General features: G+C 67.8%; 108 protein-coding genes, 1 tRNA gene and 1 pseudogene. 49 read left to right on the top strand and 61 right to left on the bottom strand.

Going from position 1 to position 111,905, the window contains the following annotated elements; translation table 11 throughout:
- The first annotated feature begins 192 nt into the window (after positions 1–192).
- Positions 193–465, top strand: a complete 273-nt coding sequence (locus AUR65_RS04350) for a hypothetical protein (RefSeq protein WP_058568879.1) — start codon at positions 193–195, stop codon at positions 463–465.
- A gap of 20 nt (positions 466–485) precedes the next feature.
- Here AUR65_RS04350 and AUR65_RS04345 read toward each other — a convergent pair whose 3' ends face one another.
- Positions 486–1,670 (bottom strand): NAD(P)/FAD-dependent oxidoreductase, encoded by a 1,185-nt coding sequence (locus tag AUR65_RS04345; protein ID WP_058568878.1) that lies wholly within the window; start codon positions 1,668–1,670, stop codon positions 486–488.
- Positions 1,671–1,761: 91 nt separating this feature from the next.
- On the opposite strand from AUR65_RS04345, the gene AUR65_RS04340 reads away from it, so the two are divergent.
- Positions 1,762–2,793 (top strand): ornithine cyclodeaminase family protein, encoded by a 1,032-nt coding sequence (locus AUR65_RS04340; protein ID WP_058568877.1) that lies wholly within the window; start codon positions 1,762–1,764, stop codon positions 2,791–2,793.
- Between the two features lie 37 nt (positions 2,794–2,830).
- Here AUR65_RS04340 and AUR65_RS04335 read toward each other — a convergent pair whose 3' ends face one another.
- The 3 genes from AUR65_RS04335 to AUR65_RS04325 all read right to left on the bottom strand — a co-directional run bounded on the left by AUR65_RS04335 (position 2,831) and on the right by AUR65_RS04325 (position 6,341).
- Complete coding sequence (locus AUR65_RS04335; RefSeq protein WP_058568876.1) at positions 2,831–4,420, bottom strand: tryptophan--tRNA ligase; 1,590 nt, start codon at positions 4,418–4,420, stop codon at positions 2,831–2,833.
- Positions 4,417–5,436: a tRNA-intron lyase gene (endA, locus tag AUR65_RS04330; RefSeq protein WP_058568875.1), complete on the bottom strand. Its 1,020-nt coding sequence runs from the start codon at positions 5,434–5,436 to the stop codon at positions 4,417–4,419. Before endA ends, AUR65_RS04335 begins: the two co-directional genes overlap by 4 nt.
- A 173-nt stretch (positions 5,437–5,609) precedes the next feature.
- On the bottom strand, positions 5,610–6,341 hold the full coding sequence (locus AUR65_RS04325; protein WP_058568874.1) for an Sjogren's syndrome/scleroderma autoantigen 1 family protein: 732 nt from the start codon (positions 6,339–6,341) through the stop codon (positions 5,610–5,612).
- 102 nt (positions 6,342–6,443) lie between these two features.
- Between AUR65_RS04325 and AUR65_RS04320 the strand changes: the two genes are divergently transcribed.
- Complete coding sequence (locus tag AUR65_RS04320; protein ID WP_058568873.1) at positions 6,444–7,094, top strand: HAD family hydrolase; 651 nt, start codon at positions 6,444–6,446, stop codon at positions 7,092–7,094.
- Between the two features lie 61 nt (positions 7,095–7,155).
- Here AUR65_RS04320 and AUR65_RS04315 read toward each other — a convergent pair whose 3' ends face one another.
- The gene (locus tag AUR65_RS04315; RefSeq protein ID WP_058568872.1) at positions 7,156–9,495 is read right to left on the bottom strand and encodes a DEAD/DEAH box helicase; all 2,340 of its coding nucleotides are present in this window, start codon (positions 9,493–9,495) and stop codon (positions 7,156–7,158) included.
- Between the two features lie 606 nt (positions 9,496–10,101).
- Between AUR65_RS04315 and lipA the strand changes: the two genes are divergently transcribed.
- The 5 genes from lipA (at position 10,102) to lpdA (ending at position 16,437) form a co-directional block, all read left to right on the top strand.
- Entirely contained in the window at positions 10,102–11,037 is a 936-nt protein-coding gene (gene lipA, locus AUR65_RS04310; RefSeq protein WP_058568871.1) for a lipoyl synthase, read from the top strand.
- Positions 11,038–11,345: 308 nt separating this feature from the next.
- Positions 11,346–12,452, top strand: coding sequence for a pyruvate dehydrogenase (acetyl-transferring) E1 component subunit alpha (gene pdhA, locus AUR65_RS04305; protein WP_058568870.1), 1,107 nt, complete (start codon positions 11,346–11,348; stop codon positions 12,450–12,452).
- The gene (locus tag AUR65_RS04300) at positions 12,449–13,432 is read left to right on the top strand and encodes an alpha-ketoacid dehydrogenase subunit beta (protein ID WP_058568869.1); all 984 of its coding nucleotides are present in this window, start codon (positions 12,449–12,451) and stop codon (positions 13,430–13,432) included. Before pdhA ends, AUR65_RS04300 begins: the two co-directional genes overlap by 4 nt.
- 3 nt (positions 13,433–13,435) lie before the next feature.
- Positions 13,436–15,010 carry a 2-oxo acid dehydrogenase subunit E2 gene (locus AUR65_RS04295; protein ID WP_058568868.1) on the top strand — a complete coding sequence of 525 codons (1,575 nt, stop codon included), beginning with the start codon at positions 13,436–13,438 and terminating at the stop codon, positions 15,008–15,010.
- The gene (lpdA, locus tag AUR65_RS04290; protein WP_058568867.1) at positions 15,010–16,437 is read left to right on the top strand and encodes a dihydrolipoyl dehydrogenase; all 1,428 of its coding nucleotides are present in this window, start codon (positions 15,010–15,012) and stop codon (positions 16,435–16,437) included. The genes AUR65_RS04295 and lpdA overlap by 1 nt, the downstream gene beginning before the upstream one ends.
- 31 nt (positions 16,438–16,468) lie before the next feature.
- On the opposite strand, the gene AUR65_RS04285 is transcribed toward lpdA, so the two are convergent.
- The 4 genes from AUR65_RS04285 to serB form a co-directional block, all read right to left on the bottom strand.
- The gene (locus tag AUR65_RS04285; RefSeq protein ID WP_058568866.1) at positions 16,469–16,681 is read right to left on the bottom strand and encodes a helix-turn-helix transcriptional regulator; all 213 of its coding nucleotides are present in this window, start codon (positions 16,679–16,681) and stop codon (positions 16,469–16,471) included.
- The gene (locus AUR65_RS04280) at positions 16,678–17,094 is read right to left on the bottom strand and encodes a DUF2178 domain-containing protein (protein ID WP_058568865.1); all 417 of its coding nucleotides are present in this window, start codon (positions 17,092–17,094) and stop codon (positions 16,678–16,680) included. The genes AUR65_RS04285 and AUR65_RS04280 overlap by 4 nt, the downstream gene beginning before the upstream one ends.
- A gap of 192 nt (positions 17,095–17,286) precedes the next feature.
- Complete coding sequence (locus tag AUR65_RS04275; RefSeq protein ID WP_058568864.1) at positions 17,287–17,478, bottom strand: hypothetical protein; 192 nt, start codon at positions 17,476–17,478, stop codon at positions 17,287–17,289.
- A gap of 51 nt (positions 17,479–17,529) precedes the next feature.
- Positions 17,530–18,177: a phosphoserine phosphatase SerB gene (serB, locus tag AUR65_RS04270; protein ID WP_058568863.1), complete on the bottom strand. Its 648-nt coding sequence runs from the start codon at positions 18,175–18,177 to the stop codon at positions 17,530–17,532.
- A gap of 167 nt (positions 18,178–18,344) precedes the next feature.
- Between serB and AUR65_RS04265 the strand changes: the two genes are divergently transcribed.
- Positions 18,345–18,782, top strand: a complete 438-nt coding sequence (locus AUR65_RS04265) for a hypothetical protein (protein WP_058568862.1) — start codon at positions 18,345–18,347, stop codon at positions 18,780–18,782.
- 48 nt (positions 18,783–18,830) lie between these two features.
- On the opposite strand, the gene AUR65_RS04260 is transcribed toward AUR65_RS04265, so the two are convergent.
- Complete coding sequence (locus AUR65_RS04260) at positions 18,831–19,496, bottom strand: DUF7504 family protein (RefSeq protein ID WP_058568861.1); 666 nt, start codon at positions 19,494–19,496, stop codon at positions 18,831–18,833.
- A 139-nt stretch (positions 19,497–19,635) separates the two neighbouring features.
- On the opposite strand from AUR65_RS04260, the gene serA reads away from it, so the two are divergent.
- Positions 19,636–21,213 (top strand): phosphoglycerate dehydrogenase, encoded by a 1,578-nt coding sequence (gene serA, locus AUR65_RS04255; RefSeq protein WP_058568860.1) that lies wholly within the window; start codon positions 19,636–19,638, stop codon positions 21,211–21,213.
- A gap of 39 nt (positions 21,214–21,252) precedes the next feature.
- On the opposite strand, the gene AUR65_RS04250 is transcribed toward serA, so the two are convergent.
- From AUR65_RS04250 to AUR65_RS04225, 6 genes are all read right to left on the bottom strand, one after another.
- Positions 21,253–21,753 carry a hypothetical protein gene (locus AUR65_RS04250; protein WP_058568859.1) on the bottom strand — a complete coding sequence of 167 codons (501 nt, stop codon included), beginning with the start codon at positions 21,751–21,753 and terminating at the stop codon, positions 21,253–21,255.
- A gap of 135 nt (positions 21,754–21,888) precedes the next feature.
- On the bottom strand, positions 21,889–23,148 hold the full coding sequence (gene thrC / locus AUR65_RS04245; RefSeq protein WP_058568858.1) for a threonine synthase: 1,260 nt from the start codon (positions 23,146–23,148) through the stop codon (positions 21,889–21,891).
- Between the two features lie 94 nt (positions 23,149–23,242).
- On the bottom strand, positions 23,243–23,614 hold the full coding sequence (locus AUR65_RS04240) for a helix-turn-helix domain-containing protein (protein ID WP_004968692.1): 372 nt from the start codon (positions 23,612–23,614) through the stop codon (positions 23,243–23,245).
- A 79-nt stretch (positions 23,615–23,693) separates the two neighbouring features.
- Positions 23,694–23,933 carry a hypothetical protein gene (locus tag AUR65_RS04235; RefSeq protein ID WP_058568857.1) on the bottom strand — a complete coding sequence of 80 codons (240 nt, stop codon included), beginning with the start codon at positions 23,931–23,933 and terminating at the stop codon, positions 23,694–23,696.
- A 132-nt stretch (positions 23,934–24,065) separates the two neighbouring features.
- A complete protein-coding gene (locus AUR65_RS04230; protein WP_058568856.1) occupies positions 24,066–24,758 on the bottom strand; it encodes a DUF5828 family protein in 693 nt (230 codons plus the stop codon).
- A gap of 73 nt (positions 24,759–24,831) precedes the next feature.
- Entirely contained in the window at positions 24,832–25,041 is a 210-nt protein-coding gene (locus AUR65_RS04225; protein ID WP_058568855.1) for a hypothetical protein, read from the bottom strand.
- Positions 25,042–25,129: 88 nt separating this feature from the next.
- Between AUR65_RS04225 and AUR65_RS04220 the strand changes: the two genes are divergently transcribed.
- A complete protein-coding gene (locus AUR65_RS04220) occupies positions 25,130–25,510 on the top strand; it encodes a cupin domain-containing protein (RefSeq protein WP_058568854.1) in 381 nt (126 codons plus the stop codon).
- Entirely contained in the window at positions 25,507–26,169 is a 663-nt protein-coding gene (locus tag AUR65_RS04215) for a hypothetical protein (protein WP_058568853.1), read from the top strand. Before AUR65_RS04220 ends, AUR65_RS04215 begins: the two co-directional genes overlap by 4 nt.
- 33 nt (positions 26,170–26,202) lie before the next feature.
- Here AUR65_RS04215 and AUR65_RS04210 read toward each other — a convergent pair whose 3' ends face one another.
- The 3 genes from AUR65_RS04210 to AUR65_RS04200 all read right to left on the bottom strand — a co-directional run bounded on the left by AUR65_RS04210 (position 26,203) and on the right by AUR65_RS04200 (position 29,421).
- Positions 26,203–28,023 (bottom strand): carbon starvation CstA family protein, encoded by a 1,821-nt coding sequence (locus AUR65_RS04210; protein ID WP_058568852.1) that lies wholly within the window; start codon positions 28,021–28,023, stop codon positions 26,203–26,205.
- A gap of 134 nt (positions 28,024–28,157) precedes the next feature.
- Positions 28,158–29,123, bottom strand: a complete 966-nt coding sequence (locus tag AUR65_RS04205) for an ArsA family ATPase (protein WP_058568851.1) — start codon at positions 29,121–29,123, stop codon at positions 28,158–28,160.
- Position 29,124: 1 nt separating this feature from the next.
- Positions 29,125–29,421 (bottom strand): hypothetical protein, encoded by a 297-nt coding sequence (locus AUR65_RS04200; RefSeq protein WP_004968702.1) that lies wholly within the window; start codon positions 29,419–29,421, stop codon positions 29,125–29,127.
- Positions 29,422–29,522: 101 nt separating this feature from the next.
- On the opposite strand from AUR65_RS04200, the gene AUR65_RS04195 reads away from it, so the two are divergent.
- From AUR65_RS04195 to AUR65_RS04165, 7 genes are all read left to right on the top strand, one after another.
- Positions 29,523–30,809 carry a CobW family GTP-binding protein gene (locus AUR65_RS04195; protein WP_058568850.1) on the top strand — a complete coding sequence of 429 codons (1,287 nt, stop codon included), beginning with the start codon at positions 29,523–29,525 and terminating at the stop codon, positions 30,807–30,809.
- Entirely contained in the window at positions 30,806–31,039 is a 234-nt protein-coding gene (locus AUR65_RS04190; RefSeq protein WP_058568849.1) for a hypothetical protein, read from the top strand. Before AUR65_RS04195 ends, AUR65_RS04190 begins: the two co-directional genes overlap by 4 nt.
- Positions 31,040–31,147: 108 nt before the next feature.
- The gene (upp, locus tag AUR65_RS04185) at positions 31,148–31,828 is read left to right on the top strand and encodes a uracil phosphoribosyltransferase (RefSeq protein ID WP_058568848.1); all 681 of its coding nucleotides are present in this window, start codon (positions 31,148–31,150) and stop codon (positions 31,826–31,828) included.
- Positions 31,829–31,959: 131 nt separating this feature from the next.
- Positions 31,960–32,163 (top strand): DUF7569 family protein, encoded by a 204-nt coding sequence (locus AUR65_RS04180; protein WP_058568847.1) that lies wholly within the window; start codon positions 31,960–31,962, stop codon positions 32,161–32,163.
- Between the two features lie 450 nt (positions 32,164–32,613).
- Positions 32,614–33,645 carry a TAXI family TRAP transporter solute-binding subunit gene (locus AUR65_RS04175; protein ID WP_058568846.1) on the top strand — a complete coding sequence of 344 codons (1,032 nt, stop codon included), beginning with the start codon at positions 32,614–32,616 and terminating at the stop codon, positions 33,643–33,645.
- 50 nt (positions 33,646–33,695) lie between these two features.
- Positions 33,696–34,181, top strand: a complete 486-nt coding sequence (locus AUR65_RS04170; protein ID WP_058568845.1) for a DUF1850 domain-containing protein — start codon at positions 33,696–33,698, stop codon at positions 34,179–34,181.
- A 6-nt stretch (positions 34,182–34,187) separates the two neighbouring features.
- A complete protein-coding gene (locus AUR65_RS04165) occupies positions 34,188–37,067 on the top strand; it encodes a TRAP transporter permease (protein WP_058568844.1) in 2,880 nt (959 codons plus the stop codon).
- A 24-nt stretch (positions 37,068–37,091) separates the two neighbouring features.
- Here the strand turns inward: AUR65_RS04165 and AUR65_RS04160 are convergent, their stop codons facing one another.
- Both AUR65_RS04160 and AUR65_RS04155 read right to left on the bottom strand, forming a co-directional pair.
- Positions 37,092–37,724, bottom strand: coding sequence for an IMPACT family protein (locus tag AUR65_RS04160; RefSeq protein ID WP_058568843.1), 633 nt, complete (start codon positions 37,722–37,724; stop codon positions 37,092–37,094).
- A 335-nt stretch (positions 37,725–38,059) separates the two neighbouring features.
- Positions 38,060–38,563, bottom strand: coding sequence for an ACT domain-containing protein (locus tag AUR65_RS04155; protein WP_058568842.1), 504 nt, complete (start codon positions 38,561–38,563; stop codon positions 38,060–38,062).
- A 151-nt stretch (positions 38,564–38,714) separates the two neighbouring features.
- On the opposite strand from AUR65_RS04155, the gene AUR65_RS04150 reads away from it, so the two are divergent.
- Positions 38,715–39,422, top strand: coding sequence for an ICP22 family protein (locus tag AUR65_RS04150; RefSeq protein ID WP_058568841.1), 708 nt, complete (start codon positions 38,715–38,717; stop codon positions 39,420–39,422).
- A 38-nt stretch (positions 39,423–39,460) separates the two neighbouring features.
- On the opposite strand, the gene hisB is transcribed toward AUR65_RS04150, so the two are convergent.
- Complete coding sequence (hisB, locus tag AUR65_RS04145; RefSeq protein WP_058568840.1) at positions 39,461–40,054, bottom strand: imidazoleglycerol-phosphate dehydratase HisB; 594 nt, start codon at positions 40,052–40,054, stop codon at positions 39,461–39,463.
- Between the two features lie 123 nt (positions 40,055–40,177).
- Here hisB and AUR65_RS20160 point away from each other — a divergent pair, with 123 nt between their 5' ends.
- Positions 40,178–40,336 carry a hypothetical protein gene (locus AUR65_RS20160; RefSeq protein WP_233194314.1) on the top strand — a complete coding sequence of 53 codons (159 nt, stop codon included), beginning with the start codon at positions 40,178–40,180 and terminating at the stop codon, positions 40,334–40,336.
- A gap of 45 nt (positions 40,337–40,381) precedes the next feature.
- Positions 40,382–40,570 (top strand): hypothetical protein, encoded by a 189-nt coding sequence (locus AUR65_RS04135; protein ID WP_058568839.1) that lies wholly within the window; start codon positions 40,382–40,384, stop codon positions 40,568–40,570.
- Between the two features lie 45 nt (positions 40,571–40,615).
- Here the strand turns inward: AUR65_RS04135 and hisA are convergent, their stop codons facing one another.
- The gene (hisA, locus tag AUR65_RS04130; RefSeq protein ID WP_058568838.1) at positions 40,616–41,332 is read right to left on the bottom strand and encodes a 1-(5-phosphoribosyl)-5-[(5-phosphoribosylamino)methylideneamino]imidazole-4-carboxamide isomerase; all 717 of its coding nucleotides are present in this window, start codon (positions 41,330–41,332) and stop codon (positions 40,616–40,618) included.
- Between the two features lie 125 nt (positions 41,333–41,457).
- On the opposite strand from hisA, the gene glmM reads away from it, so the two are divergent.
- A complete protein-coding gene (gene glmM / locus AUR65_RS04125) occupies positions 41,458–42,822 on the top strand; it encodes a phosphoglucosamine mutase (protein WP_058568837.1) in 1,365 nt (454 codons plus the stop codon).
- A 43-nt stretch (positions 42,823–42,865) separates the two neighbouring features.
- Here glmM and AUR65_RS04120 read toward each other — a convergent pair whose 3' ends face one another.
- From AUR65_RS04120 to AUR65_RS04080, 9 genes are all read right to left on the bottom strand, one after another.
- Positions 42,866–43,117, bottom strand: a complete 252-nt coding sequence (locus AUR65_RS04120; RefSeq protein ID WP_058568836.1) for a hypothetical protein — start codon at positions 43,115–43,117, stop codon at positions 42,866–42,868.
- Positions 43,118–43,207: 90 nt separating this feature from the next.
- Positions 43,208–43,576, bottom strand: a complete 369-nt coding sequence (hisI, locus tag AUR65_RS04115; protein WP_058568835.1) for a phosphoribosyl-AMP cyclohydrolase — start codon at positions 43,574–43,576, stop codon at positions 43,208–43,210.
- An 80-nt stretch (positions 43,577–43,656) separates the two neighbouring features.
- A complete protein-coding gene (locus AUR65_RS04110) occupies positions 43,657–44,679 on the bottom strand; it encodes an A24 family peptidase (RefSeq protein WP_058568834.1) in 1,023 nt (340 codons plus the stop codon).
- Between the two features lie 73 nt (positions 44,680–44,752).
- Positions 44,753–45,694 carry a hypothetical protein gene (locus AUR65_RS04105; RefSeq protein ID WP_058568833.1) on the bottom strand — a complete coding sequence of 314 codons (942 nt, stop codon included), beginning with the start codon at positions 45,692–45,694 and terminating at the stop codon, positions 44,753–44,755.
- Positions 45,695–45,814: 120 nt separating this feature from the next.
- The gene (gene fer / locus AUR65_RS04100; RefSeq protein WP_004974109.1) at positions 45,815–46,204 is read right to left on the bottom strand and encodes a ferredoxin Fer; all 390 of its coding nucleotides are present in this window, start codon (positions 46,202–46,204) and stop codon (positions 45,815–45,817) included.
- Between the two features lie 140 nt (positions 46,205–46,344).
- Positions 46,345–47,466, bottom strand: coding sequence for an inorganic phosphate transporter (locus AUR65_RS04095; protein ID WP_199180562.1), 1,122 nt, complete (start codon positions 47,464–47,466; stop codon positions 46,345–46,347).
- A 162-nt stretch (positions 47,467–47,628) separates the two neighbouring features.
- Complete coding sequence (locus tag AUR65_RS04090; protein ID WP_007274674.1) at positions 47,629–48,924, bottom strand: O-acetylhomoserine aminocarboxypropyltransferase/cysteine synthase family protein; 1,296 nt, start codon at positions 48,922–48,924, stop codon at positions 47,629–47,631.
- Between the two features lie 132 nt (positions 48,925–49,056).
- A complete protein-coding gene (gene metX, locus AUR65_RS04085; RefSeq protein ID WP_058568831.1) occupies positions 49,057–50,304 on the bottom strand; it encodes a homoserine O-acetyltransferase MetX in 1,248 nt (415 codons plus the stop codon).
- A complete protein-coding gene (locus AUR65_RS04080; protein ID WP_058568830.1) occupies positions 50,301–51,620 on the bottom strand; it encodes an O-acetylhomoserine aminocarboxypropyltransferase/cysteine synthase family protein in 1,320 nt (439 codons plus the stop codon). The genes metX and AUR65_RS04080 overlap by 4 nt, the downstream gene beginning before the upstream one ends.
- 195 nt (positions 51,621–51,815) lie before the next feature.
- Between AUR65_RS04080 and AUR65_RS04075 the strand changes: the two are divergent.
- The 3 genes and pseudogenes from AUR65_RS04075 to ligA all read left to right on the top strand — a co-directional run.
- Positions 51,816–52,205, top strand: a pseudogene (locus AUR65_RS04075) (helix-turn-helix domain-containing protein); the annotation flags it as partial.
- A 99-nt stretch (positions 52,206–52,304) separates the two neighbouring features.
- Positions 52,305–53,657 carry a cytochrome P450 gene (locus tag AUR65_RS04070; RefSeq protein WP_058568829.1) on the top strand — a complete coding sequence of 451 codons (1,353 nt, stop codon included), beginning with the start codon at positions 52,305–52,307 and terminating at the stop codon, positions 53,655–53,657.
- Positions 53,658–53,789: 132 nt separating this feature from the next.
- Positions 53,790–55,889 carry an NAD-dependent DNA ligase LigA gene (gene ligA, locus AUR65_RS04065; RefSeq protein ID WP_058568828.1) on the top strand — a complete coding sequence of 700 codons (2,100 nt, stop codon included), beginning with the start codon at positions 53,790–53,792 and terminating at the stop codon, positions 55,887–55,889.
- A gap of 62 nt (positions 55,890–55,951) precedes the next feature.
- Here the strand turns inward: ligA and AUR65_RS04060 are convergent, their stop codons facing one another.
- The 3 genes from AUR65_RS04060 to AUR65_RS04050 form a co-directional block, all read right to left on the bottom strand.
- A complete protein-coding gene (locus AUR65_RS04060) occupies positions 55,952–56,875 on the bottom strand; it encodes an ABC transporter permease (protein WP_058568827.1) in 924 nt (307 codons plus the stop codon).
- Positions 56,872–57,852 carry an ABC transporter ATP-binding protein gene (locus AUR65_RS04055; protein ID WP_058568826.1) on the bottom strand — a complete coding sequence of 327 codons (981 nt, stop codon included), beginning with the start codon at positions 57,850–57,852 and terminating at the stop codon, positions 56,872–56,874. Before AUR65_RS04055 ends, AUR65_RS04060 begins: the two co-directional genes overlap by 4 nt.
- A gap of 183 nt (positions 57,853–58,035) precedes the next feature.
- Positions 58,036–58,311, bottom strand: coding sequence for a hypothetical protein (locus tag AUR65_RS04050; RefSeq protein WP_058568825.1), 276 nt, complete (start codon positions 58,309–58,311; stop codon positions 58,036–58,038).
- A 108-nt stretch (positions 58,312–58,419) separates the two neighbouring features.
- Between AUR65_RS04050 and AUR65_RS04045 the strand changes: the two genes are divergently transcribed.
- Positions 58,420–58,956, top strand: coding sequence for a VIT1/CCC1 transporter family protein (locus AUR65_RS04045; protein ID WP_058568824.1), 537 nt, complete (start codon positions 58,420–58,422; stop codon positions 58,954–58,956).
- A gap of 23 nt (positions 58,957–58,979) precedes the next feature.
- Here AUR65_RS04045 and AUR65_RS04040 read toward each other — a convergent pair whose 3' ends face one another.
- Positions 58,980–60,503, bottom strand: a complete 1,524-nt coding sequence (locus AUR65_RS04040; protein WP_058568823.1) for a methyl-accepting chemotaxis protein — start codon at positions 60,501–60,503, stop codon at positions 58,980–58,982.
- 132 nt (positions 60,504–60,635) lie between these two features.
- Between AUR65_RS04040 and AUR65_RS04035 the strand changes: the two genes are divergently transcribed.
- Positions 60,636–62,375 carry an excinuclease ABC subunit C gene (locus AUR65_RS04035; RefSeq protein WP_058568822.1) on the top strand — a complete coding sequence of 580 codons (1,740 nt, stop codon included), beginning with the start codon at positions 60,636–60,638 and terminating at the stop codon, positions 62,373–62,375.
- A gap of 8 nt (positions 62,376–62,383) precedes the next feature.
- Here AUR65_RS04035 and AUR65_RS04030 read toward each other — a convergent pair whose 3' ends face one another.
- On the bottom strand, positions 62,384–63,310 hold the full coding sequence (locus tag AUR65_RS04030) for a CPBP family intramembrane glutamic endopeptidase (protein ID WP_058568821.1): 927 nt from the start codon (positions 63,308–63,310) through the stop codon (positions 62,384–62,386).
- Positions 63,311–63,419: 109 nt separating this feature from the next.
- Positions 63,420–64,334 carry a malate dehydrogenase gene (gene mdh, locus AUR65_RS04025; RefSeq protein WP_058568820.1) on the bottom strand — a complete coding sequence of 305 codons (915 nt, stop codon included), beginning with the start codon at positions 64,332–64,334 and terminating at the stop codon, positions 63,420–63,422.
- A gap of 206 nt (positions 64,335–64,540) precedes the next feature.
- On the opposite strand from mdh, the gene AUR65_RS04020 reads away from it, so the two are divergent.
- The gene (locus AUR65_RS04020; RefSeq protein ID WP_058568819.1) at positions 64,541–65,230 is read left to right on the top strand and encodes an Sjogren's syndrome/scleroderma autoantigen 1 family protein; all 690 of its coding nucleotides are present in this window, start codon (positions 64,541–64,543) and stop codon (positions 65,228–65,230) included.
- Positions 65,231–65,321: 91 nt separating this feature from the next.
- Here the strand turns inward: AUR65_RS04020 and AUR65_RS04015 are convergent, their stop codons facing one another.
- The 4 genes from AUR65_RS04015 to AUR65_RS04000 form a co-directional block, all read right to left on the bottom strand.
- Positions 65,322–67,901 (bottom strand): DEAD/DEAH box helicase, encoded by a 2,580-nt coding sequence (locus AUR65_RS04015; protein WP_058568818.1) that lies wholly within the window; start codon positions 67,899–67,901, stop codon positions 65,322–65,324.
- Positions 67,902–68,246: 345 nt separating this feature from the next.
- Positions 68,247–69,245, bottom strand: coding sequence for an OapC/ArvC family zinc-ribbon domain-containing protein (locus tag AUR65_RS04010; RefSeq protein WP_084816542.1), 999 nt, complete (start codon positions 69,243–69,245; stop codon positions 68,247–68,249).
- A 48-nt stretch (positions 69,246–69,293) separates the two neighbouring features.
- Positions 69,294–69,686, bottom strand: coding sequence for a DUF2073 domain-containing protein (locus tag AUR65_RS04005; protein WP_004044951.1), 393 nt, complete (start codon positions 69,684–69,686; stop codon positions 69,294–69,296).
- Positions 69,687–69,692: 6 nt separating this feature from the next.
- Entirely contained in the window at positions 69,693–70,334 is a 642-nt protein-coding gene (locus AUR65_RS04000; protein WP_004974066.1) for an Era-like GTP-binding protein, read from the bottom strand.
- Positions 70,335–72,042: 1,708 nt separating this feature from the next.
- Here AUR65_RS04000 and AUR65_RS03995 point away from each other — a divergent pair.
- Entirely contained in the window at positions 72,043–73,725 is a 1,683-nt protein-coding gene (locus AUR65_RS03995) for a Cdc6/Cdc18 family protein (RefSeq protein ID WP_058568816.1), read from the top strand.
- A 65-nt stretch (positions 73,726–73,790) separates the two neighbouring features.
- Here the strand turns inward: AUR65_RS03995 and AUR65_RS03990 are convergent, their stop codons facing one another.
- Positions 73,791–74,723 (bottom strand): S26 family signal peptidase, encoded by a 933-nt coding sequence (locus AUR65_RS03990; RefSeq protein ID WP_199180558.1) that lies wholly within the window; start codon positions 74,721–74,723, stop codon positions 73,791–73,793.
- 78 nt (positions 74,724–74,801) lie between these two features.
- On the opposite strand from AUR65_RS03990, the gene AUR65_RS03985 reads away from it, so the two are divergent.
- Both AUR65_RS03985 and AUR65_RS03980 read left to right on the top strand, forming a co-directional pair.
- Entirely contained in the window at positions 74,802–76,403 is a 1,602-nt protein-coding gene (locus AUR65_RS03985; protein ID WP_058568815.1) for a DNA-directed DNA polymerase II small subunit, read from the top strand.
- A gap of 143 nt (positions 76,404–76,546) precedes the next feature.
- Complete coding sequence (locus AUR65_RS03980; RefSeq protein ID WP_058568814.1) at positions 76,547–77,674, top strand: oxidoreductase; 1,128 nt, start codon at positions 76,547–76,549, stop codon at positions 77,672–77,674.
- Positions 77,675–77,794: 120 nt separating this feature from the next.
- On the opposite strand, the gene AUR65_RS03975 is transcribed toward AUR65_RS03980, so the two are convergent.
- Both AUR65_RS03975 and AUR65_RS03970 read right to left on the bottom strand, forming a co-directional pair.
- On the bottom strand, positions 77,795–78,604 hold the full coding sequence (locus tag AUR65_RS03975) for a ZIP family metal transporter (protein ID WP_058568885.1): 810 nt from the start codon (positions 78,602–78,604) through the stop codon (positions 77,795–77,797).
- A gap of 108 nt (positions 78,605–78,712) precedes the next feature.
- Positions 78,713–79,141, bottom strand: coding sequence for a hypothetical protein (locus tag AUR65_RS03970; protein WP_058568813.1), 429 nt, complete (start codon positions 79,139–79,141; stop codon positions 78,713–78,715).
- Positions 79,142–79,328: 187 nt separating this feature from the next.
- On the opposite strand from AUR65_RS03970, the gene AUR65_RS03965 reads away from it, so the two are divergent.
- A complete protein-coding gene (locus tag AUR65_RS03965) occupies positions 79,329–80,507 on the top strand; it encodes an aspartate kinase (RefSeq protein ID WP_058568812.1) in 1,179 nt (392 codons plus the stop codon).
- Between the two features lie 221 nt (positions 80,508–80,728).
- On the top strand, positions 80,729–82,075 hold the full coding sequence (locus AUR65_RS03960; RefSeq protein WP_058568811.1) for a tryptophanase: 1,347 nt from the start codon (positions 80,729–80,731) through the stop codon (positions 82,073–82,075).
- Positions 82,076–82,123: 48 nt separating this feature from the next.
- On the opposite strand, the gene AUR65_RS03955 is transcribed toward AUR65_RS03960, so the two are convergent.
- Both AUR65_RS03955 and AUR65_RS03950 read right to left on the bottom strand, forming a co-directional pair.
- Positions 82,124–82,783, bottom strand: a complete 660-nt coding sequence (locus AUR65_RS03955) for a metallophosphoesterase family protein (protein ID WP_058568810.1) — start codon at positions 82,781–82,783, stop codon at positions 82,124–82,126.
- Between the two features lie 48 nt (positions 82,784–82,831).
- Positions 82,832–83,404 (bottom strand): IMP cyclohydrolase, encoded by a 573-nt coding sequence (locus AUR65_RS03950; protein WP_058568809.1) that lies wholly within the window; start codon positions 83,402–83,404, stop codon positions 82,832–82,834.
- Between the two features lie 132 nt (positions 83,405–83,536).
- Here AUR65_RS03950 and AUR65_RS03945 point away from each other — a divergent pair.
- Positions 83,537–83,609, top strand: a tRNA-Gln gene (locus AUR65_RS03945).
- A 160-nt stretch (positions 83,610–83,769) separates the two neighbouring features.
- On the opposite strand, the gene cgi121 is transcribed toward AUR65_RS03945, so the two are convergent.
- Positions 83,770–84,264 (bottom strand): KEOPS complex subunit Cgi121, encoded by a 495-nt coding sequence (gene cgi121, locus AUR65_RS03940; RefSeq protein ID WP_058568808.1) that lies wholly within the window; start codon positions 84,262–84,264, stop codon positions 83,770–83,772.
- Complete coding sequence (locus tag AUR65_RS03935) at positions 84,261–86,726, bottom strand: ATP-dependent DNA helicase (RefSeq protein ID WP_058568807.1); 2,466 nt, start codon at positions 86,724–86,726, stop codon at positions 84,261–84,263. The genes cgi121 and AUR65_RS03935 overlap by 4 nt, the downstream gene beginning before the upstream one ends.
- 109 nt (positions 86,727–86,835) lie before the next feature.
- Here AUR65_RS03935 and AUR65_RS03930 point away from each other — a divergent pair, with 109 nt between their 5' ends.
- The 3 genes from AUR65_RS03930 to AUR65_RS03925 all read left to right on the top strand — a co-directional run bounded on the left by AUR65_RS03930 (position 86,836) and on the right by AUR65_RS03925 (position 88,180).
- Positions 86,836–87,081: a ferredoxin gene (locus tag AUR65_RS03930; protein WP_058568806.1), complete on the top strand. Its 246-nt coding sequence runs from the start codon at positions 86,836–86,838 to the stop codon at positions 87,079–87,081.
- A 162-nt stretch (positions 87,082–87,243) separates the two neighbouring features.
- Positions 87,244–87,330 (top strand): hypothetical protein, encoded by an 87-nt coding sequence (locus tag AUR65_RS20580; protein WP_422653684.1) that lies wholly within the window; start codon positions 87,244–87,246, stop codon positions 87,328–87,330.
- Between the two features lie 4 nt (positions 87,331–87,334).
- On the top strand, positions 87,335–88,180 hold the full coding sequence (locus AUR65_RS03925) for a DUF7089 family protein (protein WP_058568805.1): 846 nt from the start codon (positions 87,335–87,337) through the stop codon (positions 88,178–88,180).
- Positions 88,181–88,211: 31 nt separating this feature from the next.
- Here the strand turns inward: AUR65_RS03925 and AUR65_RS03920 are convergent, their stop codons facing one another.
- Positions 88,212–88,790: a DUF7090 family protein gene (locus AUR65_RS03920; protein WP_050458408.1), complete on the bottom strand. Its 579-nt coding sequence runs from the start codon at positions 88,788–88,790 to the stop codon at positions 88,212–88,214.
- Positions 88,791–88,885: 95 nt separating this feature from the next.
- The gene (locus tag AUR65_RS03915; protein ID WP_058568804.1) at positions 88,886–89,344 is read right to left on the bottom strand and encodes a DUF2391 family protein; all 459 of its coding nucleotides are present in this window, start codon (positions 89,342–89,344) and stop codon (positions 88,886–88,888) included.
- 125 nt (positions 89,345–89,469) lie between these two features.
- On the opposite strand from AUR65_RS03915, the gene AUR65_RS03910 reads away from it, so the two are divergent.
- Positions 89,470–90,150 carry a class I SAM-dependent methyltransferase gene (locus AUR65_RS03910; RefSeq protein WP_058568803.1) on the top strand — a complete coding sequence of 227 codons (681 nt, stop codon included), beginning with the start codon at positions 89,470–89,472 and terminating at the stop codon, positions 90,148–90,150.
- A 39-nt stretch (positions 90,151–90,189) separates the two neighbouring features.
- On the opposite strand, the gene AUR65_RS03905 is transcribed toward AUR65_RS03910, so the two are convergent.
- From AUR65_RS03905 to AUR65_RS03895, 3 genes are all read right to left on the bottom strand, one after another.
- Positions 90,190–91,326: an ABC transporter ATP-binding protein gene (locus AUR65_RS03905; protein ID WP_058568802.1), complete on the bottom strand. Its 1,137-nt coding sequence runs from the start codon at positions 91,324–91,326 to the stop codon at positions 90,190–90,192.
- Positions 91,327–91,441: 115 nt separating this feature from the next.
- On the bottom strand, positions 91,442–93,157 hold the full coding sequence (locus AUR65_RS03900; protein ID WP_058568801.1) for an ABC transporter permease: 1,716 nt from the start codon (positions 93,155–93,157) through the stop codon (positions 91,442–91,444).
- 9 nt (positions 93,158–93,166) lie between these two features.
- A complete protein-coding gene (locus AUR65_RS03895; protein ID WP_058568800.1) occupies positions 93,167–94,312 on the bottom strand; it encodes a thiamine ABC transporter substrate-binding protein in 1,146 nt (381 codons plus the stop codon).
- 130 nt (positions 94,313–94,442) lie between these two features.
- On the opposite strand from AUR65_RS03895, the gene AUR65_RS03890 reads away from it, so the two are divergent.
- A complete protein-coding gene (locus AUR65_RS03890) occupies positions 94,443–95,498 on the top strand; it encodes an AI-2E family transporter (RefSeq protein ID WP_058568799.1) in 1,056 nt (351 codons plus the stop codon).
- Positions 95,499–95,507: 9 nt separating this feature from the next.
- Here AUR65_RS03890 and AUR65_RS03885 read toward each other — a convergent pair whose 3' ends face one another.
- Positions 95,508–96,284 (bottom strand): sulfurtransferase, encoded by a 777-nt coding sequence (locus AUR65_RS03885; RefSeq protein WP_058568798.1) that lies wholly within the window; start codon positions 96,282–96,284, stop codon positions 95,508–95,510.
- Between the two features lie 251 nt (positions 96,285–96,535).
- On the opposite strand from AUR65_RS03885, the gene AUR65_RS03880 reads away from it, so the two are divergent.
- On the top strand, positions 96,536–97,396 hold the full coding sequence (locus tag AUR65_RS03880) for a sulfurtransferase (protein ID WP_004065861.1): 861 nt from the start codon (positions 96,536–96,538) through the stop codon (positions 97,394–97,396).
- A gap of 53 nt (positions 97,397–97,449) precedes the next feature.
- On the opposite strand, the gene AUR65_RS03875 is transcribed toward AUR65_RS03880, so the two are convergent.
- Positions 97,450–98,892, bottom strand: a complete 1,443-nt coding sequence (locus AUR65_RS03875) for a short-chain fatty acid transporter (protein ID WP_058568797.1) — start codon at positions 98,890–98,892, stop codon at positions 97,450–97,452.
- A gap of 183 nt (positions 98,893–99,075) precedes the next feature.
- Between AUR65_RS03875 and AUR65_RS03870 the strand changes: the two genes are divergently transcribed.
- Entirely contained in the window at positions 99,076–99,675 is a 600-nt protein-coding gene (locus AUR65_RS03870; protein ID WP_058568796.1) for a hypothetical protein, read from the top strand.
- Between the two features lie 140 nt (positions 99,676–99,815).
- On the opposite strand, the gene AUR65_RS03865 is transcribed toward AUR65_RS03870, so the two are convergent.
- Positions 99,816–100,085: a DUF7553 family protein gene (locus AUR65_RS03865; RefSeq protein WP_058568795.1), complete on the bottom strand. Its 270-nt coding sequence runs from the start codon at positions 100,083–100,085 to the stop codon at positions 99,816–99,818.
- Positions 100,086–100,173: 88 nt separating this feature from the next.
- Between AUR65_RS03865 and uvrB the strand changes: the two genes are divergently transcribed.
- The 4 genes from uvrB to AUR65_RS03840 all read left to right on the top strand — a co-directional run bounded on the left by uvrB (position 100,174) and on the right by AUR65_RS03840 (position 104,688).
- Positions 100,174–102,264 (top strand): excinuclease ABC subunit UvrB, encoded by a 2,091-nt coding sequence (uvrB, locus tag AUR65_RS03860; protein ID WP_058568794.1) that lies wholly within the window; start codon positions 100,174–100,176, stop codon positions 102,262–102,264.
- A gap of 6 nt (positions 102,265–102,270) precedes the next feature.
- Positions 102,271–102,690 carry an NUDIX hydrolase gene (locus AUR65_RS03855; RefSeq protein ID WP_058568793.1) on the top strand — a complete coding sequence of 140 codons (420 nt, stop codon included), beginning with the start codon at positions 102,271–102,273 and terminating at the stop codon, positions 102,688–102,690.
- 408 nt (positions 102,691–103,098) lie between these two features.
- The gene (locus AUR65_RS03845) at positions 103,099–104,184 is read left to right on the top strand and encodes a sulfite exporter TauE/SafE family protein (protein ID WP_058568792.1); all 1,086 of its coding nucleotides are present in this window, start codon (positions 103,099–103,101) and stop codon (positions 104,182–104,184) included.
- 63 nt (positions 104,185–104,247) lie between these two features.
- The gene (locus AUR65_RS03840; RefSeq protein WP_058568791.1) at positions 104,248–104,688 is read left to right on the top strand and encodes a universal stress protein; all 441 of its coding nucleotides are present in this window, start codon (positions 104,248–104,250) and stop codon (positions 104,686–104,688) included.
- Positions 104,689–104,715: 27 nt separating this feature from the next.
- Here AUR65_RS03840 and AUR65_RS03835 read toward each other — a convergent pair whose 3' ends face one another.
- Both AUR65_RS03835 and AUR65_RS03830 read right to left on the bottom strand, forming a co-directional pair.
- Positions 104,716–105,210, bottom strand: coding sequence for an acyl-CoA thioesterase (locus tag AUR65_RS03835; protein ID WP_058568790.1), 495 nt, complete (start codon positions 105,208–105,210; stop codon positions 104,716–104,718).
- A 454-nt stretch (positions 105,211–105,664) separates the two neighbouring features.
- Entirely contained in the window at positions 105,665–106,879 is a 1,215-nt protein-coding gene (locus AUR65_RS03830; protein ID WP_058568789.1) for an SPFH domain-containing protein, read from the bottom strand.
- Positions 106,880–106,971: 92 nt separating this feature from the next.
- Here AUR65_RS03830 and AUR65_RS03825 point away from each other — a divergent pair, with 92 nt between their 5' ends.
- On the top strand, positions 106,972–107,166 hold the full coding sequence (locus AUR65_RS03825; protein WP_004974006.1) for a DUF7554 family protein: 195 nt from the start codon (positions 106,972–106,974) through the stop codon (positions 107,164–107,166).
- A gap of 52 nt (positions 107,167–107,218) precedes the next feature.
- Complete coding sequence (locus AUR65_RS03820; RefSeq protein ID WP_058568788.1) at positions 107,219–107,716, top strand: 2'-5' RNA ligase family protein; 498 nt, start codon at positions 107,219–107,221, stop codon at positions 107,714–107,716.
- A 76-nt stretch (positions 107,717–107,792) separates the two neighbouring features.
- On the opposite strand, the gene AUR65_RS03815 is transcribed toward AUR65_RS03820, so the two are convergent.
- Together AUR65_RS03815 and AUR65_RS03810 are read right to left on the bottom strand one after the other, a co-directional pair.
- Complete coding sequence (locus AUR65_RS03815) at positions 107,793–109,169, bottom strand: cytochrome P450 (RefSeq protein ID WP_058568787.1); 1,377 nt, start codon at positions 109,167–109,169, stop codon at positions 107,793–107,795.
- A 75-nt stretch (positions 109,170–109,244) separates the two neighbouring features.
- Positions 109,245–111,449: an ATP-dependent DNA helicase gene (locus AUR65_RS03810; protein ID WP_058568786.1), complete on the bottom strand. Its 2,205-nt coding sequence runs from the start codon at positions 111,447–111,449 to the stop codon at positions 109,245–109,247.
- Between the two features lie 147 nt (positions 111,450–111,596).
- On the opposite strand from AUR65_RS03810, the gene AUR65_RS20155 reads away from it, so the two are divergent.
- The coding region (locus tag AUR65_RS20155) for a hypothetical protein (protein ID WP_058568785.1) at positions 111,597–111,905 on the top strand (309 nt) is incomplete at its 3' end.

Below are 111,905 nucleotides of genomic sequence, written 5' to 3'. Positions count from 1 at the left end.
CGCCGACCTCAGGCGGTCAGAAAGAAAAATCCGAACCCGTCGGTAGTCGGTTCGCTCGCTCGCGTCCCGCGTTTGGGCTCGGATGCCATATGCGACCGATTGTGAGTGCCGACTAAAAGCGTTGCGCGTCCACTCCGCGTCAATCCGCAGATACGTTCTTGGTACCGGCCGACCGAGAGACGGCGAAGACGAATGCGAGACCTGGACACGACCCTGTCGGCGATTCGCCTCGGCCACGAGGCGTCGCTCATCGTCAAACCCCCGAACCGCCCGGACGACAGAGACGACGTCGAGGCCGTCCTCGTCCGGGCCGCGCCGCCCTACGAGTTCGACGACGGCGAACAGACCTACCGCGTCGTCGAAGACGAGAGCGGCACCGGCTTTCGCGTCCTCGCGTCGCGCGACGTGGCCGACCCCGTCCGCGTCCTCGGCGAACTCCGCGCTGTCGTCGATATGAGCGCCTGAACTGAGCTTCCCGGATTCTCCTACGCGACGTTCCGCTCGCGGAGCGTCTCGCCCGATTCGAACCGGTCGAGCGACAGCGCCGACACGTCCACCTCACAGGCGTGCTCGCCGAGACACAGGTCGGCGACGGCCTCGCCGGTCGCGGGCGCGTGCTGGAAGCCGTGGCCCGAGAAGCCGGCGGCGACGACGAGGCCGGGGACCACTTCGTCCAGAATCGCGTGGTGGTCGGGCGTCACGGCGTACAGCCCGGCCCAGCCGTTCCGAATCCGCGTCTCCGGGCCGAAGTAGGCCGCGGCGTCGTCGGCCCGCTCGGTCGCCTCCACCGCCCACTCCACGTCCATCGACTCGTCGAATCGGTCGGGGTCCACGTCGGGGTCCGACCCCGAGAAGTGCCCGCCGACGATGGCGGTTCCCTCCCGCTCCGGGCGGAAGTACGCCCCCGTGTCGAGGTCGATGGTGAGCGGGGCGTCCGCGGGGAGGTCGCCCTCAGGTTCCACGACGGCTATCTGCCGGCGGCGCGGCGCGATTGGGAGGTCGACGCCGGCGAGGGAGCCGACCCGGGCGGACCACGCGCCCGCCGCGACGACCACGGCGTCGGCATCGATGGGACCGGCCGGCGTCTCGGCCCGCCAGCCGTCGGCGTCGGGAGTGTCTACCGCACCGGCCGAGTCACCGTCGCCGACGCGAGCGAGGTCGGTCACGGGCGTCTTCGTCCGGATATCGACACCGGCGGCGCGGAGCGCGTCCGAGTAGCCCTGCACCGCGGAGTGCGGGTCGGCGACGCCGTCGGCCGCAGAGAAGGTCGCCGCGACGAACGACTCGGTTCGGAGTTCCGGGAGGTACTCGGCGGCCTCCTCGGGTGAGAGGACGCGACTCGGCGCGCCCGCGTCGGTCTGCATGGCGACGTTCTCCCGGAACGCCGCGGCGGTCTCCTCGGTCCGGGCGAGAAAGAGATAGCCCGACCGCCGGTAGTCGATGTCGACGCCGAAGTCGTCCGCGAAGGACTCCCAGACGGGGACGCTGGCGAGCGAGAGTTCGACGTTCACGCGCGTCGAGAACTGCGTTCGGATGCCGCCCGCCGCGCGACCCGTACTGCCGCCGCCGAGCGTCCCCGCCTCGCAGACGGTGACTTCGGCCCCGCGGCCGGCCAGCGCGTGGGCGCAGGCGAGTCCGACGACCCCGCCGCCGACGATGAGGACGTGCATGGTCCTGTCTGATTCGCCACCGACATGAGTTTGTCTGTCACACACTAGCGAGGCGCAATGTTTTCACGCGACCGCGGTGAGTAGTTCGGGTATGGTCCGTATTCTCTCCGCCGACGCTGTCGGCGAGTTACTCTCACTCTCGGAGCTGTTTCCGGTCGTCGAGGAGGCGTTCGTCAAGCAGGGCCGCGGCGAGGTCGAACGCCCGCCGAGGCCGCACTTTCCGGTCGGTATCGACATCGACAGAGTTCGGGACGGGACCGGTAACGAAGGGGCCGCGGGTGCGGGTTCGGTACCGTCGGGGCGCGACGGCCCGCTCGGCACCGGTCTCACCATGCCGGCGTACATCCACGGCCGCGAGGTGTACGCGACGAAACTCGCGTCCGTCCATCCCGAGAACGTCTCTCACGGGCTTCCGACGGTGAACGCGCAGGTCGTCCTCACCGACGCGACGACCGGCCTCCCGCTCGCGCTCCTCGACGGGACGACGATTACCAGCGCCCGGACGGGCTGTATCGGCGGGCTCGCCGCGGAGTACCTCGCGGCCGACCCGGTCCGACTCGGCGTCCTCGGCGCGGGGGCGCAGGCCCGCTGGCAGAGCCGCGCTATCGCCGTCGGCTCCGCGGTCGAGTCGGTGAACGTCTACTCACCCAGCGACTCCCGCGAGGCGTGTGCCGCCGACCTCCGCGAGGACGGCCTCCCCGCCGAGGCGGTCGACTCGCCCGAGGCGGCCGTCGCCGGAGCGAACGTCGTCGTCACCGCGACGACCAGCGAGACGCCCGTCTTCGACGGCTCGTGGCTCGACTCCGGAACGCTCGTCGTCGCCGTCGGAGCCTACACGCCCGAGATGCGGGAACTCGACGCCGAGACGTTCGAGCGGGCCGCGCGGGTGTTCGCCGACGTGCCCGAGGAAGTCGCCGACATCGGCGACGTTCGCGGGGCCGCCATCGACGACTCCGACCTGATTCCGCTCTCGGCGGTGTTCGAGGGCGACGCCGGGCGAGACGGCGATGACGAGATTCTGGTGGTCGAGAGCGTCGGTTCGGCGGTGCTCGACGCCGCGACCGCCGAGTACCTCTACGAGAAGTCGAACGCCCGCGGCGTGGGAGAAGAAGTGGGGTTGTGAGCGGTCGTGCGGTTTCGGTCGGGGTCGTGCCGCCCCGTTAGTGCTCGGCCGCCACGCCCCGCCGCTCAGTCTCTAAGTCGATGTCCAGCGAGTCGAGGATTTCCTCGGCCTCCTCGCGCTTTTCGTGGTGGTCTTCGAGGAACTCCCGCATCATCGTCGCCGCCTGCTCCTTGCAGCCGCCGCAGAGGCGCTCGCCGCCGACGCACTCGTCGTAGACCTCCTTTGCGAGTTCGTCGTCGTCGCCCGTCAGCAGGTAGGCGTACAGCTCGTACACCGGACATTTGTCGGCCTCGCCGCCGAGTTCGCGCTGTTCTTCGGCCGTGTCGCGGCCGCCGGTCGTCGCCGACTTCACCTTGTCGTAGCCCTCCTCGGGCGCGTCGAGAAGCGAGATGTGGCTCGCCGGAATCGACGACGACATCTTGCCGCCGGTGAGGCCGGTCATGAAGCGGTGATAGATAGACGACGGCGGAATGAAGCCGTAGCCGCCGTGGTGGGCCTCGACCTCGCGTGCGAGTTCCTCGGCCTCGTCGACATCCATGTCGAACGCGTCGATGTGCTGGTCATACCGCCGCTTTTCGCCCTCGATGTCCTCGATAAGCGCCTCGAACGCCTCGTCGGTCGCCTGCCGGGCGAAGAAGCGAATCCGCGGGCGGAGCGGTTCCATCCCGGCGTTTTCGAGCTTCTCGACCGCCGACTCGCGGACCGACTCCGAGACGAGCACGCCGGCCGCGTCGAGGTCGGCGTCGGCGAGCCACTCGGCCGCCTCGCCGCACCGCGGCATGTCGGCGTCCTCGGCGTACTCCTCGCGGGCGTCGTGGGCGGCCGCGACGAGCGGGCGCTCGGCGTCGTCGAGTTCGAAGCTCGCGAACGCCTCCGTCACCTTGAAGAATCGCATCCGGGTGGCGAGGTCGCGGGCGAACCGGACGTGAGGGTCTTGGTCGGGACCGACCGGGATGACCGTCGGCTTGGGGTCGTCCAACTGCGGGTAGAGGATGTCGGCCATCTGCGTGACGACCGACTGCATGTGGGAGACGTTGGTCTCGCCGTCGAAGCCGTAGATGGACTGGAACTCCGAGAAGTTGGCCTTCCCGCCGAGTTCGAACGCGAGCCGCTGGAGGCGGTCGTTGTCCGACTGTCGGTAGAGTTCGCCCTCCTCGGGGTCGAACCCGAGCGCGATGAGCGACAGCAGGTAGTCGCGGCTGTGCTCGTTGATTTCGTCCCACGGGATGCCGCGGGCGGAGTGCGCCTCCATGTCCGCGATGAGGCCGTAGGCGTCGCCGCCCTGCTCTTGATGCCAGATTATCTCGTCGAAGACGAGTTTGTGGCCGATGTGGGGGTCGCCCGTCGGCATGAACCCCGAGAGGACGGCGAAGTCGTCGCCGTCGCGCATGGCGTCGAGGACCGGCCGGTAGTCGCGGTGGCCGAAGATGACCCCGCGGCGCATCAGGTAGTGCGGGTTCGGCACCTCGTCGAGCACCTCGTCGAACTCCTCGATGCCGAACTCCTCGAACAGCTTCCGGTAGTCGGAGACGGTCGACGAGCCCCACGGGTCGAGGGCGACGTCATCTGCTCCCTCTGCTGTGCCTCCATCGGTGCGGATGCGCTCCGCGGGTTCGTCGTCTGTCATGGCGTGAGCCGACTGACCGAAAGCCAGTCTATCTCTCCGTTGTCGTCGGTCAGCGCAAAAACCATTCGCTTGCGGACACCGCCGGCGAGCCGAACGTCGAGCGAGAGGTCCCGCGGGACGAACGTGTGGTCGGGCGCGACCACGCGCACGAGGAACTCGGAGTGCGAGAGGTCAGACACCGACTCGAACTCCGTGTAGACGCGGAAGTCGGAGCCGAACTTGAAGCCGCTCTTGGGGACCGTCTTGGCTCCCCGGAGCGCGGCGTAGACCGCGAGCCGGCGGTCGAACCGGTCGCCCTCCACGTCGCGGCCGCGGGAGACCACGTCGGCCTCGTCGATGGCGAGCGCGTCGGCGCGGGCGAGGTAGGCGGCTTCGAGGAGCGACAGTTGGAGCGGGCCGCTGTCGGCGTTTCTGCCGTAGAGTCGCTGGCCGAAGAAGCCGCGCTGGTAGAGGCGGTCGACGCCGTCCCAGACGAGCGCGCGGTCCGAGAGGAGTTCCGCGTCGAGGTCGGCCGGGAGGTCTTCCGCGGCCGTTCCCTCGGGGGAGTAGCCCTCAGTATTGAAGTAGGTCAGGTCGCCGTCCTCGTCGACGATTGCGAGAACGACATCCCCGAGCGACGAGACGGGAATGCTCTCGCGCTCGCCGACGACGCAGACTCGGTGTTCGACCTCGCCGTCCCACGGGCCCTTCCCGCGGGGGTAGACGAGGAAGTCAGCGCCCGTGGCGTCCGCGACGCCGGGCCAGCCCTCGCGGGCGGGCGAGAGGTAGAACCCGCGGTCGCGGAGGTCTTTGTAGACGACGAAGTCGAGGGTGGTCCCGGTGCGCGCGAGGAGTTCGCGCAGGCCCATCCCGTCCACGCCGTCGATGTCGTCCCGCGAGAGCAGGTGGGCGGCCTCGACGGGCGCGACCTCCAAGTCGTCGCCGCCGGTGGGTCTCCCGTAGCCGCGGGAGTCGTGGAACCGCTGTCGAGCGTCGCCCGGGAGGTGGACGACGCCGTCTTCGAGGCGTCCTTGCATACCCGAATCGGGGCGCGGCGACGACAAAGGGTCTGCGATGCCGGCGGCGCGGCGCGCGGGACGAACGGGACGGCCACCGCCGCCACCGTCTGCTCGTCGCGGGCGCGGATGCGCCCCTCGCGGCCGGCCGTGTCGCCAGCGACGGGGCCACGCCCGCCGGCCCTCGTCTCGGCTCATCGGCCCTCGCAGGTCGAGTCGAGACACCGCCGGCCGCGACTCGTCTCGAACACCGGCAGGCCGCAGTCGCAGTCGTCGCCGACGACGCCCGCGGGAAGGGAAAACGCCGTCTCGCACTCGGGATAGGCGTCACAGCCGGCAAGCAGGCGGCCGCTCCGCCGGATGATTCGGAGGGGCGACCCGCAGTCCGGACACGACCACTCGCCGTCGAACCGGTCTTTCACGTGGTCGTCCAGCGGGTCGCACCGACGGTCGATGCACACCTCGAACGGCGCGCCGCGCTCGACGCGCATCAGCGGCAGACCGCAGTCGCGACAGGTCTCGTCGAGGACGGTCGCGCCCGCCGGCAGGCGGTACTCGGTTCCCGAGTCGAGGGCGACGACGGAGCCGTTGGTCCTGACGAGCGGGTCGCCGGTGTCGGGATGTGAACCGACCGGGACGCCCGCGTCGCTGGCGGGGTATTCGGCCCGGCCCGTCACGTCGTTCGATTCGACCGTGAGCGTCTGGTCGCCGGCGCGGGCCACGAGGCCGAACGACCCCGGCCCGGACTCGACGGTCAGCGAGTCGGCGCGGGTCAGCCACGCGACGGGTTGGTAGCCCCCGGCGTCGTGGACGAGGACGGTTCGGTCGGGCTTGGCGACGACGACGACCCGGCCGCGCTGGGTGCGGTCGCGGGAGCCTTCGAAACTGACGGTGCAGTCGCCGGCGAAGACGCGTATCGAATCCATGCGGCGGGATGGCCGCCGGTTCCGATTTGAACCTTTGGAGGAGGGCCCATCAGCCATGCCGCGGCACGAAGGTCTTTGGTCGGCCGCGGCCGAGGGCGAACCATGGACGCGAACGTCGTGCTGTTCGACATGGACGGAGTGTTAGTCGATTCCGAGCAGTACTGGCACGCTTTCGAGGACGAGTGGGTGTTCGCCGACGCCATCGAGTCCGGCGACCCGGACCACGAGGAGATAACGGGGATGAACTTCCGCGAGATATACGACTACCTCGACGCGGAGTACGGGACGACCGTCACGAAAGAGGAGTTCGTCGCGGCGTACCACGAGAACTCAGAGGACGTCTACGGCGAGCACGTCGTCCTGATGGACGGCGCGGAAGCGCTGTTTTCGGACCTCCGCGCGGCGGGCAAGAAGGTGGCAATCGTCTCGTCGGCCCCGCAGGACTGGATTTCGACCGTCCGCGAGCGGTTCGACCTCGACCCGCTCGACCTCGTGCTCTCGGCCGACGACATCGACAAACCGGGGAAGCCCGAGCCACACATCTACGAGCACGCCGCGGCCGAGTTCGGCGTCGCCCCCGAGGAGTGCGTCGTCATCGAGGACTCGATAAACGGCATCGAGGCGGCCGTCCGGTCCGGCGCGTACACCATCGCCTACCGCGGCGGGCAGAACGCCGACCTCGACCTCTCGCGGGCGGACGAAATCGTGAACGGGCCCGAAGAGCTGCGGGCGGCGTTGCTCGGCGAGGAGTAGGCGAAACGCGACCGAAAACGACCGGAACCCGACCGGAATCCGACCGGCCCCGCGGCTTCTGCTATTCGACTCGAACCGTCCGCGACTCCCGAATCGGGAGCAGCGGCAGGTCGGGGAACGTGACCTCCACGACGAACTCCAGTTCGTCGTCCGTCGCGCCGAAGACGCCGACGGGGACGGTCACCTCGTCGGAGAGGTAGCACGTCTTCGCCGACATCTCCACGTCGTTGACGGTGACGCGGATACCGACTGAGCCGCCGCCGCCGTCGTTTCGCACGCGGATGTCGTGCATGTCGCTCTCGCCGCGGGCGACCGACTCGGGGAAATCGCCCCAGTCGATGTCGGGCGCGGGGAGGTCCTTCGCGCTCTTGATGACGCGCTCGGCGACGCCCTGCGAGAGGCCCGCGCGAGTGAGTTCCTTCGCGCCGGCGTCGACCACGTCGGCCGGGGTCGAGAGGCCGCCGGTCGCGAGCTTTCGCGCGCGGCCGGGGCCGATGCCGTCGACTGCCGTGAGCGCCGCGGCGTCGCTGCTGACGCCGTTGTCGACGCGGGCCTCGACGCGCTTTGCGAGGTTGGCCGCGCGGGCGTCCGCGAAGGTGTCGAGGAACTCGCGGAGCGCGGAGAGGAGTCGAAGCGCGTTCTGCTTGATGACCCACGCGTCGCTCCGGAGTTCGCTCGGCGTCGAGTTCGCCATGCTGGCGTGGAGGATGGCGAGCACCTTCTTCGGGCCGTCTTCGAGCGTGGTCGAGACCCCCGTCAGCACCGAATCGACGGCGTCAACCTCGGACTGGCGCGCCGACACCTGTCGGAAGTCGGCCGCGCCCGCGACGGTTTCGAGGATGTCGTCGGCGGTGATGCGGTCCCGTTCCGCGAGGTCGGCGAAACGCGAGGCGGTCCCGAGTCGGAGGTAGTACTTCGAGGTGAGTCGCCCGAGCGGGGTCGCGTCGATGGAGAGGTCGTCGTCCATCTCGACGAAGCCGCGGGAGACGAGGCGGTCGAGCACGTCGCGGACGCGCTCGCGGAGGTCCTCGAAGTCGTAGGCCGCCGGGTTCGACTGCGCCCGGCGGTAGTAGAACGTCGTCTCCAGCCACGACAGCACGTCGTCGAGGTCGCGGATGGTCCCCATGGCGATTTCGGCGTTGAGGTGCGAGTCGAGGTCTTCTGCGAGGCGCGACTCGATTTCCTTGCCCTCGCGGAGCAGACGGCGGTACTTGTTCTGGTCCGAGCGGTCGCAGACGACCCAGCCGTAGCCGACGTCGTCGTAGCCGGGGCGGCCCGCGCGGCCGAGCATCTGGAGGATGTCGAGCGGCGAGATGTCCACCTCGCCTTCGAGCGGGTCGTGGTGTTTCGTGTCGCGGATGACGACACAGCGGGCGGGGAGGTTCACGCCCCACGCGAGCGTGGAGGTCGAAAACAGGAGCTGAATCTTGCCCTCCTTGAACCACTCCTCGACGGCCTCGCGGTCGTCCCGCGAGAGGCCGGCGTGGTGGAAGCCGACGCCGTCCAAGACGCCCTTGGCGAGCGAGTCGTTGCTCAGTTCCTTCGCCTCGTTGTGGAAGTCGTAGTCGCCGCGCGCGCCGATGGGCACGTCGCGCTTGGCGAGTTCGTCGCGGGCCTTGGCGGCCGCGCGGACGGCGTCCTGCCGCGAGGAGACGAAGACGAGCGACTGGCCGCCGTCGCGGATGTGCGGCTCCGCGAGGTCGAACGCCCGGTACAGACGGCGGTACTTGTCGGCGAAGGAGTTCTCGCCGTGGGTGTAGGTCTTGACGCCCGCGTGGAGGTCGACCGGGCGGTAGTCGTCGCCGAACTCGAAGGTCGTCTCGTCCGGCGCGTCGAGCCACGCCGCCACGTCGTCGATGTTGGGCATGGTCGCGGAAAGCGCGACGATGCGGGGGTCACAGATGCGGCGCATCCGCGAGACGGTGACTTCGAGGACGCCGCCGCGGGTCTCGGAGTCCAGCAGGTGGACCTCGTCGATGACGACGCAGTCCACGTCCTCGATGAAGGAGTAGCGCGCCGAGTCGTGTTTCCGGGTCGCGGAGTCGGTCTTCTCGGGCGTCATCACGAGGATGTCGGCGCGGGCGGCCCGTCGGGGGTTCAGGTCGCGCTCGCCGGTGACGACGTACACCGAGTAGCCGAGGTCCTCGAAGCGCTCCCACTCGGTCTCCTTCTCGGTGGTGAGCGCGCGGAGCGGCGCGATGAAAAGCGCCGTCCCCTCGTCGCGGAGGGTCCGACAGATGGCGAGTTCGGCGAGCGCCGTCTTCCCGCTGGCGGTGGGCGCGGAGGCCACGACGTTGTGGTCGGTGTCGAGGATGGCGGGCAGCGCCTCGCGCTGCATCTGGTTGAACTCCTCGAACCCGAAGGCGTCTGCGAACTCGGGGACCGCCTCGGCGACTTTCACTGGGCGCACCTCCGGGTGCGCGCTGGCGTCGGGGACGAGACGAAGACGAGCGTCATACACGAAGCCGAGTCGTCCGTGGGGAAAGGCGTTTCTCCATCCGGCGCGGTGGCTCGCGGGTGTCGAACGAGCGGAAAACGGAGGGGCTGAGGTTGGTGGGTGGTAGGGTGGGGAGGATTGATTCGGGGACCGAAGCGCCGGGCCGATTACGCGGCGCCGGCGAGCGCGGCGATGAACGACCAGTTCGTCCCCGCGGTGGCCTCGTGCTTCTTCGATTCGGCCTTCGTCATGTTGCGGCGGTGTTTCCAGTTCATACTCGACAGAAGTCTTTACTCGAATATAAGTTTTTCAGTTAAGTGATACATCTAGCACGGTCGTACATGCTGTTTGATGGAAAGTCGTGATGTATCGGAACCGAACGTTTCGTTTTCCGTGACAGAACTGTTCGTTTGAACTATTCTGAACAATGCGTGATACCACGGGTCGTGGAGTGGCCGATCGGTGTTCGGGCGACGCGGTTTCGGTCGCTCCGGCGGGGGTTCCGTCGGCAACCCGACAGACGGCGGACCAATCCTCACGCTTTTGCCCGTCGCCTCGCAAGAACTGCCTATGCGCACGCGGCGGAAGCCAGATTGGTTGAAGATGCGACCGCCATCGGGCCGGCGCTTCACCGATATCAAATCGACGCTCCGGGACCGGAACCTCAACACCGTCTGCGAGGAGGCGAACTGCCCGAACCTCGGGGAGTGCTGGAGCGGCCGCGACGGCCCCGGGACGGCCACGTTCATGCTCATGGGCGACCGGTGTTCGCGCGGGTGTAACTTCTGCGACGTGACGACCGGCGGGATGGAGCCGCTGGACCCCGACGAACCGGCGAACGTCGCCGACGCGGTGACCGAAATCGGCCTCGACTACGTCGTGTTGACCTCCGTGGACCGCGACGACCTGCCGGACCAGGGCGCGGCCCACTTCGCCGAGACCATCCGCGAAATCAAGCGCCGCGACCCCGAGGTGCTCGTCGAGGTGCTGATTCCCGACTTCCAGGGCGAACCCGACCACGTCCGGAAGATAATCGACGCCGGCCCCGACGTCATCGCCCACAACATCGAGACCGTCGAGCGCCTCCAGTGGCCGATTCGGGACCGCCGCGCCGGCTACGAGCAGTCGCTTTCGGTGCTCCAGCAGGTGACAGACGAGTCCGACATCCACACGAAGACCTCCATCATGCTCGGCCTCGGCGAGCACGCCCACGAGGTCTACCAGACCCTCTCCGACCTCCGCGAGGCCGACGTGGACATCGTCACCTTCGGCCAGTACCTCCAGCCCTCCCGGAGCCACCTCGACGTGTTCGAGTACGTCCACCCCGACGCCTTCGAGACGTGGCGACGCGTCGCGGAAGACGAACTGGGCTTCCTCTACTGCGCGTCCGGCCCGATGGTCCGGTCGTCGTACAAGGCCGGTGAACTGTTCGTGGACGCGCTCCTCCGCGAGGGGTCGAGCGTCGAGGAGGCGCGGCAGGCCGCGCGCGCGGCCGCCGGACAGTAGGCCACGGTCGCCACCCCACCGCGTCCGCCCGACTCAGCCATCCGGGTCTGACATCCGGTCCGACCCCGCGCCCGCCCCGAAACAGTCCTGCAATGCTGTCGATATTTCCGATTATTTCTCGGTGATGTGTGGGTTCACACTAATGAACGTCAGGAAGAATCGTTTAGAAGCGAAAATGTCCAATTTTACCTCGCGTGAGTTTACATAGCACGACGCGAACCGCAATATTCCGAGCCAAAGTAAATTATATACGAAAACAATATAACGCCGGCGGGTGTCGATTTTGCCATGAACAGGAGGGTTCTCCCGTGAGCGTACTTCAACGCGACCCGCAGGACCAGGTACGAGTGCTCGACGAGGACGGGACCGTCGTCGGCGAGGTCCCCGACATCGACGACGAGACGCTCGTCGAGATGTACCGATACATGCGTCTCGCCCGGCACTTCGACACGCGGGCGGTGAGTCTCCAACGGCAGGGGCGGATGGGGACGTATCCGCCGCTGTCGGGACAGGAAGGCGCACAAATCGGGAGCGCAATCGCGCTCGACGAGCAGGACTGGATGGTCCCGAGCTATCGCGAACACGGCGCGTCGCTGCTCCGGGGGCTTCCGCTGAAGCAGACGCTTCTGTACTGGATGGGCCACGAGAAGGGCAACGAGATGCCCGAGGGCGTGAACCTCTTTCCGCCCGCGGTCCCCATCGCCTCGCAGATTCCCCACGCGACCGGCGCGGCGTGGGCGAAGAAGCTTCGGGGCGAGGACGACACGGCCGTCATCTGTTACTTCGGTGACGGCGCGACCTCCGAGGGCGACTTCCACGAGGGGCTGAACTTCGCGGGCGTCTTCGACACCCCGAACGTCTTCTTCTGTAACAACAACCAGTGGGCCATCTCGGTGCCGCGGGAGCGGCAGACCGCCGCCGAGACGCTGGCGCAGAAGGCGACCGCCTACGGTATCGACGGCGTGCAGGTCGACGGGATGGACCCGCTCGCGGTCTACTCCGTGACGAAGGCGGCGCTCGACAAGGCCAAGAACCCCGGCGAGGGCGAGGGCCGACCGACGCTCATCGAGGCGGTCCAGTACCGCTTCGGCGCGCACACGACCGCCGACGACCCGACCGTCTACCGCGACGACGACGAGGTCGAGGAGTGGAAGGCGAAAGACCCCATTCCGCGGCTGGAATCGTTCCTCCGCGAGACGGGCCGCATCGACGACGAGGCCGTCGAGGCCATCGAAGAAGACGTGAAACAGCGGGTCGCGGACGCCATCGAGGCGGCCGAGTCCGACCCGCGTCCGGACCCGAGCGAGATGTTCGATTACGCCTACGCCGAGCGGACGCCGGAGATTCAGGCACAGTACGAGGAGTTCGAAGCGCTCCGCGAGAAGTTCGGCGACGAAGGATTCCTCAGAGAATGAGCAGTCAGAACCTCACCATCGTGCAGGCGGTACGGGACGGTCTCTACACCGAGATGAACCTCGACGACGAGGTGCTCGTCATGGGCGAGGACGTCGGCAAGAACGGCGGCGTCTTCCGGGCCACGGAGGGCCTCTGGGACGAGTTCGGCGACGACCGCGTCATCGACACGCCGCTGGCCGAATCGGGCATCGTCGGCACGGCCGTCGGCATGGCCGCGATGGGGCTGAAGCCGGTCCCCGAGATTCAGTTCTCCGGCTTCATGTACCCCGGATTCGACCAAATCGTGAGCCACATGTCGCGGTTCCGCAACCGCACCCGCGGCCGATACACCCTCCCCATGGTGCTCCGCGCGCCCTACGGCGGCGGCATCCGCGCCCCCGAGTCGCACTCGGAGTCCAAGGAGATGTTCTACGCGCACGAGGCCGGCCTGAAGGTCGTCATCCCCTCGACGCCGTACGACACGAAGGGACTGCTCATCTCCGCCATCCGCGACCCCGACCCGGTCATCTTCATGGAGCCGAAGCTCATCTACCGGGCGTTCCGCGGCGAGGTCCCGGAAGACGACTACACGGTCCCTATCGGCGAGGCCGCGGTCCGCCGCGAGGGCACGGACGTGTCCGTGTTCACCTTCGGTGCGATGACGCGCCCGACGCTGGAGGCCGTCGAGAACCTCGAAGAGGAGGGCATCGACGCCGAAGTCGTGGACATCCGCACCATCTCGCCGCTCGACCGCGAGACCATCGTCGAGTCGTTCAAGAAGACCGGCCGCGCGGTGGTCGTCCACGAGGCCCCGAAGAACGGCGGCCTCGGCGCCGAAATCACGGCGACGATTCAGGAGGAGGCGCTGCTCTACCAGGAAGCGCCGGTCAAGCGCGTCGCGGGCTACGACGTTCCGTACCCGCTGTACGCGCTGGAGGACTACTACCTCCCCTCGGTCGCCCGCGTCGAAGAAGGTATTCGTGAGGCGGTGAACTTCTGAACGATGGCGCTCAAGGAATTCAAACTCCCCGACGTCGGCGAAGGCGTCGCGGAAGGCGAACTCGTAACGTGGCACGTCGCGCCGGGCGACGAGGTAACCGAAGACCAGGTGCTCGCGGAGGTCGAGACCGACAAGGCGCTCGTCGACGTGCCCTCGCCGTTCAACGGGACGGTGAAGGAACTCCTCGCCGAGGAGGGTGAGGTCGTCCCCGTCGGCAACGTCATCATCACCATTCAGGAGGATGGCGACGACGAGGAGGCCGCCGAGGCCGCCGACGCCGACGCCGAGGAGACGACCGACAGCGACGACGCGCAGGCGTCCGACGCCGGCGGCGAGAGCGACGAGGACTCCGGGTCCGACGGGCGCGTGTTCGCCCCGCCGAGCGTCCGCCGCCTCGCCCGCGAACTCGGCGTCAGTCTCGAATCCGTCGACGGCAGCGGCCCGAGCGGCCGCGTGACCGAAGGCGACGTTCGCGCCGCCGCGGAAGACGACGGCGGCGAGGACGAACCCAGCGGCCCGCGGAGCGTCCAGACCAACGGGAAGTCCGCGACCGCGAAGCGCGACGAGGGAACGTCTGCGTCCGCGTCCGCCGCCGCGTCGGCCGAGAGCGCCGACCGCGAGCAGACGCTCGCCGCGCCCGCGACCCGCGCGCTGGCCAAGGAGGAGGGCGTCGATATCAACGCCGTCCCCGCGACCGAGATGCGCGACGGCGAGGCGTTCGTCTCGCCCGAGGCCGTCCAGGAGTACGCGCAGGCCCAGCGCGAGGCGCAGGCCGCGGACGCCGAGGCGGTGTCCGCCGAGGCCGACGCCGGAACCGCGACCGCCGAGGCGACAAGCGAGTCGACGGCGGCCGAGAGCGCCGAGGCCGAGACCGGCCCCGGTGCCGGCGAGCGCGTCCCCTACAAGGGCGTCCGCAAGGCCATCGGCGACCAGATGCAGCGCTCGAAGTACACCGCGCCGCACGTCACCCACCACGACGAGGTGGACGTGACCGAACTCGTCGAACTGCGCGAGCGACTCAAGCCGGTCGCCGAGGAGCGCGGCTCGCGGCTGACCTACATGCCGTTCGTGATGAAGGCCGTCATCGCGGCGCTGAAGGACTTCCCGTACCTCAACTCGCAACTCGACGAGGAGAACGAGGAAATCGTCCTGCGCGACGAGTACAACATCGGCGTCGCGGCCGCGACCGACGCCGGCCTGCTCGTCCCCGTCGTCCACGACGCGGACCGCAAGGGCATGCTCGAACTCGCCGACGAGATGAACGAGAAGGTCGAGAAGGCCCGCAACCGCAAGATTTCGCCCGGCGAGATGCGCGGCGGCACCTTCACCATCACCAACATCGGCGGCATCGGCGGCGAGTACGCGACGCCCATCATCAACTACCCCGAGGTGGCAATTCTCGCGCTCGGAGCCATCAAAGACAAGCCCCGGGTCATCGACGGTGAGGTCGTGCCGCGAAAAGTCCTCACCCTCTCGCTGTCGTTCGACCACCGCATCGTCGACGGCGCGCAGGGCGCTCGATTCACGAACCGCGTGAAGGAACTGCTCGAAGACCCCAAACTGTTGGTGTTAGAATAATGGTCGTCGGAGACATCGCAACCGGAACCGAGGTGCTCGTCATCGGCGCGGGACCGGGCGGCTACGTCGCCGCCATCCGCGCCGCGCAGAACGGCCTCGACACGACGCTCGTCGAGAAGGACGCCTACGGGGGCACCTGCCTCAACTACGGCTGTATCCCCTCGAAGGCGCTCATCACGGGCGCGGACCTCGCCCACGAGGCGGGCAACGCCGAGGAGATGGGCATCCACGCCGACCCCGTCGTGGACATGTCGCAACTGCGCGACTGGAAGAACGGCGTCGTGGACCAACTCACCGGCGGCGTCGAGAAGCTCTGTAAGGCCAACGGCGTCAACCTCGTCGAGGGGACCGCCCGGTTCAAAGACGAAAACGCCGTCCGCATCGCCCACGGCGGCGAAGGACAGGGTTCGGAGACCATCGAGTTCGAACACTGTATCATCGCCACCGGCTCGCGCGTCATCCAGATTCCCGGCTTCGACTTCGGCGACGAGCCGGTGTGGTCGTCGCGCGACGCCCTCGAAGCCGACACCGTCCCCGAGCGACTGGTCGTCGTCGGCGGCGGCTACATCGGGATGGAGCTGTCCACGACGTTCGCAAAGCTCGGCGCGGACGTGACCGTCGTCGAGATGCTCGACGACATCCTGCCGGGCTACGAGTCCGACGTGGCACGGGTCGTCCGCAAGCGCGCCGAGGACCTCGGCATCGACATGCACTTCGGCGAGGGAGCCAGCGGCTGGCGCGACGAGGACGACGGTATCATGGTGACCACCGAGACCGAAGACGGCGAGGAAAACGAGTACCGCGCCGACAAGGTGCTCGTCGCCGTCGGGCGCTCGCCCGTCACCGACACGATGGACATCGAGAGCGCCGGCCTCGAAGCCGACGACCGCGGCTTCCTTTCGGTAGACGAGTGCCGCCGCACCGACGTGGAGCATATCTACGCCGTCGGCGACGTGGTCGAGGACACGCCGATGCTCGCGCACGTCGCCTCGAAGGAGGGCATCGTCGCCGCCGAGCACATCGCCGGCGAACCGGTCGCCTTCGACAGTCAAGCCGTCCCCGCCGCGGTGTTCACCGACCCCGAAATCGGCACGGTCGGCATGACCGAGGCCGACGCCGAGGAAGCCGGCTTCACGCCCGTCGTCGGGCAGATGCCCTTCCGGGCGTCCGGCCGCGCGCTGACGACGAACCACGCGGACGGCTTCGTCCGCGTCGTCGCCGACGAGGAGTCCGGCTTCGTCCTCGGGGCGCAAATCGTCGGCCCCGAGGCCTCGGAGCTAATCGCCGAACTCGCGTTCGCCATCGAGATGGGCGCGACGCTCGAAGACGTGGCCTCGACCATCCACACCCACCCGACGCTCGCGGAAGCGGTCATGGAGGCCGCCGAAAACGCGCTCGGACAGGCGATTCACACGCTGAATCGGTGAGGACCGGGCGAAAGAACGTTGGGATTATTTTTTAGGCGGTCAGGTCGGCGTCGAGTTCAGGGTCGAAGAGGTCCTCGACGCGACAGTCGAAATGCGCGGCCAACTTGAACGCCAGTTCGAGCGAGGGGTCGTACCGCTCGCGCTCGATGGCGTTGATGGTCTGACGGGTGACGCCGACCGCTTCGGCGAGTTCGCCCTGACTGAGGTCGGCGGCCTCGCGGCGCGTTCGGAGCCCGTTTTTCATGTCCGAGCGCGGACCCAGAGGTAGCACAGGGCGAAGAGCCCGAACAGTCCGACGTAGCCGTACAGCGCGCCCGAGAGGAACGGCGAGACCTCGAACAGTCCGAGCGTCGCGCCGAGGCGGGCGGCGGACGCACCGAGGACGAGAACCACCGCGGCGACGGTCATGGTGAGCTGACTCGCCCGCCGTTCGAGCGAGCGGTCGCGCTCGTCGAACAGCGCGACGTCGGTGCCGCGCCAGACGACGAGGGCGGCGACGATGCCGAGCCAGTAGACGGCCTCCCCGAGGACGGGGTAGTCGAGGAATCGGAGGGCGAGGGAGGCGAGGACGCCCGCCCCGATGGAGCCGAACAGCAGGCGTCGGTACCGCCGTTGTCTGGAGAGCCGAGGCGTCGGTGAGCGTTGGACCTGTGTCATGGTTCTGCGTAAAGCGCCGGTCGCGGGGAACCGGATGGAAAGCTCGCTTTACAGTAAAGTATACTTTACACATCGACTTAATCGTTGTCCCGGCCCGGTCGCGTCGCTCCGAGGTCCGCACAGTCGCAGAAAAAGCAGTTCAGCGTCGGCTCAGGGTCAGGTTTGAGGTCAGGGTCGCGGCCGCAGTCGCAGTCACCCGTCGTCGAACCACCACAGCGCCAGCATCGTCCCCACGACTGCCACGGCCGCGGGAATCGACTCGTCGACGCCGAGTGTGCGGAAGTCGAAGAGGACGACGCCCTCGAACAGGGCGGCGAGCGCGAGGGCCACGAAGACGAAGCCCGCCACCCAGATTTCGGGTGTGTTGACGTCGCTGATTGACATGCGCGGTGCTACGGCCCCAAATATGATAAGTGTTAGCAGGACCCAAACAGTCTACTCGTCGGCGTCGAGAATCCCGTGGCTCTCGAAGAGCTTTCCGAGTCGGTCCATGGAGGCGACGACGGCGTCACAGGCCGGTCGGACCGCGTCCTTGGGGACGAAACCGACCGAGAGGCCGGCGACTTCGAGCATCGGGAGGTCGTTCGCACCGTCGCCGACCGCGACCGTTCGGTCCATGGACACGTCGTGTTCGGCGGCGTGGTTCTCCAGCGCCGTGTCCTTCGTGCCCTCGATGAGCGACCCCTCCACGTCGCCGGTGAGTCGGCCGCCCTTCACGGGCAGGCGGTTCGAGACGATGTCGTCGACCTCGACGCCCTCCTTTTCGAGCGCGCGCTCGACGCCGCGTTCGAAGCCGCCGGTGAAGATGGCGACGTGGTGGCCGTAGTCGCGGAGTCGCTGGATGAGGTCGGCCGCGCCGGGGCGGAGTTCGACCTCGCCGTAGGCCTCCTCTGCGAGTTCCTCTTCGAGGCCTTCGAGGAGGCGGGCGCGCGACCGGAGGCTCTCCGCGTAGCTCATCTCGTCGTTCATGGCTCGCTCGGTGATGTCGGCCATCTCGTCGGCCGTGCCGTTCTTCTTGCCGAGGAGGACCGTCATCTCGGAGTCCGAGAGCGTGCCGTCGAAGTCGAAGGCGATGATGCGCATATCTGCCCGTCGTCGCCGCGGGGTTTCAAAGCTTCCGCGTCGGCAGTTATGCGGCGCGGGAGGGACGCGACCGGGTGACGAACGGGCGACCAACGGACGTCAGGCGGGGAGGAACCGCGGCGACGCCGCGCACAGCTATTTATCCGTCGTCTCCCTGACAACCACGTATGGACGACCTCCACGACGCCGAACACGAGACGCTCAGCGACGTCGAAGCCGACCTTGCCGACGACTTCGGCGAGGAAGGCGACACCCCGCTCCGGCAGTTCGTCCGGAGCCTGCGCGACCTCGACGAGGCCGACGTGCGCGCGGTCGGCCAGTACGACGGCGAGGCGTTCGAACTGCTCTACCTCCGCGAGGATATCGAAGACGCCCTCGGCCCGGACGCGCGCACCGAGCGCGTGAAGACGCTCGTGATGAAGGCGCTCGGCGAACCCGTCAACGAGCCAGAACTCGACGGTTACGGGGATTTGAACGCCGTCATCAGATGGTTCGACGAGGTCGTCGTCGCCATCTATCCGCACGACGAGTGGTCGGGGGCCATCGCGACGTTCGACCGAGCGAACTCGCCGCTGGTCGACCTCGCGTCGAAGCACCTGTCGTGAGAACGTTCGCGGGGCTGACGCGGCGCGCCGCCGCAGTCAGAGTCAGAGTCAGAGTCGAAGCGGCGTCCACGACCGGGGACCGTCGTCGAGGCCGCGGACCCGAAACTCCGGGTCGCCGTCGGTGTCGCGCGTCTCGACGAAGCCGTCGAACGGCTGTTTGAGGAGCGCGAGTTCGCGCTCGTCGACGAAGCCGGTGTCGAGCGTGAACACGCCCGTGAACCCCGCCGCCGAGATGCGACCCGTGATGACGTGCAGGAACTGGAACAGCCGCTTGAGGTCGGTGTACATCACGAGCGTCGAAAGAACGTGCAGGCCGACGCGGGCCGACCGACTCGCCTCGTAATGCTCCCGGAGCGACTCGGTCAGGTGGATGCCGATGCCGGTCAGGTCGCCGGGACTGGAGACGTACCGGAGGTTCCCCGCCTCGGGGCGGTCGTCGAGGAGGTCGGCGACGCTCGTCGTGTCGATGACCTCGAACTGCTCCGGGGGCGACCCGCTGATGTACGACAACTCCTGTGCGATGCTCGGCGCGGGCTTCTTGGTCGTCACGACGACCGTCCCCGCGTCGTCGCGCTCGCCGGGCGCGAGCATCGAGAGCATGAGCCGCCGCTTCCGCGTCATCGTCGGGCCGGCGATGAGCACGGACCCGGAGTCCGGAAGCGACACCTCGGGCGGTTGCGTCGCCGGCGAAGCGTTCTCGGGACGGAAGACCATCTACCGAACCTATCGGACTCGCGTAGATAATACTAGTGGGCGAGAACGTCGGACTACTCGAACCGTGCGAGACAGTCTCAATGTCACGATATCGGCCGTTGTGACAACCCTTAACCCGCACGGGTCTGACCCTACGCGCATGAAGGTACTCGTCACGGACCCGATCGCCGACGCGGGTCTGGACCGGTTACGCGAGGCCGGTTACGAGGTAGAGACCGCGTACGACGTCGAAGGTGACGCGCTGCTCGAAGCCGTCTCCGACGCGAACGGACTCATCGTCCGCTCCGGAACGCAGGTGACCGCCGAGGTGTTCGAGGCGGCGCCCGACCTCGTCATCGTCGGACGCGCCGGCATCGGCGTCGACAACATCGACATCGACGCCGCGACCCAACACGGCGTCATCGTCGCCAACGCGCCCGAGGGGAACGTCCGTGCCGCCGCCGAGCACACGGTCGCGATGGGCTTCGCCGCCGCGCGCTCGATTCCGCAGGCCCACGCCCGCCTGAAAGACGGCGAGTGGGCCAAGTCCGACTACCTCGGCAACGAGGTCAACGGCAAGACCCTCGGCGTCGTCGGCCTCGGCCGCGTCGGCCAGGAGGTCGCAAAGAAGTTCTCGTCGCTCGGGATGGACATCGTCGCCTACGACCCCTACATCGGCGAGGAGCGCGCCGACCAGCTGGGTGCCGAACTCGTCGAGTTCGACGCCTGTCTCGCCCGCGCCGACTTCCTCACCGTCCACACGCCGCTGACCCCCGAGACTGAGGGGCTCATCTCCACCGACGAACTCGAAACGATGGGAAGCGGCTACCTCATCAACTGCGCCCGCGGCGGCGTGGTCGCCGAGGCCGCGCTCGCCGAGGCCGTCGACGCCGACGTCATCGACGGGGCCGCAGTCGACGTGTTCGCCGACGAACCCGTCTCGCCCGACAACCCGCTTCTCTCCGTCGACGACGTGGTCGTCACGCCGCACCTCGGCGCGTCCACCTCGGCCGCACAGGAGAACGTCGCCGTCTCGACGGCCGACCAAATCGTTGCCGCGTTCCGCGACGAACCCGTCATCAACGCGCTCAACGCGCCCTCGGTCGACGAGAGCGCCTTCCCGCGCATCCAGCCCTACATCGGCCTCGCCGAGACCGCCGGCAAAATCGCCGCCCAACTGCTGGACGGCCGCCTCGGTGAGGTCGAGGTCACCTACACCGGTGACATCGCGGCCGAGGACATCGAACTCGTCACGGCCTCCGCGCTGAAGGGCGTCTTCGCGCCGCTCGAATGGCAGGTCAACGCCGTCAACGCCCCGCAGGTCGCCAAGGAGCGCGGCATCGAGGTCGTCGAGTCGAAGTCCCGCCAGTCGGACGACTTCCAGAGCCTCGTGACCGTCACCGTCCGCAACGGCGACGAGGAGATGACCGTCTCCGGGACGCTGTTCACCGGCGAGGACCCGCGCATCGTCCGCATCAACGGCTACCGTCTCGACGCCATCCCGCACGGCCAGATGCTCGTCGCCCGCAACTACGACAAGCCGGGCGTCATCGGCTTCATCGGGACCGTCCTCGGCGAGAACGACGTGAACATCGCCGGGATGTTCAACGCCCGCCGCGCGAAGGCCGGCGGCGAGGCGCTGACCGTCTACAACCTCGACGACGACGTGCCGGACAGCGTCCGCGAGAAACTCCTCGCCGACGACCGCATCATCGACGTGGACCTCATCACGCTCTGAAGCGGGCGACCCGCACCTCTTTCTGAAAGAAGAATCTGACTACCGTCGGCCGAGCGCCGACGCGACTCGGTCGACGACGCGACCGACGGCGGTCCGCACCGCGTCGGCCGCGTTCGATTCTGTCCCCGAGCGACGGGACTCGTTCCCCCGACCCGAGCGGCCGTGGGCCTGTTTTCGGCCGCGGCCGCGGTTCTCGGCCAACAACCGTTCGTAGCGGTCGATTATCTCCTGGCGGTCGGCGTCGGCGCTGTCGAGACGGGCGTTGAGTCGGGCGTTCGCGCGGCGGAGCGCCTCGTTCTCGCGCTGGAGGGCGTCTCGACCCCGCGGGTGGGCGGGGGACGACGGGCGACTGCGAGGTGGCGCGGACGCGGACGGAGACGTGGGTGAAGACGTGGACGTGGGTGAAGACGCGGACGAGGCTGAGGACGCGGCTGGCGACGTGGCCGCGGACGACCCGCCCTCAGTTCCGTCCGGAGGGTACGTTCTCGACCCGGCCCCGTCCCGGCTGACGGTCCCGGTCGGCATGCTGCTGAGCGACATCGTGTGCCACAATGTACCACAGAATGAAAAGAATACGTCAGACGCGCACCCGACACGCGTCATCGTCCGGGGTTCGACGGCTCCGAACGCCGATATTCGCGACCGTCGGCGACGGTCTGAACCGGGCCGGTCGCCCTACTCGGCGAGGTGTTCGAGGACCGCTTCGGTGTCGTTCGGGACGGGTTCGGGGTCGTCGCCCGCTTCGAACGCCGCGTCGGGGTCCTTCAGGAGGTGGCCCGTCGTGAGACAGACAACCTGTTCGTCCGCGTCGACGACGCCCTCGGCGCGGAGTTTGCGGAGACCGGCGACCGAGGCGGCGGAGGCGGGTTCGACGCCGACGCCCTCGGCCGCGAGGTCGCGCTGCGCCTCGGTGATTTCCTCGTCGGAGACGGCGACGGCCGTGCCGTCCGTCTCGCGGATGCCGGGAAGCGCCTTCGGCGCGTTGACCGGGTTGCCGATGCGGATGGCGGTCGCGCGCGTCTCGACGTCCTCCCAGCGCTGGGTGTCGTCCCAGCCGTTCTCGACGGCCTCGACCATCGGGGCCGCGCCCTCGGCCTGCACGCCGGTGAGTTTCGGCACGTCGTCGGCGTCGAGCGCGCCCGACTGGACGAGTTCGCGCAACGCCTTGTAGAGCGCGGAGGTGTTGCCCGCGTTGCCGACGGGGAGGACGATGCGGTCCGGGTAGGTGCCGTAGTCCTCGTGGAACTCCTCTAAGATTTCGAGGCCGATGGTCTTCTGGCCCTCCAAGCGGAAGGGGTTCAGCGAGTTGAGGAGGTACGCCTCGCCGCGGGCGGCGAGGTCTTGTACGATGTCGAGACAGGAGTCGAAGTTCCCGTCGACTTCGAGGATGCGCGCGTCGTGGAGCGACGCCTGCGCGATTTTCCCGGCGGCGACCTTCCCGGCGGGGAGGAGCACGAGCGTCTCCATCCCGCCGCGCGCGCCGTAGGCGGCGAGCGCGGCCGAGGTGTTGCCGGTCGAGGCACAGGCGAGGCGGCCGACGCCGAGTTCCTTCGCCACGCGGACGCCGACGGTCATGCCGCGGTCCTTGAACGAGCCGGTGGGGTTCATCCCCTCGTGTTTGACGCGGAGGGTCTCGACGCCGACGTCGGCTTCGAGGCGCGGGACCTCGTGCAGTGGCGTCGCGCCCTCGGGGAGCGAGACGCCCTCCTCGAAGGGGAGCGCGGCGTTGTAGCGCCAGACGCCGCGGCCCTCGAAGTCGTCCCACGTCGGCGGGGACGCGTAGCGGACCTCGAGGAGGCCGTCGCAGTCGTCGCAGGTGTACCGAACGTCCTCGAACGGCGCGAACTGCGCGCCGCACGCGATACATTCGAGCCAGGTGCCGTCGTCGGCGACGGATGGCTCCTCGGGGGCGGGTGCCGTGAGTTCGAGGCTCATTGCTCGGGCGGTGGCACCAGAGGGACAAAAGCGGGCGGGTTTGGGCGGCACCTGCCGGGCGACAGGCTCACCGGGAGCGCGGTCGACCGAGAGGCTACGACTCGCCGAAGGCGTCGATGCGGGCGTGAACGTCCTCCGCCCACTCGTCGAGGGAGGCGTGCATCATCTCCTTGGCCTCGGGAAGCGGAGTCGCCGTGTACTGGTAGACGTAGCCGCCGGGGTCGAGCAGGCGGCGCTTGCGCTCGGTGAGGCCCTTGTCGAGGAGCGTCGTCAACGAGCGGTTGACGTTGCTCCGGTCGCGGTCGAGCACCTCCGCCAGTTCGGCGACGGTGCTTCCGGGGTTGTCGAGTAGTGCGAGGTACGTTCGGCTCTCGTGGCTCTGGATACCGAAGACGCACGCGAGGACCTGTCCGAAGTTCGGGTCCTCGGTCTCCATCAGTTCGCCCATATCCGGTGCGTCGGCCATGCACACCTGTTCGCCGTGCGTCGGATTAAACCCTCACCTACAGGCGAGCGAGCGGTCGCCCACGGACGAGGCGTGGCGGCTACTCCGCCTTCGCGTAGCCCATCTTCAGCACGCAGGCTCGCATCCCGTCCTCGTCGTCGTGTTTGTGCAGCGTCGTCGGCGTGTCGCAGTAAAAGACCGTCCCGTCGTGGCGGAGCGTCACCTCGTGGACGCCGCCGAGCATCTCCGCTTGGACGACGACGCGGCGACCCTCGCGGAGCGCGTCGAGGATTTCGTCTGCGGTCAGTTCGCCGGACTCGACTCGGAGCGGCTCGGGCATACCGGAGGGTCGGGAGCGAGCGGTATCAGTATTACCGATGGCTGTGGCAACGGTGATGGCGATAATGATAACGGCGGTCGCGCCGCCCCCGACGGCGGCGACCCCTATGCCGACGAGTCGAGCCGAACCGACTCAGTTCGTCGTCGACTTGGACCGGTGTTCCTCGTCCGTCGTCGGGACCTCCACGCCCTCGACGACCTCCGCGACCTCGGTCTCTTTCGGCGTGTCGATGTGCCAGCGGTCGATTTCGTCCTCGAAGCCCCGCAGCGTCTCCGACACCTTCGACTTCAGTTCGTCGTCGTTGACGTTCACCTCGAAGACGAACCGCTCGTCGCCGGTGCCGCGGCCGACCCGCTGGATGTTCGCGCTCACGAGTTCGTTGTCGAAGTAGTACGGGGCCAACTGGGTCATCACGTTGCGGTAGACCGTGTCCTCGACCTTCCGAAGCGCCTTGCGACCGGCGGAGTCGGCCGCGCGGGCGACGTAGTTGATGGAGTCCTGCCACGACTCGACGGCTCCCTCGTTGTCGCCCTCCTCGACCTTCTCGTAGGACCGAGAGAGCTTCTCCCCCGCCGTCTTGAGGTCGTCGTTGGGCGTCTTTCCCGCCTTCTCGCCCTCGCCCTCGCCGACGCTCGCCTGCTGGGCCGTCTTCTCGTTTACGTCCTCACCGAGGCGCTCGTGGGACTTGGGTCGCCACTCGTCCCAGTCGTCGAATGCGGCGCCGTCGACGTCGGCGTCGCGGAGTGCGCGGGTGATTCGCTCCCCGTGTTCGACGACCTCGTCCCAGGTGCCACGGCGTTTGAACCCGGAGATGCTCTCTTCCATTGTCGTTGACGGGAGTACGTGCCAGACGGTATAAACTCTACGAGGAGACAGGTTCGCACACGGGTGAGAACGTCTAGCGGTCGCCGTAGACGAACCGCTGAGCGGCCGCGTCGAGGCGGGACGACAGCCCTGCGAACCACGCGGTCGGCGACGCGAGTCGGAGCGCCGATTCGTCGAGTTCGATTCGGTCGCCGCCGAGCGGGTCGCGGTCCCCGCTCGCGGTGGCGTCCACGACGGTGGTCATCGAACACCGGCCGCAGGCCTCGCGTTTCGGGTCTGCCATGGGCCGCGGTTCGTAACCTTCACGAATAAACCTTGGTTTTCGGGCGGGTCGCGACGGGCTTATAGGGTCGAACGTGTTGCTCCGTCTCATGGGATATCGCGTCGTGGACGCAACCGCCGTCGAACCCGCCGACGACCGCCCGTGCGAACTCCGCCGCATCGGCGGCGAGGGCGGCTTGGAGAGCGTCGCGCTCAACCGCTTCCGGGCCGCCCCCGGCGAGCAGGTGCCGCTTTCGTACCACTACCACACCGAACAGGAAGAGGCGTTCTACGTCCTCTCGGGGACGCTGTTCGTCGAAACGCCCGACGAGACGTTCGAAGTCGGCGCTGACGGCCTGTTTGTCGCCGACCCCGAGAGCCCCCACCGGGCGTACAACCCCGAGGAAGCCGACGAGCCGGTCGAACTGCTCGCGCTCGGCTCGCCGGCCGTGTCGGGTGACGCGGTGGCCTACGACCCCGACGAAGAATGAGGAGCGTCGAACCCGAGGACGCCGAGGGGGGCGAAACGCCGGCCGAGCAGAGCGAGTCGGACGCGTCGGACGCCACGACACCGGGTCCGGCCCTTGACCGCCCCGAGTGGGACGACGAGTACCTCGACCGGGTCGCCGAACGGCTCATGTACAACTACGACTTGGAGCGGGAGTACGCCGTCCGCGGCGAGCGGTTCGACCTGTTCGGCGCGATGCGGATGGAGAGCCAAAAGCAGTTCCTCCACCAGTCTATCAACTACGCCAACCACCACGCGATGGAGTACATGTTCGCGCGGCGGGTCGAGTCGGCGACGGTCGCCGAACTCGAACGGCTCGTCGAACTGGGCCACGAACTCGCCGACGAGTGGATAGAACCCGACGAGGAACACTACGGGACGGACTTCACCTTCGTGCTCGTCGCCGACGCGGTGCCGGCAGAGGTCCGGGCGTTCGTTTCCGACTTCGCGGACCGAACGCTCCTGAAGTTCGGCTACTACGGCCACTACGAGGTGAACCTCGCAGTCGTCGCGCCGGCCGACGAGGACGCCGTGGCGAGCCGCAACGCCGACTCCGTCGCCGCGTTCACGCTCTGGAGCGACGGCTCGCCGGCCGTCTCCGACGGGCTGTTGCGTCGGCTCCTCGGAAAACTGCGTCGGTGAAAAAGCGGAGTCGAAACGGCGAACAGTCGCGCGTCAGTCGTCGCTCGGCTGCGGACGACCGCCGCCACCGCCGCCACCCGAACTCCGGGCGTCTTTGATGTTGTCGTAGCCGATTTTCGCCAGCGACAGCGCGAGGTAGACGAGCACCAACGCGAGGACGATTTGGACGACCGCCGACACCATCGCGAAGGTGCCCGCGGACGCCATCCACTCGGGGTTCAGGAACTTCGCGTAGAGGTTGTCGTGGAACGCGAGCCAGAGCAGACCCAGCGACGTGATGGTCGTCATGAGGGCCATCGGCAGGCCCGTGCTGAGGAGCTGCTTGGAGTCGTCCCAGTTGGCCAGCCAGACGGTCGCGGTCAGGAGCGCCAGCGCGGCGAGCAGCTGGTTCGCGCCGCCGAACAGCTGCCAGAGCGTCAGCCACGAACCGCTCGTGATGAGGATGTACGCCGGCAGCGACTGCACGAACGCGTTGCCGTAGCGGTTGGTCGCGAACTCCTCGACCGGCGTCTCGGGCGTCCCGACGATTTCTTCCATCATGTAGCGACCGAGACGCACGGCCGTGTCGGTCGACGTGAGGAGGAAACTGACCAGCACGAGAGCCATGAACGGCCCGCCGAAGTCAGTCGGGATGCCGAAGCTCGACAGGATGACGCCGCCGCCCGCCGCGAACGTCGGCAGGGCGAGGCCGATGCCGCCGCCCACGTCAGGCGCGATGATGGCGACCGTCGCCAGCGCGACGGTGGCGAGGAGACCCTCGCCGAGCATGCCGCCGTAGCCGATGACGCGCGCGTCGGACTCCTTGTTCAGTTGCTTCGAGGTCGTGCCCGACGAGACGAGCGAGTGGAACCCGCTGATGGTCCCGCAGGCGATGGTGATGAACAGAAGCGGGAACAGCGGCGCGCCGGAGCGGCCGATGAACCCGTAGTACGGTTCGAGGTTCGTCACGAGCGGCTGGGTCGGGTTCGTGAAGAACGTGCCCACGACGATAGCGACGAGCGCGCCGCCGACGCCCGCGTACAGCAGGAACGACGAGAGGTAGTCGCGCGGTTGCAGGAGCACCCAGACCGGGAGGGCACTAGCGATGGCCCCGTAGACGAGGATGAGCGGCACCCACGCCGCGGTGTTCCCGTTGAACGAACTCGCACCGGGGAGCCACGCGCCGGAGCCGGAGAACAGGACGAACGTCTCGGCGGGCGCGCGGGCCGCGGGTTCGAACAGCGCAATCGGGAACTGAATCCCCGCGTAGACGCCGACGAACATCGCCACGACGAACGCGAGCGTCCCCGGCAGGAACGGGAGGTTCAGCTGGTAGAGGTAGACGCCGAACAGCACCGCGAGGACGATGTACACCAGACTCGCCGTGGCGGCCTCCGGATAGGCGTTGAACACGATGGCCACCACGAGGGCGAACACCGCGACGACGAGGACGATGGTGAGAAACGCGAACCACAACAGCATGTTCTTGCCGCGCTCGCCGACGTACTCGCCGATGATGTAACCGATAGACTTCCCGTCGTGTCGCAGACTGCTCGACAGCGACACGAAGTCGTGAACGCTCCCGAGAAGCGGGTTGCCGATGGCAATCCACGCGAGCGCGGGGGCCCAACCCCACACCACGCCCGCCGTAATCGGCCCGACAATCGGCGCGCCGCCTGCGATGCTCGAATAGTGATGCCCCAGTAACACCGGCTTTTTCGCCGGAACGTATTCTTGACCGTCTTCGTACTTGTGCGCTGGTGTCTCACGACTGTCGTCGAGTTCGACGAACTGCGCGAGATATCGGGAGTAACCGAGATACCCGACAGTAAACAACGCGAGTACCGTGACGACCAACCAAATGACTTGTACCATGGTACGCTGCCCCACTCGGTGACACGAAAATGCCCACCTTAACGTTAACGATAGATAGGAATGTATCGTGTTCGAACGACAGGTTCAATCGGCGAGGTGACCGAAAATTCTCACCGCGGGGTCGGTTTACCCACCTACTGAACGTCGGGTGCGGTGTCGATGTCGAGTTCGGCCGCGACCTCGCCGAGGAAGTCACCCTTGACCTCGGCGACCCGCGTCTCGACGGCGGCGACGAGCGGCGGTGAAAAATTCTCGCGGAGATCGGTGAGGCGCTCCCGTTCTGTCTTGACTCGCTCGCGCAAGAACGTCGCTCCCCGTCCCGACTCGTCGGGGTCGGGTTCGGGCGTGAGGCGGTTGACCGCGAGGCCGCGCACGTCGAGGCCGTACCCGTCGAGTTGGTCGAGCGCGCGCTCGGTTTCGCGGAGCGATAGCTCGTCGGGGTTCACGACGAGGAAGAACGCGGCGTCGTCCTGCAGCGTCTCCTTGGCGAACGAGAAGTCGTCGCGGCGCTGTTCGAGGCGGGCGATGATGGGGTCGCCGTCCATCATCCGCCGCGGTTCGTTGTTGCCGATGGCCGCTCGCTCGAACAGTTTGACCGACTCCTTGCGCTTGTGGAGGAGCCGCTGAATCCAGCCGTCGAGGTACTCCGGGAGGGAGAGCAGTCGGAGCGTCCCGCCGGTCGGGGAGGTGTCGAAGACGACGCGGTCGTACTCGTCGGCCGAGCGCATCACGTCGATGAAGCGGTCGAACAGCGCCGATTCGTACGCGCCGGGCGTCTGGTGGGCCATCTCTATCTGCCGGTCGATCTCGTTGACCATCGCGGGGCTGACCTGGTCGCCCATCGCCCGCTTGGTCTCCATGAGGTGTTCGCGGACCTCGGTCTCGGGGTCGATTTCCATCGCGTCGAGGTTCGGCTCGTCCGCGACGGCCGCGGGCTCGTCGGTGAACGACTGGTCGAACACGTCGCTCGTGCTGTGGGCCGGGTCGGTCGAGACGAGGAGCGTCCGGACGCCGTCGCGGGCGCACTTGACCGCGTAGGCGCTGGACATCGTCGTCTTGCCCACGCCGCCTTTGCCGCCGAAGAAGACGAATTTGCGCATGTTAGAAGTGATACTGGTGGCCTTTGCGTTCGAGGAGCGACCCGCGGTCCCACATCCGCCGCTCCCACGCCTCGAACTCGTCTTCGAGGTACGGGAGCAGTTCGGCGGTGTAGTACGAGATGGGCGAGGGGATGCCGAACGCGTCGGGGAAGCACGCGAGCATGAACGCGTCCTCGTCGTCCTCGGCCTGTTTTTCTATCTTCTCGTAGGCGGGGTGCGAAATCATCCCGTGGTAGAGGCCGCGGAGCCACTCTTCGACGAGTTCGCGAAAGGATTCGATGCGCGCGGCGAGCGTCATCAGTTTACACACTCACCGGTTCCCGGGCAAAAGGGTATCGTTCACGAACGTCCACGCTGGTTACCTGCGATTTCATATGTGCGGACCCGGTAGGCCCGCTCATGAACGCGGGGGAGACGATTCCGGTGACGGTGCTCGGCGGGAGTCTCGGGGCGGGCAAGACGACGCTTCTCAACCACCTGTTGACGAACGCCGGCGACCGCGACATCGCCGTGCTCGTCAACGACATGGGTTCCGTGAACGTCGACGCCGAACTGGTCGCCGAGGAGTCCGACCTCGCGGTCGGCGACGGCGTGACCGAGCTCTCGAACGGCTGTATCTGCTGTGAGCTACAGGACGACCTCGAAACCGCGGTCGTCCGCCTCGCGCGAGAGCGGTCGTTCGACCACCTCGTCGTCGAGGCCTCGGGCGTCTCGGAGCCCGGGCCGGTCGCCCGGCTGTTCGTCACCTCGCGGGCGGCCGCCCGCTACGACGTGGCCGGCCTCGCCACGGTCGTCGATTCGCGGCTGTTCGCGGACACCTTCGGCGACGGCGACCCCGAACGAACCGTCGCCGAGGAGGGGGACGGCTCGGTGCGCCCGCTGTCGGACCTCCTCGTCGAACAGGTCGAGAGCGCCGACCTCGTCGTCCTCAACAAGCGCGACCTCGTCTCCGACGCGGAACTCGCGGCGGTCCGCGACGCGGTCGAGGCGCTCCGCCCCGGCGCGACCGTCGTGGAGACGGACCACGGCGACGTGGACGTTGACCTGCTTCTCTCGGACCTCCACGACCCCGACGCGCCCGTCGGCTGGCGGGCGGCGTTGGAGAGTGACATGGGAGGAGACGAGCGCGACCAAGACGGCCACGGCGACCACGACCGCGACGACCACGAACACGACCACGACGAAACGCCCCACGCGGAAGCGACCTACGGCGTCACGTCGTTCGTCTACCGCCGCCGGGCACCGCTCGACCCCGACGGCGCGGCCGCGGTGCTGGGCGACCTCCCCGACTCGGTCGTCCGGGCGAAAGGGTCGCTGTGGATTGCCGGGGCCGAGGACGTCCACTACACCTACAGTCAGGCCGGCCCGTCGGCGTACGTCGCCGCCGCCGGCCCGTGGGTCGCCTCGCGCCCCGAGTTCGAACAGGACACCTACCGCCGCAACCACCCCGAACTCGACTGGCACGACGACCACGGCGACAGGCGGACCGAACTGGTGTTCATCGGCCGCGGGATGGACGAAGACGCACTCGCGGCCGCGCTCGACGACCACTTGCTCGACCCCGGCGCGTCCGCGGACGCAGGCGACTACCCGACCGAACCCGGCGCGGAAGTCGCGCTCGCGGAGCCGACCCGGGAGCGCGAGTCGGTCCCGACCGCGGGCACGACCCCGGAGGGCGGACGATGAGCGGCGAGTCGGAGCGCGCCGGCGGCGACGACGAGGAGCGCGGCGAGGAGATAGAGTGGGGCGAGGGCGACCCGCGGGTGCTGTTCGTGATGAACCTCGTCCTCTCGACGGCGTTCGCGGCGGTGGTCGTCTACGGCCTGTCGTACCTCGACCTCGCGGCCTTCTCGGTCGTCAACGTCGCGTCCGCGGCGCTCGTGCTCACGGCCGTCACGTACCTCGTGACGAACTGAAACCGCGGGATGCGTCGCCGACCCATTCTACGCGTGAACTACCCGCAGGGCACCGCTGGCGGCCGATAGCCGCATTTATGTCCTTCGGGAAACCGCCTTCTCAGTAAGATGCCCATCGAAGACCGAGACGACGCGTACCTCATCACGCACGCGCTGGCGAAGGACACGCTCTCGCGCCTCCGGGACGTGGAGACGACGCAGGTCGCCTTCCGGAAAGGCCTCGTCAAACTCGGCCGCATCTGTGGCTACGAGATAATCGACGGCGCGATGGAGACCGAGTACGTCACCATCCAGACCCCGCTCGCGGAGACGACCGGCGAGCGCGTGAAGGGGCTCGACAACGTCGTCATCATCAACGTGCTCCGCGCCGCGACCCCGTTCGTGGAGGGACTGCTCAAGGCGTTCCCGCGGGCGAAGCAGGGCGTCATCTCCGCCGGCCGCGACGAGGAGGCGGGGATGGACGACGACGGCGGCTTCCCCATCACCATCGACTACGTGAAGCTCCCCGAAATCACGGAGAAAGACACGGTTATCGTGGCGGACCCGATGCTCGCCACCGGCTCGACGATGTGCTCGGTTCTCGACCACATCCTCGAAAACGCCGGCGTCGACCCCGAGAAACTGTTCGTCCTCTCAGCCGTCTCCGCGCCCGACGGCCTGCTCCGCGTCGACAACGAGTTCCCCGAGGTGGACCTCCTGACGGTCTCCATCGACGACTACCTCGACGACGACGGCTACATCGTCCCCGGGCTGGGCGACGCCGGCGACCGCGCGTTCCGCACGACGTAACTCGGTCTCCTCGCGTCGCGGCTCGCGGTCGGGCCGCCCCGACCGCCGACCCGGATTCGGGTAACGACTAAGTTACCGCCCGCGCACCTCCGACGCATGGACGAACCTCGCGCCACCGGAGGGACCCGACGATGAGCGACTCGTGCGACGGCTGTGGGCGGGCGGTCGAAGACGCCCTCGCCCGTGCAGTCCAGTTACAGGTCGACGGCTCGACCGTGGACGACCAGCGGCTCTGTCCGACCTGTTTCGCCGACTGGATAACCCGGTACGAAGAGCAGATGTCGCCCAAGCAGTCGTCGGACGGGTCGTCGGACTCCGAGATAATCGTCGACTGACGGCGACGAGACGGGGCGCGTCCGCGACTGCTCTCACCGAACCCCCTCTTTTCGGGTCGAAAACAGGTCCCCGGCGGCGGGTTTTCGTTCGAGTCGAACGTCCCGAAGCGCACCCCCGTAGACTACTGTGAGAGACGTTTACACGGGGTGCGTCGGGGTCGGACCCCGATTCGCTGAACCCCTTCGTTTCGGGTCGAAGCCCCGCGGACTCGCGGGTCGCGGGGCGAAAGACAAAAACCAAGCGAGCGCCGACGCGACGAGGACCGGTCGAACCGGACCGACGGTCGCGCAGGATTATTTCTCTCGGGAGTATCTATTTCAGGTATGTGTATCGTTGGCGAATTAATATTCAGACATTGATAAGAATATACCATGATTAGTGTGTAAATAGAGATATGTTGGCCGTTGACATGAACAGCCATAAATACGTATCGTGACGAATGGGACTGTATGACTCGGAAGCTTGACCGCCGACAGTTTATCGCCGCGACAGGTGCCGCTGGCCTCGCCGGCCTCGCCGGCTGTGCCGGCGGCGGCGGCGAAGAGACGACGACGACGACCGAATCCGGTGGCGAGGAGACGACCACCGCCGACGAGGAGACGACGACCGAATCCGGCGGTAACGGTGGCACGGAGAGCCGACTCTCGTGGCACGCCGGCGGGACGGGCGGTACGTACTACCCCCTCTCGAACGAGTTCAAGTCGGTCATCGAGGGACAGACGGACTTCACGATTCAGGTGCAGTCCACCGGCGCGTCCGTCGAGAACGTCGGCAGTCTCGCCCGCGGCGACGCGGACTTCGCGCTGATTCAGAACGACGTCGCCTACTTCGCCCGCAACGGCGAGGGCATCGAGGCGTTCCAGGGCAGTCCCGTCGAGAACCTCCGCGGTGTCGCCACGCTCTACCCCGAGACGATTCACGTCGTCACGCTCGCCGACACGGGCATCGAGACGCCGTCCGACCTCTCCGGTGCGACCATCAACACCGGCGACCTCGGCTCCGGGACGCAGGTCAACGCGACCCAGATTCTCGAAGCCCTCGGCATCTCCGACTACAGCGAGCAGAACACCGGCTTCTCGCAGGCCTCCGACCAGCTGAAGAACGGCGACATCGACGCCGCGTTCGTCGTCGGCGGCTGGCCGGTCGGCGCTATCGAGGAACTCGCCGCGACCGAGGACGTGCGCATCGTCCCCATCGAGGGCGAGGACCGCACGGCCGTCAAGGACGCCGCGCCGTTCTACGCCGACGACGAAGTCCCGTCGGGCACCTACGGACTGGAGAACCCCGCGCCGACCGTCTCGGTGCAGGCCATGATTGCGACGAACGCCGAGCAGCCCGAATCGACCGTCGAGTCGGTCACGAGCGCCATCTTCGAGAACGTCGACGAACTCACCATCAAGACTGACTTCATCTCCCGAGAGAGCGCACAGGACGGCATGTCCATCGAGCTCCACCCCGGCGCGCAGGCCTACTTCGGCTGAGCCGGGCACTTCGCTTCGCTTTCGAACAGCGGTTTCCTACCCACCTTTCGATGCTTGATTCGACTCCCACACGTCTCCTCGTCGTAGTCGCGGTGCTGGCGGTCGCCGTCGGCGGGAGCGCCGCGGTCCCGGCCGGACAGGCGCTCGTCGTCGAAGACGCCGAGACCGGCGAGCGACTACAGACGATTCCGGTCGAAGAGAACACGACCGTCGCGCTCGAATACACCCACAGCGTCGAGAAGACGCGCGTCCTCGACGCCTACGCGGTCCAAGACGGGGAACTCGTCATGACCAAGATGGAGTTCAAGTCCTACGGCGCGGGTCTCCCGGCTCGGGCGAACGTGACGACCGAAAACGGCTCGTTCGTCTTCGACCCCGAGGGGAGCTACGAGGACCTGTACGTCAAACCCGGTCGCATCGCCGGCCACAAGCTACACGTCGGTGACCAGACCTACGACCTCGTGGCGCTCTCCGACGCGCGCTCGGTCCGCCTGCACGTCACGCACCGCTCCGTCCTCGACGCCGCCCTCCACTGACCAACGATGAACCGAACACACGACGAGGGTCAACCCGACGGCCCCGACGACGAAGACGCCTCTCGGTCCGTCCCGGAGACCGACGCGGCACCGGCCGACCCGCCGATTCGAACCGACGGCGGTGAGCCGCCCGCGGACGACGACCGCGAGGCAGCGAGTACCGACGAAGAACTATCCGAAGAAGAGGCTCAAGAGATGCTGGAGGGAATCGACCGGAAGCGGACGCTCTCGGGGTGGGCGGCGATTCTCACGTCGTTCGTCGCCATCTGGTTTTCCGTCTTCCAGTCGTGGCTGGCCGCCCGCGGCTTCGAGTTCGCCGCGACGATACCGCTCGTCGGCGAGGTGTCGCTCGGGTCGCTCCAACTCCTGCAGGTGAACTCGATTCACGTCGCCTTCGCGCTCGTGCTGGCGTTCGTCCTCTTCCCGGCGACGACCGGTCACGGTCGGTTCGCCGCGGCACTCGGTCGCGTGGTTCCGACCCTCGCGTCGAACCTCGGTGAGGACAACCCGGTCACCCGCGTTGCCGCGGGAATCCGCCGGTTCGTCCGGTGGCTCGCGGTCGACCCGGACCGCGAGCGCGTGACGCCGCTCGACCTGCTGTTCATCGTGCTCGCCGTCGCCACGGCGGCCTACATGGTGTTCGAGTGGTCCGAGATTCAGCGGCTCCGCGTGTTCGGCCTCGAAGCCGGCCGGACGGTCACCGAGTACCTCGGCGCGCCGTTCGTCTCGCTGTCCGAGACGCTCGGCCCGCTCGGCTTCCTCGCCGACGCGGTCGTCGCGGCCATCGGCGTCCTCCCCTTCGCGGACGTGTCCTACCCGTTCTTCCTCGGCGCGGTCGGCGTCCTCCTCGTCCTGGAGGCGACCCGCCGCTCGCTCGGGTTCTACTTGATGGTCATCGTCGCCTCGTTCATCGTCTACGCGAGGTTCGGTTACCTCATCTCGCCGTCGATGCCGCTGATCGGCGTGCTGTCCATCCCCGAGGGGTCGTGGGCGAACATCATCCAGAACCTCTGGTACAACACCGAAAACGGCGTCTTCGGCATCCCGGTCACCGTCTCCGTGCAGTTCATCTACATCTTCATCCTGTTCGGGGCGTTCCTGGAGATGTCCGGGGCCGGCCAGTGGTTCATCGACCTCGCGTACGCCGCGACCGGGACCCGCAAGGGCGGCCCGGCGAAGGCGTCCATCCTCGCGTCCGGCTTCATGGGAACCATCTCCGGTTCCTCTATCGCCAACACGGTGACGACCGGCGCGTTCACCATCCCGCTGATGAAGCGGTCGGGCTACCGCTCGGAGTTCGCCGGGGCCGTCGAGGCCTCCGCCTCCTCCGGCGGGCAGATTCTCCCGCCGGTGATGGGCGCGGCGGCGTTCCTCATGATAGAGTTCATCGGCGTCCCCTTCTCCGACATCATCATCGCGGCGGCCATCCCCGCCGTGGTGTTCTTCTTCGGCGTGTGGGTGATGGTCCACCTCGAGGCGACGCGGGCAGGCATCGGCGGCCTCGACCGCTCCGAGGTCGTCGACCTCGGCAAGCACCTCGCACGCGGGTGGTTCTACCTCATCCCGCTGGTGTTGCTCATGTACTACCTGCTGGTCGAGCGCCTGACGGTCGCGCGCTCGGCGTGGTTCACGCTCATCGCCATCATGGCGCTTCTGTCCGTCGTCGCGGCGTACAGCGAGCGGACCCGCGTCCCCCTCGTGGGCGCTATCGTGGCGGCGTTCGCCGCGCAACTCGGCGCCTACGTCACCACCGGCGTCGGCGTCATCGACGCGGTCACGGGCGGAAGCGGCGAACCGCTCGGCGCAACCGCCGCGCTCTTCGCCGCGGCCGGCGACCTCGGCATCATCGCCATCTTCGTCAGCCTCGTCGTGATGCTCGTCCGGCCGGCGCTCGACTCGCCGCTGTTGGAGTTCGACGACGCGGTCGACGAGGCGGCGGAAAGCGTCGCCGGCGCGGTCTCGCGGCCGTCGCTCGCCGACCTGAACATCTTCCGCTACGTGACGTTCATCGGGAAGTCGATGGACTCCGGCGCGCGCACCTCGACCGAGGTCGTCGTCGCCGTCGCCGCCGCGGGCATCATCCCCGGCGTCGTCAGCGCGACCGGCCTCGGCCCGAACCTGACCGCGCTCATCAAGGCGGTCGCCGGCGGCTCTATCGTCCTCTTGCTCCTGTTCACGGCCATCGCGTCCATCATCCTCGGGATGGGGATGCCGACGACGGTGACGTACATCATCCTCGTCTCGCTGCTCGGGCCGGCAATCGCGCAGTCCTCCGACATCCCGCTGCTCGCGGCCCACCTGTTCATCCTCTACTTCGGGGTGATAGCGGACATCACACCGCCGGTGGCGGTCGCGGCGTACGCCGCCTCCGGTATCGCCCGGTCTAATCCGTTCCGGACCGGGACGAAGGCGTTCTCGCTGTCGCTCAACAAGGCCATCGTGCCGTTCGCGTTCGCCCTGACGCCGGGCATCCTGCTCCTCCGCGGACGAGGCGAGGCCGCGGCGGTCATCACGTTCGCCGACGTGGCCGAAATCGGCTACTTCGTTCCCGAGGTGGTCATCCCGGTCGCGGGCGTCTTCATCGGCGTCATCGGACTCGGCGCGACCGTCATCGGTTACCTCTACAGCCGCGTGTCGCAGACCGAGCGGGCCCTGTTCGCCCTCTCGGCGTTCCTGCTCATGGCCCCGATGCTCCTGTTGAACGCCGCGTTCGACCTCGGGAGCTTCCTCGGGCTCGTCGGGACCGTCCCCGACACGGTCGCCGTCGACCTCGCCATGCGCGCGGTCGGTGGGGCGCTGTTCGGCGCGCTCGCCGTGAAGAACCGCCGCGAGACGCGTGAACGGGCCGCACCGGCTCCCGCAGAACAGGTCGAACCGACCGACTGAACAGAAAAGAACCCCGCAGCCGCGCTACTCGATGTCCGCGCGGCCGCTGGTCGCGCTCCGAATGCGGTCGCGGAGGTCCGCCCCGTCCTCGACGGGGACGCGGACCTCGAACGACACGTCGGCCTCGTAGGCGGCCTCGAACTCGACGCCCGCGCTTTCTAACAGTCCACGAACGCTCCCCGAGTCGTCGTACTCGACGGTCGCGGTGAATCGCTCGTGGGGAATCTCCTCGACGACGCCCGCCGCGTCGAGCGCCTCCTTCACGGCGCGGGAGTACGCCCGGGCGAGGCCGCCGACGCCGAGGTTGGTCCCGCCGTAGTAGCGCGTCACGACGGCGGCGACGTTGCGCACGTCCTGCTGGACGAGGACGTTGAGCGCCGGCTTCCCCGACGAGCCGCTCGGCTCGCCGTCGTCGCTCTGGTACTCGCGGAGCATGACGCTCCCTCCGCCGGGAACCGACGACGAGGCCGACCCCGCAGGCACCCGGTAGGCGGGGACGTTGTGGGTGGCGTCGGGATGGCGTTCCTCGATTTCGGCGACGAACGCCTCCGCCTCCTCGACCGTCTCCGCGGGGGAGACGTAGCCGATGAACTCCGAGCCGTTGACCTCGAAGCGGGCGTCGGCCCGACCGGCGACGGTTCGATAGGCGTCGGTCATGCCACCGAGTTGGCGTCGCGGCGTGGAAAAGCGTTCGCACCGGGGCGTCGCCGGCACGGTGCGGACGGCGTGAGGTCGGCGTGGGGTCGGCGAAGGCCGGCGAAGGGCGACGGGAATTCGGACGGGAAACGACGCGCTACTGCTACTGTCCGCAGGCGTCCGCGTACGACGTACACCCGTTTTGGATGCAGACGCCGCAGAGGTGGCGCGTCTCGGAAATCGGGTCACCACAGCACATGCAACTGCGCATGGACACCATGCGAAAGTCTACCGCGGGAGATTACAAGAATCTTATTGCTACGCTGACAGAATATTCGCGGAGCCGACGGGCCGGCTCAGGCGATGATGATGCGGCGGACGAAATCGAGGTTCGACAGGTCGTTGAGCAGGTCGCCGGGGACCGGCTCGTCGGTGATGATGTAGAGCTTCGGGTCGTCGGTGAACTCGGGGTCCTCGCTTATCGTCTGGCGAATCGAGATGCCCGCGTCGGCGAGTTTCGAGGTGACGGTGGCGACGATGCCGGGTTCGTCGGCGTCGGCAACCTCGACGGTGAGCACGGAGAGGTTGAGCACCGGCGCGAGGTCCATCAGGCTCGGAATCGACGAGATGTTCTGGAAGATTCGCCGAAGCTCCTCGTCGTCGAGGATGGCGTCGGTCGTCGAATCGACGACGCGCCTGTCCACGTCGGCCTCGCGGGCGATGCCGGTGTTCGGAATCTCGATACCACCAGAGACGACCCGTCCCTGGTCGTTGACGGAAAAGCCCCGTTCCAAGAGGAGGCGGATGACAGCCTGCTGGCTCGGGCTGCCCTCGAACTTCTCCATAATCTCGTCGAACATTCGTTGGTCGGGGGATTTGCGGGCGGGTGCATTAAGTGGTACGTCGCCGACGGCGGTGGGGCGACGGTGTCGCGGGCCCGACGCCGCGGGGAGGCGACCGACGCCACAGCCGGGGAGTGGGTTTAACCGTCGGCGCGGATACCCGTCGTGCATGCGCGAGCTACGCACCTGCGACTTCTGTGGGACCGACGCCGTCGGCGTGTTCGAGGTACTGCCGCCGGAGTTGACCCCGGCCGACGACCAGCGCCGCGTCGTCCTCTGCGAACACTGCGAGGAGACCCTCAGCGAGGTCATCGCGCCGCTTCTCTCCCGACTCGGCGTCGACGCCGACGTGGACGTGCCCGACGACGCGCGGGCCGAGACCGGCGCGTCCGCGGCACCGGAGCGAACCACGAGCGGCTCGGGCGGCGAGGCCGCCTCCGTCGACGTGAACGCGGTCGACCCCGCGCCGACGCCGCCGGAACCCGCGAATCACGACTCCCCGGACGAGGCCGACGACCACGAGGGGTCGGGAGATGACGCGGGTGGCGACGGCGCGGACGAGACCGAAGAGACAGATGCTGCCGACTGGGAGACCGACGAAGCCGACGACGAAGCCGAATCGACCGACGAGTCCGAGTCGTCCGACGCCGAGGACCGCCAAACCGGCGGGTCGCCCGACCGGAGCGAGGAGCCGCCGAAGTTCCGGAAGGTCATCCGCATCCTCCAGAACCGCGAGTTCCCCGTCGAGCGGGCGGAAGTCGAGGCGCTGGCGTCCGGCGCGTACGACCTCGACGACGACGAGGTGGCCGACATCTTCGACTACGCGGTCGAACGCGGCCTGCTCGTCGACGACTCGGGGACGCTCCGGCGGCCCTGAGCGGTCGAGTGCGGGAGGTCGGAGAGAGAAAGAGGCGGCTACAGTTTTCCTTTCGTGCTCGGCGTGTCCGAGCGCCGCGGGTCCACGCGGGTCGCGTCGTCGAGCGAGCGCGCGAGCGCCTTGAACAGCGCCTCGACCTCGTGGTGGGCGTTGTCGCCCTCGACGCCCGCGTGGAGCGTGAGGCCGGCGTTCATGGCGAGCGACATGGCGAAGTGCTCGGCCATGTGGCTCGTGAACTCGCCGACGTACGGCTGGGAGAACTCGCCCGAGAACTCGAAGAAGGGGCGGCCCGACACGTCCACGACGACGGAGGCGACGGCCTCGTCGAGCGGGACCTTGCGGTCGGCGTAGCGGACGATGCCGCGCTTGTCTCCGAGCGCCTCGGTGAACGCCTCGCCGAGGACGATAGCCACGTCCTCGACGGTGTGGTGGTCGTCGATGTGGAGGTCGCCGTCGCACTGGACCGTCAGGTCGAACAGGCCGTGTTTGGCGAAGGCCTCCAGCATGTGGTCGAAGAATCCGATACCGGTGTCGACGACCGCGTCGCCGTCGCCGTCGATGGACAGCGTCACGTCGATAGTCGTCTCGGACGTCTCGCGGGAGACGGCCGCGCGTCGGTCGGCGTCGCTCATGTCGCGTTCGAAGCGGGCCGCGCATATAGGGATTCTCGTCGTCGAGCGACGGGTGTTCACCCCGCCTGCGCGTCAGACGCTTGTCTGACGGACGTTCATAACTTCGGACGCGTACCGTGGGGTATGCAGCGAAAGGGAGCGCTGGTGGTGGGGTACACCATCTGCGTCGGGGGACTCCTGCTCACCGCGCGGTCCGGGGTCGCTGTCGCGCTCGGCGTCGCGCTGGTGACCCTCGCGGTCGGCGCGGTGGTGCTCGGCGGGGGCGTCAGAAGTGACCGATAGCGAACCGATGCGACGGGAACCGAGTCGTCCGGAGGCGAACGACTGATGCGGCGCGGAGCGACTGCCAGTCCGAAACGGGACGTTGTGACGCTCACTATGCTCGTTCTCGCCGGGCCGTTCCTCGCGACCTCGCGTCCCGAGACCGCGATTATCGGCGCGCTGTTCGTCGCCGTCGGCGTCTACGGCACGGTCGAGAGCCTCGCCGCGGCCGTCCTCGCGTACCTCGACGCATAGCGCCGTAGTGTCGCGTGGCCGCGTAGCGTCTCGGCGCGTCGGCGACTACGCCTCCATCGCTTCTTCGAGCGTGAACCGACCCTCGTAGAGCGCGGTCCCGACGACGGTCGCCGCCGCGCCCGCCTCGCGGAGCGCGCGGATGTCGTCGAGCGAGGCGACGCCGCCGGAGGCGACGACGGGGATATCGACCGCGTCGACGACTGCCGAGGTCGTTTCGAGGTGGACGCCTTCGAGTTGCCCCTCCACGTCGACGTCGGTAAAGAGGATGGCCGCCGCGCCGAGTTCCTCGTAGCGGGCGGCCGCCTCGGCGGGGTCGAGGCCGGTGCCCTCGGTCCAGCCGGAGACGACGACCTCGCCGTCCTTCGCGTCGAGGCTGACCATCACGCCGTCGGGGTAGTCGTCGGCGAGTTCGGCGACGATGTCGGGGTTCTCGACGGCCGCGGTGCCGAGGATGACGCGGTCGACGCCGCGGTCCAAGAGGTCGCGGGCGTCGTCGGCGGTGCGGATGCCGCCGCCGAGTTGGAGCGGCACGTCGACCGCGTCGAGGACGGCGTCGACCGCCGGGGCGTTCTTCCGCTCGCCCTCGAACGCGCCGTCGAGGTCGACGAGGTGGAGCGTCTCCGCGCCGGCGTCGACCCAGCGGCGGGCGGCCTCGACCGGGTCGCCGTAGGTCTTCTCGGTGCCGCGTTCGCCCTGCACGAGTTGGACGACTTCGCCGTCTTGCATGTCGACCGCGGGGACGACTTCGAACTCCGGGAACATACGCCACCGTGGGCGAGCGACGTGCGTAAACGCACCGGATACGGCGACCCGAGTTCACCGAGGAACGTAACGAGCGAACCAACAGTTCGGAACGGCTTTGTCGCGCCGGGGTGCACACACACTCAATGAAACTCTTCGGTTCCAGCGGCACCCGCGGCGTGGTGGGTGAGAGCCTCACCCCGGAGTTCGTCCTCCGCGTCGCGAAGGCCGCCGGCACGGTCTGGAACGCAGACCGGGTCGCCATCGCACGCGACACCCGAACCACGGGCGAGATGTTCGTCAACGCCGCCGAGTCCGGGCTGGCGAGCGTCGGCGTCGACGTGGACGACCTCGGCGTCGTCCCCACCCCCGCCGCGGTCCGGTACTGCGAGAATCAGGGCGTTCCGGGCGTCGTCATCACGGCCTCGCACAACCCGCCGGAGTTCAACGGCGTCAAGCTCGTCGGCGACGACGGCGTCGAACTCGCCGTCGAGGAGTTAGAGCGCATCGAAGACCACATCCTCGCCGAGGAGTTCGACGTGGCCGAGTGGGACGGCGTCGGCAAGACTCGGCGCGTCGAGACGGCGAACGACGACTACCGCGAGGACCTCCTCGCCAACGTCGACCGCGAGAAAATCGCCGACGCGAACCTCACCGTCGCGCTCGACCCCGGCCACGGTGCCGGCTCGCTCGTCACGCCCGACTTCCTCCGTGAACTCGGCTGTGAGGTCCGCACGGTCAACGCCCAACCCGACGGCCACTTCCCCGGTCGCCAGTCCGAACCGGTCCCCGAGAACCTCCGCGACCTCGAACGCCTCGTCCGCGCGACCGACGCCGACGTGGGAATCGCCCACGACGGCGACGCCGACCGGGCCGTCTTCGTGAACGAGCACGGCGAGTCCATCTCCGGTGAGGCGTCGCTGGCCGCTCTCGCGGCCGCCGCCCTCGAACCGGGCGACGCGACCGTCTCCGCCGTGAACGTCTCCCAGCGCCTCGTCGACGTCTGTGAGGAGGTCGGTGCCGAACTCGAACTCACGCCCATCGGCGCGACGAACCTCATCACCCGCATCCGCGAACTCTGGCGCGAGGGTCGGAACGTCCCCGTCGCCGGCGAAGGCAACGGAGGCGTGTTCTACCCGAACTACCGCCTCGTCCGCGACGGCGCGTACATCGCGGCGAAGTTCCTCGAACTCGTCGCCGAGCGCCCGCCGAGCGAACTCGTCGCGCCCTACGAGGACTACTACAACGTCCGCATCAACCTCGAATACGACGAGGAAGCCGAGCTGACGGCGATGCTCAACGCCGCGGCCGACTACGCCGAATCGGCCGACGCGACCCCGAACACGACCGACGGCTACCGCCTCGACTACGGCGACGCGTGGGTCCTCGTCCGCCCCTCCGGGACCGAGCCGAAAGTCCGCGTCTACGCCGAAGGTCGCTCCGAGGAGCGCGCGACCGAACTCGCCGAAGACGCCGCCGACGCGCTCCGAAGCGCGGTCGCGACGCTGTAACTCGGCGGCAGAACCGACGGAAAAATCTCTTTTCGCGCGCCGCTCACAGGCTAATCGCCGCGAACAGGAGCGCCAGCGCCCCGAACACCAACAGCATGAAGCCGCGTTCGAGGTCGTCGCCGTCGAGTTCGTCGTCCGGCGGGTCCTCGCGGGTCGGGTCGAGGACGAACTCCGGGTCGTCCGAGCGGGCGACCCGGCGGGCGGCGGCGGCGCTCTTGAGCAGTCGGCCGCCGAGGGCGAAACAGCTCAAGCCCACGACGATGGCGACCAGCGAAATCGGATTGACGCTCAGCATCGGCCCGCGACCGTGGTCATCGGCCGGTCGGCGTGCCGGCGGCCGTGGTTATCGTATCAGTCGCGCCCGTCATCGGTCGGCTCGCATCGGTCACTCGTCGTCGTAGACCGCGTCGGGGTCGAAGACGCGCTCGCCGACGTTCTCGCCCTCGACGGTGCGGTAGAAACACGACCGGTGGCCGGTGTGGCACGCCCCGACGTTCTGGTCGACGAGGTACAGCAGGGTGTCGGCGTCGCAGTCGACGCGGACCTCCCGAATCTCCTGTGTGTGGCCGCTGGATGCGCCCTTCTCCCAGAGTTCGTCGCGGCTCCGCGAGTAGTAGTGCGCCCGGCCCGTCTCGATGGTCCGGTCGAGCGCCTCCGGCGAGACGTACGCCAGCATGAGCACCTCTCCGGAGTCGGCGTCCTGCGCCACGGCGGGGACGAGTCCGTCCTCGCCGAAGTCGACATCGACGGTCATGATTCGGGCCACGCGGTCGTGGGGGTTATCTCTTGTGCGTCGCCGCGCGGACGGCGCTCGGCACGGCCCTCCGCGGGAACTCAGACGATACCGAGCGCGCCGAGGACGCCGAAGAGGATGTCGCCGTAGCCGAACGCGACGACGAGGCCGACGAACATGGGAACGAGAAACGGGATGCCCGGCGAAATCCACACCGACTCGCGGGCCGTCACGAGTTCCAGTCCGCCGCGGAGCTTCTCGGGCGAGGTGCCGTAGGCGGTTCCCTCGATGCTGTCGAGGAACTGGGCCGCGCCCCACGGGTCGTCGAACGATGCGCCCGGCGCGGCTTCGCCGCCGTCCACGGTCTCGCCGTCGCCGTCGAAATCGGCCGACGTGCCGCCGTCGGTGGCCGCACGGTGGACCGCGCCGTCGGTCGGGTCGAACGTCTCGCCGATGCTGTCGGGGTCGCGGAGGGCGTCTGGGTCCGCCAGCAGGTCCGCGAACGTGAGGCCGCGCCAGCGGAGGTACATCCGAAGCGCGTCGAGGTCGAGGCCGTTCCGCGTGATTCCCTCGGGCGACTCGAACAGGCGGCCGTGGGCAGTCGAGAGCGACGCCACGGAGACGCGGCGGCCGACGAACGAGATGGGGAACTCGAACTCGCCGTCGGCGAGGTTCCGGGCGGCGAGGAACAGCGGGTAGGCGAGGCCGACGATGACCGTGTTCGTGAGAATCGTCATCGAGAAGACGCCGAGGCGGGTGGCGGCGAGCGGGAACTCCGTTCCGGCGATGACGTAACTGGGGAACGTCGGGAGCAGGACGGCGAACACCATGAGCGCCTTCGCGTCCGCGCCGCCGAAGCCGCCGAGCCGCCAGAACAGGTACGAAAGCGGGACGACGAAACAGACGCTCACGGCGACGCGAATCAGATAGAGCCGGTCGAGCACCGTCTCGGGCGGGAGGTGGCCGACCAGTTCCCACGCGAGCAGGACGACGCCCAGCGCCGCGAGCGGATACCAGACGACGTTGGGGACGCGACGCGTGCGGACGTCGCGGACCGCGGTCCACGCGAGGACGGGGAGCACCACCAACCGCAGGAGGTCGGGGAGCGTACCGATACCGAACATACCCGCAGACTGGGGGCAGGGGAGTTAGGTGTTCGGGACGGGTATCAATCCTGAAACCGACCCCGGCGGCGGGTCAGAACGCCGCGAGTTCGACGAACGCGACGAGCCGAATCGAGAGCCAGAACAGCGCCATCGCGGCCGCGGGGACCCACACCGACTTCGAGCGGTGGTAGCCGAAGGCGGCGAGTCCGAACGCGAGCGCCCACAGGACGTGCTTGACGCCGCCGGGAACGTCGGCGAAGGCGGTTCCGAGCGCGACCGCGCCGAGCAGTCCGAAGGCGAACACGGGGGCGAGCGCCGGCCGCGAGACGTGGCGGAGCGAGCGCTCGGCCGCGCTTCGATACGTCACGCCGACCGCGACACAGCCGCAGACGGTCGCGACGAGGAGAAGGCCGAGGACGGTGACGCGCCACGGTTTCGGGAAGACGACGAGCGTGAACGCGGCGTCCCGAAGCACCGAGTGAAAGAACGTCGCGAGCGCGGTCGCAGCGACGACCGCGCGAACGGGCGCGAGACCGACCCGCGACGAGGCGAGGTCGAACGCGACCGCGACGAGGAGACCGAACCCGACCCCGGTGAGCACCACGTCTTCGGCGGCCTGAACTGCCGCCGTCACGACCGACGCCTCGGGATGGTACGTCCACCCGAGAAGCGCGGCGAGAGAGGCGTCGAACCCGACCGCGAAGACGACGCTCAGTGCGACGACGGCGAGCGCGGGAGCGAGAACCGTCGCCGCCACGTCGGCGAGTCGGGCGCGCTCGGGGAACCCGAACGACGGCGGGACACCGCGATAGCGCGCGTAGACGAGCGACGGAACCGCGAGGCCGGCGACGTTCGGCGACGCGAGCGTCCCCGCTACCGGGACGCCGAGGAGTCTGAGCGCGACCCAGTAGCTGACAGCGCTCGTAACCGTGAGACAGGCGAGAAACAGTCCGATTCGGCCGAGTTCGGTCGCTTCGCTCGGGAGCGAGCGGTCGGGGCGAAACGCGCGGACGGCGGTCGCGAACCTCGACACGGATGGAGCGACCGTGCCGCGGGACAAATCGCTGTCGGCCGCTCGACTCGAACGGGAGAGGAAACGGCGGACCTACCGGTCACGGGCCGGTGCGTCGAAAGAAATGTTCGGGTGAGCGCCTTAGATGACGCGGTTCTGCAGGTAGTCGAGGTGCTTCGCGTTGTAGACGATCTTGACCTCGTCCTCGACCGGCGAACCGATGCAGGTGAGACGGACGTTCTTGTCGTTGACTTCCTCGTCGGAGAGAATCTGCTGCATGTCCATCTCGATTTCGCCTTCCTTGAGGATGGACGCGCAGTTCGCACAGGCACCGGCACGGCAGCTGAAGGGCCAGTCGTAGCCCTGCGCCTCTGCGGCTTCGAGGATGTACTCGCCCTGATTAACTTCCATCTCACCGTAGTCTTCGGCGTCGAGACCGGCGTCGGCGGCCTGTTCGAAGAGGTCGTCGTCGTCGAGGTCCCAGCCGTTGTCGTCGAGAACTTCGTAGTTGAGGTAGGTTACCGTGGGCATCGACAGAGGATTCGAAGGCCACCCCATTAGACTTTGCTGTTCCGTGCGCCGAATTCGACCCGCGGCACGGCGGCGGTCGCCCGTTTGTTTCATTGTTGACCGTGATGGTTTCGAATCAGCCGATGCGACGGTCGAACGCTTCAGATAATGCCAGCGGAGAACAGCGCGTACGACGCGATGGCCGAAAGCGAGGGCGTGAGCATCCAGAAGAAGATGACCCGCCCGGTCGTGCCGGGGTCGAACAGGTCCTGCGCGGAGAGTTCGTCCGGCGCTTCCTCGCCCATCTTCGGCACCTCGTCCTCGCGCTCGACGGTGAGCGCGTTGACCGACACCTGCGGGGCCTCGCCGCCGCTCAGGGCCTCGCCGAGGGTGACGGTGCGGGTCGCCCGTCCCCAGCCGAGACCGACGATGCACATCGTCGCGCTCACGGCGAGGCTGGCGGGGATGCCGATAGCCGACAGGAAGGAGATGAGCGACGCGCTCACCGTCTCGACGATGAGCGCCGCGAGGATGGGCAACTGCGTGAGGTCGTTGCCGACGGTGTCGAGCGTCCGGCGGGCGATGGTGAACGCGCCGAGGCCGATGGCACCGCCGGCGACGAGGATGCCCGTGTTCATATCGAGCGCGCCGTTGCCGACGAGCGGGGCGACCGCGTTGGCGACGTTCGACGCGCCCGCGGAGAACGCCATGTAACAGGCGACGACGACGACGAGGACGGTGCTCCCGAACTCGCGGTACGTCGTGTTCGGCCCGAGTCGCGGCCGCGGGATGCCGCCATCGCGGTCGAGCGTGACGAGCGCGCCGGGGCTCTGGTCGAGTTTGAGCCACGCGTCGAGGTAGGGGTAGACGTACCGCCCGATGACCGCGCATATCCAGAAGGCGATGACGGGCGCGACAATCCACCACGAGATGATTTCGAGCATTACGCCGGCGTCGAGCGACCCGTGGGCGAGGCCGAGTCCCGCGATGGCCCCGACCGCCGTCATCGACGTGGAGGCGGGGACGCCGAAAGTGTTGGAGACCAACAGCGCGAGGCCGACGAAAAAGAGGACGGCGACGCTCACCGGGAGGGTGAACTCGCTTTGCGGGACGATTTCGCCGCCCATCTTAGCGACGACCTCTCGACCGAGAGTCCACCCGCCGAGGAGCGCGAACCCGGTCATGAGGGCCGCGGCGGCGAGTTTCCCGAGCACATCGCTCCCGACCGCAGGGCCGAAGGCGACCCCCGTGGACGAGCCGCCGATGTTGAACCCGACGAACACTGCCACTATGAGACCGACGAAGAGGAGTGCTTCTACCACGGAGTTACCTACTGGCGCAGGCACAAAAGTGACGGCGGTCGGTCGCCGACTCGTCCGCCGACGCTGACGCCGACGCCGACGACGGCGTGGCGACCGGGAGCGACTCGGCCGAGGCGGGCGCGCTCAGTTCGACGCGGCGCGAATCGCCTGGTCGAGGTCGTCGATGATGTCGTCTACGTCCTCGATGCCGACCGACAGGCGGACCATGTCGGGCGTGACGCCCGCGGCGGCCTGCTCGTCTTCGGTGAGTTGCTGGTGCGTCGTGGACGACGGGTGGATGACGAGCGTCTTCGCGTCGCCGACGTTGGCGAGGAGCGAGGCGAGTTCGACGTTGTTGACGGTGCCCTTGGCGGCCTCGTAGCCGTCGGTGAGGCCGAAGGTAATCATCCCGCCGTAGCCGCCATCGAGGTACTTCGACGCCTCCTCGTGGGTCTCGTGGGATTCGAGGCCGGGGTAGTTCACCCACGACACCTTCTCGTGGTCGTCTAAGAACTCCGCGACGGCCTGGGCGTTCTCGCAGTGCGCGCGCATCCGAAGCGGGAGCGATTCGAGCTTTTCGAGCGTCTGCCACGCGTCGAACGGCGACTGGGCGTTGCCGAGGTCGCGCAGACCGCGGGCGATGGCGGCGTAGGTGAAGCCGGCGGGGCCGAACGTCTCGTCGAAGTTGACGCCGTGGTACGCCGGGTTCGGCTTCGCGATTTCGGGGTAGTCGTCGGCGTACTCGTCCCACGGGAAGGTGCCGCCGTCGACGAGGATGCCGCCGATGGTCGTGCCGGCGCCGTGAATCCACTTCGTCGTGGACTGCCAGACGAGGTCCGCGCCGTGCTCGATGGGGTTACAGAGGTACGGCGTGGCGAACGTGTTGTCCACGAACAGCGGCGTCCCGTGGTCGTGGGCGACCTCCGCGATGGCCTCGATGTCGGGCGTCACGAGCGCCGGGTTGCCGATGGTTTCGAGGTGGACGAACGCGGTGTCGTCGTCGATGGCCTCCTCGTAGGCGTCCACGTCGAGGGTGTCCACGAACCGGGTCGTGACGCCACGGCGCTCGACGGTGTGGGTGAGGTAGGTGTAGGTCCCGCCGTACAGCGACGACGCGGAGACGATGTTGTCGCCGGCCGAGGCGAGCAGGAAGGTCGCGAGGTCGAACGCGGCCATCCCGGACGACGTGGCGACCGCGCCCACGCCGCCTTCGAGCGAGGCGAGACGCTCCTGCAGCATCCCGACGGTCGGGTTCATCAGCCGCGAGTAGATGTGTCCCGGCTTTTCGAGGGCGAACTGCGCGGCCGCGTCGGCGGCGTCCTCGAAGACGTACGAGGTGGTCTGGTACAGCGGCGGGGCGCGCGCGCCCGTCGCGGAGTCGGGGCTCTGTCCGGCGTGGAGGCTCCGAGTGTGGAAACCCGGACTGTCGTCGTCGCTCATACCCGAACGTCGAATCGGACGGGCGTAAAGCGCGGTGGCGGTCGCAATTCCCGCCGGCTTCTGCGACGCGGTAGCAATTGACAAGAAGCCCCTGAGAACCGAGGGCGAGCGTCCGCCACGACCGCCCGCGCCTCAGCGCGAGAACAGCGAGGAGTGGACCGGGGCGAAGTCCTCGTCTTCCTCGGGTTCGCCGCCGTCGGGCGCGGTGTCGGTCACGGCGCGGCCCGCGACGCCCTCGTCGACGAAGTCACCGAGCGGCGGCCCGACCTTCTCGGGTTCGACGAGGAAGGCGTCGTGACCGTGGTCGGACTCGACGACGTGGTGTGCGACCGGCACGTCGACGCGGCGGAACGCGCCCGCGAGCGACTCGGACTGTTCGGTCGTGAAGTGCCAGTCGCCGGTAAAGGAGACGAGGAGCGACTCGCCCTCGAAGGCGGCGAGCGCGGCCGCGTCGGACTCGTAGCCCTCCGAGAGGTCGAAGTCGTCCATGGCGCGCGTGAGGTACAGATACGCGTTGGCGTCGAACCGCTCGGCGAACTTCTCGGCCTGGTAGTCGAGGTAGGACTCGACCTCGCGGTACGGGAAGAAGGACGCCGCGGGGTCCGAGGGGAAGGCGTCGCCGCGGTCGCCGCGACCCGCGGAGCGCCGGCCGAACTTGCGCTCCATCGAGTCTTTCGAGAGGTACATCAGGTGGCCGAGTTGGCGGGCGAGTCCGAGGCCCGCGTCGGGCGAGGGCTGGTCCTCGCCGTAGTAGTCGCCGCCGTTCCAGTTCGGGTCCGAGGTGATGGCGCGGCGGGCGACGGCGTCGATGCCGAGACACTGCGAATCGAGGCGGGCCGCGGACGCGACGACCGCAAGGCGCTCCACGTCATCGGGGAACTGCACGGCCCAGTCGAGCGCGTTCATGCCGCCGACGGAACCGCCGACGACGGCGTGCAGGCGGCCGACGCCGAGGTGGTCGAGCAGGCGGCGCTGGGCGCGGGTCCAGTCGTGGACGGTGACCGGCGGGAAGTCGGTCCCCCACGGTTCGCCGTCCGGTCCATCGCTGGCCGGGCCGCTCGTACCGTAACACGACCCCGGGACGTTCACACAGATGACGTAGTAGTCGTTGGTGTCGATGGCCTTGCCCGGCCCGACGATGTCGCCCCACCACGCGCGGGCCTGCCCGGAGACGCCCGACTCGGTGCCGTGGCCGGCGACGTGCTGGCTCCCGGTGAGACCGTGACAGACGAGGACCGCGTTCTGCCCGTCGAACTCGCCGTAGGCCTCGTAGGCGACTTTCAGGTCGGGCAGTATCTCGCCCGACTCGAACTCGTGTTCGCCGATGTCGACGACGTCGGATTCGACCCGGCGGCCGGGCGTGGTTCGCGTTCGGCTCATCGCTCCTCCGAGCCTCCGTCCGTCTGCTGACGCAGGGCGTGTTCGATTGCCTGGTCGAGGTCGGCGATGATGTCGTCGGCGTCCTCGATGCCGACCGACAGCCGGAGCATGTCGGGCGCGACGCCCGCGGCGCGCTGTTCGTCCATCGAGAGCTGGGCGTGCGTGGTCGAGGCGGGATGGATGAGCAGCGTCTTCGCGTCGCCGATGTTGGCGAGGAAGCTCACGAGGTCGACCGACTCGCAGACGGTCTTGGCGGCCCCGTAGGCCGCCTCGTCGTCCTCGCCGTCGAGGCCGAAGGTGACCATGCCGGCGTAGCCGCCCTGCAGGTACTCCGAGGCGAGGTCGTGGGTCTCGTGGTCCTCGAAGCCGGGGTAGGTGACCCACGCGACGCCGTCGCGGTCGCGGAGGAACTCGGCGACGCGGCGGGCGTTGTCGCAGTGGGCGCGCATCCGAAGCGCGAGCGTCTCGACGCCCTGGAGGGTCTGCCACGCGTCGAACGGCGACTGGCAACTGCCGGTGCTCCTGACGGCGCGCTGGCGGACGGCCTCGGCGAAGGCGCGCTCGCCGAACCGCTCGACGAAGTCGACGCCGAACGCGGGGTTCTCGCCGGAGAGTTCGTCGTAGTCGGCCGCGTCCCACGGGAAGGTGCCGCCGTCGACGACGACGCCGCCGACGGTCGTGCCGGAGCCGTGGAGCCACTTCGTCGTGGACTCCCAGACGATGTCAGCGCCGTGTTCGATGGGTCGGCAGAGCGCGGGCGTGGCGAACGTGTTGTCCACGACGAGCGGGACGCGGTGCTCGTGGGCGACCGCCGCGATGGCTTCGAAGTCGGGCGTCTTCAGCGAGGGGTTCGCCACCGTCTCGACGTGGACGAAGGCGGTGTCGTCGTCGATGGCCGCCTCGTAGGCGTCCACGTCGAGCGTCTCGACGGTCCGGGATTCGATGCCCCGCCTGACGGCGGTCTTCGAGAAGTACGAGGCCGTGCCGCCGTACATGTCCTCCGAGAGGACGACGTTGTCGCCGACCGACGCGAGGACGGTCGTGAGCGCGTCGAGGGCACCCATCCCCGACGCGGTGGCGACCGCGTCGACGCCCGATTCGAGGGCGGCGAGGCGGCGTTCGAGGATGCGGGTCGTCGGGTTGGAGATGCGGGAGTAGACGTCGCCGTCGGCTTCGAGGGCGTACAGGTCCGCGGCGTGGTCCGCGTCGTCGAAGACGTACGACGTGGTCTGATAGAGTGGCGGGGCGCGGGCCCCTGTCGCCGGGTCCGGGTCCTGTCCGGCGTGGAGGCCGAGCGTGCGGAAGCCTCGGTTCATGTATGAGGTGCATAATCTTGGACAGAGGAATAACCGTCAGTTACGGCAAGCGTTGCCCGTGGTTGGGGGTGAAAAGCGGCGGCCGGCCCGGAGGACGGCGCGGGAGAGAAGAGACGGTCCGCATCGGAGGGCAAGTTGCATACCTCGGCGGCGCGAGAGTCGGAGTAACCCATGAAGTGTCTCCGGGCTCACTTCGACGACGACGTGCGCCGGCTGCTCGAACTCGTGGACGAACACGACCTGCTTCTCGACACGCCGATTCGGCTCACCCGCGACGGCGTCGTCGTCAACGTCCTCGGGAGCCACGCGCAACTCTCGGGCGCGGTCACGTCGCTCCCCGACTCGCTCACCGACGCGTTCTGCGTGGACGGCCTCTCGGACTACGAACCGGTCCGCGGCGGCGTCCGCGCGGACCTCACCGCCCGCCAGCGCGAAGTGCTCGACACCGCCGTCGAGCGCGGCTACTACGACATCCCGCGGCGGGTGTCGGTCGAGGAACTCGCCGCCGAACTCGACTGCTCGCAGAGCACCGTCTCGGAACACCTCCGGAAGGTCGAATCGCGCGTGATGAACCGCCTCGGGTGACCGTCGTCGCCGTCGCGTCACCGACTTGGAGAGCCACTATATAAAGGGCCGGCCGGCATCGGCAGTAGCGCCATCCCGGTTCCGCCCGTAGCTTCAACCATGTCAGAAGCGACGCAACGCGGTCAAGAACGACCGCCGAGTCCGCCGTCGAAGCCCGTGGTCCACCACACCCTCCGGTACGCGGACGACCCGCTCGCGTTCGTCACCGAGGTGGCCCGCGAGTACGGTCCGGTCGCCGAGTACGACATCGGCGGCATCTCGTTTTACCAGCTGAGCGACCCCGAACTCGTCGAACACGTCCTCGTGCAGGAGAACCAGCGGTATATCAAAGGCGAGCTGTTTCAGGAATCGCTCGGGACGGTCCTCGGCGACGGCCTGCTCACGAGCGAAGGCGAGTTCTGGCGGCAGCAGCGCCACCTGATGCAGCCGGCGTTCCTCCCGCAGATGCTGCAGCGATACAGCGAGGTGATGGTCGAGTACACGGAGCGCATGCTGTCGTCGTGGGAGGACGGCGAGACGCGCGACATCCACGAGGACATGATGAGCCTCACCGTCGAAATCGCCGCGAAGACGCTGTTCGACGTGGACATCCGCGAGGAGGAGTCCGCCGTCGGCGACGCCCTCGAAACCGTCATGGACTACTCGTCGACCTCGATGAAGCGCCCGGTGGACGTTCCGCGGTGGGTCCCCACCCCACGTAACCGCCGGTATCAGCAGGCGCTGGACGACCTCACCGAGGTCGTCGGCCGCATCGTGACGGAACACCGCGACGACGACCCCGACCCCGAGGCCAACGACATCGTCTCGCTCCTGTTGACGTTCCGCGACGACGACGGCGAACCCCTGCCGGACGAGCAGATACGCGACGAACTCGTGACCATTCTCCTCGCCGGCCACGAGACGACCGCGCTGGCACTCACCTACACGCTCCACCTCCTCGGGACGAATCCCGAGCAGGCGGCGACGCTCCGCGAGGAACTCGACGCCGTCCTCGACGGCGAGCGCCCCGGCTTCGGCGACCTCGACGGCCTGACCTACACCGAGCAGGTCGTCAAGGAGGGCATGCGCGTCTATCCGCCGGTGTGGGAACTCATCCGCGAGGCCGCCGAACCCGACACCGTCGGCGGCTACCGCGTCGAACCCGGCCAGACCGTCTCGGTCCAGCAGTGGGTGCTCCACCGCGACCCGCAGTTCTACGACGACCCCCTCGAATTCCGGCCGAGTCGGTGGACGAAGGCGTTCGAACGCGACCTCCCGAAGTACGCGTACTTCCCGTTCGGCGGCGGCCCGCGGCGGTGTATCGGCGACCGCTTCGCCATGCTCGAAGCGCGCCTCGCGCTGGCGACGATTGCCCAGTCGTGGACGGTCGACCCGACCCACGACCTGTCGTTCGACCCCTCGATTACCCTCCGGCCCGAAGGGTCGGTCGAGATGGTCGTGAACCGCCGGTAAGCGCCGGTGCGAGTCGCGGCGGCGGCGCGTAGTCTCACCCCGGTTTCGACCGCCGTCGTCGCCGCTGGTTGCACCGGCCCGCCCGCCGTCACCCCGGAGCGTTTACCCGCCGTCCGGCCGACACCCGAACCAATGAGCGACGCCGACGTCGACGCCGAGTCGAACCCGTACCTCCGCGACCCGCCGACCGAGTTCGAACCCGCCGAGTCGCTCTCGCGCGAGGCGGCCGAGAAGCAGGCCGCGCTCCTCCGCGAGGCCGTCCGCGAGCACGACCACCGCTACTACGTCGAGGCCGACCCGCTCGTCTCCGACGCGGCCTACGACGCGCTGTTCTCCCGACTCGTCGCGCTCGAAGGCGCGTTCGACCTCGACACGACAAACAGCCCGACGAACCGCGTCGGCGGCGAGCCAATCGACGCGCTGGAGACGGTCGAACACGTCGCGCCCATGCTCTCTATCGACCAGAGCACCGAGGCCGACGACCTCCGGGAGTTCGACGAGCGCGTCCGCCGCGAAGTCGGCGACGTCGACTACGTCTGCGAACCCAAGTTCGACGGCCTCTCGGTCGAAGTCGTCTACGAGGACGGCGAGTTCGTCCGCGCGGCCACCCGCGGCGACGGCCGGCGCGGCGACGACGTGAGCGCGCAGGTGAAGACGATTCCGACCGTCCCGCTGTCGCTCCGCGGGGACCACCCCGAGCGACTCGCCGTCCGCGGCGAGATTTACATGCCGAAATCCGACTTCAGCGACCTCAACGCCCGGCGCGTCGAGGCCGGCGAGGACGCCTTCGCCAACCCCCGGAACGCGGCCGCCGGGACGCTCCGCAACCTCGACCCCTCGGTCGTCGCCGACCGACCGCTCGCGGTGTTCTTCTACGACATCCTCGACGCGAGCGCGCGGCCCGACAGCCAGTGGGCGGCGCTCGACCGCCTGCGCGAGTGGGGCCTCCGCGTCGCCGACCGAATCGAGCGCGCCGAGGACGTTGAGGGGGCCATCGACTACCGCGACCGGATGCAGGCCGCCCGCGACGACCTCGACTACGAAATCGACGGGACGGTCATCAAGGTGGACTCGCGGGACGCCCGCGAGCGGTTGGGCGAAAAGAGCCGCTCGGTCCGCTGGGCGTTCGCCTACAAGTTCCCCGCGCGCCACGAGGTGACGACCGTCCGCGACATCGTCGTGCAGGTCGGGCGGACGGGTCGGCTCACGCCGGTCGCCATCCTCGACCCGGTAGACGTGGGCGGCGTCACCGTCTCACGGGCGACGCTCCACAACCCCGACGAGATAGCCGCCCTCGGCGTCGCGGTCGGCGACCGCGTCCGCGTCAAGCGCGCCGGCGACGTGATTCCGCAGGTGGTCGAAGTCACCGAAGACGGCGGCGGGAGCTACGAGTTCCCCGACGAGTGCCCCGTCTGTGGGAGCGCGGTGGACCGCGACGGCCCGCTGGCGTTCTGTTCGGGCGGGCTGTCGTGTCCGGCCCAGCGGGAGGCCTCTATCGGCCACTTCGCGGTCAAGGGCGCGATGGACATCGACGGCCTCGGCGAAGAGCGCGTCTCCCAACTCGTGGATGCGGGCCTCGTCGAGACGGTCGCCGACCTCTACGACCTGACGGCCGACGACCTCGCCGAGTTGGAGGGGTGGGGCGAGACGAGCGCCGAGAACCTCGTGGCCGCCGTCGAGAACTCGACGAACCCCGCTCTCGACTCGTTCCTCGTCGGCCTGAGCATCCCCGAGGTGGGCGAGGCGACCGCCCGCGGCCTCGCCCGCGAGTTCGGTGCAATCGAGGCGTTCCCCATCGAAGCCGACGCCGAGGACGGCGAGTTCGACGCGTTCGAAGAACGCCTGACGACGGTGCCCGACGTGGGCGAGACGGTGGCGCGTCGCGTCCGCGACTTCTTCGAGAACGAGGACAACCGCGCCGTGATTCGCGCGCTCCTCGCCCGCGGGGTCGACCCAGAACCCGTCGAATCGGGCGGCGACGAACTCGACGGTCTGACGTTCGTCGTGACCGGGACGCTCGCCGCGAGCCGGGGCGACGTGAAGGACCTCGTCGAATCGCACGGCGGCAACGTCACGGGTTCCGTTTCGGGCAACACCGACTACCTCGTCGTCGGCGAGAACCCCGGCCAGTCGAAGCGCGACGACGCCGAGGCGAACGACGTGCCGACGCTCTCGGAAGCCGAGTTCGAGGACCTGCTCGCGGAGCGCGGCGTGGCGTATCCGCCGGAATAGAACAGTCGGAAGTCGGCGTCGCCGAGGCGGGCGCTCCCACCTCAGGCGTCAGTCGTTCCGCCTCAGAGGTCCGTCTTCTTGAACGCCCGGTAGCCGAGCAGCGGCGGGACGACAATCCACGCGAGCAGGATGGCGAGGATGAACGGCCCGCTGAAGTAGAACGGGAGCGACTCCTGGAACGTCGATTGGATGGCGAGTCGCTCGCCGAGGCCGGCCTTGAACAGGCGGGCGGCGACCGCGGGCCCGTACAGTTCCGCGACCAGCGTCTCGTAGGCCCGAAGCGGGTTCAGGTACTTGATGAAAAGGCGCATCTGGACGACCTGCGGCGCGGTCAGCGCGGTGAGGCCGAGCTGTTCGACGACCCAGTTGACGAGCCGCGGGACGCCCGTGGCGACCGTCGACCAGAGGACGGCGAAGATGAAGTACAGTCCGACGGTGCCGAACAGCGCCTGCCGCTGGGAAGTCGAGGTCGCGGAGAGCCAGATGCCGATGGAGACGAACGCCGTGGCGAGGAGCCCCGAGAGGGCCACCTGCCCCGCGTAGGAGGCGAACATGACCTGCCCGCCGGTGAACAGCATCGCGAAGAGGGCGAGGACGAAGCCGACGAGCATCGAGATGATGACGACGAGCGTGCGGCCGACGAGCTTTCCGAACACCACGTCGCGCCGGGAGTTCGGCAGCGACAGCAGGAGCTTGATGGTGCCCGACTCGCGCTCGTCGATGAGCGAGCCGTGGGCCGTCACGAGCGCGATGAGCGCGAGGACGAATCCGAGCATGCCCGCGTAGGAGAAGTTGAACAGCCCGCCGGGCGCGGTGGAGAGCCCGAACAGCGTCTCGGAGTTCGCGCCCGCGCCCGAGAGCAGGACGCCGTAGAACAGCGCCGCCGACCCGCCGATGAGGAGGGCGAAAAACAGCGTCAGGCCGAGGAGCCACCGCGACCGGAGGGCGTCGCGGAAGTCCTTGCGCGCGACGGATTCGAGCGTCATGCCGTCACCTCCGGTTCGTCGGCCGAGTCGTCGCCCTCGGTGTACGCGAGGAAGATGTCCTCCAGCGACGCGGAGTCGGTCTCGAAGTCGGCGACGGTCGCGCCGCCGGCCTCGACGGCCTCGATGACGCGCGATTTAGCGTCGTCGGTACAGCCGACGACGAGGCCGTCACCGTCGGTCTCGACCGACGAGACGCCGTCGAGCGCGCGGACCGCGTCGAGGTCGGCGTCGCCGTCGACGTCGATTCGGAGGACGGCCTCGGCGTCGACGCGGTCGCGGAGGCCCTCGATGGTGTCCTCGGCGATGAGTCGGCCGTCGCGCATGATGCCGACGCGGTCGCAGACGGCTTCGACCTGCGCGAGGACGTGACTGGAGAAGAACACCGTCGCGCCGCGGTCGGCCTCGGTGCGGACGATGTCGCGCATCTCGCGCGCGCCGGCGGGGTCGAGGCCGGAAGAGGGCTCGTCGAGGATGAGGAGGTCCGGGCTTCCGGCGAGCGCCATGGCGAGCGCGAGGCGCTGGGACATCCCCTTGGAGTAGCCGCCGGCGCGGCGGTCCGCCTCGTCGGGGTCGAGGCCGACGCGGGAGAGCAGTTCGTCGGGGTCGTCGTCGGCTTCCTTCGACTCGATGGCGAACTCGACGTGTTCGCGCCCGGTGAGTCGGTCGTACACGTCGTACCCCTCGGGGAGCACGCCGGTCCGACGCCGGACGGCCACGCTCTCGGCCTGCGCGTCGTGTCCGAGCACGCGGACGGACCCGCTCGTCGGACGCACGAAGTCGAGAAGCATGTTGATTGTCGTCGATTTTCCGGCACCGTTGGGACCGAGGAACCCGAACACCTCTCCCTCCGCGACGGAGAACGAGAGGTCGTCGACGGCGGTGACGGCGTCGGCGTCGGACGACGAGCGGACGGAATCGAGCAGTCCCTCGTCGTCTTCGAACCGTTTCGTCACCCCGTTCAGTTCGATGGCGGCCATGGGCGGGCCTGCGTCGCACTGGGTTAAAGGGTTTTAGGTGCAAAAATCACGGGCGATAACATTCCCGTGCGAGGACGGCGGTTCGACGGGAGAGTCGGGCCGTCGCAGTCGGGCGGTTCGGTCGGCATCGACGGCCAGTATCGGCGGCCGACGACCCCCGTCGTCCGCGTCGGCAGAGCCGCCTCAGACCTCGTCGTCGGGTTCGTGAGAGTCGGACATCTTCGTCGCTTCCGCCGCGTACCGCTCGCGCAGGTCGTCGTCGTCCACGGGTTCGAGGTTCTCCGTCGGCGCGTCGATGGCGGCGGTCACGGTCATCCGGCGCTGGTGCATCACGGCCGCGGCGAGCTCCTTCCGGAGTTCGTACTCGCCGTCGGGCGTCGCGTAGATGAGGATGATGAGGTCCCGGTCGTCGTAGGACCGCTCGACCAACCAGAGCCGCGTGGTGTCGTCGTCGCTCATGGCCCGTGGTTCGGACGGGGTTCCCTTACGCGTGCCGGCATCGACTCCGGACGGCGCGCCGGGAGTCCCCCCTATCGTTTATTCGCGCTGCGAGCGTACGACTCCGGCATGTTGGAGACGTTGCTCGGAGACGACGTGGAGTCGTCGGGCCGGTACCTCCCGGAACTCATCTACGGCGCGAACGACGGCATCGTCACGACGTTCGCCGTCGTCGCCGGCGTCGCGGGCGCGTCTTTGAGCCCGAGCATCGTCATCGTCCTCGGGTTCGCCAACCTGTTCGCCGACGGCTTCTCGATGGGCATGAGCAACTACCTCTCAGAGCGCTCGGAGGAGGACTACCACGACGCCCGCGGCGACGGCCACGCCCGGACCGACGGGAAGACGCCCGTCAGAACCGCCGCCGCGACGTTCGCCGCCTTCATCGTCGCGGGATGGGCACCGCTGTTCCCGTACGTACTCCGGCTCGAACCGCTGTTTCCCGTCTCCATCGCCGTCACCGCCGCGGCGTTCTTCGCCGTCGGCGCGAGTCGGAGCCTCGTGACGAACCGCTCGTGGCTCGCCAACGGCGTCGAGATGTTCGTCGTCGGGATGGCGGCCGCGACGGTCGCCTACGTGGTCGGGAACCTCCTCGCCGGTGTGGCCTGAAAAGAACGCGCGTTCGTCTCGCTTTAGGGGGAGCGATTGCCCGTCAGTTCCTCGACTTCCATGGCGAGCGCCGACAGCGCCTGCGTGCTCTCGTCGGTCGCCGTGACGATGCTGTCGACCGCGCCCTCGGTCTCGACGGTCCGGTCGCGCACGTCCTCGATGGTCGCGGTCAGTTCCTCGACCGCCTCGGCCTGCTCGTCGGTCGCGCGGGAGACCTCCGCGACGCCGTCCGCGGCGGTGTCGATGGAGGCGGCGATTTCCTCGAACGCCGCCAGCATCTCGGAGATGCGCTCGTCGGCGTGTTCGATGCGGTCGTTGGACTCGGTCGCCGCGTGGACCGCCTCGCCGGTCTGCGACTGGATGTCCTCTATCTGCGCGGTGATGTCCTCGGTGTGCTGGCGCGTCTCGTCGGCGAGCGACTTGACCTCCTCCGCGACGACGGCGAACCCGTCGCCGTCCTCGCCGGCGCGGGCGGCCTCGATGTTCGCGTTGAGCGCGAGCAGGTTCGTCTGTTCGGCCACCTCGGAGATGACCTCCACGACCGCCTCGATGTCGTCCATGCGGCCGCCGAGTTCGGTCACGCGGTCGACGAGTTCGTCGCCCATCGTGACGACGCTCTCGGTCGCCTCTCGCGCCTCGCTGTTGGCCTCGCGGCCCTCGGCGGTCGCCTGCCGGGCCTCCGTGGCCGCCGTGTCGACCTCGTCGGCGGTGGCGGCGACCTCCTCCATCGTCGCGCTGAACTGCTGCATCTGGGTCGCGCCCTCGTCGAGGAGGTCGCGCTGTTCCTCGACGTTATCGACGATGGCGTCGGCCGCGGACGCCGCCCGCGTGACCGCCGCGGTCGCCGTCTCGGTCTCGTCTTCGACGTTCGACGCCAGCGTCGAGAGGTTCCGCGCCGTCTCGTTGACCGCGTCGACGACGAGATAGAGTTGGTCGTCCACGGCTCCGCTGTCGTCTATCGTCGCCCGCGCGTCGAGGTTGCCCCGGCTCAGTTGGGTCAGCGTCGATTCGACCTCGGAGACGAGCGCGGCGACCTCGCGGTGGCGCTCGACCTCGGTCGTGCGGTTGCGGACGGTCTGGAGGACGCCGACGAGGTCGTCGCCCTCGTAGAGCGGCATCGCCGTGTGTCGGGCGTGGCAGTCGTCGCCGTTCACGTCCGCGAACGTCTCCTCCGCGGCGTAGAGCAGGCGGTCGGGGTCGTCGAGTTCCACGCCGTCGAGCGACGCGGCGTCGCGGGGGTTGTCGAGGACCTGCCCCGCGAGCACGCTGGCCGCGGAGTCGCCGTAGAAGGCGTCGCCGAGGTCGCGTCGGCCCAGCGCGGCGTCCGCGGACGTGCCGGTCAACGACTCGACGCCGGCGTTCCACGCCGCGATGCGACCCTGTTCGTCGAGGACGAACGCCGGGAGGCCGACGCCGTCGAGGAGCACGTCGTCGTCGACGTTCAAGTCCGGCGCGTCGGTGGCGGAACCGGCGACGATTCCGCCGTCTGGTAACGGAGTCTGCGCACCGAACCACGAACGGACGCGAGATAGTATACCAAGTGACATTAGAGGCCACGTTTCAGAGCATCACAGGAGTATCTTTCGCATATATTATCAAATTAGATAATTTGAGGAGCGCAAGGCCGCGGTGCGGCCGACGCGTCAGCCTCAAGCCCTTCGCGCCGTAAATCACCGCAGATGGACCCTGCCGCGGTCAGCGAACGAGCCAGCGCGCTTCCGTCGGACCCCGGCGTGTACCAGTTCGTCGCCGGCGATGCCGTCCTGTACGTCGGGAAGGCGGTCGACATCCGCGCCCGCGTTCGGTCGTACGCCGACCCTCGCTCGGAACGCATCTCCCGGATGGTCGACCGCGCGGAGCACATCGACTTCGCCGTTACCGACACTGAGACGCAGGCGCTCCTCCTCGAAGCCAACCTCATCAAGCGCCACCAACCGCGCTACAACGTCCGCCTGAAAGACGACAAATCCTACCCGCTCGTCCAGCTGACGGCCCACGCGGTTCCGCGTATCGAGGTCACCCGCGACCCCGAGGACTCGGCGACCGTCTTCGGGCCGTACACCGACAAGGGCCGCGTCGAGACGGTCGTGAAGGCGATTCGAGAGACCTACGGCCTCCGCGGCTGTTCGGACCACAAGTACTCGAACCGCTCGCGGCCGTGTCTGGACTACGAGATGGGCCTGTGTACGGCCCCCTGTACCGGCGAAATTGCAGAGCGCGACTACCGCGAGGACGTCGAGTCGGCGGTCCGCTTCTTCGAGGGCGAGACGGGCGTCCTCGCCGACCCGCTCCGCCGGGAGATGGAGGCGGCCGCGCAGGACGCGGAGTTCGAGCGCGCCGCCAACCTCCGCGACCGACTGGAAGTCGTCGAGTCGTTCCACGGCGCGGGCGAAGACGCTGTCTCCTCGCAGTCCGACGAGCGCGCCATCGACGTGCTCGGCGTCTCGCTCCGCGGCGATTCGGCGACAGTTGCTCGACTCCACGCCGAACGCGGCCAACTGGTCGACCGGACCCGCCACCACCTCGACGCCCCGGAGGGCGAGGACCGCACGGCCGCCGTCCTCTCGGCGTTCCTCGCGCAGTTCTACGCCGAGCGCGAACTCCCCGATGCGGTCGTCCTCTCGGAGCATCCCGACGACGAGGACGTGGTCGCGTGGCTCGAATCGGAGGGCGTGGGCGTCCGCGTCCCCGGTGCGGGCCGCGAGGCGAAACTGGTCGAACTCGCGCTGAAGAACGCCCGCCGGCGCGCCGGCCGCGACGACGGTCTCGCCACGCTCGCCCGCGAACTCGGCCTCGACGTGCGCCGCGTCGCCCGCATCGAGGGCTTCGACGTGAGCCACGCGCAGGGCAAGGCCGTCGTCGGCAGCGACGTGTGCTTCGTCGACGGGAGCGCCGAGACCGCGGACTACCGCCGGCGGCGACTCCCCGAGCGCAACGACGACTACGCGAACATGCGCGAACTCGTCCGCTGGCGGGCGACCCGCGCGCTGGAGGGCCGCGACGACCGCCCGGACCCCGACTTACTCCTCATCGACGGCGGCAAGGGCCAGTTGAACGCCGCGCTCGACGCCCTCGACGAGACCGGCTGGGACGTGCCCGCCGTCGGCATCGCCAAGGACCGCGAACTGGTCGTCACGCCCGACCGGACGTTCGACTGGCCGGACGACGCGCCGCACCTGCACGTCCTCCAGCGCGTCCGCGACGAGGCCCACCGCTTCGCCGTCCAGTACCACCAGACGCTCCGCGACGAGGTGAAGACCGTCCTCGACGACGTGCCCGGCGTCGGCGAGAAGACCCGCCGGGCGCTGCTCACGCGGTTCGGGAGCGTCGACGGCGTGCGCGAGGCGTCGGTCGAGGACCTGACCGACGTGCCCGGCGTCGGCGAGAAGACGGCCGACGAACTGAAGCGGCGGCTCTGAAACGTGGGCTACGCCTCGAACGCCGACGAGCGAAACACGAGCGCCGCGGCGACGAAGACCCACGGAACGACGGTGACGACGCCGACGGCGGTCGGACCGAGTAACGACGGCGTTCCGGTCGTCGCGAAGACGCTCCCGAGGCCCGCGAAGGCGTTGAACATCCCGTGACCGAGCGCCGCGGGCCACACCGAGTCGGCGCGGAGCGCGACCCACGCGAGGAACACCCCGACCATCGTCGTCATCCAGACCATCGCCAGAAAGCCGGTCCACGGCGCACCGGGGTAGTCGAACCCGTAGTTGTAGCCGAGCGCGATGAGCGGCCAGTGCCACGCGCCCCAGACGACGCCCAAGAGGAGGACCGCCCGACGGGGACCGAGCGGGAGGAGTTTCTGCAGGAGATACCCCCGCCAGCCGAACTCCTCGCCGAAGGCGAAGGCGGTGTTCACCGTCGCACCGAGGACGAGCGCCTGCGCGATTTGCGCGACCAAGACGAGTTCGAACGACGTGCCCGCCGGGAGCACCCCCCGGAGCGCCGTCGCGTCGGGGTCGAAATACGCTGGGAAGAGCGCGAAGAACAGCGCCGCCCCGACGGCGATGAACAGACCGGGGACGAGCCACGCGAGGAGGTAGGTCCCGACGTTCGACCGGAGCGCGGGGCGAACCCGCAGGTCGGCCCATCCCTCGCCGGTGACGAGTCGGGTGACGACGTTCGCGACCGACGGCGAGAACATGTAGAACGTGCTGACGAGGACGAGCCACAGCGGGAGTCCGAACACGACCGGCGGCGAGTTCGTCAAGCCGCCGGTGAGAGACACGGCCAGCGCGGTCGCGCCCGCGAGACCGAAGGCGACGAGGAGAAAGACGGAGACGCGACGGGGCTCGAACGACTCGGATCGCGCGTTCGATTCCGTCCGACCGTCCCCAACTGTAGACATACGAGAACTATCGCCCGGCGACGAGATAACGGTTGACGCCGCGGAGACACGCGTGTCGGCGGGAGACGCAGCGACCGCAAAAAGTCGGTGTGTGACGAGCCGAAGCGGCTTACGCGATTTTGTTGTACTGGTCGCGGAGCTTCTCGGCCGCGTCGTCCATGAGGTCGGCCTCGTAGTCGTCGAGGTCCCACTCGACGACCTCCTCGATACCGTTCGAGCCGAGCTTGACGGGGACGCCGAAGGCGGTGTCCTCGTAGCCGAACTCGCCGTCGAGGACGAGCGAACCGGGGAGCACTTCGCCGGTGTCGTGCAGGACGGCCTCGACCATGTGGGCGACGCCGGTCGCCGGGCCCCACTGGGTCGCGCCCTTGCGCTCGATGACGTCCATGGCGGACTCCTGAAGGTCGCCGAGAATCTCCTCTTTCTCGTCGGCGGAGAAGGCGGGGTCGTTGCCGTCGACGCGGACCTTCGAGAAGACCGGAACCTGCGCGTCGCCGTGCTCGCCGAGGATGGTCGCGTCGACGTTCTTGACCGGCACGTCGAAGCGCTGGCTCAGCACGTAGCGGAAGCGGGCGGAGTCGAGGCGGCCGCCGAAGCCGATGACTTTGTGGCGGTCGCGGTCGCCCGTCTCGTAGAGGTGACGGTTGAGCAGGTCCACGGGGTTCGACGTGGTGATGGAGACGAAGTCGTCGTTGTACTCCGCGAGCGACGACCCGATGTCGTCCATGATGGGGGCGTTGTCGCCCGCGAGGTCGATGCGGGTCTGTCCCGGCTGCCGCGGGATGCCCGCCGTGATGACGACCACGTCGGAGCCGGCGGTGTCCTCGTAGCCGCCCTGCGTCACGACCGTGTTGGAGTCGTACGCGATGCCGTGGTTCGTGTCCGCCGCCTGTCCGACCGTCTTGTCTTCCATCTTCGGGATGTCGACGAACACGAGTTCGTCACAGACATCGCGAAGCGCGAGGTTGTACCCAGCCGCGGCACCGACCGTGCCGGCCGCACCAATCACGCTAACTTTCGTCATGCCACATTAACGACGCTGTGGATTCCGAGTAAACGTTTCGGAACGGGCACCGAACCGCAGTCTGTCGATTTCGTGTTCGTCAGTCGTCGAATTTCGTCCGACAGCGCCGGGGTGGCGTCGGGCGCGAGAGGCGACGAGGCCGCCGGTGACGAAACCGACCGAACGACGCCGTGGGGTTTTTCGACGCACGTCGCGTCCACACGCACATGAGCGACTTCGACAAGGAAGCAGAGCGCCAGCGACTTCGCGAGAAGTACGAGCGAGACGAGAAGAAGCGCCAGTCGACCCAGCGCATGAGCGAGTTGCTCCTCAAGGGCGCGACGATGACCAACAAGCACTGCGACAACTGCGGCGACCCCCTGTTCCGCTACGAGGACCAGGTGTTCTGCCCGACCTGCCAGGCCGAGGGGCAGGCCGCGGCGAGCGCGGACCAAGACGCCGAGCAGGCCGCCGAGGCGGCCGTCGAAGCCGATGCAAGCGAGGCCGGGGTCGAGGCCTCGTCTGGCAGGGCAACCGAGTCCGCAGAAACGGCCGACGCGGCCGACGCGACGAGCGCCGACGCCGGAACACCGGGAACTGAGCGACCGCAGGCCGGAGCGCGGCAACCGGTGCAGGCTCGGGAGAACCGGGTCGCCGACGAGGCGCGCCACGACCCCACCGGAACGAACGGGCGCGCCGCAGCACCGACACAGCCCCGAACCGCGGACGAGCGGGGAAGCGAGCGGCGTGCGCCCCGCGAGGTCGCCGGCGACGTGACCGACGCGCGGGAGTCGCTCGTGCGGACGCTGACGTGGGCCGCCGAGCGCGCCGAGTCGACCGACGACCCGCGCCGTGCGACCGAGTATCTGACCGCCGCGCGCGAGGCCGCCGAGGCTATCTCCGCGCTCGACCGATAAGCGACCGGCGCACCGTCATCGCTCTCGGCGTTGAAATCGCCATACTTCGGTCCCTCTGTTTCGGAGCCTCGCGCTCATTCTCGTCGGCGCTTCAGCGGTACTCCGAGCCGACGACCTCGCGGATTCGCTCGGCGGTGACTTGACCGACGCCGCGGACCTCTTTGAGGTCGTCCTCGTTGGCGGTCATCACCGCCTCGACGCTCCCGAACGCTTCGAGGAGCGTCCGCGCCGTGACCGGGCCGATGTCCGCGATGGCGGAGACGACGTACTCCTGTTGCTCGTCGAGCGTCTTCGCGCTCTTGCCGCCGTGGACGCTCACGGTTCGCTCGCGGTCCGTCTGCTCGCGGGTGGCGATGGTCGCCAGCATCTCCGCGGTGTCGTCTTCGTCCTCGGTGAACAGCACGCTCACGTTGAAATCGACCGCGACCGACGACAGCGCCCCGCGAATCGCGCCGGGGTGGATGTTGCGCTCCTCGTAGAGGTCGCGGCCCTCGATGATGAGAAGCGGCCGGGCGTAGTGGCGCGTGAGGTCCGCGACCTGTTCGAATATCGAGCGGTCGCCGCCGGTGAGCGTGTCGAGGAAGTCGGAGACGCTCTTTCGCTCGACCGCGACGCGGTCCGAGAGGACGTAGTCGCCGACCGCGAGCGTCTCCAGTCTGGTCGTCAGGTCCTCGCGCTTCGAGAGGGTGCGGGCGATGTTGGAGTCGAGTTCGCGCTGGTCGACGACGATTTCGACGGTGTCCTCGTCGTCCGTTCCCGCCGCCGCGACGGTGGCCGGTTCGCCCGTCTCGTCGCCTTCGGATGCCGACGAGGGGTCCGCATCCGAGTCGTCCGGGTCGCCGTCTCCGTCAGCGGACTCCTCATCGCCGTCCTCCGCCTGTGCCAACTCCTCGTCAGAGGGACCGAAGTCGGCGAGGCCGGACTGCCCGTCCGAGTCGGTCGCCGCCGCGGTCGCAGTCTGGCCGTTAGAGGCGGACGACGAGGCGGCCGATGTCCCGTTTGCACCGTTCTCGCCCGCGTCGTCAACCCCCCCGTTTCCGGTGGAACTCCCCGCGTTGCCGGCGGAACTGCCGTCGCCTCCCGCGAACGCGGAGAGGTCGCGCTGGGAGGGGTCGAGTTCAGCTTCGAGGTCGTCGGCCGCGCCCTTGAGGTCCCGAAGCTCGTTTTGCATCGTCTTCTCGCGGCGGCGCGATATCCAGAAGTACGCCTCGTCGCGGGTGTCCTCCGCGAGGAGGACGACCACGCGGCCGTCGGCCTGCCGGCCGGTCCGCCCCTTCCGCTGGATGGACCGGATGGCGGTCGGCACGGGTTCGAAAAAGAGCACGAGGTCGACCTCGGGCACGTCGAGTCCCTCCTCCGCGACGGAGGTCGAGACCAGCACCTCGAACTCGCCGTTTCGGAACTTGTCGAGGGTCTCCTGCTGTTCGTTCTGGGTCATCCCGTCGGAGCCCTCGCGGTCGCCCTGTCCGACGAACCGCCGGACCGAGAAGCTCTCCGAGAGGAACTCCGTGAGCGCCTCGGCCGTATCGCGGGACTCGGTGAAGACGATGACGCGCTCGCCGTTCTGGATGCCGAGCGTCTCCGCGAGGAGGATGCGCGTCTTCCTGAACTTCGGGTGGAGGCCGTCGAACGACTCGGCTTTCCGCATCGCCTCGCGGACCTTCGGTTCGGCGACGAGTCGCTGGCTCGCCTTCGACGCGCCCGACGACCGGGCGGCGTTGCGCTGGCGTTCGAAGTACCGCCGGACCGACTCGACCGACTGGGTCTCGACGAGTTCGACCGCCCGGCGGAGCTTCATCACCTCCGCGTGCGTGGACATGCCCTTGTAGCCCTCCGACTTGTCGGCGTTCATCAGCCGCTGTAGCTCCGCGCGCATCCGGTTGAGCTTCTTCTGCGAGATATCGGGCTTCGTGGATTTGGTGACGCCCAACTGCTTGAGCTTCTCCAGGCGGTCGGTGATGACCTCGTTGAGGGCGTCGCGTATCTCCAGAATCTCGTCGGGGAGTTGGATTCGGTTCCACTCCACGTCCGTGTCGTGGGTGTACTCCGACACGTCGGCGTCCTCCTCGGTCATCACCTCCACGTCGACGATTCCGAGGTTCTCACAGACTTCGAGGATGGCCTCCTCGTCGCCGCCGGGCGAGGCGCTCATCCCCGTGACGAGCGGGTCTTCGGCGTCGGCGTGGTAGCGCTCGGCGATGTAGACGTAGGCGTAGTCGCCGCTCGCGCGGTGGCACTCGTCGAAGGTGAGGTGCGTCACGTCCCGAAGCGAGATTCGGTTGCCGATGAGGTCGTTTTCGATGACCTGCGGCGTGGCGATAACGATCTGGGCCTCCTGCCAGAGCGCGGCCCGGTCGTCGGGCCGAACGTCCCCGGTGAAGACGACGATTTCGTCGTCGGGGACGTTCAGCGCCTCGCGGTAGAAGTCGGCGTGCTGTTGGACCAGCGGCTTCGTCGGCGCGAGAAACAGCGACTTCCCGCCCACGTCGTAGAGCCGCTGGGCCGTGACGAGCAGACTGACGGTCGTCTTCCCGAGACCGGTGGGGAGACAGACCAGCGTGTGGCCGTTGCGCGCGGTACCGGCGAGGCGAATCTGATAGAGCCGTCGCTCGATGAACGACGGCGCGAGTAACGGATGGTCCACGTACGCAACGTCCTCGGAGGCCGGCATCGGTGACGATTACTCGTCCTCGCCGATAAGGGTTCGCAGAGCGGGGTGAAAGTAAAGCAGTCCGCCGGGAGACGCCGCGGCGGTCTTACCCCGCGCTGTCGGCGGTGTCGAGGTCAGGGTCGTCTGGTCGCGCGGACGGGAGCGACGCTCCGAGGAGCGACGCCCACTCGGCGACCTTTTCGTTGTGCGGATTGGACATAGCGCTTCCCCAAGGAGATATACTCTCAACTATTGTATATAACGATTGTGCCGATTCGACAGACGAACTCGTACGCACGGAGCCGAACGGTCGGCGTTGCACCGGAAACAACGGGGTGAGAAATCGGGCGGGCGCGGACCGCGCGCTCAGTCTTCGCGGTTGCCGGGACCCCACGAGTCCGGGACTTCGATGACGTAGCGGCCGTCTTCGCGGAGCGAGATGATGTACTCGTCGCGGTCGTACAGCTCCATGAGGTTGAGTTCGTACTGACCGGGATTGACGATTTTGATGCTCTCGAACTGGTCGTTGAGCTCCTCGCGGAGCTGGTCCAGGTTGGGTCGCTCGTCGGACGACGGTTCGATGACCGTGCCGTCCGCGTCCGTGGGCGCGGCTTCGCCCGGCTGACCGGCCGCCGCGTCGGGGTCGGGGGACGCTTCGGCCGGCGTCTCGGCCGCCGGGCCGGGTCGGTTCGCGTCGGCGGCCGCGAGTTCTTCGGGCGTGACGACGTCGCTTCGGGCGCTCTTCTGGGAGTTGTCCTCGTCCGTCTCGCGCGCGTTGATTTTACCGGGCGCGCGGTCCGGAGGCGAGGCCGAGTCCGCCGAGCGACTGGGTCGCTCCGTCGCGGACTCACCTCGGGATTCGTTCCGCGACGCTGGGGGCTCCTGCGGGTCTGCTCCCGGAGACTCGCCGGGCGCAGACGGCCACTCGCCCCAACCGCGGGGTTTGTCTTCGGGTTCGCCACCCGCGTTGGCTGCGTCAGCCGCGTCGCTCGACCCGGCCGCACCGGTCGACGACGGCTCGCTTCCGGTCGAGTCGGCTGCGTCGCCGGTCTCGGTTCGCTGTGGGGCGTCCGGGTTCGCATTCGCGTTCGCCCAGTCGCTGACGGTCATCGACTCTTCGTCGGTCGCGTCGGGGTGGGACTGCTGCTGCGCGCGGTCTCGGACGGCGTCGGCCGCCGAGGAGGTCAGGTCCCGCGTTCCGGCGCCGCCCGTCGACGGCGTGTCGTCGCTGGCGCTCGCGGGAGCGCTCCCGCTCGACGCGGGCTTGAACTGAAACTTGTTGCCGCCGCAGCTCGGGCACCCCGAGAGCATCTCCTTCGAGCCGTCGGGGAACACCTTACCGCACGTGGTGCATTGATGTGGCATTGATGGATGTTGGCGCCGGATGGCGCGTGAGGGCGTTCGTGGGACCCCCTACTTTCGCGAGACGAGCGCGCTGATGAGGTTCTCGTCCTTGTGAAGCGTCTGAATCTGGTTCGCGGGACCGATGACGGTGAGCTTCTGGGTCGACTGTCGGCCCATGAGCCGGTCGAGGAAGCTCTGGTCTGCGGTCTGCGAGCGCGGATACGTCTCGATTTCGATTCCGTTGAACTCGTCGGGGCTTATCTCGGCCATCGTGACCTCGATGAGCTTCGACTCCTCGTCGGGCGAGAGACCCTCTTCGAGGATGACGATGTTACCGTCGCGGACACCGTCGAGGATGAGCCGAATCTTCTCCATGCTCGTGAGGTTTGCCATCCGATTCCCGCTGAAGAGGTCTATCTGGACCCCGTCGGAGCCGTTGTCGGAGGCGGTTGCTTCAGGCATGGTGAATCACGCGAAGTACTCCGCGATTTTGGCGTACACTTCGTCCATGTTCTCCCCTTCGAGCGCTGACAACTCGACTGTTTCGTGCTGTGGGTACGCGTTCGCGATGCGCTCGACGTTCGAATCTTCGAGGTCGATCTTGTTCGCGAAGATGAGCACGGGCAGGTCCTGGCTCTCGATGATGCCGATGAGCATCGTGTTGACCTGCGATATCGGGTCTTTCGTGCTGTCGAGCACGTAGATGACGCCGTCGACGTCCTCGCGGAGCCAGTGCATGGCCTCGGCGACGCCCTCGGTCGCCTCGCGGGACCGGCGGACGGCGTCGTCTTTCTCCATGTCGTGTTCGAGGAATTCCTTGTAATCGACCTTCGTCGTGACACCCGGCGTGTCGACGATGTCGATGGTGACTTTCTTGCCATTCCGCTCGATTTCGACGTTCTCCTTCCGCCTGGCGCGGCGAGTCTCGTGAGGGATGTGGCTCTCGGGACCGATGGCGTCACCGGTCCAGTCACGGGCGATACGATTTGCGAGAGTCGTCTTCCCGGCGTTGGGCGGGCCATATATACCGATCCGCTTCGGCTCGCTCTCCGAAAAGAGCCGGTCGACGACTCGTGAGATGCTGTCTCTAAGATCTGTGAGCAGTCCCATCCTGGGCCTCCCGCACCTCCCGAACGCGTCGTGGAGGGCGTATGGAGGTATCACCCAACCGGACTCACTTAAGCACTACGTCAGACACCAGTCACGTGGGAGACAAGACGACAGAAACGAAACGTCGCGGACGGCGTTCGAATGGACCCGAAACGAGCGGGCCGAAGACGAACGACGAACGGACCTTCAGCCGCGGCGTGCCGAGCGGTCGAACGCGGCCGACTGACCGCCGACCAAATTCGCACGCCGGGAGACCCGCTCTGCAAATTGCTACTTCGGGCGTACACGTGTGCGAGGCGAAAAAGGTCAGTCCCGGGAAGTTCGTGTCTCGTGACCCCGTCCGTTTCGTCTGCGGACCGGTCCGCGGACGTCAATCAGACCGTCAGCAGTCAGTCAGTCGGTCGGGTGAGCACGGACCGAACAGGACGAACCACCCAACGGACTAAATAATATAGTTGGGTTGGCACGAACTGCAACCACGCCGGTCCGGGATTGGACTCGCGTCGGAGTCGTGGTGGAGGCCCGCTTCGACGGAGGTGAACATCTCGTCTCGGGACACCCCCACCCCTTCGTTTCGGGTGGAACGGTCCGAAGGGGTGGGTGGGGGGAGACCGCTAGACGGCGGTCGGACGTTAATTCTATTCTAGGGGAGTACAATAATATCTCTTTTTGCCCCAGTACGGGTACGGTATGCGAATATGAGTCATAAAGCTATCCCTATCTAAAGGCCACCGAGACCCCCTCCCCACCCTCTCACGGCTCCACCCGAAACGAAGGGGTGTGGGGCATCCGAGTCCCAGGGGTTTCCCGTCGAACTGGAGATCGACCACTTAATTGCATAGGAAATGGAGGGGTTAGACCGGCCGCAAAACCACTCTCGCCTCAGATTTCTCCGAAAGCGTGTTTCGGCCGTCTCCACACGAAACAAGGGGGTCCACCGCACCAATTTTTCTCGTCGGACACCTACTCGACTCCGACTTCCACTCCACCCACACGTACCGATGGGCTTTCGTGCCGACTGGAGATTCGGTGTAGAGCCACCGGGAGTCCGGTGTGCGACCCTCGTTCGTCCAAACTTACCGCCGCCGTTCGGAGTCGCGACACGGCCCGCGGTTCGACTCGACAGAGCGCGATTGTTCGAACCGACGCGTTTCAATTCGACGGGACCGTGGCTAGTCCTCACCGTCCAGCTGTCCGACCGTCTAACAGTCCGACCGTCCAACAGTCCGACCGACTCTGCCCGCTGACTGCTCACCGACTCTGTCCGTTGACTGCTCGCCGACTCTGTCCGATTGCGTTCTCCAATCGACTCGAACTACTCCCCTTCATCCGAACCTCCTCCCACCCGTTCCTGACTTTCGCCCCTGGTTTCGACTCCGAGACGCTCCACTCTCGGTGTCGAGACGACCGCGGACCACCATCGACTGACCACTCCGACCCCGCTTTCGAACTGCAGTCACGGAGTCTTCGCTTCCGGCCGAGTCGGGGTCGTTCGTGTTGAAACGGTCCCGTCCGGCCGAGTTCGGGTCGAACGACGGCAGACAAGTCGGAGAAGTAAGATTTTTGTACCGACTGTTCGTTTGGTTCCTTTGCATCATCTGGAATCGCCTTCTTCGGCGTGATGCGTAGATGCCGGCTATCACCGGCTTCACGCACCCTATGCGCCGCTGCGGGCGACTATTCCACTTGAAACAAAGGGGTATTCACGATGGACGAGGAAGAGAATCCGCGCGGCGGCACACGAGGGGAAGTCGGGAACAGCACGTCGGACGACAGCGCCATCGACGGTGACTCCGGCGGCGACTCCGGCGATGCGTCCAGTAACGACGCGTCCGCTGACGATGCGTCCGCCGGAGCGACGACAGCCGCCGAGGACGACGTCTCCCCCGAAGACATCGACATTCAGGCGAGCATCGGCCCCGACGCCGACGCGGCCGACGAGGACCTCGACCAGCACAAAGACCCCGACGTCGGGCTCGACAAAGTCGTTCTCAACGACGACGAGGAGTCCAAGGGCCTGTTCGACGACCTCCTCGCCGGCGAGCCGATTTTCGAGAACAAGGAAGTCCTCCGCCCGTCGTACACGCCACACGAACTCCCCCACCGGACCGACCAGATAAACCAGATGGCGACGATTCTCGTCTCCGCCCTGCGCGGGGAGACGCCGTCGAACATCCTCATCTACGGGAAGACGGGGACCGGGAAGACCGCGAGCGCGAAGTTCGTCAGCCAGGAACTCGAATCCACCTCCCAGAAGTACGACGTGCCCTGCGAGGTCGAGTACATCAACTGCGAGGTGACGGACACGCAGTACCGCGTGCTCGCGCAGTTGGCGAACAAGTTCATCGAGAAGAACGTCGAGCGCATCGAGGCCGAACAGGAGCGCCTCGACGAGATGCGCACGCGGGCGACAGAAGACCCCAACGCCCTCGAAGACACGCCCTACGACTCCATCGCCGAGATAGACGAGCGCGCGGCGGAACTCGACGACGACGCCGACGAGATGGAGACGGTGCCGATGACCGGGTGGCCGACCGACCGCGTCTACACGACGTTCTTCGACGCCGTCGACTACAAGGAGCGCGTGGTCGTCATCATGCTCGACGAAATCGACAAACTGGTCGAGAAGTCGGGCGACGACACGCTCTACAACCTCTCGCGGATGAACTCCGAACTCGACAATTCTCGCATCTCCATCATGGGCATCTCGAACGACCTGAAGTTCACCGACTTCCTCGACCCCCGCGTCAAGTCGAGCCTCGGCGAGGAGGAAATCGTCTTCCCGCCGTACGACGCGAACCAGCTCCGCGACATCCTCCAGCACCGCGCCGACGTGGCGTTCAAGCCCGGCGCGCTCACCGACGACGTGATTCCGCTGTGCGCCGCGTTCGCCGCGCAGGAACACGGCGACGCCCGGCGCGCGCTCGACCTGCTCCGCACGGCCGGCGAACTCGCGGAGCGCGGGCAGGCCGACACCGTCGAGGAGGCCCACGTCCGGCAGGCGCAGGACAAAATCGAACTCGACCGCGTGGTCGAGGTCGTCCGCACCCTCCCCACGCAGTCGAAAATCGTCCTCTTCGCCATCATCCTCCTGGAGAAAAACGGCGTCCGCAACATCAACACCGGCGAGGTGTTCAACATCTACAAGCGCCTCTGCGAGGAGATCGACGCCGACGTACTCACCCAGCGCCGCGTCACCGACCTCATCTCGGAACTCGACATGCTCGGCATCGTCAACGCCGTCGTCGTCTCGAAGGGTCGCTACGGCCGGACCAAGGAAATCAGCCTCTCTGTCCCCATCGACGAGACCGAGGCCGTCCTGCTGACGGACTCCCGACTCGGCGACATCGAGAGCGCACAGCCGTTCGTGCAGGCGCGGTTCGACAACTGAAGACGACTGAAGAACAACTGAAGAACGACTGAAGAACGAAGTTCGACTCTGTTACTGCACTCGTGTCACGCCGCGAGCGCGCCGGCTCGCATCGGTGTCACCGTCACCGATAGTTCCGATAGCGCCGATGGCTCGACCTGAAGCGGTGCCGTCGGTGCGTCGGCGGCCGTCGCCTCAATCGTCGGCGCGTCGTTAGTCGTCGCGTCGTTAGTCGGCACATCATCAGTCGCCGCGGCGTCAGGCATCACGTCAACAGACCCGACAGACTCGCCGGACTCGACAGACTCGACGGAGTCGAGAGAGACGGGCGCGACCGGGGTCGTCGTCGCCATCGAGTTGGCGAGCGTCAGGCGGACCCACCCGAGAAGTGGGATGCGGACTCGCGCGACGCCCTGGACCCACTCGGGGCGGACCGGGTCGGCGATGCCGCTTACCTGGTCGTACCGCGGGTTGTTGTCGCCTTTCGTGATGAAGCCGGCGTAGTCGGCGGGGCAGTTGGCGAGTTCCCGGCAGTTGTCGGCGGACATGTACTCGGGGTTCGCCCTGTCGTACCAGTTCTCTCCTTCGTCGACCCAGAGCATCGCCCGGTGGATAATCGGGGGGCCGCCAGCGCCGGGGTCGTCGTAGACGATGACGCTACCGGGCCCGCCGAACTTCCGGTAATCGACTTCGGCACCCGTCTCGGCCGTGACGACGGCGGTTCCTTCGACGGACGCGTCCGGGGCGAATCGCTCCGGCCCCGTGATGAACACGAGGTCGCCTTTGTGCATGTGCGGCTCCATGCTCCCGCTTTCGACGGCGACCATCGGCGGCCACACGCCGCTCACCGCGAACAGGAGCAACCCGACGGCCAACACGGCGAGCGCGCTCGTCAGGACTTCGCGGACGAACAGAAGCGGCCCCTCCTCTGCCGTCCGGAGCCGAGTCAGAACGCCTTCGTCGGAGGCGGGACCGCGCCGCGGGTCGGGGGAGGGCGGGCGGCCGTCGTCGTCACTCATCACTCCCAGTTTACCCGGACTGGGTTTCAACGTTCTGGGTTTCGGCATCCTTTTTGCCGCGTGTCGCACACTCCGGGTGTGCCACTGGAGACGCCGGCGCGCATCGTCCGGGCGCTCGTCGGTCGCGGCTACAACGCCGAACGCGAGGCCGTGACCCTCATCGCCGGCTCCGACGACCCCGGTCGTACTCTCGCCCGCGTCGTCGAAGCCACCCCGGACGACGCGCTTCGCATCACCGCCGACCACGTCCGCGAGGCGCTCGCGTCCGCCCCCACCGCGGACCCGCCGGGAACCGAATCGACGGGCTCGACCGCCGCGGCCACCGCGGACGCGACGGATGTCGACGCATCCACCACCGTCGCGCCCGACCCCTCCGTTTCCGCTGCAACATCGCACGACAACGCGGACCACACCGCCCAATCGGCTCCAGCCGAAGCGCAGGAGAACTCGGGCGGTCGAAACGTCGACCCGTCGCTTCGCTCTCTCGGCATCGCCAACGACATGACCGGCCAGTCGACGGGAACCGGCGAGTACGACGACTTCGTGAAGGTGTTCCGCGACCGCTACGAGAAGCTCTCGAAGATGCTCCGCGGGCGCGTCAACCACCGTCCCGCGAAGGCCATCTCGAACATGTCCGGCGGCGAGGACGCGGAACTCATCGGCCTCGTCGACGACGTTCGGTCCACCAAGAGCGGCCACTGGATTATCGACCTCGAGGACACGACGGGGACGTTCCCCTGTCTCGTGATGAAGGACAAGGACATCGCGGGCTACGTCGACGAACTCCTCATGGACGAGTGCATCGCGGTCCAGGGGACGCTGTCGGGCGACGCGGGCATCCTCTTCGTCGATTCGATGCACTTCCCCGACGTGCCGCGGAGCCACCGCCCCAACACCGCCGACAGGGACGTACAGGCGGCGCTCATCTCGGACGTGCACGTCGGCAGTCAGGAGTTCATGGCCGGCGCGTGGAACCGCTTCGCCGACTGGCTCCACACCGAGGAGGCAGAGCGCATCGAGTACCTCCTCATCGCCGGCGACATGGTCGAGGGCGTCGGCGTCTACCCGAACCAGGACGAGGAACTCGACGTCATCGACATCTACGAGCAGTACGAGGCGTTCTCCGAGCACCTCAAATCGGTGCCCGGCGACCTCGACATCGTGATGATTCCGGGCAACCACGACGCGGTCCGACTCGCGGAGCCACAACCCGGCTTCGACGACGAACTCCGCGACATCATGTCGGCCCACGACGCCCGCATCACGAGCAACCCCTCGATGGTCACGCTCGAAGGCGTCAACGTCCTCATGTACCACGGCGTCTCGCTCGACGAGGTCATCGCCGAGTTGCCGGCCGACAAGGCGAGCTACGACGAGCCGCACAAGGCGATGTACCAGCTCCTGAAAAAGCGCCACGTCGCGCCGCAGTTCGGGGGTCACACCCGCCTCGCGCCCGAGGAGCTCGATTACCTCGTCATGGAGGAGGTTCCCGACATCTTCCACACCGGCCACGTCCACAAACTCGGCTGGGGCAAGTACCACAACGTCCTCGCCGTCAACTCCGGCTGTTGGCAGGCCCAGACTGACTTCCAGAAGTCCGTCAACATCGACCCCGACGCCGGCTACGCGCCCATCGTCGACCTCGACACGCTGAACATGACGGTCCGGAAGTTCTCCTGAGGCGGCGACCGTTTCGCTACTGACGACTGTCCGACTCGGCGGCGGTTCTCCTACCCAGTATGCGCTCTGATAGCACGCCGGATGTGCGGCGGTCGGGACCATTCCACCGTCGCTTTTTATCCGCGACGCCCACAGAGTCGGTGATGACTGACGACGCGCTGTTCGACGCGACGAGTCTGAACGAGCTGTCGCTGGCCAACCGAGCTGGGCTGGCACCGATGACGCGCATCAGCGCCACCGACGAGGGCTTGGTGACCAACGAGATAGCCCACTACTACCGGAAGTTCGCCGACGGCGGCTTCGGCTTTCTCGTCACCGAGGGCGTCTACACGGACGACGCGTACAGTCAGGGCTACCTGAACCAGCCGGGGCTCGTCACCGACGACCACGTCGAGGCGTGGACGAACGTCACGGACGCCGTCCACGAGGTCGACACGCCGATTTTCGCGCAGTTGATGCACGCCGGAGCGCAGTCGCAGGGCAACCCCCACCTCGACGGCGACCGGACGCTCGCGCCCTCCGCGGTCCAGCCCGACGGCCAGAAGGCCGAAGCCTACGGCGGAAGCGGCGAGTTCGCGGTCCCGAAGGCGGCCGACGAGGCCGACCTCGAAACCGTCCGCGAGGGCTTCGTACAGTCGGCGAGGAACGCGGTCGAAGCCGGCTTCGACGGCGTGGAACTCCACGGCGCGAACGGCTACCTCCTCAACGAGTTCCTCGCGGCGGACGCGAACCGGCGCGACGACGAGTACGGCGGCGGTCCCGAGTCCCGGGTCAAATTCCCCGCCGAGGTCCTTTCGGCGGTCGCCGACGCGGTCCCCGAGGAGTTCGTCGTCGGCATCCGCGTCTCGCAGGAGAAAGTGACCGACGGCGACTACGAGTGGCCCGAGGGCGAGGACGCGGCCGCGGTCTTCTTCGAGGAGCTGTCGGCGGCCGGAGCCGACTACGTCCACACGACCGAGACCGACGCGACGAGTCCGACCTTCGGCGCGGACGGCCCGTCGCTCGCCGAGGCCGCCGCCGAGTACGTCACGGACGACACGGTCGTTATCGCCAACGGCGGTCTCGGCGACCCGGACGCGGCGCGTGCCGCCGTCGACGCCGGCGCGGACCTGTTCACGCTGGGGACGAGCGCGCTCGCCAACCCGGACTGGCCGTCGCGCGTGGCCGCCGGCGACGACCTCGACGCGTTCGACCCGGCGAAGTTCCTCGCGCCGACCGCCGGGCTCTCGGACCACGAGGTCCCGTCGGACCCGCCGCTCGCCGACGACTGACGCGCCCTCGACACCGCTTCTCTGACGCCGAACCGGCGACTGAACCCCTTCGCTTCCACTCGAACTCCTGTGTTTGCGGCGTCCCGGAGCGCCCTGTTTTCGCGCGCCGAGCCGCTTCGACTACCCGAGCGTCACGTCGAGGTAGAGCATCACGATGACGCCGACCATCGTCCCGAACGTCGCCACGCGCTCGTGGCCGTTCGAGTGCGTCTCGGGGACGATTTCGTCGGAGATGACGAACAGCATCGCGCCGGCGGCGAAGCCCATCGCGTAGGGGAGGAGCGCCGAGGCGTACTGGATGGCCCACGCGCCGAAGACGGCGAGCGGAATCTCTACGAGACCGGCACGGATGCCAGCGAACGTCGCGTAGGTCGTGTTTCGGAGGCCGGCGTTGACGGCGGCGATGGAGACGGCCAGCCCCTCGGGGATGTTCTGGATGCCGATGGCGAGCATCAGCGGGATGGCGGTCCCGAGGTCGCCGGAGCCGAAGCCGACGCCGACGGCGAGGCCCTCGGGCATGTTGTGGATAGTGATGGCGACGATAAAGAGGACGACCGAGGCCATCTTCGTCTCCGTCTCCGGAGCGTCTGTCCGGGTCTTCCCCGTCACGAGGATGTGGACGTGCGGAATCCACAGGTCCGCTTGGTCGAGGACGACGACCCCGATGACGAAGCCGACGAGGACGGGAATCGGACTGCCGCCCGCCGCCTCGATACCGGGGAGGATGAGGCTCGTGAAACTCGCGGCGAGCATGACGCCGGCGGCGAAGCCGAGGAGCGTGTCGAGCGAGCGCTTCGACGGGTCGCGCCAGATGAGAATGAGAAGCGCGCCCAGCATGTTCATGCCGGCGATGACGATGCCGCCGAGGAGACCCTGCATCACCGGGTCCGAACCGGCGAGCGAGACGAACAGTTCTTCGACCGCGGTCACAGTCGTCTCACTTCCGGCCGCCGGTTCCTGCGTCGTTCGGTCATGGGCCACCAGACGAGCGGGTGGTATGTATTCCCTCCGTCGGTTCTCGCCGACCGCGAGGACTAACTACCCCGTCTCGTCGAGGACGTACCGGACCGTCGACGATCCCTCGAACCGCGGGCCGTGGCCGACTCGGTCGAAGCCGACGTGCTCGACCGCTTCGCACAGCGGGGCCTCGGATTCGAGGACGAGCACCTCGACCGGCAGGTCCTCGGCGCTGGCGAAGCGGAGCGGCTCCTCCAGCAGTCGCCGCACCGCCGCCTCGGTGCCGCCGAGTCGGGTGACGTGGAGGACGCCGTCGCGAACGTCGAAGCCGACGAAGCCGAGCACCGGTTCGTCGTCGGCCGGCGCGTCGACGTTCGGGTCGGAGCCCGTGTCCGCGGTGGCGAGGCGGACCGTCCGGTCGCGTATCAGCCGCCGCATCGCCCGTATCGGCGCGTCGGCGACGGCGGCGAGCGCCTCGGCGTCGGTGTCCACGGCGTCTCTGACATCCATGCCCGAACGTTCCGCGGCTTCGGTGATAAATCTCCGCACGCGAGGCGGCGGTACGGGCCGTCTCCGCGCCGGATTCGAGGGTGACGGCAACGGTTGAATCGGAGGACATAGTTATACGTCCCCCCGCGTTAGCCCCTCGCATGTTTACTAACGAAGCCCCGAAGCGACGCGACGCACCGGAGGGACGATGCGCGTAGTCGCGAAGTTCGGCGGCACCTCGCTCGGTAGCGGCGACCGAATCAACCGCGCCGCCGACTCTATCGCCGCGGCCGTCGAGCACGGTCACGAAATCGCCGTCGTCGCCTCCGCGATGGGTTCGACGACCGACGACCTCCTCGACGAAATCAAGTTCGAGGCCGACGACCGCGACCGCGCGGAAATCGTCTCGATGGGCGAGCGGACCAGCGTGCGCATGCTCAAGGCGGCGCTGGCCGCCCGCGGCGTCAACGCCCTGTTCGTCGAACCCGGCACCGACGAGTGGCCGGTCATCACGAACGACCTCGGCGAGGTCGACGTCGAGGCGACCAGAGAGCGGGCCGCGAAGCTCGCCGCCGAACTCGACGGCGTCGTCCCGGTCATCACCGGCTTCCTCGCGCAGAACCACGCCGGCGAAATCACGACGCTCGGCCGCGGCGGCTCCGACACCTCCGCCGTGATGCTCGGCAACTACATGGACGCCGACGAGGTCGTCATCGTGACCGACGTGGAGGGCGTCATGACCGGCGACCCCCGCGTTGTCGAAGGCGCGCGCAACGTCGGTCGCATCACCGTCGACGAACTCCGGAACCTCTCGTTCCGCGGGGCCGAGGTCGTCGCGCCGTCCGCGCTCTCGTACAAGGACGCGGCGCTGGACGTTCGCGTCGTCCACTACCAGCACGGCGACCTGCTCACCGGCGGGACGCTCATCGAAGGCGAGTTCCACAACCTCATCGACATGCAGGAAGAGCCCCTCGCGTGTCTCACCGTCGCCGGGCGGGCGATTCGCAACCGACCGGGCATCCTCGCGGACCTCTCGGCCGCGCTCCGAGACGAGGAGATCAACGTCGACTCGGTCGCCTCCGGGATGGACTCCATCACGTTCTACGTCCTCGAAGACGACTCCGACCGGGCCGAGGCCGTCCTCCACGACCGCGTCGTCGCCGACGACGCGCTGTCTTCGGTCACCGTCGAAGACGACATCGCCGTCGTCCGCGTCACGGGCGGCGAACTCCCGAACCGCCCCGGCGTCATCCTCGACATCGTCCAGCCGCTGTCCGATGCCGGCATCAACATCCACGACGCCATCACCTCGGCGACCTCCGTCGCCATCTTCGTGGCGTGGGACGACCGCGAAGAGACGCTCGGCATCATCCAAGACGAGTTCTAACTCCGGGTTCCGTACCTCTCGACGCTGTTTTCACGCGCTCGCCTCTCCGCCAGCGACGCCAACGGCCGGTGGTACGCGACGGTCGCCGAGGTCGCTTCGTGGCGAGCGCGGAACAGCCGGCGACACCGATGCACACTCCCGTCCACGAGCGCCGGAAATCGGGCGTCGCCCCTCGATTTTCCGCCTGCCGATTACTTCACATTCGCGGCCCTATTGCGGGCATGAAATCGTACAAGGCGAAGATGGTCGAGCCCATCGAACTCCCCTCGCGCGAGGAGCGCGAGGCCGCCCTCGAACGCGCCGGCTACAACGCGTTCAACCTCGACGCCCGCGACGTGTACATCGACCTTTTGACCGACTCGGGGACGGGCACCATGTCCGCAGAGCAGTGGGCGGCGATGATTCGCGGCGACGAGGCCTACGCCGGCAGCGAGTCGTTCGCCCGACTCGCGGAGTCGGTCCGCGACGTGATGGGCTTCGAGCACGTCGTGCCGACCCATCAGGGCCGCGGCGCTGAGAACGTCCTCTACGGCGTCCTCTTGGAGGACGGCGACGTGGTGCCGAACAACTCGCACTTCGATACGACCCGCGCCCACGTCGTCAATCAGGGCGCGGAACCGGTCGATTGCCCGTCGCCCGCCTCGCGGGACCCCAACTCGACGGAGACGTTCAAGGGCAACTTCGATATCGACGCGGGTTACGCGCTCGTCGAGGAAGTCGGCGCGGACGCGATTCCCGTCGTCGTCCTCACCATCACGAACAACTCCGTCGCCGGCCAGCCGGTCTCGATGGCGAACATCCGCGCCACCGCCGAGTTCGCCCGCGACATCGACGCCATGTTCGTCATCGACGCCTGCCGGTTCGCCGAGAACGCCCACTTCATCAAGACCCACGAGGCGGGCTACGAGAACCACTCGGTCGCCGAAATCGCCCGCGCGCAGTTCGAACATGCCGACGCCATCACGATGTCCGGCAAGAAGGACGCGCTCGTCAACATCGGCGGTTTCGCCGCGATGCGCGACGAGACGGTGTTCGAACACGCGAAACAGCGCGCCATCCTCTACGAGGGCTTTCCGACCTACGGCGGCCTCTCGGGCCGCGACATCGAGGCGATGGCCGTCGGCCTCCGCGAGGCCGTCACGCCGCCGTACGTGTCCGACCGCGTCGAGCAGGTGGCCGAACTGGGCGACCTCCTCGTCGAGGCCGGTGTCCCCGTCTACCAACCGACCGGCGGGCACGCGGTCTATCTCGACGCCGGCGAGGTGTTCCCGCACATCCCGAAAGACGAGTTCCCCGGACAGGAACTCGTCTGCGCGCTCTACCTCGAAGGCGGCGTCCGCGGCGTCGAACTCGGCGGCTTCGCGTTCCCCGGCACCGACCGCCCGGACCTCGTGCGCCTCGCGCTCCCCCGGCGCACCTACAGCCGCGAACACCTCGAACACGTCGCCGAGACGGCCGCGAAAGTCATGGCCTCGGCCGGCGAGTACGGCGGCCTCGAAATCGTCGAGGAGCCGCCGATGAAGGAGCTTCGGCACTTCTCGGCGCGGCTCGAACCGGTGTCGAACTAACCCGAACGCGCCGTCCCGCTGTTTTCCTCTTTTCCGCTCTTGTCTCGCTTACTTCCCCTCGTACAGCCGACTCGCCAGTCGCTCCGGCAGGCCGACCTCGCGCACGCGCTCCGCGACGCGGTCGATGTCGTAGGCGACGCGCTCCGTCTCGATTTCCATCGCGTCGAGGTCGGCGACCGCGTAGGCCGCCCGCGGGTCGCCGTCGCGGGGCTGGCCGACGCTCCCGGGATTCAGGACGATTCCGTCGTCGTAGATTCGGTGACCCTGCACGTGGGTGTGACCCAGCACCAGCAGGTCCTCGTCGTCGAGGAGCGACGGCGAGAAGTCGTCGGGATAGGTGTAGCGGTCGGGGTCGTTCGGGTGGCCGTGGGCGAGTTTGACCCGCCCGTCAGCGAGGGTGCGGGTCTTCGGAAGCCCGGAGAGCCACTCCATCGACGCCGGAGACAGCGCGTCGCGGGCGTAGTCGACCCCCGCGGCCGCCATGCTGTTGAAGCGGAAGCCGGTCCCCGACGTGACCGCGCGGTCGTGGTTCCCCGAGACCGTCGGCACGTCCCGCTCGGCGAGTTCGGACACGCACTCCTCGGGCCACGGGTTGTAGCCGACCACGTCGCCGGCGCAGACCAGTCGGTCGACCGGCGGCATCGATTCGAACACCGCGTCGAGTGCCGGGAGGTTCCCGTGCACGTCCGAGATGACGCCCAGACGCATGGCTCGGTGTACGGTGTCGCGGCTGAAAAATCTCGGGCCGAGGCGGCGTTATTCGCCGTTGTAGAAGGCGGTCTCGACCGCGTCGCCGACGGTCGCGGCGGCGGCGCAGACGGCGTGTTCGAACTCGTGGTCGTACAGTTCGCGGGCCGCGTCGGCGGCGGTCTCGGCGTCGAGGTCGAACGCGCGCGGGTCGTCTTCCTCGTAGGTCGCCACGAGCGTGGGTTCGGTGACGGCTTCCACGACGAGGGCGTCCTTGCGGACGATGCCGATGAAGGCCTCGTCGTCGCCGACGACGCCCGCGATGCGGGGCGTGTCGTAGTCGTCCTTCTCGTAGTCGAGCGCGAGCAGAATCTCCGCGAGGGCGTCGCGCGGCGGGTAGCCGAGGTCGAGTTTCTCCGCGATGGGGTCGACCTGCGAGCCGTTGCCGACGACGACGTAGTCGCCGCCCTCGCGGACGCAGTTGTAGGCGATGTAGGGGTTGTCGGTCTCGGGGGCGTCGGGCGTCGGCCCGACGGTCAGGGCGTCGTCCCGGTCGACGACCTGTCGGTTCGGGAAGGACCGAGAGGAGACGCGATACGCACCGATTCCGGGGCCAACGACGACGAAACGTCCGACGTACATACACGAGAGTGGATAGAATAGGGGCAAATAGTTGGCGGTTTATGCACGTCTGTTCGTAGCCGTGCGACGAAATCCCACGGCGGAATCGACACGCAACGTTTACAAATACCCGCGAAGTACGAACTGATGCGAAGTCCCATGGGGTAGTGGCCAATCCTGTTGCCTTCTGGGGGCAACGACCCAGGTTCGAATCCTGGTGGGACTACTTCTCCGATTCTCACGCTCTTTGAGGCTACGCCGTCCCCTGTTCTCCAGTTGAAACGAAGGGGTAGGTTTCAGAAACCAAAGGGGTCCGTTTCGAGTGGAGTCTTCCAGTACGAGTTCTCAAACCCTCGAATACGGACGACACGGGCCGGAAAAACCGCTTAGCGTTCGACCGCGAGCAACGCGACTCGTTCTTTGACCAGCGCCGGGAGATCGCCGTCGGCGACGTTCAACTCCGTCTCGCCCACGTCGAACACGTCGCGGACGAGCGCTTCGTCGTAGTCGCCGAGGGTCTCTGCGGGTTCGAGGTCGAGTCGGTCGAACAGCGCGGCCTCGGCGTCGGCCTCGTCGCCGCCGTCGACGAGAATCACGACGGGGAGCGTCCCCTCCGAGACGCCGATTTCGAACGCGCGGTTAATCTGCCGGCGGCCGCTCGCGTAGAGGAGGATTTCGACGGCCCGGTCGCGGGCGATTTCGTTGCCGCGGCCGATGGCTCGGTCGGCGAGTTCGGTCGCCCGTTCGAGGTGCTCGCGGTCCACGACGTACCGGGCGTCGAACGCCTGCACCGTCGCGCCCGTCTCGTCGGCCACCTCGCCGACGACCGCGATGAACGAATCGAGGTCCGAGACGGTCGCCTCGGCTTCGACGAGCCTCATTCGAAATCACCCAGACTGGCCTGCTGGTCGGCGCGCTCTTTGGCCGTCTCGAAGCCGGCGTCGTCGGGGACGGCGTCGTCCGGCGCGTCGTCCTCGTCCACCTCGTCCATCGACGGGTCCTTTCGACCCGCGGCTTCGAGGATGTTCTGGGCCGTCTTCCTGCGACCCCGGAGGGCCGCGAGGATGCGCGACTTGTCGGCCTCGCGGAGGTCGGCCCGGCTCTCGACGCCGGCCTCGAACAGCCGACGGGCGCGCTTTCGGCCGACGCCGCGGACGCCCGCGAGGTCGAGTAGTTCCTCGCGCACGCCGTACTCGACGCGCTTTTTCGCCTCGCGGACCGCGTACACCGAATCGAGGTCGAGTTCGGAGGCGAGTCGCTCGGCCGCGCCGAGGAGCCACTCGGCGGTCTCGACCTTCCCGCGGATGTCGCCGGGGCCGACGCCGTAGCGCTCGGTGATGCGGTCCTCGTCCACCTCGCCGACCCAGTCTTCGAGGAGTTTCGCGGTCTTCAGCGCCGACAGCCAGTCTTCGAACGCCACGTCCTCGTACTCCGAGGGCACGCGTCCGAGGAACTCGGGTTCGCGCTCGTAGCAGAGTTCGGTGTACGTCTCGCGGTCGCCGGACTTCAGGTAGAGCTGATACATGTCCGGGGTTCGGCAGACGAGGTGGTAGAGACCGAGCGGCGTCGGATACGTCCGGTCCGTCTCGAACTCGTCGGCGTCTCCGTCGCCGCCGTCCGCGCCGTCGCCGCCTTCGCCACCTGCGGCGACCATCTCGCTCGCCCGCTGGAAGCCGCCGGGTCCGTCGTCGGATTCGCTCCGATCTCGTTTCGGCTTCTCGGGCGTCTCGTCCGCGAGCGCCCGGAGCTTCTCGTTCCGGTGGTCCGCGGCCCATTCGAGGCCGTCGATGATTTCGGCGGCGCTCATCGGGTCGAGGTAGAGCCGCGAGACGGTGTGGCCGACGGGCGTCGCCCGAATCGTCTCACCTTCGAACTCGACGAATCCGTTCACTTCGAGGTAGTCGAGCACGCGGTCTGTCACCTGTCCGAGTCGTTCGGGGTCGTCGGTCTGGGTCGCATACAGCGTCTGGTCGAGGAATTCGAGCAATCCCTCGCGGGTGTGGGCGAAGCCGGAGGCGACCGTGGCGAGCAGGTGGGTCCGCAAGGCGGGCTCGGCCGCGAGCTTCGACCGCACGTCCTCGGCGTCGGCCCAGATGTACCGCTCGAACAGTTCGTCGCGGGCGTCCGCGTCCTTCGCGAGCAGCACCGCCTCGCCGTAGGGGTCGAGGCCGGGTCGGCCGGCCCGACCCATCATCTGGTGGACTTCGAGCACGTCCAGCGGTTTCATCCCGCCGTAGTCGCCGTCGTAGCGCTGCCAGTCGCGGACGACGACGCGGCGGCTCGGGGTGTTGACGCCGGCGGCGAGCGTCGGCGTCGCGCAGATGCACTTGATGAGTCTGTCGCGGAAGGCGTCCTCAACGAGCGTTCGGTGCTCCGCGGCGAGCCCCGCGTGGTGGAACGCCGCGCCCTTGGCGACCGCGTTGGCGAGGTCCTCGGAGGTCTCGGTGTCGGACACGTCGCGTATCTCGGCGGCGAGTTCCGCGAGGTCGCTCCGCTCGTCGCCGGTGACGTACCGCTCCGTCACGTCGGCCATGCGGCGGGCCGCGGACTCCGCGTTGCGCCGCGAGTTGACGAAGACGAGCGAGGAGCCTTGGTCGCCCTCGCCGTCGCCCTCCAGCGCGTCGGCGACGAGCGCGGGCGTCTGTCTTTCCCCGCGGCCGACCGGCACCTCGCGTTGGCTCCCGTCGGCGAAGGAGACGGCGTTGCCGTAGTGGACGCCCATCTTGAGGTCGATGGGTCGCCAGTCGGACTTGACGAGTTCCGCGTCGAGCCAGTCGGCGACGACGCCCGCGTTGCCGACGGTCGCCGAGAGCGCGACGACCTGCAGGTTCGGGTTCAGCCGGCGGAGCTTCGCCAGCGTGACCTCCAGCGTCGGCCCGCGATGGCGGTCGTCAACGAGGTGAACCTCGTCGGCGACGACGCACGTGAGTTGGTCCATCCACGCCGCGTTGTTCCGGACGAGCGAGTCGACCTTCTCGGAGGTGGCGACGATGATGTCGCGCGAGGAGAGCCACTCGCCGTCGGACTCGTAGTTGCCGGTCGAGACGCCGACGTCGATGCCGTACTCCTCCCAGCGCTCGAACTCGGCTTTCTTCTCGGAGGCCAGCGCCCGGAGCGGGACGATGTACAGCGCCTTCCCGCCGCGCGCGACGCTCGACAGCATCGCCAGTTCGGCGATGAGCGTCTTCCCGCTCGCCGTCGGGACGGCGGCCACGAGGCTCTCGCCGTCTGTCAGCCCGGCCTCGACGGCCTCGGCCTGCGGCGGGTACAGCTCCTCGATACCCTCGTCGCGGAGGGCCTCGGGAATCCCCGTCGGCAGGCCCGTCAGGTCCGCAGTTCGCATTGCATCTCCCTTGGACCGTCCCCCGGTTTAAGCCATCGGGTCGGTTCGGACGCGGGCGCGACGGTCCCGCGTCGGCAGGGCTTTGTACGGCCCGGCGGTACGATTGGCCATGAAAGTCGAGTACGACCGCGACACCTGCATCGGCATGTTCCAGTGTGTCGACGAGTGGGAGGGCTTCGAGAAGAACGTCGACGACGGCAAGGCCGACCTCACCGACGCCGAGGAGACCGACGACGGCGTCTTCGTCCGCGAGGTTCCCGAGGACGCCGAGTTCGACGCGAAGTTCGCCGCCCGCGTCTGTCCCGTCGAGGCCATCCGCATCCTCGACGACGACGGCGAACAGCTCGTTCCCTGACCGCGACGCCGACGACGCCACCGACTTCTCTCGTTTCTCCGACCCGACCGGACCGTGTGACCATCGACCGTGGGTCGCGTCCCCGAACCCCTCCGTTTCGACTGGAGATTCGACCGACGATAGAGTGTAAAGGTTAAGCGGCGGGCCCCTAATCGTGCCACTATGAGCCAAGCGACGAAAATCGTGCTCGGTACCGTCGGCGTGTCGGCCCTGCTGGCCGTCGTGTTCGTCGGGATGAGCATCGCCTGAGCGGATGTTCGAGACGCGCACCCTGCCGTCGGACCTCGAATCGGTCCGCGACGAGTACGCCTCCGGCGCGCTCGTCTTGGACGTGGCCGGCGACTTCGACACCATCCCCCCCGAGGCCGCGGAGAATCTCGGGCTGGTGGTCGAGTCGCTCTCCCCGGCGGCGTACCCCGTGGAGTGGCTACCAGACGACGCGCCCCAACAGCTCCGACGCTACGCGTCGTCCGATTTCACTATCGGGATGCCCGGCGACGGCACCGTGACGTGGTCCCGACAGACCGACCCGCCGGTCGTGCTGGTGAAGTACCGCGCGAAGGGGACGCCGGACGACTTCCTGGATTTCCTCATCGCCGAGGCGTTCGTGCAGGCCGGGAACGACGAGATTCCCGAGCACTTTCTGCCCTTCTTCGGCGAGCAGTATCGCGACCTCGCGGCCGCGACACCACTCGGCCCGAGCGAGACGTATCAGGTCGCCGCCGCGCTCTACGAGGGCTGGGTCGGTCTCCACACCCGCGAGGCGTTCGCGTCGTGGGAGGGCGACCACGAGCGCCTCCACGACGCGTGGGTCGACGCCGGCGGCCGACTCGACGACCGTCTGTCGAACCTCCCGCGACTCGTCGCGCTCGGCAGACTCTCGTTCGCCGAGGCGACCGAGTTCGCGTGTTCGGCTGTCAAACACGGCCGCGACCTCCCCGCGCCGTTTTCGGCGCTGGACACCGCGGCGTACCGCGACCACGGCCCGAGCTACGCGGTCAAGTGGGCCGAAAAGACGTTCGCGCAACTCGCAGCGGACGACGACGCGGCGTCGGGCGGCGAGAGCGACTCGGCCGCGGACGACGCCGACTCGGCGTAGCCGGTCGCGTCCGAACGCGTCGCGTGCCGCTTCAGAACTCGGTCGTGACGGTGCCGTCCTCTTCGAGGTCGACGACGCCGTCGAACAGTTCGCGGAAGCGGTCGAGCGTCTCCTGGTCGTGGACCTCCTTCGAGAGGTGGAACAGCCCCACCGCGTCGAACTCGTCGAGGAGTTCGAGAATCTGCTTCGTCGCTTCGAAGGCGCGGTCCTCGTCGGCGTAGTACGCCATCTCCGTGACGGAATCGACGCTGAGCCGGAGCTTTCCGTCGTGGCGTTCGAGGAACTGCCGGGTCTTCTCGACGATGGCGTCGAGGTCGTCGGGGGCCGCGACGTAGTAGATGTTGTCCGAACTGCGCCGGGAGTAGCCCCGCTCGATAGAGAGCGTGTCGAGGATGGTGGCGCTGGACTCGTCGACCTCGTAGTGTTCCAGTTTCTGCTCGACTTCGCGCGCGGTCGTCCGCGTCGAGATGACGAGGAAGCGGTCGGTGTCGACCTTGAAGAAGTCGGTGTCGATGCGGTCGGTCTCGCCGATGCTCGGATGAAGGAGCAAGATACCTGTGCCGCCCGGAATCGTCTCGGGCGCGTCTTCGATGGCGAGCTCGTAATCCATACCCCAAGCAGTTACCCTGCCGACTTAATCCTTCATGCCGCTCGGGCGGCGGCGTCCTCGAATCGTGGCGTGTGTTCACACCAGACGAATTTGGGTCAGAACAGCGAGTCGGCCGTGGCCGCGCCGATGACGCTGAACACCGCGCCGACGCTCGTCGCCTTGAGCGTGATGCGGAGCACCGCGAGGTCGAGTTCGTACCCCAGCACGGTGACGAGGACCTCTCCCGACACGTCCGAGAGGAACGTCCCCGGCGCGTCGAACGCGAGCGCGAGGATGAACACGGAGAGGTACGAGACGGAGATGAGCGAGATGAACCGGACGGGAATCCCGCCGACCTCGCGCTCTCTGTCGGGGTCGCGGTCGTCGGCCTTGTAGAGCGCGCCGTAGCCGACCGCGAGCACGATAAAGAGCGTGAGCAGCGCCTGCGCGAACGACATGCTCCGCGCGAGCACCCACACCTCCTCGGTGACGACGAACGGTCCCGCGAGGAGGAACCCGCCGACGACCTGCTGGGCGGTGTCGGCGAGCGCGAACCGGCGGCGGACTCCGACCATACCCCGTCGTCGTGACGGCGGCAATTAAAAGGCGCGACGGGGGACGCGACCGAGTCGTCACCGGATTCGCCGTCTCCGCGCCCCCGGTCCGAACGCATTTTCACCCCGGCGCGCGAGGCTCCGGTATGAGCGTCCGCGACGAGTTCGACGCCTGGGCGGCCGACGGCCGCGACAAGGGCATGGAGGACCGACACTGGCACACCGCGAAGCACGCGCTCGCACGGATGCCCGTCGAGGAAGGCGACACCGTTGTCGACCTCGGAACCGGAAGCGGCTACGCCCTGCGCGCGCTCCGCGACACGAAGGGCATCGGCCGCGGCTTCGGCCTCGACGGCTCGCCCGAGATGGTCCAGAACGCCCGCGAATACACCGACACCGACGACCTCTCGTTTCTCGTCGGCGACTTCGACGACCTCCCGTTCGAGGACGACAGCGTCGACCACGTCTGGTCGATGGAGGCGTTCTACTACGCCGCCGACCCGCACCACACCCTCGAAGAAATCGCCCGTATCCTCAAGCCGGGCGGCACGTTCTACTGCGCGGTCAATTACTACGAGGAGAACGTCCACTCCCACGAGTGGCAGGACCTCATCTCCATCGACATGACCCGCTGGTCCCACGCGGAGTACCGCGAGGCGTTCCGCGACGCCGGTCTCCACGTCGCCGAACAGGACTCCATCGCCGACCTCGACATCGACATCCCGGCGGCCGCCGAGTTCCCGACCGACGACTGGGAGACCCGCGAGGAGATGGTCGAGCGCTACCGGACGTTCGGCACGCTCCTGACCGTCGGCGTCGCGCCCTGACGCGGCACGCAGAAACGGCGAGCGGCACTTTGCTTTCTCTTACTCGACGATGTGGGCCGACGCCGGGGCGAACCCGACTTCCAGCGTCGTCCCGACCTCGAATTCGGCCGCTGCTTCTTCGCCGCCGTCTTCGACCGCCACGACGAGTTCCGTCCCGCCCCAGTCGAGTCTGACCCGCGTCGTCGCCCCCTGAAACTCGGTGTCGACGACGGTCCCGCGAATCCGGTTCGTCCCCGCACCGACCCGGAGTTGCTCGGGCCGGACGCAGAAGGTGAGTTCGTCGCCGGGCGCGGGACGCGCGGGCCGGTCGCCGTCTTTCGCATCGTTTTCAGCGCGTTCGTCGGAGACCGCCCCCGCCCGCCCGAGGACGCGTCGGCCCTCGGCCAGCGTGAACACCGCGTCGCCGACGCCGACGCGAATCCCCCCCGTTTCCGGTCGAGACTCGACGACCGCGTCGAGGACGTTGTTCTCGCCGAGGAACTCCGCGACGAACCGCGTCCGCGGTCGGTGGTAGAGTTCGCGGGGCTGACCGACCTGTTCGACGCGGCCGCGGTTGAGGACGGCCACCCGGTCTGAGACCGCGAGCGCCTCCGACTGGTCGTGGGTGACGTAGACGGTCGTCACGCCGAGTTCCGACTGGATGCGCTTTACCTGTCGGCGGAGTCGGTCCCTGAGTCGGGCGTCCAGCGCCGACATCGGTTCGTCCAGGAGCAGGAGGTCCGGCCCGGGAGCGAGGGCGCGGGCGAGCGCGACCCGCTGTTGCTGCCCGCCCGAAAGCGAGTCGGGGTCGCGGTCTTCGAACCCCGCGAGGTCGACGAGGTCCAGCAGTTCCGCGACGCGCTCGTCGCGGGAGCCGCCGCCCGGCGGGTCGGTAAAGCGGAGGCCGTAGGCGACGTTCTCGCCGACGCTGAGGTGCGGGAACAGCGCGTAGTTCTGGAACACGACGCCGACGCCCCGCGACTCGGGCGCGACGCCGGCCATCGACTCGCCGTCGAAGCGGACGGTCCCCTCGGTCGGGGACTCGAAGCCGGCGATACAGCGGAGCGTGGTCGTCTTGCCGCAGCCAGAGGGGCCGACGAGCGTGAAGAACTCGCCGTCGTCGACCGACAGCGAGACGGAATCGAGCGCCGTCGCCGACCCGTAGCGCTTGGACACCGCGTCGAGTTCGAGTCTCACGGGTTCGCCTCCGAAGTCACGTGCTCCCCTCGCCGGCGGACGGTCATAATTCTCACTTCCCGCGGCTCCCCGGGTTTCGCTCGCTGCGGCCCGCCCGCTTCGCCCGCCAGTCCCCTCATAGCTCGCCCCACCGGCCGCCGAAGCGGTCCACGACGAGGAAGCTGGCGGACGTGACGAGAAGGAGGAGACAGCCCATCGCTGTCGCGGGGCCGAGCCGCCGCCCGAGGAACCGCTCGACTGCGACGGGCATCGTGTAGCTTCCCGCGCCCTCCGCGAGGATGATGGTCGAATCGAACTCCCCGATGCTGATGGCGACGGCGAACGCCGCGCCCGCGACGACGCCGGTCCAGACGAGCGGGAGTTCGATGTCCACGAGCGCGCGGGTTCTGGTCGCGCCGAGCGACCGCGCGGACTCCACGAGCCGGCCGTCGAGCCGGGCGAAAAGCGGCGCGACGTTCCGGGTGACGAAGGGGTACGCGCCGACGGCGTGGGCCGCGACGATGGCGAGCGCGCCGGTGACGCGGATTCGTGTTCCCAGCACATCCACGCCGAACACCAGTCCGCGGAGCAGGCCGAGGCCGACGACGATGCCCGAGACGGCGAAGGGAGCCATCGAGAGCACGTCGATGAGCCCGCGCCCGCGGTATCGTCGGGTCGTGAGGACGGCCATCGTCACGCCCATCGGGACGGCCACGACGAGCGTCCCCGCGGCGAAGGCCAGCGAGTTCAGGATGGCCGGGAGGGGCTTGACCTGAAAGCTCGCGCCGGTCGCCTGCCGCTCGGCGAGGAAGGCGTAGTTGGCGAGGGTGAAGCCGCCGTCGCCGCCGGTGACGCTCGCCAGAACCATGCTGGCGATGGGGACGACGAACACCAGTCCGACGACGAGGGTGTAGCCGGCGATACCGACCGTCCGGAGCGTCGATTTCGGCGTCCAGTCGTCGGGAAGGACGGACTGACGGGGAAGCGGGTTCGCCGCGCCGCCGGCGGACCGCTGGCTGGCCTCGTACCGGAGGTAGACGGCGGTCAGCGTGATCGAGACGGCCGTCTCGACGACCGCGAGGCTGGCGGCCTCGGCGTACGCGAGGTCTCGCACCCGCGAGTAGACGAACACCTCGATGGTCGCCAGTTGGAAGCCGCCGAGCGCGAGGACGATGGGGAACGACGCGAAGGTGAAGATGAACGTCAGGGTCGCGCCGACGCCGATAGAGGGCAGGAGTTGCGGGAGGACCACGTCGCGGAAGGCCCGCCGCGGGTTCGCGCCGAGCGAGCGGGCGGTCTCGACGGTTCGGGCGTCCACGCTCTCCCACGCCGCGGTGACGACGCGGGCGACGAGCGGGGCGTTGTAGAACGCGTGGGCGACGATGATGGCTTCGAGCGTGAACAGCAGTTCGACCGGCGGGAGGCCGACGGCGGACAGCGCGCGGTTCAGCGTCCCGTTGCGGCCGAACGTCGCCACGAAGCCGATGGCGACCATGATGGAGGGCATGACGAACGGGAGGATGGTGAGCGAGCGGAGCGTCTCGCGGCCGCGGAACTCGAAGCGCGAGAACAGCCACGCGGCGGGGAGGCCGAGCGCGAGGCTCGCGAGCGTCGAGTAGAACGCCTGCTTCGCCGTGAACCAGATGATGTCGACGAGGTAGAACTCGCTCGTCAGCACCGCCGCGATTGGTTCGATAGTGACTCGGCCGTCGGCGAGGACGGCGTCGGCGAAGACGGTGGCGACGGGGTAGTAAAACAGGACGAGGAGGACGACGGCGGTGAGCGCCGCGACGAGGGTGAGCAGCCGCTGTTCGAGGGCGCGGGCGGCCCGGCGAACCGAGGCGCTGCTCACCGGCTCACCTCACTTGCTGGCGAACTCGCGGGCCCAGGCGTCGGTCCAGTCACTCAGGTTGTTCTGAAGCCGGTCGTAGGAGAACGTGACGGCTTCCGGCGGCTCCTGTGCGTACTGCGCGAAGTCCTCGGGCAGTTCCGCGGTGGTCGTCGCCGGGAACTGGACGTTGCGGACGGCGATTTCGGCCTGCACCTCGGGTCGGAGCATGAAGTCCATGAACTCGGCGGCGAGGTCGGGGTTCGACGCGTCGGCGAAGGGTGCCATCCCCTCGGGGTTGGCGTAGCCCTGGTCGTTCAGGAAGCGAATCTGGTGTTGCGCCATGTCCTCGCCGGACTCGGCGGCGTACACCTGGTCGGTCGAGTACGAGACGACCATCGGGGCCTCCCCGTTCGAGTAGGCGTTGTAGGAGTCCTCCCAGTTGCCGAGGACGCGGACGTCGTTTTCCTTCAGGCTCGCCCAGTAGTCGAGGTAGCCGTCTTCGCCCTTGGCGTCGATGGTGTGAAGCAGGAACGCCTGCCCCGTCGCCGACGACGTGGGGTTCTGCGCGAGGAGCGCGCCCGCGTACTCGGACTCCAGCAGGTCGTCGAACGTCTCGGGGGCGACGAAGTCGCCGTCGTCGTAGGTCTCGTCGTAGACGAGCGAGATGTAGCCCGTGTCGTAGGGGACCGCGCGGCCCTGCGGGTCGAAGTTCAGTTGCTCGTTCACGTCGCCGAGTCGGGACAGCCCCTCAGCGGGCGAAAACAGCGCCTCGTCGAGGTTCTCGTCGATGCGGACGAGCATCTGCGCGTCGAGGCCGACGTAGAGGTCCGCGCCGGACTCGACGCCGCGGAGGGCGCGCTCGATGTAGTGGTTCACGCCCGAATCGGGGGTCTGCCACTCCAGGGTCGCGTCGAACTCGGACTCGAACGCCTCTTTCAGCCACGGCCCGGGGCTCGAACTCGGCGCGTCGACGAACGAGCCGTAGGTACCGACGGTGAGCGTCGGCGACTCGCCGCCCGCGGTGGTCCCTTCGGTCGTCGTCGCGGTCGCGGTCGTCTCGGTCGCGTCGCCCGAAGCCTCAGTCGTCGTCTGCTCGCCGCCGGTCCCGGTACAGCCGGCGAGGAGCGCGGAGACTCCCCCCGCCCCGGCGGCCTTCAGGAAGGTGCGTCGTCTCATTACTCGGTTGTTGCACTCTGTGGTACTTAACGGGAGTGATGTTCGTGAGGTCGAGTAAACGGCCGAATCCGTCGGTTTCGAGGCCCGTCACGGGAGAACGACTTTATCCTCGGCGGGAGTATCATCGGAGATGACTGCTTCTCGTCCGTACGTCCTCGGCGGCGTGCTCGCCCTGTTCGCGCTGCTCGCGGCGGTCATACTCGCGGACGTGCTGGCGACGGTGTTTTTCGCCATCACCGTCGCCTATCTGCTCGTCCCGCTCAGGCGACGCCTCGAAGCGCGCGGAGCCTCCCGATGGGTCGCCAGCCTCGTCGCCACCGTCGTCGCGGCGCTCGGCGTCGGCGTCGTGCTCGCGCCGCTCGTCGTCATCGTCTTCCTCCGACTGAGCGACATCCTCGAACTCGCGGCGCTCCTCCCCGACGTGGTGACCGTCGAGTTCCTCGGGATGGTCGAGACGGTGACGCTCGACGACGTGGTCGCGGTCGGCCTCGACCTGCTCCAGTCGGTCGGCCGCGCCGCCGCCACCGCCGCGCCCGTGGTCCTCATCAAACTCACGCTGTTCGGCTTCCTCGTGTTCGCGCTCCTCCTGAGCGGCGACGCTGTCGGCCGAACGCTCCTCGCGTTGGTCCCGGCCGACTACCGCGAGGCGGCCACCTCGCTCGACACGCGGGCCCGCGAGACGCTGTTCGCCATCTACGTCCTGCAGGCGGCGACCGCCGTCGGCACGTTCGCCATCGCGCTCGTCGCCTTCTGGGCGCTCGGCTACGACTACGTCGTCACGCTCGCCACGGTCGCGGCGGTCCTCCAGTTCATCCCCATCGTCGGCCCGAGTTTCCTGCTCGCGGCGATGGCCGTCTACCACGTCGCCGTCGGCGACCTCGTCGCCGCCGCGCTCGTCGTCGCTGTCGGCGGGTTCGCGGTCGCGTGGCTCCCGGACATCCTGATTCGCCCGCGACTCGCCAAGGAGACCGCCGACCTGCCGGGGAGCCTCTACTTCGTCGGCTTCGTCGGCGGCCTGCTCAGCCTCGGACCGGTCGGCATCATCGCCGGGCCGCTCGTCGTCGCCCTCCTCGCGGAGTCCGTGGACCTGCTCGGCGCGGAGTTACGCGTCGATGACGGCGAGGTCGGCGAGACTGCGGACGGTGACGGCACCGGCGACGACGCGGCCGAGCCGCATTCTCCGTAATCTCGTCCGTCAGCCCTCAACGACCGCGCCGTCGCGTTCCTCCCACTCGGTGAGACTGCCCTCGTAGAACGCCACGTCGTCGTAGCCGAGGTGCGAGAGCACGACGTAGGTGTGGCTGATGCGCCGGGCGGTGTTGCAGTAGAGGACGACCCGCCGGTCCGGGGTGACGCCCGCGGCGTCCAGAATCGAGTCGAGTTCGTCCCGCGGCTTCAGCCCGCGCGTCTCGTCGTCGACGAGTTCGCGCCAGTCCAAGTTGACCGCGCCGGGGAGGTGGCCCTCGTCGTACTCCGCGGGGTCGCGGGTGTCCACGATGACGGTCTCCGGGTCGTCGAGCGCGGCCTCGACGGCCTCGAAGTCCACGAGCGGCGTCTCGGCCGGCTCGGTTATCTCGTAGACCGTTCCCTCGACCTCGGTCGCCTCGGTCGTCGTCTCGCGCTCGCGGTTCCACGCGCTGAAGTCGCCGTCGAGGAGGTGGAGTCGCTCGGGGTCGTGCCCGTAGAGGAGCGCGGTCACGAGAAAGCGGGCCGCGAAGACGCCGTGGGTGTCGTCGTAGGCGACCACGTCGTCGTCGGCCGCGACGCCCGCGCCCGACAGGAGGTCGGTCCACGCGTCGCGGCCGGGGAGCATTCCCACGTCGCCGTCGGCGCTCCGGAACTTGTCAAAGGGTATCGACACCGCGCCGGGGAGGTGCCCGATGCCGTCGAACTCCCAGCCGTCGCGCACGTCCACCACGCGCACGTCGCCGAGTCGGTCAGCGAGCCACGTCGAAGAGACCACGTCTACCATGTCCCCACGTTTCCGGGCCGCGGATTTAGGTCCGCCCCTCCTCGCACCCCTCGCCACGTGTCCTGGGTAGCGGATGTTGTTGCTGGTTTCGTCGGATACCGGGTTGAAATCGTCCGAGACGGCCGTTCTCCGAGCCACTTTCGCCGTCTCTCCCGCCATATTTGGGATAATATTGCCGCATCACCCGAGGTCAGGCCGTACATGCCGTCGCTGTGAGAGTTATGGGCCTTCCTGTTGTACGAAGAGATGCGATGTCAAACTCCGATTACGCGAAGGACGTACTCGTCTCTGCGGACTGGGTGGAGAGCCACCTCGACGAGTTCCAGAGCGATGACGCGGCGTACCGACTCGTCGAAGTGGACGTGGACACCGAGGCGTACGACGAGAGCCACGCCCCCGGTGCCATCGGGTTCAACTGGGAGTCCCAGCTGCAGGACCAGACGACCCGCGACGTGCTGACCAAGGAGGACTTCGAGGACCTCCTCGGCTCGCACGGTATCTCCGAGGACTCCACGGTCGTCCTCTACGGCGACAACTCCAACTGGTTCGCCGCCTACACCTATTGGCAGTTCAAGTACTACGGCCACGAGGACGTTCACCTGATGAACGGTGGCCGCGACTACTGGGTCGACAACGACTATCCGACGACCGACGAAGTCCCGTCCTTCCCGGAGCAAGACTACACCGCCAAGGGTCCCTTCGAGGACATCCGCGCGTACCGCGACGACGTCGAGAAGGCGGTCGACAAGGGCCTTCCCCTCGTCGACGTTCGCTCGCCCGAAGAGTTCTCCGGCGAGATTCTCGCGCCCCCGGGACTGCAGGAGACCGCTCAGCGCGGCGGCCACATCCCCGGCGCGAGCAACATCTCGTGGGCCGCGACCGTCAACGACGACGGCACCTTCAAGTCCGCCGACGAACTCCGCGACCTCTACGCGGACCAGGGCATCGAAGGCGACGAGTCCACCATCGCCTACTGCCGCATCGGCGAGCGCTCGTCCATCGCGTGGTTCGCCCTTCACGAACTCCTCGGCTACGAGAACGTCACCAACTACGACGGCTCGTGGACGGAGTGGGGCAACCTCGTCGGCGCGCCCGTCGAAAAGGGTAACTGAGCCGCCTCGTCTCGGTTCGAGTCGGACCCGACTGTACGGTTTCTTTTTGCGGGTTACATCGGTAGGACGCTGATACCGACGGCGACGAGCACGCCCGCGCCGAGAAGCACCATCACGCAGTAGCCCATGATGTCGCGGACGGACAGGCCGCTGATGGAGAGCAGCGGGATGGCCCAGAAGGGCTGAATCATGTTGGTCCACGCGTCGCCCCACGAGGCGGCGACGGCGACCCGCGGGATGGACTCGCCGGACGCCTTCGCGGCCGTGACGAGCGTCTCGCCGATGACGGCCCACTCGCCACCGCCGGAGGGGACGAAGAAGTTCACGAGACCGGCCGTGAAGAAGGCGAACGCCGGGAGCGTCCCGTCGGGCGCGACGGCGACCATGCCCTGTGCGATTTGCGTGGCGAGGCTGACGGAGCCCTCCGGCGCGTAGGCCATGATGCCCATGATGCCCGCGTAGAACGGGAACTGGAGGATGATACCCCAGACGTTCTCGACGGCCTCGACGATGGCCTCGATGTACGCCTTGGGCGTCCCGTGGAACAGCAGGCCGAGGAAGAGGAAGCCGAAGTTGACGATGTTCAGGTTGAGGTTGTTCCACGGCATCGTCCCGTTCTGGATTCCCTCGAAGAAGTACAGGCCGACCGCGAGCAGGCCGACGAGGCCGATTGCCACGCCGATGCCGAGCGAGTGCTCGATGCGCGTCGCGAGCGAGGCGTCCTCGGGGACGGCCGTGGAGGCCCACCCGCCGGTCGCCTGCTCGCCGCCGTCGGTCGCCGCCTCGAACTCCGCGGGGTCGATGGGCGTCTTCTTCGCGTCGTCACTCGGGTACATGAGCGCGAACAGCGCCGGCAGGAAGAGGAAGCCGACCGCGACGACCAACACGAGGTTGGCGACGGTGAAGATGGTCCCGCCGGTGCCGAACGTCGTGTCGAGGATGCCCGCCTCGATGAGGAAGTTCCCCTCGGTGTTCAACAACAGCGGAATCGACCCCGCGAGGCCGCCGTGCCAGACGACGAACCCGGAGTACGCGCCGGCGACGACGATGGGGAAGTCGATGCCGCGCATCTCGGTCGCTATCTTCCGGGCGAACAGCGCCCCGACGACGAGACCGAGTCCCCAGTGGACGAACGACGCCCCGGCGGCGACGACCGGCACCATCGCGGCCGCGCCCCGCTCGGTGTTCGGGACGCCCGCGAGTCGCGTCAGGAGCCAGTCAACGGGCTTCGTCTGCGCGAGCGCGTAGCCCGTCATCAGGATGAGCGTCATCTGCATCCCGAACGAAAGCAGGTTCCAGAAGCCGCCGTACCAGCCGTCGAGAAGCAGGTTTCCGGCGTGCCCTACCATTCCGACATCCTCGCCCGGCGCGACCGAGACCAGCGCCAGCACGAACGCCACGCCCGTGAGGATGATGGCGAACAGGAACGCGTCGGGGAGGTACTGTTCGACCAGTTTCGAACTGCGCTCCGCCGCCTGCCTGATAGCGTTTGTCATAGTCCGGGTTACTTCATGATAATACAATATATAATGTTTAATATTCGGACGGGTTCGGCTCGGTTGAATGTCACGAACCGGCGGCCCGTCGGCCGTCGAACCGAGCGCTCCCGGCCGTCGCAGACTCGCGCCGGACTCGCCGCCGCCGATGGGTACAAACCCGAGACGGACATACGGGGGCGTATGACCGAACTCCTCGACACCCTCCGCGACGACCACGAGACGCCGCTTTCCCGACTCGGTTCCTCGAAGGCGCTGTACGCCGTCACCGGCGGCGAGATGGACGGCGACGCGGTCCGCGCGGCCGCCGCCGCCGAGGCCGCCGCCGCCGCCGACCTGTTCGACTGGTGGGCGGACGACGAACCGAACGACGAGGCCGCCGCGCTCTTTTCGGACCTAGCCGACACCGCCCGCGAGCACGCCGAGACCGTCGGCGCGGAGTCAGACGGCTCGAAGCCGAACGTCTACGACGTGCTCGCCGAGTTCGAGACGACCGACGGCCGCCTCGGCGGCGCGCTCGCCCGCGCGCTCGTGTCGCTGAAGACCGTCGAGCAGATGGTCGGCTTCTTCGTCGGCGACGCGGACCCGATGGCCGCCAACGACTTCCGCACGCTCAAGTCCGACCTCAACGACCAACTCGACACGCTCGAAGCCGCCATCTCCGACCTCGTCGAAGACGACGCCGTCGCCCGCGAGGCCGCCGACGCGGTGGTCGAAGCCGCCTACGACGAGTACGTCGAGACGCTCGAAGGCATGGGCGTCAAGCCGAAGAACGTCTGCTAACTCACTCTTCTCACACTCGGGGTCGCGGAGCGACCCACTCGGCGTCGAATTTGAGATTTCGTTCGCCGAGCGCCGACAGCGCCGACGCGCGGCGTAACGGGAGAGTTCCAGTAGAAACGAGGGGGTTTGTCAGACGGTCGTCAGACGCCGGGGACGCCCTTGCGGTATTCGAGGACCTCGCTTCGGGCCTCGCGGACCGTCTCGGCGACGTCGCCGTCGAGGTCTTCGGCGAGTTCGTGGAGGACCGTCATGTGGCGGGCCAGTCGCCCGTGGTCCGGTCCCTGCTCGCGCGTCGCCAGCTTCGCGAGCTGGTCGGACTGTTCGTAGAGTCGCTCCTGCACGTCGCCCTCGGTCGCCTCGGCGGCGTCCTTGAGCAGGTTGCTCGCGCGTTCGAGTTCGGCTCGCGTCATACCGAACTGTTCGACAGCCCGGCCCAAAACCGTTCCTCCGACGACAAGCACCGCCTCGCTCAAGTACGCCGCGACCCAAGGACGGACAATGAGCGAGTCCGGTCCCCTGTCCGCCGACAGACCCGACGCAGACCGCGAATTCCGCGTCGACGCCCCCTTCGACCCCGCGGGCGACCAACCCGAGGCAATCGAGGCGCTGGCCCGCGGCTTCCGCGAGGGTGCCGACGTGCAGACCCTGCTCGGTGTCACCGGTTCCGGCAAAACGAACACCGTCTCGTGGGTGGTCGAGGAGATTCAGAAGCCGACGCTCGTCCTCGCGCACAACAAGACGCTCGCCGCCCAGTTGTACGAGGAGTTCAAGGGACTGTTCCCCGACAACGCGGTCGAGTACTTCGTCTCCTACTACGACTACTACCAGCCCGAGGCGTACATCGAACAGACCGACACCTACATCGACAAGGACATGTCGATAAACGAGGAAATCGACCGGCTCCGCCACTCCGCGACCCGGTCGCTTCTCACCCGCGACGACGTCATCGTCGTCGCCTCGGTGTCCGCCATCTACGGCCTCGGCGACCCGAAGAACTACACCGACATGTCCCTCCGACTGGAGGTCGGCCAGCAGATGGACCGCGACGAACTGCTCGGCGCGCTCGTCGACCTCAACTACGAGCGCAACGACGTGGACTTCCGGCAGGGCACGTTCCGCGTCCGCGGCGACACCGTCGAGGTGTTCCCGATGTACGGCCGCTACGCCGTCCGCATCGAGTTCTGGGGCGACGAAATCGACCGGATGCTGAAGCTCGACCCGCTGGAGGGCGAGGTCAAGTCGTCGGAACCGGCGGTCCTCGTCCACCCGGCGGAACACTACTCCATCCCCGAAGAACAGCTCGAAGGCGCAATCTCGGAAATCGAGGAGCTGATGGAACAGCGGGTGAAGCACTTCCAGCGACAGGGCGACCTCGTGGCCGCCCAGCGCATCGAAGAGCGCACCACCTTCGACATCGAGATGCTCCGCGAGACGGGCCATTGCTCCGGCATCGAGAACTACTCGGTCCACCTCTCGGACCGCGAACCCGGCGACGCGCCCTACACGCTCCTCGACTACTTCCCCGACGACTTCCTCACGGTCATCGACGAGTCGCACGTCACGCTCCCGCAGATTAAGGGTCAGTACGCCGGCGACAAGTCCCGAAAGGACTCGCTGGTCGAGAACGGCTTCCGCCTGCCGACGGCATACGACAACCGCCCGCTCACCTTCGAGGAGTTCGAAGAGACCGTCGGACAGGCGCTTTTCGTCTCCGCGACGCCCGGCGACTACGAGCGCGAGCACTCCGACCAAATCGTCGAGCAAATCGTCCGGCCGACCCACCTCGTGGACCCGAAAGTCGAGGTGACGGAGGCGACCGGGCAGGTCGACGACCTGATGGCCCGCATCGACGAGCGCATCGACCGCGACGAGCGCGTGCTCGTCACGACGCTCACGAAGCGGATGGCCGAGGACCTCACCGAGTACCTCGAAGAGGCCGGCGTCGACGTGGCCTACATGCACGACGAGACCGACACGCTCGAACGCCACGAACTCATCCGGTCGCTCCGCCTCGGCGACATCGACGTGCTCGTCGGCATCAACCTCCTCCGGGAGGGCCTCGACATCCCCGAAGTCTCGCTGGTCGCCATCCTCGACGCCGACCAGCAGGGGTTCCTGCGCTCCGAGACCACGCTCGTCCAGACGATGGGCCGCGCCGCCCGCAACGTCAACGGCGAGGTCGTGCTCTACGCCGACGAGATGACGGACGCGATGGAGGCCGCCATCTCCGAGACCCAGCGCCGCCGCCGCATCCAACAGGAGTTCAACGAGGAACACGGCTACACCCCGACGACCATCGAAAAGGAGGTCGGCGAGACGAACCTGCCGGGGAGCAAGACCGACACCCGCGGCGTCTCCGGCGACGCCCCCGCCGACGCCGACGAGGCGGTCGAACAGATAGCCTTCCTCGAAGACCGGATGCAGGAGGCCGCCGACAACCTCGAGTTCGAACTCGCCGCGGACATCCGCGACCGCATCCAGAACCTCCGCCGCGAGTTCGACGTGGACGCGCTCGAAGACGGCGTCGCGCCCGAGTACCCCGACGAACACGACGGCGACGACGGCCTGACGCCGCCGGACGAGTTCTGACCGGCCGTGTCTCAACCCCCGACCCTGACGTTCGCGGCCGGCGGCCTCCTCCGCCGCGACGACGGCCGACTCTGTCTCGTCCACCGGCCGCATTACGACGACTGGTCGCTCCCGAAGGGGAAACTCGAACCCGGCGAGACGCTGGTCGAGACCGCCGTCAGGGAGGTCCGCGAGGAGACGCGCTGTGCGGTCGACTGCGGGCGGTTCGCCGGGCGCTACGAGTACCGCGTCCCGGACGACGCGGGCGCGCCGAGCGGACCGAAGGGCGTGTTCGTCTGGCACATGCGCGTCGCCGACGAGCATCCGTTCGAACCCGACGGTGAGGTCGACGCGCGCCAGTGGGTCACCCCGGTTGAGGCCCTCCAGCGACTCACCTACGAGACCGAACGGGCGCTTGTCAGACGGGCGTTCGAACTCAACGAGTGAACACAGATTTTGGATAGAAACACATGTTACTGGTTTTTCGACGCGCGTCGGTGTGTGGACTGTACCCAAAATGCTGGGTCGACATCAAGACTTATTACTCCGACCTCGCTATGCCCGTTCCACCGTGATCCGCACCTCGGCGGACGAGCCTGCAACCCACACCGTTCACCACGCCTACCCTAACGGAGGCATTACCTGAATGGTCCGCGGATTCGAGCATTCCGTGCTCGACAGTTCGGGCGACCACCGCACGCCGGTCCACCCGGTGTGCGACGCGGTCGCATCCTCGGGAGACGGTGAACGCGCGCGGGTCGGTGCCGCTGATGACTCGGCAAACGGGCTGTTTTCGACGCGTCACTCCACGCGAGTGCACGCGAACGCTACTGCGAACTGACAACAACGAGAACCATGAGCTCTCAGTCTCTCAGTCACGTTCAGAAGTCGTTCCTGAAGTACCAACACATCCTCGTGTTCATCGCTCCCCTGCTGTTCCTCGTCTCGGTGTTCACCATGGCACCGACGCCGTCGGGTGCAGGCATGGAGTACTGGCTCCAGTACTGGTGGCTGTTCCCGGTGTTCCTCACTGGCGCGACCATCGTGAACACGGTCGGCATCAGCGGGTCGGCGCTCTTCGTCCCGTTCCTCATCTTCATCTTCCCCATCTTCGCGCACCCGCTCGACTCGTCGACGCTGGTCAAGGTGGGCCTCATCAGCGAGGCGTTCGGTCTCTCCAGTTCGGCCGTCGCCTTCATCCAGTACGGTCTCGTCGACCGGCGACTGGCGCTGACGCTCGTCGGCGGGTCGATTCCGTTCGTCGTCGGCGGCGCGCTCCTGTCGTTCGTCATCCCCGACGTGGTGTTCCACGCGCTGCTCGGCATCGCGCTGCTCGCCGCGTCGTACCTGCTGTTCAACGCCGACCTCGGCCACGACGAACCCGGCTCGTCGGACTCCGACCACACCGCGGCCACCGACGGCGGTACCGTCTCCACGAACCTCCCCAACGACCCCGGTAAGCTCGGCCCCGCGGGCGTCCATACGGCCGACGACGGGACCGTCACCCGCGTCGACCGCGAGGGCGACGACTACACCTACACCCGTGGCGGCTACCTGCGTCGCTTCGCCAACTACAGCATCGGTGGGATGTTCCAGGGCCTCGCCGGCTTCGGCGTCGGCGAACTCGGCATCATCTCGATGCTCAGCACGAAAGTCCCCGTCCGCGTCGCCATCGGTACGAACCATATCGTGGTCGCGCTGACCGCCATCCTGGCGTCGCTCGTCCACGTCTTCGGCGGCGGCATCGTCGGCGGTCACTCGCTGAGTCTCGCGACGACGCCGTGGAACATGGTCGTGTTCACCGTCCCCGCGACGGTCCTCGGCGGCCAAATCGCGCCCTACGTGTCGAACGCGCTGGAGACTGACGTCATCAAGAACTTCGTCGGCGTCCTCTTCGCGGTCATCTCGCTCGCGCTGTTCCTGATGGCGCTGGGCATCTAACGACCCACTCGAACCGTTTTCACCGGCACCACTTTCACAGTCCTCGATTCTGAACCCTCACCCATGTACGACCACATCCTGCTTCCGACCGACGGTAGTGACGCGACCGACGCGACAATCGAACACGCGGCGAACCTCGCGGAGACCTACGGCGCGACGGTCCACGTGCTGTCCGTGGCCGACTCGCGCAACCGCTTCGAGTCGCCCTCGGCCGGCATCGCGCCGGACGTGTGGGAGAAGTCCGAACTCGACCGCGCGGAGTCCGCGGCCGACGCCGCGGTCGAGGCGCTGCCTGACAGCGTCGAGACCGAACGCATCGTCGAGGAGGGCGTCCCCCACTCGACTATCGTCGACTACGCCGCCGACGCCGAGGTCGACCTCGTCGTGATGGCGACCCACGGCCGAACCGGCCTCGACCACTACCTCGTCGGCTCCGTCACGGAGCGCGTCGTCCGGCAGTCGGACGCGCCGGTGTTGACCGTCCGCGCGGCGGACGAAGAATAAGGGCCCGCGACCCGCTCGCGGTCCGCGTTACTCGAACTCTTCTGCCAGCGCGGCGCGGTGCTCACGGCGCTTCTGGAGCGCCGAATCGCGCAGTTCGCGCTCTTCTTGGGAGTCGCAGACGAGGTCCGGAACCGGACTCGGCTTCTCGTCGTCGTCGAGCGCGACGAAGGTGAAAAAGGAGGTGATGGTCTCGCGGCGGTCGCCCTCGCTCGGGCGCTCGGCGGTCACGTCGACCTTGATGTCCATGCTGGTTCGACCGGTGTCGAAGACGTACGCCTCGACGGTCACCACGTCGCCCACGTCGATGGGCGCGAGAAAGTCCACGTGGTCCATCGACGCCGTGACCACCTGCCGCTCGGCGAAGCGCCGCCCGGCGATGGCCCCGCAGACGTCCATCCACTCTAAAATCCGCCCGCCGAGGGCGCGCCCGAGGTTGTTCGTGTCGTTTGGCATCAGAATCTCGCTCATCTCGGCGCGGGACGCCGACAGCGACCGCGTACCGACCGACGACTGCTGTTGCATACCACACGCTCTGAGACGGACGTGGTTAAATTATTCTACGTCGTGAAAAATAGAAATAAAGGCGATTAATCGCTCGGGTTGTCGATTGGTCGGCAAACGCACCGCACGTTTCAACAACCTAGGCAATTAATAGTGTTTATTACGTATCGAATAGTGTCTGCGTGAACCGCAGACCGGTGGTGGGACGCCGACGCCTGTCTCTCGTCCGCGCTCGGGGGAACGTTCCCGAGGGTTCCGACTCTCGTTCGACCGGACGACGACGGGGAGTCAGTCACGACCCCGAAGCCGACGCACCGAGCGGTTTCCCGTCTCACGTCCGCCTTGCGCCTCGCCGAACCGCGACGGCCGGACGACGGGGCTCGCGCCGGTCACCCCCGCAGACCGGACACGACGCTGCATCGGACCCTCGGCGCGTCGGACGGGTCTCCGACTGATTCGCGTATCGATTTTTCGCTCACTCGACGCGCTCAGTCTCGACGCCGCCGTCTTCGATTTCGATGTCGACCGCGTCCGCGGAGATGTCTGCCGTCTCGACGCCGTCCAACTCGCCGAGTATCTCACCGATGTCGTCGAGGCCGAGGAGTTCGCGGGTCTCCTCGTCGAACGCCTTGCTTTCGAGGCCGTCGGCCTGCTGTATATCGGAGCCGGACAGCCCCTTCCCGTACCGACCGAGAAGCGACGTGAGTTCCTGCGGCAGGACGTACGTCGTCGACGGCGAGGTGCCGATGTTCCCCAGCGTCTCCATGCCCTTGTCGATGATGGCGCGCTCGCCCATCGACTCCGCCGCGCGGGCCCGCAGGACGGTCGAGATGGCGTCACCCTGTGCTTCGAGAATCTGGGACTGCTTTTCACCCTGCGCGCGGATGATGTTCGACTGCTTGTCACCCTGCGCCTTTTCGACGGCGGAGCGACGCTCACCCTGCGCTTCGAGAATCATAGCGCGGCGGCGGCGCTCGGCAGAGGTCTGCTGTTCCATCGCGTTTTCGACGTCCTTCGAGGGCTTGACCTCGCGGACCTCGACGGACTCGACGCGGACGCCCCACTCGTCGGTCGGCTCGTCGAGTTCCCGGCGGATGCGCGCGTTGATGTGGTCCCGGCGCGCCAGCGTGTCGTCGAGTTCCATGTCGCCGAGCGCGGCCCGGAGCGTCGTCTGTGCGAGCAACGAGACGGCCCGGCGGTAGTTATCGACTTGCAGGAAGGCGCGTTCGGGGTCCATCACGCGGATGTAGACGACGGCGTCGGCGGTGACCGGCGAGTTGTCCTCCGTGATGGCCTCTTGGGAGGGCACGTCTAACGTCTGGGTCCGCATGTCGAAGCGGTAGGTCTTCGAGACGAACGGGGGGACGACGTTCAGCCCCGGTTCGAGGATGCCTTTGTAGTCGCCGAACACGGTCAGCGTCCGCTTTTCGTACGCCTGTACGATTTCGACCGCGTCGTACACCGCGGCGACGGCGAGCGCGAGGACGACGTAGCCCGCGAGCGTCACCGGCGTGACGGGGAAGACGACGACGGCGATGCCGAAGACGACCACCGCGACCGCGAGGGGACCGAGCCACCGCGGGATTCGGCCGGGCTCGCTGTCGACCCGCTCCGCGCTCGACGAGGAGGACGACGAGGACGAGGACGAGGACGCCGAGAGCTTCCCGAGTTGGTAGAACAGGCTGTCCATGATGGAGAGTGACACCGAGGCGGAATAAAGCTACCCGGCCACCCGGTCACCTGGCCACCAACTATTTGTCCGCGAACGCCCCACGCCCCGGTATGCGAACCAACCGCGGCCGAATCGACGTGGAGGACCTGCTGAAAATCATCCTCCTGCTCGTCCTCGTCTGGCTCGTCCTCGAAATCATCGGCGAGGTGCTCGGGCTGTTCGGCGCGTTGCTCGGCCCGCTCCAGCCGATTCTGGGTCTCGTCGTCGCGGCACTCATCGTCCTCTGGCTGCTCGACCGAATCTGATTCTCCCCGGCGGCGACGATACGCCTTTGTGTCTCTCGCGTGAGTCACGGGCGTGTACAGTCTGAACGTCCCGGTTCCGGGACGGGTCGCCCGCCTCGCGTCCGACCTGTTTCCGTACCTCGCCCCGTTCGACCGGGTTCGAGACCGGCACACGCTCGTCTGCAAGCGGTTCGAAGACACCGAGTTCGACCGCCTGCGCGAACAGTTGCGACGCGCGCTCGCCGGTCAGCCGGCGTTCGAAGCCCGCGTGACCGACGTCCGGTTCTTCGAGGACCCGCCTCGCGGGGCCGCCCCGGTCGTCTACCTCGCCGTCGAGAGCCCCGGTCTCTTCGACCTCCACCGCGCGCTCGCCGACGAGTTCGGCGCTATCGACGGGCTAGAGGGCGACGACTACGTCCCGCACGTCACGCTGGCCCGCGGCGGTAGCGTCGCCGACGCCCGCGCGGTCGCCAGCCAGTCCATCGACCCCATCGAGTGGACCGTCTCGCAACTCGACGTCTACGACTCGTCGTTCCGCGAGACCGCGGCCTCGATTTCGCTCCCTGCCTGACGGCGGGGATTCGACCGCCGTCACCGTCGGCGGAGCGACGACCCGTCGGTGTGTCGGCCCACCCCGTCCCGCCTCGTCAGTCGCGCGTCCGGAGCCGCATCCCCATCGGCTCCTGTGGGTGCATCGTCAGCGACCCGCGAAGCGAGAACGGCTCGTCGCGGACGTAGTCGAGTTCGTACTGCTGGGCGACGGTGCCGAGGATGAGCCGGCCTTCGAGGAGCGAGAGGTGCTTGCCGATGCAGTGACGCGGCCCCCCGCCGAACGGGAAGTACGCGAAGCGCGGGCGGTCGCCGGCCCGTTCGGGTGCCCAGCGGTCCGGGTCGAACTCCAACGGGTCGTCCCACCAGCGCTCCGAGCGGTGGACGACCCACTGCGGGAGCATGATGGCCGACCCAGCGGGGACGCGGTAGCCGCCGAGACGAACGTCCACTTTCGGCTCGCGGAACATGACGTACACCGGCGGGTACAGCCGCATCGCCTCGTTCAGCACGCGCTCGGTGTACTCCAGTTCTCGCACGTCCTCGAACGTCGGCGTCCGCCCGCCGAGCACCTCGTCCAGTTCGCGGTGGAGCTTCGCCTCCGCCTCGGGGTGTTGCGAGAGCAGGTACCACGCGTACGTCAGCGTCAGCGCCGTCGTGTCGTGGCCCGCGAGGAGCATCGTCATCAGCTCGTCGCGGAGGTTCTTCTCCGTCTGCTCGCCCTCGTCGTAGGCGCGGAGCAGAATCGAAAGCAGGTCCATCGGTCGGTCGTCACCCGTCGCCTCGGCCGGCACCGACGACGCCGGCGTCTCGCCGTACTCGGTCCCGCGGCGCTCCTCGACGATGTCCCAGACGAGCGATTCGAGTTCGGACAGCGCCTCCTTGTACTGGCGGTTCTCCCGCGTCGGGGCCCAGTCGGGCGTCAGGAACCGGAGCGGGTCGGGTTCGAACCGCGCGCCGAGCGGTTCGAGGTTCTCCTGTACCCGCCGGATGCGTTCGTCGTCGAGGTCGGTGCCGAACATGGCGTCGACGATTATCTCGACGGTCAGCCGCGCCATCTCCAGTTGCACGTCCACCACGTCGCCGTCGCCCCACGACGACAGCATCGACTCCGTCCGGTCGGTCATCATGCCGGCCATCGTCGAGATGCGCCGCACGTCGAACGCCGGCTGGGCGAGTTGGCGCTGTTTCTTCCACGTCGCGCCCTCGCTCATCAGCAGGCCGTCACCCAGCAGGTCGCCGATGGCGCGGTCTTGGAACTGCGGCTTTCTGAACTTCGACGCCTCGCTCACGAGCACCGTCTCGACGTCCGCCGGGTTCGTGAGCATGTAGGTGTCGAGCGGGCCGAGGTCGAAGTGGACCACGTCGCCGTAGGCGTCCGCGACGGCCGTCAGGAACGTAAACGGGTCGCGGGCGTACTGTCTGCTCGCGCCGAACAACGGGAGGCCCTTCGGTCCGGGAGGGGTCGCACTCATCACCCTGTGTTGGTTCGAACAGGTAAGAATTGCACGGCGGGCGCGACCGACGTGTCCGTGCCGAGCGCGACCCGCTCAGGGGCGCGGCGGGTCGCCGTCGTAGGCGTCGTGGTCGTTGTAGAAGTTCAGCATCGCGAACTTGAGTTTGTTCGGCGCGATGTCGACCATCTCCGCGCGCTCTTCGACCGGGAACGACCCGCGGACGCCGTACTTCCCCATGGAGGAACTCTCGCGGGTGTAGCGCTTGTCGGCCAGCACGCGGACGCCGAAGTCGTCGGGCGCGCGGATGACTCGCCCGAGCGCCTGTCTGGTCTTCCGAATCGTCGGAATCTCGACGGCGTAGCGCCAGCCGGCGTCCTTCTTGCCGCGGTAGGCGCGGTCGTAGGCGTCCTGGACGGCCTCCAACCGCTCGGAGAGGTGCGGGTAGGGCACGCCGACGACCACGACGGTTCGGGCGTCGTCGCCGTCGAAGCTCACGCCCTCGGCGAGCGTCCCCCACAGCGAGGTGAGAAGCACCGCGCCGTCCTTGCCGACGAACTCCCGGCGCATCTCCTCGGCGCGGACGCCCGGTTCGTCCAAGAACAGTTCCGCGTCGACGTCCGGGTTCGCACGCAGGCGCTCGTGGTAGCGCTCCGCCTCGGCGTACGACGGGAAGAACACGAGCGTGTTACCCGGCGTGAAGGCGGCCGCGTCGGCGAGCATCCCTTCGATCGTCTCCTGCGTGCCCGGGTCGTCGCGCTCGGAGGAGAACAGCGCGGGGAGCGACACCGAAAACGTCCGGCGGTTCTCCTCGGGGTATTCGAGGCCGTAGGCCATCGTCACCGGGTTTTCGAGGCCGAGCGTGCCCTCCGTCACGTCGAACGGCCGGAGCGTCGCCGACATCAGGATGCTGGCGTGGACCTCCTCGAACAGCTCCTTCGTGACTTCTCGCGGGATGCAGGTGTACAGTTCGGCGCGGCCGTAAATCTCGTCGGTGCCGCCGTCGCGGCGGACCGACAGCATCGGGTGGCGGCCGAGTTCGCCGCCCATCTCCGTCCAGTCGGCGATGAAGTTCGCGGCCTGCAGCGTCTGGCACTCCTTGCGCGTCGTCGCCTCGCCGTTCTTGTACGCGTCTTCGTACTGCTCGTCTAACTGCTTGCCCAACTGGAGGGCGAGTTCGACCTCCACGTCGATGCCGCGGCCCTCGTAGGACTGCAGGAAGTCCATCGTCAGGTCGTCGCGGCGGCCCTGATTGGCGATAGAGAGGTCGTACCAGTTCTCGCCGACCTGCTCGCGCTCGCCGAAGCCGAACGCCTCCTCGTAGCTGTCGCGCAACGAGTCGAGGAACGTCCCGATGACGTTGCGGGCGCTCTCGGCCCGCGAGTCGTCTTCGTCTTCCAACTCGTTCATCGCGCTTTCGAGCGTGTTCTCGGTGAGCGCGCGACTCGCGTGGTCGCGGGCCGCGCTCTCGATGTTGTGCGCCTCGTCGAACACCGTAATCACGTCGTCGGGGTCGCGGTCCAGCCACCGGAAGAACTGCTCGCGAATCATCGGGTCGAGCAGGTGGTGGTAGTTGCAGACGACGAGGTCGATGCCCTCCATGCCCTCCTTGAGCAGTTCGTAGCCGCAGAGGTTCTGCTTCCCCGCGTACTCGAAAATCTCGTCGGGCGTCCGCACGTCGTCGAACAGCCACTGGAAGAACTCGTCGGTGTTCCGCGTGAGGTTGTTGTAGTAGTGCTCGCAGTAGTTGCCCTCCTTCAACTCCTCCAGTTCGTCGTCGATGCTGTCGAGTTCGTCCGTGACGGCGCTTCGCGCGTCGGCCGCGCCGGACTCGCCCTCTCGCATCCCGTCGAGGAGCGACTGCGCCTGCTCTGAGAGTTCGGCCTTGTCGGACTCCTTTTCGACGATGCTCCGGGTCGTATCGCGGAGGGTCTGACACTCCTGAAAGCCCACGTCGATGTGGCACATCGAGGACTTCCCGCGGAACACCACCGCGCGGATGGCCTCCTCTCTGGTGATGGCGCGGGCGTCCTCGACGAACTGGCGCATCTGCTGGTGGACGTTCGTCGTGATGACGACCGTCTTGTCGTGCTCGCGGGCGTACGAGAGCGCGGGCACGAGCGCGGAGATGGTCTTCCCGGTCCCGGTCGCCCCTTCGAGGAGGACGTTCCGCTCGTCGTCGAGGGCGTCGGCGATGCCGGACATCGCCGCCTCCTGATTGGGGTACGGCTCGTCGTACGGGAAGAACCGCCACGCTCCGTCCGCGTCGCCGTCGTCGGGTGCGCCGTTGGCGTGGGCCACGGGAGAATCTCGGCCGCCATCCGATTAAAAGGCTCGGAGCACCCGACACCGCCGGAGATGACGGGGACCGTATAAGCGTACCTCCGCGATGCGGCGGCGTCGCCCGTCCGAGAGAGCATTATCATGATAGACGTTGGCACGCTAGCCATGGCCTCCGAAACAGCCACGACACGACTCGAATCGACGACGACCGCCTCCTGGCGCGCCGGCGTCGCCGCCGGCTCGCTCGCCGCCGTCGTGATGGGTGCGACGATGGTCGTCCAGATGCGGCCGGTCCTCGAAGTCGCCATTCCCTCGATGTACGGCTTGATGGGCGGGGCCGCCGGCTTCGCCATCCACGTCGCCCACGGCGCGATTCTCGGGGTCGCGTTCGCCGGCCTCGTGAGCGCCCTCGACTTCGACCTCGACGACTCGTTCAGGTCGCTCGGGGCGGGCGTCGGCTACGGCGTCGTCCTC

Source organism: Haloferax marisrubri (genome assembly GCF_001469875.2).
Lineage (GTDB): Archaea > Halobacteriota > Halobacteria > Halobacteriales > Haloferacaceae > Haloferax > Haloferax marisrubri.
The sequence above is the reverse complement of the archived record's forward strand: the minus strand, read 5'-3'. Positions and strand labels throughout refer to the sequence as shown.

Coding starts and splice junctions, on each gene's coding strand:
- AUR65_RS04350 (WP_058568879.1), top strand. CDS start 193: ATGCGAGACCTGGACACGACCCTGTCGGCGATTCGCCTCGGCCACGAG.
- AUR65_RS04345 (WP_058568878.1), bottom strand. CDS start 1,670: ATGCACGTCCTCATCGTCGGCGGCGGGGTCGTCGGACTCGCCTGCGCC.
- AUR65_RS04340 (WP_058568877.1), top strand. CDS start 1,762: ATGGTCCGTATTCTCTCCGCCGACGCTGTCGGCGAGTTACTCTCACTC.
- AUR65_RS04335 (WP_058568876.1), bottom strand. CDS start 4,420: ATGACAGACGACGAACCCGCGGAGCGCATCCGCACCGATGGAGGCACA.
- endA (WP_058568875.1), bottom strand. CDS start 5,436: ATGCAAGGACGCCTCGAAGACGGCGTCGTCCACCTCCCGGGCGACGCT.
- AUR65_RS04325 (WP_058568874.1), bottom strand. CDS start 6,341: ATGGATTCGATACGCGTCTTCGCCGGCGACTGCACCGTCAGTTTCGAA.
- AUR65_RS04320 (WP_058568873.1), top strand. CDS start 6,444: ATGGACGCGAACGTCGTGCTGTTCGACATGGACGGAGTGTTAGTCGAT.
- lipA (WP_058568871.1), top strand. CDS start 10,102: ATGCGCACGCGGCGGAAGCCAGATTGGTTGAAGATGCGACCGCCATCG.
- AUR65_RS04300 (WP_058568869.1), top strand. CDS start 12,449: ATGAGCAGTCAGAACCTCACCATCGTGCAGGCGGTACGGGACGGTCTC.
- AUR65_RS04295 (WP_058568868.1), top strand. CDS start 13,436: ATGGCGCTCAAGGAATTCAAACTCCCCGACGTCGGCGAAGGCGTCGCG.
- lpdA (WP_058568867.1), top strand. CDS start 15,010: ATGGTCGTCGGAGACATCGCAACCGGAACCGAGGTGCTCGTCATCGGC.
- AUR65_RS04285 (WP_058568866.1), bottom strand. CDS start 16,681: ATGAAAAACGGGCTCCGAACGCGCCGCGAGGCCGCCGACCTCAGTCAG.
- AUR65_RS04280 (WP_058568865.1), bottom strand. CDS start 17,094: ATGACACAGGTCCAACGCTCACCGACGCCTCGGCTCTCCAGACAACGG.
- AUR65_RS04275 (WP_058568864.1), bottom strand. CDS start 17,478: ATGTCAATCAGCGACGTCAACACACCCGAAATCTGGGTGGCGGGCTTC.
- serB (WP_058568863.1), bottom strand. CDS start 18,177: ATGCGCATCATCGCCTTCGACTTCGACGGCACGCTCTCGGACTCCGAG.
- AUR65_RS04265 (WP_058568862.1), top strand. CDS start 18,345: ATGGACGACCTCCACGACGCCGAACACGAGACGCTCAGCGACGTCGAA.
- AUR65_RS04260 (WP_058568861.1), bottom strand. CDS start 19,496: ATGGTCTTCCGTCCCGAGAACGCTTCGCCGGCGACGCAACCGCCCGAG.
- serA (WP_058568860.1), top strand. CDS start 19,636: ATGAAGGTACTCGTCACGGACCCGATCGCCGACGCGGGTCTGGACCGG.
- AUR65_RS04250 (WP_058568859.1), bottom strand. CDS start 21,753: ATGTCGCTCAGCAGCATGCCGACCGGGACCGTCAGCCGGGACGGGGCC.
- thrC (WP_058568858.1), bottom strand. CDS start 23,148: ATGAGCCTCGAACTCACGGCACCCGCCCCCGAGGAGCCATCCGTCGCC.
- AUR65_RS04240 (WP_004968692.1), bottom strand. CDS start 23,614: ATGGCCGACGCACCGGATATGGGCGAACTGATGGAGACCGAGGACCCG.
- AUR65_RS04235 (WP_058568857.1), bottom strand. CDS start 23,933: ATGCCCGAGCCGCTCCGAGTCGAGTCCGGCGAACTGACCGCAGACGAA.
- AUR65_RS04230 (WP_058568856.1), bottom strand. CDS start 24,758: ATGGAAGAGAGCATCTCCGGGTTCAAACGCCGTGGCACCTGGGACGAG.
- AUR65_RS04225 (WP_058568855.1), bottom strand. CDS start 25,041: ATGGCAGACCCGAAACGCGAGGCCTGCGGCCGGTGTTCGATGACCACC.
- AUR65_RS04220 (WP_058568854.1), top strand. CDS start 25,130: ATGGGATATCGCGTCGTGGACGCAACCGCCGTCGAACCCGCCGACGAC.
- AUR65_RS04215 (WP_058568853.1), top strand. CDS start 25,507: ATGAGGAGCGTCGAACCCGAGGACGCCGAGGGGGGCGAAACGCCGGCC.
- AUR65_RS04210 (WP_058568852.1), bottom strand. CDS start 28,023: ATGGTACAAGTCATTTGGTTGGTCGTCACGGTACTCGCGTTGTTTACT.
- AUR65_RS04205 (WP_058568851.1), bottom strand. CDS start 29,123: ATGCGCAAATTCGTCTTCTTCGGCGGCAAAGGCGGCGTGGGCAAGACG.
- AUR65_RS04200 (WP_004968702.1), bottom strand. CDS start 29,421: ATGACGCTCGCCGCGCGCATCGAATCCTTTCGCGAACTCGTCGAAGAG.
- AUR65_RS04195 (WP_058568850.1), top strand. CDS start 29,523: ATGAACGCGGGGGAGACGATTCCGGTGACGGTGCTCGGCGGGAGTCTC.
- AUR65_RS04190 (WP_058568849.1), top strand. CDS start 30,806: ATGAGCGGCGAGTCGGAGCGCGCCGGCGGCGACGACGAGGAGCGCGGC.
- upp (WP_058568848.1), top strand. CDS start 31,148: ATGCCCATCGAAGACCGAGACGACGCGTACCTCATCACGCACGCGCTG.
- AUR65_RS04180 (WP_058568847.1), top strand. CDS start 31,960: ATGAGCGACTCGTGCGACGGCTGTGGGCGGGCGGTCGAAGACGCCCTC.
- AUR65_RS04175 (WP_058568846.1), top strand. CDS start 32,614: ATGACTCGGAAGCTTGACCGCCGACAGTTTATCGCCGCGACAGGTGCC.
- AUR65_RS04170 (WP_058568845.1), top strand. CDS start 33,696: ATGCTTGATTCGACTCCCACACGTCTCCTCGTCGTAGTCGCGGTGCTG.
- AUR65_RS04165 (WP_058568844.1), top strand. CDS start 34,188: ATGAACCGAACACACGACGAGGGTCAACCCGACGGCCCCGACGACGAA.
- AUR65_RS04160 (WP_058568843.1), bottom strand. CDS start 37,724: ATGACCGACGCCTATCGAACCGTCGCCGGTCGGGCCGACGCCCGCTTC.
- AUR65_RS04155 (WP_058568842.1), bottom strand. CDS start 38,563: ATGTTCGACGAGATTATGGAGAAGTTCGAGGGCAGCCCGAGCCAGCAG.
- AUR65_RS04150 (WP_058568841.1), top strand. CDS start 38,715: ATGCGCGAGCTACGCACCTGCGACTTCTGTGGGACCGACGCCGTCGGC.
- hisB (WP_058568840.1), bottom strand. CDS start 40,054: ATGAGCGACGCCGACCGACGCGCGGCCGTCTCCCGCGAGACGTCCGAG.
- AUR65_RS20160 (WP_233194314.1), top strand. CDS start 40,178: ATGCAGCGAAAGGGAGCGCTGGTGGTGGGGTACACCATCTGCGTCGGG.
- AUR65_RS04135 (WP_058568839.1), top strand. CDS start 40,382: ATGCGGCGCGGAGCGACTGCCAGTCCGAAACGGGACGTTGTGACGCTC.
- hisA (WP_058568838.1), bottom strand. CDS start 41,332: ATGTTCCCGGAGTTCGAAGTCGTCCCCGCGGTCGACATGCAAGACGGC.
- glmM (WP_058568837.1), top strand. CDS start 41,458: ATGAAACTCTTCGGTTCCAGCGGCACCCGCGGCGTGGTGGGTGAGAGC.
- AUR65_RS04120 (WP_058568836.1), bottom strand. CDS start 43,117: ATGCTGAGCGTCAATCCGATTTCGCTGGTCGCCATCGTCGTGGGCTTG.
- hisI (WP_058568835.1), bottom strand. CDS start 43,576: ATGACCGTCGATGTCGACTTCGGCGAGGACGGACTCGTCCCCGCCGTG.
- AUR65_RS04110 (WP_058568834.1), bottom strand. CDS start 44,679: ATGTTCGGTATCGGTACGCTCCCCGACCTCCTGCGGTTGGTGGTGCTC.
- fer (WP_004974109.1), bottom strand. CDS start 46,204: ATGCCCACGGTAACCTACCTCAACTACGAAGTTCTCGACGACAACGGC.
- AUR65_RS04090 (WP_007274674.1), bottom strand. CDS start 48,924: ATGAGCGACGACGACAGTCCGGGTTTCCACACTCGGAGCCTCCACGCC.
- metX (WP_058568831.1), bottom strand. CDS start 50,304: ATGAGCCGAACGCGAACCACGCCCGGCCGCCGGGTCGAATCCGACGTC.
- AUR65_RS04080 (WP_058568830.1), bottom strand. CDS start 51,620: ATGAACCGAGGCTTCCGCACGCTCGGCCTCCACGCCGGACAGGACCCG.
- AUR65_RS04070 (WP_058568829.1), top strand. CDS start 52,305: ATGTCAGAAGCGACGCAACGCGGTCAAGAACGACCGCCGAGTCCGCCG.
- ligA (WP_058568828.1), top strand. CDS start 53,790: ATGAGCGACGCCGACGTCGACGCCGAGTCGAACCCGTACCTCCGCGAC.
- AUR65_RS04060 (WP_058568827.1), bottom strand. CDS start 56,875: ATGACGCTCGAATCCGTCGCGCGCAAGGACTTCCGCGACGCCCTCCGG.
- AUR65_RS04055 (WP_058568826.1), bottom strand. CDS start 57,852: ATGGCCGCCATCGAACTGAACGGGGTGACGAAACGGTTCGAAGACGAC.
- AUR65_RS04050 (WP_058568825.1), bottom strand. CDS start 58,311: ATGAGCGACGACGACACCACGCGGCTCTGGTTGGTCGAGCGGTCCTAC.
- AUR65_RS04045 (WP_058568824.1), top strand. CDS start 58,420: ATGTTGGAGACGTTGCTCGGAGACGACGTGGAGTCGTCGGGCCGGTAC.
- AUR65_RS04040 (WP_058568823.1), bottom strand. CDS start 60,503: ATGTCACTTGGTATACTATCTCGCGTCCGTTCGTGGTTCGGTGCGCAG.
- AUR65_RS04035 (WP_058568822.1), top strand. CDS start 60,636: ATGGACCCTGCCGCGGTCAGCGAACGAGCCAGCGCGCTTCCGTCGGAC.
- AUR65_RS04030 (WP_058568821.1), bottom strand. CDS start 63,310: ATGTCTACAGTTGGGGACGGTCGGACGGAATCGAACGCGCGATCCGAG.
- mdh (WP_058568820.1), bottom strand. CDS start 64,334: ATGACGAAAGTTAGCGTGATTGGTGCGGCCGGCACGGTCGGTGCCGCG.
- AUR65_RS04020 (WP_058568819.1), top strand. CDS start 64,541: ATGAGCGACTTCGACAAGGAAGCAGAGCGCCAGCGACTTCGCGAGAAG.
- AUR65_RS04015 (WP_058568818.1), bottom strand. CDS start 67,901: ATGCCGGCCTCCGAGGACGTTGCGTACGTGGACCATCCGTTACTCGCG.
- AUR65_RS04010 (WP_084816542.1), bottom strand. CDS start 69,245: ATGCCACATCAATGCACCACGTGCGGTAAGGTGTTCCCCGACGGCTCG.
- AUR65_RS04005 (WP_004044951.1), bottom strand. CDS start 69,686: ATGCCTGAAGCAACCGCCTCCGACAACGGCTCCGACGGGGTCCAGATA.
- AUR65_RS04000 (WP_004974066.1), bottom strand. CDS start 70,334: ATGGGACTGCTCACAGATCTTAGAGACAGCATCTCACGAGTCGTCGAC.
- AUR65_RS03995 (WP_058568816.1), top strand. CDS start 72,043: ATGGACGAGGAAGAGAATCCGCGCGGCGGCACACGAGGGGAAGTCGGG.
- AUR65_RS03990 (WP_199180558.1), bottom strand. CDS start 74,723: ATGAGTGACGACGACGGCCGCCCGCCCTCCCCCGACCCGCGGCGCGGT.
- AUR65_RS03980 (WP_058568814.1), top strand. CDS start 76,547: ATGACTGACGACGCGCTGTTCGACGCGACGAGTCTGAACGAGCTGTCG.
- AUR65_RS03970 (WP_058568813.1), bottom strand. CDS start 79,141: ATGGATGTCAGAGACGCCGTGGACACCGACGCCGAGGCGCTCGCCGCC.
- AUR65_RS03965 (WP_058568812.1), top strand. CDS start 79,329: ATGCGCGTAGTCGCGAAGTTCGGCGGCACCTCGCTCGGTAGCGGCGAC.
- AUR65_RS03960 (WP_058568811.1), top strand. CDS start 80,729: ATGAAATCGTACAAGGCGAAGATGGTCGAGCCCATCGAACTCCCCTCG.
- AUR65_RS03955 (WP_058568810.1), bottom strand. CDS start 82,783: ATGCGTCTGGGCGTCATCTCGGACGTGCACGGGAACCTCCCGGCACTC.
- AUR65_RS03950 (WP_058568809.1), bottom strand. CDS start 83,404: ATGTACGTCGGACGTTTCGTCGTCGTTGGCCCCGGAATCGGTGCGTAT.
- cgi121 (WP_058568808.1), bottom strand. CDS start 84,264: ATGAGGCTCGTCGAAGCCGAGGCGACCGTCTCGGACCTCGATTCGTTC.
- AUR65_RS03935 (WP_058568807.1), bottom strand. CDS start 86,726: ATGCGAACTGCGGACCTGACGGGCCTGCCGACGGGGATTCCCGAGGCC.
- AUR65_RS03930 (WP_058568806.1), top strand. CDS start 86,836: ATGAAAGTCGAGTACGACCGCGACACCTGCATCGGCATGTTCCAGTGT.
- AUR65_RS20580 (WP_422653684.1), top strand. CDS start 87,244: ATGAGCCAAGCGACGAAAATCGTGCTCGGTACCGTCGGCGTGTCGGCC.
- AUR65_RS03925 (WP_058568805.1), top strand. CDS start 87,335: ATGTTCGAGACGCGCACCCTGCCGTCGGACCTCGAATCGGTCCGCGAC.
- AUR65_RS03920 (WP_050458408.1), bottom strand. CDS start 88,790: ATGGATTACGAGCTCGCCATCGAAGACGCGCCCGAGACGATTCCGGGC.
- AUR65_RS03915 (WP_058568804.1), bottom strand. CDS start 89,344: ATGGTCGGAGTCCGCCGCCGGTTCGCGCTCGCCGACACCGCCCAGCAG.
- AUR65_RS03910 (WP_058568803.1), top strand. CDS start 89,470: ATGAGCGTCCGCGACGAGTTCGACGCCTGGGCGGCCGACGGCCGCGAC.
- AUR65_RS03895 (WP_058568800.1), bottom strand. CDS start 94,312: ATGAGACGACGCACCTTCCTGAAGGCCGCCGGGGCGGGGGGAGTCTCC.
- AUR65_RS03890 (WP_058568799.1), top strand. CDS start 94,443: ATGACTGCTTCTCGTCCGTACGTCCTCGGCGGCGTGCTCGCCCTGTTC.
- AUR65_RS03885 (WP_058568798.1), bottom strand. CDS start 96,284: ATGGTAGACGTGGTCTCTTCGACGTGGCTCGCTGACCGACTCGGCGAC.
- AUR65_RS03880 (WP_004065861.1), top strand. CDS start 96,536: ATGTCAAACTCCGATTACGCGAAGGACGTACTCGTCTCTGCGGACTGG.
- AUR65_RS03875 (WP_058568797.1), bottom strand. CDS start 98,892: ATGACAAACGCTATCAGGCAGGCGGCGGAGCGCAGTTCGAAACTGGTC.
- AUR65_RS03870 (WP_058568796.1), top strand. CDS start 99,076: ATGACCGAACTCCTCGACACCCTCCGCGACGACCACGAGACGCCGCTT.
- AUR65_RS03865 (WP_058568795.1), bottom strand. CDS start 100,085: ATGACGCGAGCCGAACTCGAACGCGCGAGCAACCTGCTCAAGGACGCC.
- uvrB (WP_058568794.1), top strand. CDS start 100,174: ATGAGCGAGTCCGGTCCCCTGTCCGCCGACAGACCCGACGCAGACCGC.
- AUR65_RS03845 (WP_058568792.1), top strand. CDS start 103,099: ATGAGCTCTCAGTCTCTCAGTCACGTTCAGAAGTCGTTCCTGAAGTAC.
- AUR65_RS03840 (WP_058568791.1), top strand. CDS start 104,248: ATGTACGACCACATCCTGCTTCCGACCGACGGTAGTGACGCGACCGAC.
- AUR65_RS03835 (WP_058568790.1), bottom strand. CDS start 105,210: ATGCAACAGCAGTCGTCGGTCGGTACGCGGTCGCTGTCGGCGTCCCGC.
- AUR65_RS03830 (WP_058568789.1), bottom strand. CDS start 106,879: ATGGACAGCCTGTTCTACCAACTCGGGAAGCTCTCGGCGTCCTCGTCC.
- AUR65_RS03825 (WP_004974006.1), top strand. CDS start 106,972: ATGCGAACCAACCGCGGCCGAATCGACGTGGAGGACCTGCTGAAAATC.
- AUR65_RS03815 (WP_058568787.1), bottom strand. CDS start 109,169: ATGAGTGCGACCCCTCCCGGACCGAAGGGCCTCCCGTTGTTCGGCGCG.